This window comes from Frigoribacterium sp. PhB118 (assembly GCF_003751725.1).
GTDB lineage: Bacteria > Actinomycetota > Actinomycetes > Actinomycetales > Microbacteriaceae > Frigoribacterium.
Window position 1 is genome coordinate 1376858 of sequence record NZ_RKID01000001.1, and the last position, 110933, is coordinate 1487790.

The 110933-nt window shown below is 72.8% G+C and carries 111 protein-coding genes and 1 pseudogene (2 of these 112 running past the window's edge); 60 read left to right on the forward strand and 52 right to left on the reverse strand.

Annotated elements, in window-relative coordinates; translation table 11 throughout:
• The 5 genes from cysK to EDF21_RS06340 all read right to left on the reverse strand — a co-directional run.
• On the reverse strand, positions 1-542 hold the 5' portion of the coding sequence (cysK, locus tag EDF21_RS06320; RefSeq protein ID WP_123570645.1) for a cysteine synthase A. It extends 397 nt beyond the left edge of the window; only the first 542 of its 939 coding nucleotides appear in the window; it begins with the start codon at positions 540-542; its stop codon lies beyond the left edge, outside the window.
• Between the two features lie 297 nt (positions 543-839).
• The gene (locus tag EDF21_RS06325) at positions 840-1865 is read right to left on the reverse strand and encodes a hypothetical protein (RefSeq protein WP_123570646.1); all 1026 of its coding nucleotides are present in this window, start codon (positions 1863-1865) and stop codon (positions 840-842) included.
• A 221-nt stretch (positions 1866-2086) separates the two neighbouring features.
• Positions 2087-3784, reverse strand: coding sequence for an FAD-binding oxidoreductase (locus EDF21_RS06330; protein WP_324289756.1), 1698 nt, complete (start codon positions 3782-3784; stop codon positions 2087-2089).
• Positions 3781-4740: a 1-acyl-sn-glycerol-3-phosphate acyltransferase gene (locus tag EDF21_RS06335; RefSeq protein WP_158612868.1), complete on the reverse strand. Its 960-nt coding sequence runs from the start codon at positions 4738-4740 to the stop codon at positions 3781-3783. The genes EDF21_RS06330 and EDF21_RS06335 overlap by 4 nt, the downstream gene beginning before the upstream one ends.
• Positions 4737-5516, reverse strand: a complete 780-nt coding sequence (locus EDF21_RS06340) for an SDR family oxidoreductase (RefSeq protein WP_056046842.1) — start codon at positions 5514-5516, stop codon at positions 4737-4739. Before EDF21_RS06340 ends, EDF21_RS06335 begins: the two co-directional genes overlap by 4 nt.
• A gap of 98 nt (positions 5517-5614) precedes the next feature.
• Here EDF21_RS06340 and EDF21_RS06345 point away from each other — a divergent pair, with 98 nt between their 5' ends.
• Genes EDF21_RS06345 through EDF21_RS06360 form a run of 4 tightly spaced genes read left to right on the forward strand, consistent with a single transcriptional unit; the run spans position 5615 to position 9986 of the window.
• Positions 5615-6436 (forward strand): hypothetical protein, encoded by an 822-nt coding sequence (locus EDF21_RS06345; RefSeq protein WP_123570648.1) that lies wholly within the window; start codon positions 5615-5617, stop codon positions 6434-6436.
• A complete protein-coding gene (locus tag EDF21_RS06350; RefSeq protein ID WP_123570649.1) occupies positions 6433-8784 on the forward strand; it encodes an SDR family oxidoreductase in 2352 nt (783 codons plus the stop codon). The genes EDF21_RS06345 and EDF21_RS06350 overlap by 4 nt, the downstream gene beginning before the upstream one ends.
• A 21-nt stretch (positions 8785-8805) precedes the next feature.
• Positions 8806-9642, forward strand: a complete 837-nt coding sequence (locus tag EDF21_RS06355) for a hypothetical protein (RefSeq protein WP_055970915.1) — start codon at positions 8806-8808, stop codon at positions 9640-9642.
• Positions 9639-9986: a LysR family transcriptional regulator gene (locus tag EDF21_RS06360; RefSeq protein ID WP_043595703.1), complete on the forward strand. Its 348-nt coding sequence runs from the start codon at positions 9639-9641 to the stop codon at positions 9984-9986. The genes EDF21_RS06355 and EDF21_RS06360 overlap by 4 nt, the downstream gene beginning before the upstream one ends.
• Before the next feature lie 124 nt (positions 9987-10110).
• On the opposite strand, the gene EDF21_RS06365 is transcribed toward EDF21_RS06360, so the two are convergent.
• The 7 genes from EDF21_RS06365 to EDF21_RS06395 all read right to left on the reverse strand — a co-directional run bounded on the left by EDF21_RS06365 (position 10111) and on the right by EDF21_RS06395 (position 15010).
• Positions 10111-10449, reverse strand: coding sequence for a hypothetical protein (locus tag EDF21_RS06365; RefSeq protein WP_056046846.1), 339 nt, complete (start codon positions 10447-10449; stop codon positions 10111-10113).
• The gene (locus EDF21_RS06370; RefSeq protein WP_056046849.1) at positions 10446-10790 is read right to left on the reverse strand and encodes a HepT-like ribonuclease domain-containing protein; all 345 of its coding nucleotides are present in this window, start codon (positions 10788-10790) and stop codon (positions 10446-10448) included. The genes EDF21_RS06365 and EDF21_RS06370 overlap by 4 nt, the downstream gene beginning before the upstream one ends.
• Complete coding sequence (locus EDF21_RS06375) at positions 10787-11278, reverse strand: nucleotidyltransferase family protein (RefSeq protein WP_056046851.1); 492 nt, start codon at positions 11276-11278, stop codon at positions 10787-10789. The genes EDF21_RS06370 and EDF21_RS06375 overlap by 4 nt, the downstream gene beginning before the upstream one ends.
• Before the next feature lie 56 nt (positions 11279-11334).
• Positions 11335-12543: a GAF domain-containing protein gene (locus EDF21_RS06380; RefSeq protein ID WP_056046852.1), complete on the reverse strand. Its 1209-nt coding sequence runs from the start codon at positions 12541-12543 to the stop codon at positions 11335-11337.
• Positions 12544-12678: 135 nt separating this feature from the next.
• Positions 12679-13281: a hypothetical protein gene (locus tag EDF21_RS06385; protein WP_123570650.1), complete on the reverse strand. Its 603-nt coding sequence runs from the start codon at positions 13279-13281 to the stop codon at positions 12679-12681.
• Positions 13282-13420: 139 nt separating this feature from the next.
• Complete coding sequence (locus tag EDF21_RS06390; protein WP_123570651.1) at positions 13421-13987, reverse strand: type 1 glutamine amidotransferase domain-containing protein; 567 nt, start codon at positions 13985-13987, stop codon at positions 13421-13423.
• 123 nt (positions 13988-14110) lie between these two features.
• A complete protein-coding gene (locus EDF21_RS06395) occupies positions 14111-15010 on the reverse strand; it encodes a sugar-binding transcriptional regulator (protein ID WP_233568409.1) in 900 nt (299 codons plus the stop codon).
• 192 nt (positions 15011-15202) lie between these two features.
• Between EDF21_RS06395 and EDF21_RS06400 the strand changes: the two genes are divergently transcribed.
• Both EDF21_RS06400 and EDF21_RS06405 read left to right on the forward strand, forming a co-directional pair.
• Positions 15203-16948 carry a glycerol-3-phosphate dehydrogenase/oxidase gene (locus tag EDF21_RS06400; protein WP_199736222.1) on the forward strand — a complete coding sequence of 582 codons (1746 nt, stop codon included), beginning with the start codon at positions 15203-15205 and terminating at the stop codon, positions 16946-16948.
• 180 nt (positions 16949-17128) lie between these two features.
• On the forward strand, positions 17129-17788 hold the full coding sequence (locus tag EDF21_RS06405; RefSeq protein ID WP_056046860.1) for a GntR family transcriptional regulator: 660 nt from the start codon (positions 17129-17131) through the stop codon (positions 17786-17788).
• A gap of 91 nt (positions 17789-17879) precedes the next feature.
• Here the strand turns inward: EDF21_RS06405 and EDF21_RS06410 are convergent, their stop codons facing one another.
• From EDF21_RS06410 to hxlB, 10 genes are all read right to left on the reverse strand, one after another.
• Positions 17880-18920, reverse strand: coding sequence for a hemolysin family protein (locus tag EDF21_RS06410; RefSeq protein WP_056046862.1), 1041 nt, complete (start codon positions 18918-18920; stop codon positions 17880-17882).
• Positions 18917-20296, reverse strand: coding sequence for a hemolysin family protein (locus tag EDF21_RS06415; RefSeq protein ID WP_123570653.1), 1380 nt, complete (start codon positions 20294-20296; stop codon positions 18917-18919). The genes EDF21_RS06410 and EDF21_RS06415 overlap by 4 nt, the downstream gene beginning before the upstream one ends.
• 171 nt (positions 20297-20467) lie before the next feature.
• The gene (locus EDF21_RS06420) at positions 20468-21289 is read right to left on the reverse strand and encodes a GntR family transcriptional regulator (protein WP_199736224.1); all 822 of its coding nucleotides are present in this window, start codon (positions 21287-21289) and stop codon (positions 20468-20470) included.
• A complete protein-coding gene (locus tag EDF21_RS06425; RefSeq protein ID WP_056046866.1) occupies positions 21270-22934 on the reverse strand; it encodes an ABC transporter ATP-binding protein in 1665 nt (554 codons plus the stop codon). Before EDF21_RS06425 ends, EDF21_RS06420 begins: the two co-directional genes overlap by 20 nt.
• Entirely contained in the window at positions 22918-24879 is a 1962-nt protein-coding gene (locus EDF21_RS06430; protein ID WP_233568374.1) for a gamma-glutamyltransferase family protein, read from the reverse strand. The genes EDF21_RS06425 and EDF21_RS06430 overlap by 17 nt, the downstream gene beginning before the upstream one ends.
• 7 nt (positions 24880-24886) lie before the next feature.
• Complete coding sequence (locus EDF21_RS06435; protein ID WP_233568375.1) at positions 24887-25774, reverse strand: ABC transporter permease; 888 nt, start codon at positions 25772-25774, stop codon at positions 24887-24889.
• Positions 25771-26724, reverse strand: a complete 954-nt coding sequence (locus EDF21_RS06440) for an ABC transporter permease (RefSeq protein ID WP_056046871.1) — start codon at positions 26722-26724, stop codon at positions 25771-25773. The genes EDF21_RS06435 and EDF21_RS06440 overlap by 4 nt, the downstream gene beginning before the upstream one ends.
• Before the next feature lie 4 nt (positions 26725-26728).
• On the reverse strand, positions 26729-28474 hold the full coding sequence (locus EDF21_RS06445; RefSeq protein ID WP_123570655.1) for an ABC transporter substrate-binding protein: 1746 nt from the start codon (positions 28472-28474) through the stop codon (positions 26729-26731).
• 243 nt (positions 28475-28717) lie between these two features.
• On the reverse strand, positions 28718-29653 hold the full coding sequence (locus tag EDF21_RS06450; protein WP_123570656.1) for a hypothetical protein: 936 nt from the start codon (positions 29651-29653) through the stop codon (positions 28718-28720).
• A 182-nt stretch (positions 29654-29835) separates the two neighbouring features.
• Positions 29836-30465: a 6-phospho-3-hexuloisomerase gene (hxlB, locus tag EDF21_RS06455; protein WP_056046874.1), complete on the reverse strand. Its 630-nt coding sequence runs from the start codon at positions 30463-30465 to the stop codon at positions 29836-29838.
• A 192-nt stretch (positions 30466-30657) separates the two neighbouring features.
• Between hxlB and EDF21_RS06460 the strand changes: the two genes are divergently transcribed.
• Positions 30658-32535: a GAF domain-containing protein gene (locus EDF21_RS06460; protein ID WP_148053646.1), complete on the forward strand. Its 1878-nt coding sequence runs from the start codon at positions 30658-30660 to the stop codon at positions 32533-32535.
• A 110-nt stretch (positions 32536-32645) separates the two neighbouring features.
• Here EDF21_RS06460 and EDF21_RS06465 read toward each other — a convergent pair whose 3' ends face one another.
• The gene (locus EDF21_RS06465) at positions 32646-33470 is read right to left on the reverse strand and encodes a DUF817 domain-containing protein (RefSeq protein WP_199736226.1); all 825 of its coding nucleotides are present in this window, start codon (positions 33468-33470) and stop codon (positions 32646-32648) included.
• A gap of 519 nt (positions 33471-33989) precedes the next feature.
• The gene (locus tag EDF21_RS06470) at positions 33990-34304 is read right to left on the reverse strand and encodes a hypothetical protein (RefSeq protein WP_056046878.1); all 315 of its coding nucleotides are present in this window, start codon (positions 34302-34304) and stop codon (positions 33990-33992) included.
• Positions 34305-34610: 306 nt separating this feature from the next.
• Between EDF21_RS06470 and EDF21_RS06475 the strand changes: the two genes are divergently transcribed.
• From EDF21_RS06475 to EDF21_RS06495, 5 genes are all read left to right on the forward strand, one after another.
• Entirely contained in the window at positions 34611-35399 is a 789-nt protein-coding gene (locus EDF21_RS06475) for a DeoR/GlpR family DNA-binding transcription regulator (protein ID WP_056046880.1), read from the forward strand.
• Between the two features lie 71 nt (positions 35400-35470).
• Positions 35471-36439, forward strand: coding sequence for a 1-phosphofructokinase family hexose kinase (locus EDF21_RS06480; protein WP_056047905.1), 969 nt, complete (start codon positions 35471-35473; stop codon positions 36437-36439).
• Positions 36440-36472: 33 nt separating this feature from the next.
• On the forward strand, positions 36473-38560 hold the full coding sequence (locus EDF21_RS06485; RefSeq protein WP_123570658.1) for a fructose-specific PTS transporter subunit EIIC: 2088 nt from the start codon (positions 36473-36475) through the stop codon (positions 38558-38560).
• A gap of 155 nt (positions 38561-38715) precedes the next feature.
• A complete protein-coding gene (locus EDF21_RS06490; RefSeq protein ID WP_123570659.1) occupies positions 38716-39492 on the forward strand; it encodes a hypothetical protein in 777 nt (258 codons plus the stop codon).
• A 148-nt stretch (positions 39493-39640) separates the two neighbouring features.
• A complete protein-coding gene (locus EDF21_RS06495; protein ID WP_123570660.1) occupies positions 39641-40408 on the forward strand; it encodes a gamma-glutamyl-gamma-aminobutyrate hydrolase family protein in 768 nt (255 codons plus the stop codon).
• Between the two features lie 137 nt (positions 40409-40545).
• Here EDF21_RS06495 and EDF21_RS06500 read toward each other — a convergent pair whose 3' ends face one another.
• A complete protein-coding gene (locus tag EDF21_RS06500) occupies positions 40546-41325 on the reverse strand; it encodes an SDR family oxidoreductase (protein ID WP_123570661.1) in 780 nt (259 codons plus the stop codon).
• Between the two features lie 306 nt (positions 41326-41631).
• Here EDF21_RS06500 and EDF21_RS06510 point away from each other — a divergent pair, with 306 nt between their 5' ends.
• From EDF21_RS06510 to EDF21_RS06520, 3 genes are all read left to right on the forward strand, one after another.
• Positions 41632-42663, forward strand: coding sequence for a methionine ABC transporter ATP-binding protein (locus EDF21_RS06510; RefSeq protein WP_123570663.1), 1032 nt, complete (start codon positions 41632-41634; stop codon positions 42661-42663).
• Positions 42660-43466, forward strand: coding sequence for a methionine ABC transporter permease (locus tag EDF21_RS06515; protein ID WP_123570664.1), 807 nt, complete (start codon positions 42660-42662; stop codon positions 43464-43466). Before EDF21_RS06510 ends, EDF21_RS06515 begins: the two co-directional genes overlap by 4 nt.
• Before the next feature lie 150 nt (positions 43467-43616).
• Positions 43617-44543 carry a MetQ/NlpA family ABC transporter substrate-binding protein gene (locus tag EDF21_RS06520; protein ID WP_123570665.1) on the forward strand — a complete coding sequence of 309 codons (927 nt, stop codon included), beginning with the start codon at positions 43617-43619 and terminating at the stop codon, positions 44541-44543.
• A gap of 205 nt (positions 44544-44748) precedes the next feature.
• Here the strand turns inward: EDF21_RS06520 and EDF21_RS06525 are convergent, their stop codons facing one another.
• The 3 genes from EDF21_RS06525 to EDF21_RS17040 are packed head-to-tail and all read right to left on the reverse strand — an operon-like array spanning position 44749 to position 47945.
• A complete protein-coding gene (locus EDF21_RS06525; protein ID WP_056046906.1) occupies positions 44749-45525 on the reverse strand; it encodes a DeoR/GlpR family DNA-binding transcription regulator in 777 nt (258 codons plus the stop codon).
• A gap of 48 nt (positions 45526-45573) precedes the next feature.
• Complete coding sequence (gene pdxA / locus EDF21_RS17035; RefSeq protein ID WP_123570666.1) at positions 45574-46617, reverse strand: 4-hydroxythreonine-4-phosphate dehydrogenase PdxA; 1044 nt, start codon at positions 46615-46617, stop codon at positions 45574-45576.
• A complete protein-coding gene (locus EDF21_RS17040) occupies positions 46614-47945 on the reverse strand; it encodes a four-carbon acid sugar kinase family protein (protein ID WP_158612869.1) in 1332 nt (443 codons plus the stop codon). Before EDF21_RS17040 ends, pdxA begins: the two co-directional genes overlap by 4 nt.
• A gap of 158 nt (positions 47946-48103) precedes the next feature.
• On the opposite strand from EDF21_RS17040, the gene EDF21_RS06540 reads away from it, so the two are divergent.
• The 10 genes from EDF21_RS06540 (at position 48104) to EDF21_RS06585 (ending at position 57954) form a co-directional block, all read left to right on the forward strand.
• Positions 48104-49678: an ABC transporter substrate-binding protein gene (locus EDF21_RS06540; RefSeq protein ID WP_199736228.1), complete on the forward strand. Its 1575-nt coding sequence runs from the start codon at positions 48104-48106 to the stop codon at positions 49676-49678.
• A 2-nt stretch (positions 49679-49680) separates the two neighbouring features.
• Complete coding sequence (locus EDF21_RS06545) at positions 49681-50616, forward strand: ABC transporter permease (RefSeq protein WP_043594466.1); 936 nt, start codon at positions 49681-49683, stop codon at positions 50614-50616.
• Complete coding sequence (locus tag EDF21_RS06550; RefSeq protein ID WP_123570669.1) at positions 50613-51653, forward strand: ABC transporter permease; 1041 nt, start codon at positions 50613-50615, stop codon at positions 51651-51653. The genes EDF21_RS06545 and EDF21_RS06550 overlap by 4 nt, the downstream gene beginning before the upstream one ends.
• Complete coding sequence (locus EDF21_RS06555) at positions 51650-52534, forward strand: ABC transporter ATP-binding protein (protein ID WP_056046912.1); 885 nt, start codon at positions 51650-51652, stop codon at positions 52532-52534. Before EDF21_RS06550 ends, EDF21_RS06555 begins: the two co-directional genes overlap by 4 nt.
• Complete coding sequence (locus tag EDF21_RS06560) at positions 52527-53357, forward strand: ABC transporter ATP-binding protein (RefSeq protein ID WP_123570670.1); 831 nt, start codon at positions 52527-52529, stop codon at positions 53355-53357. Before EDF21_RS06555 ends, EDF21_RS06560 begins: the two co-directional genes overlap by 8 nt.
• The gene (locus tag EDF21_RS06565; protein WP_123570671.1) at positions 53354-54394 is read left to right on the forward strand and encodes an aldo/keto reductase; all 1041 of its coding nucleotides are present in this window, start codon (positions 53354-53356) and stop codon (positions 54392-54394) included. Before EDF21_RS06560 ends, EDF21_RS06565 begins: the two co-directional genes overlap by 4 nt.
• Positions 54395-54494: 100 nt before the next feature.
• Positions 54495-55295: an HpcH/HpaI aldolase/citrate lyase family protein gene (locus tag EDF21_RS06570; RefSeq protein ID WP_123570672.1), complete on the forward strand. Its 801-nt coding sequence runs from the start codon at positions 54495-54497 to the stop codon at positions 55293-55295.
• Positions 55292-56593: an exo-alpha-sialidase gene (locus EDF21_RS06575; RefSeq protein ID WP_370274453.1), complete on the forward strand. Its 1302-nt coding sequence runs from the start codon at positions 55292-55294 to the stop codon at positions 56591-56593. The genes EDF21_RS06570 and EDF21_RS06575 overlap by 4 nt, the downstream gene beginning before the upstream one ends.
• Positions 56594-56596: 3 nt before the next feature.
• Positions 56597-57349, forward strand: coding sequence for an SDR family NAD(P)-dependent oxidoreductase (locus EDF21_RS06580; RefSeq protein ID WP_199736230.1), 753 nt, complete (start codon positions 56597-56599; stop codon positions 57347-57349).
• A 332-nt stretch (positions 57350-57681) separates the two neighbouring features.
• Positions 57682-57954, forward strand: coding sequence for a hypothetical protein (locus EDF21_RS06585; protein WP_123570673.1), 273 nt, complete (start codon positions 57682-57684; stop codon positions 57952-57954).
• Positions 57955-58183: 229 nt separating this feature from the next.
• Here EDF21_RS06585 and EDF21_RS06590 read toward each other — a convergent pair whose 3' ends face one another.
• Entirely contained in the window at positions 58184-59311 is a 1128-nt protein-coding gene (locus tag EDF21_RS06590; protein ID WP_056046921.1) for a Gfo/Idh/MocA family protein, read from the reverse strand.
• Positions 59308-60111: a sugar phosphate isomerase/epimerase gene (locus EDF21_RS06595; protein WP_123570674.1), complete on the reverse strand. Its 804-nt coding sequence runs from the start codon at positions 60109-60111 to the stop codon at positions 59308-59310. Before EDF21_RS06595 ends, EDF21_RS06590 begins: the two co-directional genes overlap by 4 nt.
• 172 nt (positions 60112-60283) lie before the next feature.
• On the opposite strand from EDF21_RS06595, the gene EDF21_RS06600 reads away from it, so the two are divergent.
• Both EDF21_RS06600 and EDF21_RS06605 read left to right on the forward strand, forming a co-directional pair.
• The gene (locus EDF21_RS06600; RefSeq protein WP_123570675.1) at positions 60284-61564 is read left to right on the forward strand and encodes an MFS transporter; all 1281 of its coding nucleotides are present in this window, start codon (positions 60284-60286) and stop codon (positions 61562-61564) included.
• A gap of 42 nt (positions 61565-61606) precedes the next feature.
• Positions 61607-62554 (forward strand): endonuclease/exonuclease/phosphatase family protein, encoded by a 948-nt coding sequence (locus tag EDF21_RS06605; RefSeq protein WP_123570676.1) that lies wholly within the window; start codon positions 61607-61609, stop codon positions 62552-62554.
• A gap of 409 nt (positions 62555-62963) precedes the next feature.
• On the opposite strand, the gene EDF21_RS06610 is transcribed toward EDF21_RS06605, so the two are convergent.
• Positions 62964-64082, reverse strand: a complete 1119-nt coding sequence (locus tag EDF21_RS06610) for a glycosyltransferase family 2 protein (RefSeq protein WP_233568376.1) — start codon at positions 64080-64082, stop codon at positions 62964-62966.
• Between the two features lie 142 nt (positions 64083-64224).
• Here EDF21_RS06610 and EDF21_RS06615 point away from each other — a divergent pair, with 142 nt between their 5' ends.
• Positions 64225-65352 carry an ATP-dependent DNA ligase gene (locus EDF21_RS06615; RefSeq protein ID WP_123570678.1) on the forward strand — a complete coding sequence of 376 codons (1128 nt, stop codon included), beginning with the start codon at positions 64225-64227 and terminating at the stop codon, positions 65350-65352.
• 94 nt (positions 65353-65446) lie between these two features.
• On the opposite strand, the gene ligD is transcribed toward EDF21_RS06615, so the two are convergent.
• Positions 65447-66463, reverse strand: coding sequence for a non-homologous end-joining DNA ligase (gene ligD / locus EDF21_RS06620; RefSeq protein WP_123570679.1), 1017 nt, complete (start codon positions 66461-66463; stop codon positions 65447-65449).
• Positions 66464-66585: 122 nt separating this feature from the next.
• Between ligD and EDF21_RS17180 the strand changes: the two genes are divergently transcribed.
• The gene (locus EDF21_RS17180; protein WP_199736234.1) at positions 66586-69150 is read left to right on the forward strand and encodes a lamin tail domain-containing protein; all 2565 of its coding nucleotides are present in this window, start codon (positions 66586-66588) and stop codon (positions 69148-69150) included.
• A 125-nt stretch (positions 69151-69275) separates the two neighbouring features.
• Here EDF21_RS17180 and EDF21_RS06635 read toward each other — a convergent pair whose 3' ends face one another.
• Together EDF21_RS06635 and aztA are read right to left on the reverse strand one after the other, a co-directional pair.
• Entirely contained in the window at positions 69276-70217 is a 942-nt protein-coding gene (locus EDF21_RS06635) for a PhzF family phenazine biosynthesis protein (RefSeq protein WP_123570861.1), read from the reverse strand.
• Positions 70214-70972, reverse strand: a complete 759-nt coding sequence (gene aztA, locus EDF21_RS06640; protein ID WP_123570680.1) for a zinc ABC transporter ATP-binding protein AztA — start codon at positions 70970-70972, stop codon at positions 70214-70216. Before aztA ends, EDF21_RS06635 begins: the two co-directional genes overlap by 4 nt.
• Positions 70973-71023: 51 nt before the next feature.
• Here aztA and aztB point away from each other — a divergent pair, with 51 nt between their 5' ends.
• The 5 genes from aztB (at position 71024) to EDF21_RS06665 (ending at position 76837) form a co-directional block, all read left to right on the forward strand.
• On the forward strand, positions 71024-71923 hold the full coding sequence (aztB, locus tag EDF21_RS06645) for a zinc ABC transporter permease AztB (RefSeq protein ID WP_123570681.1): 900 nt from the start codon (positions 71024-71026) through the stop codon (positions 71921-71923).
• A gap of 76 nt (positions 71924-71999) precedes the next feature.
• Positions 72000-73265: an ABC transporter gene (locus tag EDF21_RS06650; RefSeq protein ID WP_123570682.1), complete on the forward strand. Its 1266-nt coding sequence runs from the start codon at positions 72000-72002 to the stop codon at positions 73263-73265.
• Entirely contained in the window at positions 73262-74224 is a 963-nt protein-coding gene (aztC, locus tag EDF21_RS06655; protein WP_123570683.1) for a zinc ABC transporter substrate-binding protein AztC, read from the forward strand. The genes EDF21_RS06650 and aztC overlap by 4 nt, the downstream gene beginning before the upstream one ends.
• Positions 74225-74253: 29 nt before the next feature.
• Positions 74254-75483, forward strand: a complete 1230-nt coding sequence (gene aztD, locus EDF21_RS06660) for a zinc metallochaperone AztD (RefSeq protein ID WP_123570684.1) — start codon at positions 74254-74256, stop codon at positions 75481-75483.
• A gap of 307 nt (positions 75484-75790) precedes the next feature.
• Complete coding sequence (locus EDF21_RS06665) at positions 75791-76837, forward strand: helix-turn-helix transcriptional regulator (RefSeq protein ID WP_123570685.1); 1047 nt, start codon at positions 75791-75793, stop codon at positions 76835-76837.
• A 123-nt stretch (positions 76838-76960) separates the two neighbouring features.
• Here the strand turns inward: EDF21_RS06665 and EDF21_RS06670 are convergent, their stop codons facing one another.
• The 3 genes from EDF21_RS06670 to EDF21_RS06680 all read right to left on the reverse strand — a co-directional run bounded on the left by EDF21_RS06670 (position 76961) and on the right by EDF21_RS06680 (position 78897).
• Positions 76961-77428 carry a VOC family protein gene (locus tag EDF21_RS06670; protein WP_123570862.1) on the reverse strand — a complete coding sequence of 156 codons (468 nt, stop codon included), beginning with the start codon at positions 77426-77428 and terminating at the stop codon, positions 76961-76963.
• 82 nt (positions 77429-77510) lie between these two features.
• Complete coding sequence (locus EDF21_RS06675) at positions 77511-77810, reverse strand: DUF1905 domain-containing protein (RefSeq protein WP_123570686.1); 300 nt, start codon at positions 77808-77810, stop codon at positions 77511-77513.
• A 37-nt stretch (positions 77811-77847) separates the two neighbouring features.
• Positions 77848-78897, reverse strand: coding sequence for a GTP-binding protein (locus EDF21_RS06680; protein ID WP_123570687.1), 1050 nt, complete (start codon positions 78895-78897; stop codon positions 77848-77850).
• Between the two features lie 83 nt (positions 78898-78980).
• On the opposite strand from EDF21_RS06680, the gene ykgO reads away from it, so the two are divergent.
• Both ykgO and EDF21_RS06690 read left to right on the forward strand, forming a co-directional pair.
• Positions 78981-79103, forward strand: a complete 123-nt coding sequence (ykgO, locus tag EDF21_RS06685) for a type B 50S ribosomal protein L36 (protein WP_056224971.1) — start codon at positions 78981-78983, stop codon at positions 79101-79103.
• Positions 79104-79125: 22 nt separating this feature from the next.
• Positions 79126-79710, forward strand: coding sequence for a GrpB family protein (locus EDF21_RS06690; RefSeq protein ID WP_123570688.1), 585 nt, complete (start codon positions 79126-79128; stop codon positions 79708-79710).
• A gap of 17 nt (positions 79711-79727) precedes the next feature.
• On the opposite strand, the gene EDF21_RS06695 is transcribed toward EDF21_RS06690, so the two are convergent.
• Positions 79728-80570, reverse strand: coding sequence for a helix-turn-helix transcriptional regulator (locus tag EDF21_RS06695; protein ID WP_123570689.1), 843 nt, complete (start codon positions 80568-80570; stop codon positions 79728-79730).
• 103 nt (positions 80571-80673) lie between these two features.
• On the opposite strand from EDF21_RS06695, the gene EDF21_RS06700 reads away from it, so the two are divergent.
• The gene (locus EDF21_RS06700) at positions 80674-81354 is read left to right on the forward strand and encodes an SDR family NAD(P)-dependent oxidoreductase (protein ID WP_056046963.1); all 681 of its coding nucleotides are present in this window, start codon (positions 80674-80676) and stop codon (positions 81352-81354) included.
• 76 nt (positions 81355-81430) lie between these two features.
• Here EDF21_RS06700 and EDF21_RS06705 read toward each other — a convergent pair whose 3' ends face one another.
• Positions 81431-82114, reverse strand: coding sequence for a cation diffusion facilitator family transporter (locus EDF21_RS06705; RefSeq protein WP_123570690.1), 684 nt, complete (start codon positions 82112-82114; stop codon positions 81431-81433).
• Entirely contained in the window at positions 82111-82464 is a 354-nt protein-coding gene (locus EDF21_RS06710; protein WP_123570691.1) for a helix-turn-helix transcriptional regulator, read from the reverse strand. Before EDF21_RS06710 ends, EDF21_RS06705 begins: the two co-directional genes overlap by 4 nt.
• A gap of 123 nt (positions 82465-82587) precedes the next feature.
• On the opposite strand from EDF21_RS06710, the gene EDF21_RS06715 reads away from it, so the two are divergent.
• The 3 genes from EDF21_RS06715 (at position 82588) to EDF21_RS06725 (ending at position 84944) form a co-directional block, all read left to right on the forward strand.
• A complete protein-coding gene (locus EDF21_RS06715) occupies positions 82588-83328 on the forward strand; it encodes a ZIP family metal transporter (RefSeq protein ID WP_123570692.1) in 741 nt (246 codons plus the stop codon).
• A 95-nt stretch (positions 83329-83423) separates the two neighbouring features.
• Positions 83424-83894 carry a MarR family transcriptional regulator gene (locus EDF21_RS06720; RefSeq protein ID WP_056046983.1) on the forward strand — a complete coding sequence of 157 codons (471 nt, stop codon included), beginning with the start codon at positions 83424-83426 and terminating at the stop codon, positions 83892-83894.
• A 420-nt stretch (positions 83895-84314) separates the two neighbouring features.
• On the forward strand, positions 84315-84944 hold the full coding sequence (locus EDF21_RS06725; RefSeq protein WP_123570693.1) for a class I SAM-dependent methyltransferase: 630 nt from the start codon (positions 84315-84317) through the stop codon (positions 84942-84944).
• On the opposite strand, the gene EDF21_RS06730 is transcribed toward EDF21_RS06725, so the two are convergent.
• Together EDF21_RS06730 and EDF21_RS06735 are read right to left on the reverse strand one after the other, a co-directional pair.
• The gene (locus EDF21_RS06730; RefSeq protein ID WP_148053648.1) at positions 84928-85491 is read right to left on the reverse strand and encodes a hypothetical protein; all 564 of its coding nucleotides are present in this window, start codon (positions 85489-85491) and stop codon (positions 84928-84930) included. The two genes, EDF21_RS06725 and EDF21_RS06730, sit on opposite strands and share 17 nt — an antisense overlap.
• A 200-nt stretch (positions 85492-85691) precedes the next feature.
• Positions 85692-86432: a transcriptional regulator gene (locus EDF21_RS06735; protein WP_123570695.1), complete on the reverse strand. Its 741-nt coding sequence runs from the start codon at positions 86430-86432 to the stop codon at positions 85692-85694.
• A gap of 113 nt (positions 86433-86545) precedes the next feature.
• On the opposite strand from EDF21_RS06735, the gene EDF21_RS06740 reads away from it, so the two are divergent.
• The 7 genes from EDF21_RS06740 to EDF21_RS06770 all read left to right on the forward strand — a co-directional run bounded on the left by EDF21_RS06740 (position 86546) and on the right by EDF21_RS06770 (position 92128).
• Positions 86546-87526 carry an ABC transporter substrate-binding protein gene (locus EDF21_RS06740; RefSeq protein ID WP_123570696.1) on the forward strand — a complete coding sequence of 327 codons (981 nt, stop codon included), beginning with the start codon at positions 86546-86548 and terminating at the stop codon, positions 87524-87526.
• Positions 87527-88525, forward strand: coding sequence for an amino acid ABC transporter permease (locus EDF21_RS06745; RefSeq protein WP_123570697.1), 999 nt, complete (start codon positions 87527-87529; stop codon positions 88523-88525).
• Positions 88522-89337 carry an amino acid ABC transporter ATP-binding protein gene (locus tag EDF21_RS06750; protein ID WP_304984856.1) on the forward strand — a complete coding sequence of 272 codons (816 nt, stop codon included), beginning with the start codon at positions 88522-88524 and terminating at the stop codon, positions 89335-89337. The genes EDF21_RS06745 and EDF21_RS06750 overlap by 4 nt, the downstream gene beginning before the upstream one ends.
• The gene (locus tag EDF21_RS06755) at positions 89334-90512 is read left to right on the forward strand and encodes an aminotransferase class V-fold PLP-dependent enzyme (protein ID WP_123570698.1); all 1179 of its coding nucleotides are present in this window, start codon (positions 89334-89336) and stop codon (positions 90510-90512) included. Before EDF21_RS06750 ends, EDF21_RS06755 begins: the two co-directional genes overlap by 4 nt.
• Positions 90509-90925: a Rid family detoxifying hydrolase gene (locus EDF21_RS06760; protein ID WP_123570699.1), complete on the forward strand. Its 417-nt coding sequence runs from the start codon at positions 90509-90511 to the stop codon at positions 90923-90925. Before EDF21_RS06755 ends, EDF21_RS06760 begins: the two co-directional genes overlap by 4 nt.
• Before the next feature lie 9 nt (positions 90926-90934).
• A complete protein-coding gene (locus EDF21_RS06765; protein ID WP_123570700.1) occupies positions 90935-91735 on the forward strand; it encodes a DNA-formamidopyrimidine glycosylase family protein in 801 nt (266 codons plus the stop codon).
• Positions 91736-91906: 171 nt separating this feature from the next.
• Complete coding sequence (locus EDF21_RS06770) at positions 91907-92128, forward strand: hypothetical protein (protein ID WP_123570701.1); 222 nt, start codon at positions 91907-91909, stop codon at positions 92126-92128.
• An 825-nt stretch (positions 92129-92953) separates the two neighbouring features.
• Here the strand turns inward: EDF21_RS06770 and EDF21_RS17220 are convergent.
• Positions 92954-93478, reverse strand: a pseudogene (locus EDF21_RS17220) (PHP domain-containing protein); the annotation flags it as partial.
• Between the two features lie 177 nt (positions 93479-93655).
• Between EDF21_RS17220 and EDF21_RS06790 the strand changes: the two are divergent.
• A complete protein-coding gene (locus tag EDF21_RS06790) occupies positions 93656-94459 on the forward strand; it encodes a hypothetical protein (RefSeq protein ID WP_158612870.1) in 804 nt (267 codons plus the stop codon).
• 2 nt (positions 94460-94461) lie between these two features.
• On the opposite strand, the gene EDF21_RS06795 is transcribed toward EDF21_RS06790, so the two are convergent.
• Complete coding sequence (locus tag EDF21_RS06795) at positions 94462-96363, reverse strand: ABC transporter ATP-binding protein (protein WP_123570705.1); 1902 nt, start codon at positions 96361-96363, stop codon at positions 94462-94464.
• 146 nt (positions 96364-96509) lie between these two features.
• Between EDF21_RS06795 and EDF21_RS06800 the strand changes: the two genes are divergently transcribed.
• From EDF21_RS06800 to EDF21_RS06820, 5 genes are all read left to right on the forward strand, one after another.
• On the forward strand, positions 96510-97055 hold the full coding sequence (locus tag EDF21_RS06800) for a GNAT family N-acetyltransferase (RefSeq protein WP_123570706.1): 546 nt from the start codon (positions 96510-96512) through the stop codon (positions 97053-97055).
• 73 nt (positions 97056-97128) lie between these two features.
• A complete protein-coding gene (locus tag EDF21_RS06805) occupies positions 97129-97350 on the forward strand; it encodes a hypothetical protein (protein WP_123570707.1) in 222 nt (73 codons plus the stop codon).
• A gap of 111 nt (positions 97351-97461) precedes the next feature.
• Positions 97462-98373 carry a MerR family transcriptional regulator gene (locus EDF21_RS06810; RefSeq protein WP_123570708.1) on the forward strand — a complete coding sequence of 304 codons (912 nt, stop codon included), beginning with the start codon at positions 97462-97464 and terminating at the stop codon, positions 98371-98373.
• A 52-nt stretch (positions 98374-98425) separates the two neighbouring features.
• Positions 98426-98761: a PadR family transcriptional regulator gene (locus tag EDF21_RS06815; RefSeq protein ID WP_123570709.1), complete on the forward strand. Its 336-nt coding sequence runs from the start codon at positions 98426-98428 to the stop codon at positions 98759-98761.
• Complete coding sequence (locus EDF21_RS06820) at positions 98754-99302, forward strand: hypothetical protein (protein ID WP_123570710.1); 549 nt, start codon at positions 98754-98756, stop codon at positions 99300-99302. Before EDF21_RS06815 ends, EDF21_RS06820 begins: the two co-directional genes overlap by 8 nt.
• 58 nt (positions 99303-99360) lie before the next feature.
• Here EDF21_RS06820 and EDF21_RS06825 read toward each other — a convergent pair whose 3' ends face one another.
• Both EDF21_RS06825 and EDF21_RS06830 read right to left on the reverse strand, forming a co-directional pair.
• A complete protein-coding gene (locus EDF21_RS06825; RefSeq protein WP_123570711.1) occupies positions 99361-99774 on the reverse strand; it encodes an SRPBCC family protein in 414 nt (137 codons plus the stop codon).
• Positions 99775-99825: 51 nt separating this feature from the next.
• Positions 99826-100098 (reverse strand): hypothetical protein, encoded by a 273-nt coding sequence (locus tag EDF21_RS06830; protein WP_123570712.1) that lies wholly within the window; start codon positions 100096-100098, stop codon positions 99826-99828.
• Between the two features lie 64 nt (positions 100099-100162).
• Here EDF21_RS06830 and EDF21_RS06835 point away from each other — a divergent pair, with 64 nt between their 5' ends.
• Complete coding sequence (locus tag EDF21_RS06835) at positions 100163-100594, forward strand: VOC family protein (protein WP_123570713.1); 432 nt, start codon at positions 100163-100165, stop codon at positions 100592-100594.
• Between the two features lie 76 nt (positions 100595-100670).
• Here EDF21_RS06835 and EDF21_RS06840 read toward each other — a convergent pair whose 3' ends face one another.
• Positions 100671-101078, reverse strand: a complete 408-nt coding sequence (locus EDF21_RS06840) for an ATP-dependent DNA ligase (protein ID WP_192124281.1) — start codon at positions 101076-101078, stop codon at positions 100671-100673.
• A 427-nt stretch (positions 101079-101505) separates the two neighbouring features.
• Here EDF21_RS06840 and otsB point away from each other — a divergent pair, with 427 nt between their 5' ends.
• From otsB to EDF21_RS06855, 3 genes are all read left to right on the forward strand, one after another.
• Entirely contained in the window at positions 101506-102282 is a 777-nt protein-coding gene (gene otsB / locus EDF21_RS06845) for a trehalose-phosphatase (RefSeq protein WP_123570714.1), read from the forward strand.
• 127 nt (positions 102283-102409) lie between these two features.
• Positions 102410-103219: a formate/nitrite transporter family protein gene (locus EDF21_RS06850; RefSeq protein WP_123570715.1), complete on the forward strand. Its 810-nt coding sequence runs from the start codon at positions 102410-102412 to the stop codon at positions 103217-103219.
• Positions 103220-103362: 143 nt separating this feature from the next.
• Positions 103363-103644: a hypothetical protein gene (locus tag EDF21_RS06855; protein ID WP_123570716.1), complete on the forward strand. Its 282-nt coding sequence runs from the start codon at positions 103363-103365 to the stop codon at positions 103642-103644.
• A 101-nt stretch (positions 103645-103745) separates the two neighbouring features.
• On the opposite strand, the gene EDF21_RS06860 is transcribed toward EDF21_RS06855, so the two are convergent.
• The 3 genes from EDF21_RS06860 to EDF21_RS06870 are packed head-to-tail and all read right to left on the reverse strand — an operon-like array spanning position 103746 to position 106529.
• Positions 103746-105143: an ABC transporter permease gene (locus tag EDF21_RS06860; RefSeq protein ID WP_123570717.1), complete on the reverse strand. Its 1398-nt coding sequence runs from the start codon at positions 105141-105143 to the stop codon at positions 103746-103748.
• Positions 105140-105946 (reverse strand): ABC transporter ATP-binding protein, encoded by an 807-nt coding sequence (locus EDF21_RS06865; protein WP_123570718.1) that lies wholly within the window; start codon positions 105944-105946, stop codon positions 105140-105142. The genes EDF21_RS06860 and EDF21_RS06865 overlap by 4 nt, the downstream gene beginning before the upstream one ends.
• 37 nt (positions 105947-105983) lie before the next feature.
• Complete coding sequence (locus EDF21_RS06870; protein WP_123570719.1) at positions 105984-106529, reverse strand: hypothetical protein; 546 nt, start codon at positions 106527-106529, stop codon at positions 105984-105986.
• A gap of 208 nt (positions 106530-106737) precedes the next feature.
• Here EDF21_RS06870 and EDF21_RS06875 point away from each other — a divergent pair, with 208 nt between their 5' ends.
• The 3 genes from EDF21_RS06875 (at position 106738) to EDF21_RS06885 (ending at position 108788) form a co-directional block, all read left to right on the forward strand.
• Positions 106738-107217, forward strand: a complete 480-nt coding sequence (locus EDF21_RS06875) for a hypothetical protein (protein WP_123570720.1) — start codon at positions 106738-106740, stop codon at positions 107215-107217.
• Positions 107214-107453 (forward strand): hypothetical protein, encoded by a 240-nt coding sequence (locus EDF21_RS06880; RefSeq protein WP_123570721.1) that lies wholly within the window; start codon positions 107214-107216, stop codon positions 107451-107453. The genes EDF21_RS06875 and EDF21_RS06880 overlap by 4 nt, the downstream gene beginning before the upstream one ends.
• Positions 107454-107804: 351 nt before the next feature.
• Positions 107805-108788: an intradiol ring-cleavage dioxygenase gene (locus EDF21_RS06885; protein ID WP_123570864.1), complete on the forward strand. Its 984-nt coding sequence runs from the start codon at positions 107805-107807 to the stop codon at positions 108786-108788.
• Positions 108789-108863: 75 nt separating this feature from the next.
• Here EDF21_RS06885 and EDF21_RS06890 read toward each other — a convergent pair whose 3' ends face one another.
• Positions 108864-109736 (reverse strand): family 16 glycosylhydrolase, encoded by an 873-nt coding sequence (locus EDF21_RS06890; protein ID WP_233568378.1) that lies wholly within the window; start codon positions 109734-109736, stop codon positions 108864-108866.
• A 65-nt stretch (positions 109737-109801) separates the two neighbouring features.
• Positions 109802-110933, reverse strand: the 3' portion of a protein-coding gene (locus tag EDF21_RS06895; RefSeq protein WP_123570722.1) for a hypothetical protein. Its footprint extends 644 nt past the window's final position; 1132 of the gene's 1776 nt are visible here — the last part of the coding sequence; its start codon lies off the right edge, out of view; its stop codon occupies positions 109802-109804.

Below are 110933 nucleotides of genomic sequence, written 5' to 3' on the forward strand. Positions count from 1 at the left end.
CCGGTCCCGACGCCCGCCACGAAGAAGTCGATCTTCCCGTCGGTGTCGCGCAGGATCTCGGGCGCGGTCGTGCGGCGGTGGATCTCGGCGTTGGCCTGCGTCTCGAACTGCTGGGCCCAGATCGCGTTCTCGGTCTCGGCGGCGATCTGCTTGGCGCGTTCGACGGCGCCCTTCATGCCCTCGGGTCCGGGGGTCAGCACGATCGTCGCGCCGTAGGCCTTCATGACGGTGCGTCGTTCGACGCTCATCGTCTCGGGCATCGTGACGATCACCCGGTAGCCGCGGGCGGCGCCGACCAGGGCCAACGAGATGCCCGTGTTGCCACTCGAGCCCTCGACGATCGTGCCGCCGGGCTTCAGGTCGCCGGAGGCCTCGGCCGCGTCGACGATGGCGACGCCGAGACGGTCCTTCACGCTGGCACCCGGGTTGTAGAACTCGAGCTTGCCCAGCACCTCGGCCCCGCCCTCGGCGGGCAGCGAGTTGAGCTTGACGAGCGGGGTGTTGCCGAAGGCCGAGGTGATGTCGGCGTGGATTCCGGGCATGCGCGGGTCTCTTCCGTGAACGGGGGTCTGTGCGGACGGATCGATGCTCATCTTAGGCAGCCGTCCTGCACCGTCCCCCTGTGTGTCCCCGAGCGACGTGTGCGTCCCCCGCCACCCGCCACCCCGCCGCCGCCGTCCCGCCGCGCCACCCCGCCACCCCGCCACCCCGCCACCCCGCCACCCCGCCACGAAGTAAACAGCCCGCCATGCAATGTCGTGGCGGCGTGTTTACCCCGTGGCGGTACGGCCGGGCTGGGTGCCACATGGCCCAGCCCTCCGGCCCCGCTCGCCCGGTCGTCAGGACCGACGGCTCCGCAGCGGTACGCCGATGTCGCGCACGATCTGGGCGAGGGACGTCCTGTCCCGGACGTCGTCGGCGTCGCACCGTCCGATGCGAGTCACCTGGCCCGTGCGCATCAGCCGCCTCTCGCGTGCTTTCTCGGCCTTCACCACGGCGGACGGCGCCAGCCCGCCCCGGACCGCCTCGTGGTCGTACTTGACCTTGCCGTCGAACTCGAGCACCGAGCTGCCGAAGACGAAGTCGCACCGCCCCGCGAGTCCCTGCGCGTCGTGGAACTCGACCTGCAGTCCCGGGGGCGGGGCCCCGAGCTCGTGCAACGCGATGCGACAGAGCGATTCGCCTCCGTTCTCGGACCACGGCGAGGCGAAGGCGACCACGCGTCGAGCGGCCTCCGCCCCCCGCGTTCCCGTCGTACTGCCGAGGCGCGCCCCCAACTCGTGCCGGGCGCCGTTCGCCGCGCGTTCGACCCGGGCTCGATGTTCTTCGTAGCCGTCCTGAGGACGCGGGTCCCGCCAGCCGAAGCACCCTGCCCCGACCGCCGCGCGCCGGAGGACCCCGTCGGTGCACAGCACCCCGTCGGCGAACGAACGACCTCGGGCGATGTCGATCGCCGTCCGCGCCTCGGACGTGGTCAGCACCCCGTCGACCTCGACGACGTCCCCGGCATCCGTCGAGCCCGGATGTCGGACCACGCGCTCGCTCGTCCGCACCCGATCCCGACGGGGGTCCAGGACGTGCACCCGCGTTCCCGCGCCCCGGACGGACGGCAGCCCGTGGACGGCGACGGCCGACTCGTGCGACACGACGGTGCCCGGCGGCAACCCGGCCAGGACGGCGCGCACCCTGACCAGCTGCCGGTGCCGCGCCGAGAGACGCGTCCAGTCCTCGCTGGGCACGTACGCACCGGGATGTACCCGGACGACGAGGCCCCGTCGGGTGTCACGTCTGAGCGCTTCGGCCTCGCGACTGTGGGTGCCGTGGGTCGACACGAAGGTGATGGCGGGCAGCGGTTCCGACGACATGCCCCGAGCGTCGCGCACCCATTCTTGGCCCGCTCGTGCGCGCTCGTGGCCTGTGGAGGCATCACGCCGTCCGACGTCTGTGCCCGAGGTGTCACCGACACCGCCGCGTGCATCACCCCGCCACGAACTAAACAACCCGCCACACGTTTGCGTGGCGGGTTGTTTACCTCGTGGCGGGGTGCGGCGCGGCGCGGCGGAAGCGCAGGAGGCGCGGTGCGGGACTACGCGCCCGTCACCTTCCCGGGGTTGAACACGCGCCCCGGGTCGGCCGAGTCGAACAGCCCCTGCATGACGGCCACGCCCTCGGGCGAGACGTCCTGTGCGAGCCACGGCTGGTGCTCGAGCCCGACGCCGTGGTGGTGCGAGACGGTCGCCCCGGTGTCGATGAACGCCTGCTGGATGGCGTGCTTGACCACGTCGTACTCGGCCTCGGCGTCGTCACCGTGCTCGAAGGCGAAGGTGAAGTACAGGCACGCGCCCGAGTGGTACGAGTGCGACAGGTGGCCCATGATCCAGCCCTGCTTGCCGATGCTGTCGAAGGCCTGGTTCGCCGCGGCGTAGACGCGCGACGACACGAGGCGCAGCTTCGACCAGGGGGCGGCGGTCTCGGAGACGTCCGCCGCGCCTCCGTGGTCCATGAAGAAGTCGCGCAGGTAGGGCGTGTCGAACTTCTTCTGGTCGTAGAGCTTGCCCGGTCCCTTGCCGACGCTCATGCCCTTGTTCGCCTTGACGATCTTGGCGACGGCCTTCTGGGTGTGGGCGACGTGCTCGGGGCTGCCCTCGTAGCCGATGAACGACAGGCACATCGCGTCGACGTCCCAGCCCTTGGCCTTCAGGATGGTCGGCAGCAGGTCGGTGACCTTCTGCGAGATGCCCTTGCCCGGCTTCGACGTGGCGAACGAGAAGGCGGTCTCGTGTGCGTCGCTGACGCGGGTGACCGACGGGCTCACGTCGCTCTCGGCGATGGCCTGCATGGCGGCGAGGCCGTCGTGCCACGACGGGAACAGGTAGGCGAGGATCTCGCGCTTCTCGGGCAGGCGGTGCACCTGGGCGGTGACCTCGGTGATGACGCCGAGACGTCCCTCGCTGCCGATGATCATCTCGCGCAGCGACGGACCCGTCGACGCGCTCGGCACGGCGCGGATCGAGAGCACGCCGCCGGGGCGCACGACCCGCAGCCCCTTGGTGATGTCGGCGATGTCGCCGTACTTGTCGCTCTGCATGCCCGACGAGCGGGTGGCGACCCAGCCGCCCATGGTCGAGTGGGTGAAGCTGTCCGGGAAGTGTCCGAGGGTCCACCCGCGGGCGTTGAGCTGCTCCTCGAGGTCGGGGCCCTGACCGCCGGCCTGGATGCGCGCCAGTCCGCCGTCCTCGTCGATGTCGAGCACCTTGTCGAGCCGGCCCATGTCGAGCGAGACGATCGTGCGCTCCTCCGCGGGCAGCGGTTCGAGGCTGCCGACGATGTTGCTGCCGCCGCCGAAGGGGATGAGGACGAGGTCGCTCGCGACGGCCAGGTCGACGATGCGCTGGATCTCGTCCTCGTCGGCCGGGTACACGACGACGTCGGGCACCCGGTCGAGACGTCCGGCGCGGATGCGGATCAGGTCGCGGATGCTCTTGCCGTAGGTGTGGACGACCCGGTCGTGGTCGTCGGTGACGACCTGGCCGTCGCCCACGATCTGCACGAGCGAGTCGAGCACCTCGGTGCCGACCCGGGACGAGGGGACGTCGAGGTCGTCGAACGAGAGGCCGGTGTCGTGCCCCTGGGACAGCTCGACGCCCACGATCTTCTTGACGAAGGGGGCGAAGGCGGGCTTGTCGTCGTGGTGGAAGGCGACGCCCTCGACGCCCCAGCCCCACCACTTCATGTGCTTGACGCCGTCGACGGCAGGACTCTTCTTCTGTTGGACGTCGGTCACGGGCGTTCTCCTTCGAGCGGGTCTGACGGGCCCAGGATGCGGGCGGTGTTGGCGTCCTTCAGACGCAGGATCTCGGTGCGCACGCGCGTCGAGAAGTCGGTGACGGACTCGCCGTCGTGGGGCCGCATCGGGTCGCCGAACGCGACTCCGACGGGCAGTCGGCCGGGCCGGGGCCAGCTGCGGCCGCGCGGTTGGGCGATGTTGGCCCCGATCAGCGCGAGCGGCACGACCGGCACGCCGCAGGCCGAGGCGAGGGCGGCGGCGCCGGGCTTGAAGGCGGCGACGGTGCCGTCCTTCGAGCGGGTGCCCTCGGGGAACACCAGCACGGGGTAGCCGCGCTGCAGCAGCGATCGAGCACTGACCGTGGGCTGCCCCTGGCGCCCGCGGGCGGCCGCCTTGGCCGCGGCGCGTCGGCGGGCCGAGCTCTGCGGAGTCGACCCCGCCGACGCACCGGACGAGGAGGCGCGGGTCGCGTCGACCGCGGAGGCCGGGGTCCCCGAGCCCCGCTGCACCGGGAACGCGTTGAAGAACAGTTCGGTCAGCTGACGCCGCCAGGGCACGTCGAAGAAGTAGTCGGCCGCGGCACCCGTCGCCAGGTAGCGCGCGAGCTTGCGGGGCAGGGCACCGAGGATGAGCGGGGCGTCCAGGTGGCTCGAGTGGTTCGCGACGACGATGAAGCCCCCGGTGAGGCCCTCGACCCGGTCGCGGTCGATGACCGTCACGTCGGTGATCGACCAGATCGTCGGCTTGAGCACCATGCGCTGCGCGACGTAGCGGGCCATCGCGTGTCGCCGCGAGCTGAAGCGGTCGCGGACGTCGCTCGCGACGTCACCGGCACGCTGGGCGACTCCACCGGCCCGCTGGGCGACGTCGGCCCGGACGTCGTCGACCCTCTGGGCCACGGCGTCGAGGCGGGCGTGGTCGCGGCGTCGTTCTCCGTCGTCCTTCACGCTCACTGCCCCACCGGCTTGCGGCGGCTCGACGAGATCGCGCCGGACGCGGCCCGGACGGCGCCCTTGGGGGCGTGCCGGACCAATCCCATCAGCACCTTGTACCGAAGCGTGGGCATGGAGATCACCTTGCCTTTGTCGACGTCGCGCAGACAGGCGACCACGAGTTGTTCGGTGCTGAGCCACAGGGCGTTGGGTATGGACGACGACTTTATGCCGGCACGCTGATGGAACTCCGTCCGCACCCAGCCCGGCAGGAGGGCCGTGACGCCCACGCCGGTGCCCTTGAGCTCGACCGAGAGGCCCTCGCTGTACGAGGTCACCCACGCCTTGATCGCCGAGTAGCTGCCCATGGCCATCAGCCCCGCGGTGCTCGACACGTTGACGATGCGACCGCGGCCGCGCTCGCGCATGGACCTCGCCGCCGCACCCGAGAGCACCAGCACGGCCCGGCACATGACCTCGAAAGCGAGGTCGTGCGCGGCGACGTCGGTGGAGGTCAGTGGGGTGTGCATGCCGAAACCGGCATTGTTCACCAGCAGGTCGACGGGGCGGGTCGGATCGGCCAGCCGCTCGGCGACCCGGTCGACGTCGCGACGGTCGCCGAGGTCGGCCGCGAGTACCTCGACGTCACGGCCGAGCGCGCGCAGGGCGGTCGCCGTCTCGTCGAGTCGGGTGAGGTCACGAGCGACCAGGACGATGTCCCAGCCGCGCATGGAGAGTTGGCGGGCGAATTCGGCTCCGATGCCGGACGTGCCCCCGGTGACGAGCGCTACAGCCATGCCGCTTACGATACGGTGCTGAGAGCAGACTGCGCGCATCGAGACACGTTCGAGGCCCTTCTCGCCTCGTCCACTTCTGCCCCGGAGGACCCCCTGTCATGACGACCAGAGATGCCCCGCGCGCCGACCCCGACTTCGACATCCGCGAGTTCACCAAGACGGCCCGGGGCAACTGGCGCCCCGACCTCGACCTGTCCGGCTTCGCCGACCGCCCCCTGGGCCCCGACGCCCTGCGCCTCGTCCGCCATCTCGGCCGACTCGAGAGCGCCACGATGGAGAACCTGCGCAACCTCCTGGTGACGGCCACCCACAAGGACACGAGGGTCACCGCGTTCCTCGTGACGTGGGCGTTCGAGAAGTTCTGGCTGGCCGACGCCCTCGACGCCGTCCTCGAGGCCCACGGCGAGCCCCGCAACCGCGACGTGACCGAGGGGCCCAAGCGGCACGCCGCCTCCGAGGCCGTCGAGCGCCGTGGCCCGATCACCCGGGCCCTCCAGGCCATCACCGTCGGGTCCCCCATCGTCGCCGTGCACACGACGACGGGGGCCGTCGACGAATGGGTGCTCCGAGAGGCATACGACCGCCTCGACGAGCTCGCGGCACACCCCACGCTGACCACCGTGATCGACCGTGTGAGGGTCGTGAAGGGTCGTCACGAGCGGTTCTTCGCGAGCGAGGCCGACTGGCGCCTGCGCGACTCGCGCCGGTCGGTGAAGATGACCCGCGCCTCCTTGCTGACGGCCGTCTGGCCGATCGGCGCCGTCGAGCGCGCCGACTCCGAGCGCACCTTCTTCGACGCCACCGTCTTCGGCGGGGCCGAGGGCCACCTGCGCGCCGACCGCGTGGGCGCGCAGGTCGCCGACCTGCCGGGCCTGGACGCCTCCGTCGGGGCGGCCGTGACCAGAAAGCTGACCGCATGAGCTCCACCCCCGGCCTCGCGCTGCCCGACCAGACCCCGGGCGCCACCCGAGTCGACCTCGGCGGCTCGCACGTCCTGCTCACCGGCGGCACCGGCTTCGTCGGCCAGGCGATCCTCGAGCGTCTGCTCTCGTCGCACCCCGGCACGACGGTCACGCTCCTCATCCGACCGAAGGCCGGCACCTCGGCCGAGGGGCGTCTGCGGCACCTGCTGAAGAAGCCGGTCTTCGCCTCGTGGCGCGAGGCCGTCGGGGCCGAGGGCGTCGAGAAGGCCCTCGCCGAGCGGCTCCGGGTGATCGAGAGCGGCCTGGGCGACCTGCCCGACCTGCCCGACGACCTCGACGTCGTCATCCACAGCGCGTCCACGGTGTCGTTCGACCCGCCGATCGACCAGGCCTTCGAGACCAACGTCGGCGGGGCCGTCGGGCTCTACGAGGCCCTGCGGAAGACGGGCACCGACCCGCACGTCGTGCACGTGTCGACCGCCTACGTCGGCGGCATCCGCAAGGGCGTGTTCCCCGAGGCGTCGCTCGGCCACACCGTCGACTGGCGTGTCGAGCGCGCCGCCGCGGCCGACGCCCGCGCCCGGGTCGAGGCCGCCTCCCGCCAGCCCGAGACGCTGCGGACCTTCCTCGCCCAGGGTCGTGCGGCGCACGGCAAGACCGGTCCGCAGGCGGTCGCCACGGCCGCAGAAGACGCCCGCGTCGCCTGGGTCAAGGCCCGCCTCGTCGACTACGGACGCACCCGGGCCGAGACGCTCGGCTGGACCGACGTCTACACGCTGACCAAGGCCTTCGCCGAGCGCGCCGCCGAAGAGCTCTGGGCCGAGGCCGGGCACCGCCTGTCGGTCGTCCGACCGGCGATCGTCGAGAGCGCCCACCGGCACCCCTACCCCGGCTGGATCGACGGCTTCAAGGTCGCCGACCCGCTGATCATGTCGTACGCCCGCGGGCTGCTGCCCGAGTTCCCCGGCGTGCCCGACAGCGTGCTCGACGTGATCCCGGTCGACTACGTCGTCAACGTCATCCTCACCGTCGCGGCGAACCCGGTCGAGGCCGGCAGCCCCCAGTACTTCCACGCCAGCTCGGGCGGCAGCAACCCGTTCTCGATCCTGCGCATGTTCGAGAACCTCAAGGCGTTCTTCACGGCCAACCCGCTGCCCCGCGACGAGCACTCGTCGATCGAGGCGCCGCACTGGAACTTCCCGGGCGTGCGCAAGGTCGAGGGCGCCATCCGCACCGCGAACCGCGTCAACGACGTCCGCGAGGCCGTGCTCACCCGACTGCCGAGCACGCTGCGCACCCGGACGGCGCTGGCCGGGGTCCAGACGCGGCGGGCCGACCTCGAGTCGTTGCAGAGCCTCACCGACCTCTACCGCCACTACGTGCAGTCCGAGATCATCTTCGACGACCGACGCACTCGGGCCCTGCACGCCGGACTCCCCGCGGGCTCGCCCGCGGACATCGGCTTCGACGTGACCGACGTCGACTGGGAGGCCTACTTCCAAGAAGTGCACTTCCCGTCCATCACCTCGATGACCCGGGCGTTCTCGGTGCGACCCGCCGCGTCGGCCGCCGTCGCCGACACGCGGGCCCTGCCGCCGCGCGACGACGTCGTGGCCGTGTTCGACCTCGAGGGCACGGTGCTCGACAGCAACATCGTCGAGCAGTACCTCTGGGTGCGCTCGGCCGGGTTCCGCAAGGCCGCCTGGCCCGGCGAGGTCGCCAGCCTGCTCACCTCGCTGCCGCGCTACCTCCGGGCCGAGGGTCGCGACCGCGGCGAGTTCATCCGCACGTTCTCCCGACGGTACGAGGGCATGCCCGTCGCGCGGCTCTCGGGCGTGGTCCGGTCACGCGGCTACGCCGACACGGTCCTGCGCCACACCCTCCCCGACGCGCTCGCCCGACTGGCCGAGCACCGTGCCGCCGGGCACCGCACGGTCCTGGTCACGGGCTCGATCGACACCCTGACGACTCCCCTGGCACACCTCTTCGACGACGTCGTCGCCAGCACGATGCACCAGCGCAGCGGCGTCTACACGGGTTACCTCGCACAGCCTCCGCTGGTCGACGAGGCCCGCGCCGCCTGGCTGCGCCAGTACGCCCAGGCGAACGACATCGATCTCTCGGGGTCGTACGGCTATGGTGACTCGTTCGCCGACCTCGCCTGGCTCGAGATGGTCGGCCACCCGAACGCGGTCAACCCCGACAGCAATCTGGCACGCGAGGCGCTCCGAAGAAGATGGAGCATCCGCGATTGGACTCGCAGCGGCCCCCACGGCAGAAGCGGCACCAGCACCACGAGCGGCACCAGCAGCACCACAGCGAAAGGAGACGGAGGCAGGGCCTGAGCCCGCGCCTCCTGACATCACATGGCCTTCGACATCGACAAGTTCGCCGCGACCTCCGAACGCCTGAGCTGGGACGACCTCGACCTCGACCACTTCCGGAAGAACCCGCTCTCGGCCGACTCGCTGCGGACGCTGCGCTACATGGCCGATGTCGAGTACCACACGGTCTGCTACACCCGTGATCTGCTCACGACTCCTTCTCACAAGGAGAACGAGATGACCACGTTCATGACGATGTGGAACCGCGAGGAGTTCTGGCACGGCGAGGCCCTCGCCGCGATCCTCGAGGTCCACGGCATCACGGTCGACTACGACCAGCTCCGCGCGAACCGGCTCAAGCTCGGCTGGCGTGAGCGCCTCGACCCGGTCAAGCAGGGTCTGCTCGGCAAGATCGTGGGCTCGGACTTCGTCGCCGTCCACATGTCGTGGGGCGCGGCCAACGAGTACTCGGCCGTGTCGGCGTACAAGCGCATGGCCGAGCTCGAGCAGGACCCGGTCCTCGCCGAGCTGCTGAAGCGCATCGCCAAGCAAGAGGCCCGCCACGTCGCGTTCTATGTCTCGCAGGCCCGTGAGCGTCTGCTCGCGAGCAAGAAGGCGCAGAAGCTGACGCGCTTCCTGCTGTCGAAGGTCTGGGCCCCGGTCGGCTCGTCCATCATGGAGGTCGACGACGTCAAGTTCGTCTTCGGCCAGCTGATGAGCGGCGAAGAGGGCCGCAAGGCCGCCGTCAAGCTCGACCAGAACATCTCGAACCTGCCGGGCATGAGCGGTCTGACGATCTTCCAGAAGGCCCTCGACGGCCTGGGCATCCGCGCGGACTCGGTCGGCGGCTCCTCCGCCGGTTCGGTCGCCACGGCGTGAAGACCAGCCACCTGAGGCACTTCCTGGTCGCGGCCGACGTGCTGCACTTCCCGGTGGCGGCCGACAAGCTCGGCATCTCGCGGCAGAAGCTCGAGTCGTCGATCGAGGCCCTCGAGCTCGAGTTCGGTGCGAAGCTGTTCGACCGCGACGTCACGCCCTACCGGTTGACCAAGGCCGGCAAGGCGGCGGTGGTCGTCGCCGAGGACGAACTGGCGAGTCCTTCCACCCCGACCCCGCCGCCACCCCCGCCGGCGGGCGGCAAGGCCAAGGCGTCGAAGGGCAAGGGCCGTACGCCCGCCGTCAAGGGCCAGCCCAAGCCGTTCAAGAAGCGCCAGGGCCGCTAGCAGCGCCTGAGGCGGGCCGCCCGCTCGCCACCGCATCACATCACACCACGAAGTGGACACGGCACTGCGTTTTCGCCTGGTGCGGTGTCCACTTCGTGGCGGAGTGCGCCTCATGGCGAGATGGTCACGTCGTGGCGGCGTCGGGCCCGACCGTGGCGAACCAGTCCGCGTACCGCGTGTTCCGTGCCATGCGGCGGGTCTCGTCGGGGGCGTCGTCGTCCCACCACACCGGGCCGCGTTCGCCGAGCGACGTCTTCGCGGCGTCGACCCGGGCCCGGGCGTCCTCGACGGCGGCGGCGTCGTCGGCGGCCAGCGCCCTCTTCTTCGCGCGCCGCGCCTCCATCAGGTCGTGGACCAAGGAGGCGCGGGTCGCCTCGTCGAGGCGAGGATCGGTCCGGCGCCACAGCCGGCCGCGGACCACGAGGTACCGGCCGTCGGGCGTGACCAGGGGTTCGGCGCTCATCCGTCGCGTCGGTGACGCTGCACGAGGGAGTGCAGGAGGGGAAAGCTCCGGGTCACGGTCTGCCAGAGGGTCTCACGGTCGAGGCGATCGTAGTGATGGACGACGAAGTCGCGATTCTTGGCGGCGAGTGAGAACTCGACCTCGTGGAACCTCGTGCCGTCGTACGCGACCAAGCGCTTGCTCAGGTCACCGGCCCGGTTGGCCAGCGCCTCGAACGCCAACGGAAGCGCAGGGTCGCCGTCGAACGCCTCGCGACCACGGGACACGAGCTCGGCCGAGGCCGCCAGGGTCGCGTCGAGGTCGACCAGCCAACGTTCGGCGCGGTCCGGAGAGGGGTTCACACGGGCACCGCTTGTGTCAGGATCTCGCGGTCGGCCTCGGGGTCGAGCCCCCGCCGGGACACGACGTCGACCGGACGCTGGAACACGGCTTCCATGTCGATCTCGAACTGCGCGAAGTCGAAGTAGGTCGCCTCGGCCCCCGGATCGACCAGGAGGTCGATGTCACTGTCGTCGGTCTCGGTCCCGCGAGCGACCGACCCGAAGACGCTGACGGCGTCGATGTGGCTCAGGCCCGCGAGGCGCCGGACGAGACCGGCACGCGAGGTGATCTCGTCCAGCAGCGAAACGCCCTCTCGACCAGACGGGGGACGCTCGGACATCTCGACGAAACGGCTCCACGGCACGATGACGACCTCGGGGCGGCGGTGCGGCCCCACGGCAACGGCCGGACGGTCGGGGTCGAGCCGGAAGTCCCTCATGAGGCGGCTGAAGCCGCTGCGGGCATCAGCCACGGCGAGCACGTCGGCGCTTCGGATGGAGGTCTCCATGGAGACGATGCTAGCGCGGAGCCCCTCATCGTGTACATCTTTCTGTACATCTGCTCTCAGGCCCGCGCGACGGCCTGCCTCGCGAGCTCGCGCTGCACGCTGAGGGCGAGTTCGCGCAGCATGACGAGGTCGACGCTCTCGACCGTGCGGGGCTCGGGGTCGGCGACGCAGAGCGCTCCGATGCGGACGCCGTCGGGGCTCTCGACCGGGTAGCCGGCGTAGAATCTCGCCGGCGCCTCGACGCCGAACCGTTCGTCGGCCCAGGCGTCCTCGACGATGAACGGCTGGCCGCCGGCGACCGTGTGGGCGCAGAACGAGAGCGCCATCGGCAGCTCGCGGTCACCGCCCCCGGCGAGGGCCTTGTTCCAGTGTCGGTCGGCGGTGACGAGGGAGAACGCGGCCCCGCTCGCGCCGAGCAGGGTCCGCGCCCGTTCGACGATGTCGTCGAAGCGTTCTTCGGGGTCGGTGTCGAGGAGGCCCAGGGCCCGGATCGCCTCCACGCGGTCGACCTCGGCCTGAGGGGCGTGCCGGCGCGCCCGGGCCACGCCGCCGCCGGCGGACATCTGTGCGTCGAGCATGGGCGCGAGCATCTCGGCCTGGGCCTCGCCCCAGCGGGCGTACTTGGCGATGAGCTTGTCCCGGTCGTCGTGGCCCGAGAGCGGCGACGGAGGCATGAGCACGTGCACCCGGGGGTGGGTCGAGCAGACGTCCCGGATGGTCTCGTTCAGCTCGGCCGCGTGTCGGTCGACGAGGCCCCCGCCGGCGATGCGGAACACCGTCACCTCGCTGGGCGACTGGACGCCCGTGACGAGCACGGGACTGCTCGCGCCCCCGGTCTCGGTCTCGATGTGCACGAGCAGGTCGACGAACGCGCGCCGCCACTTCGTGACGTCGGTCATGGCGAGGGCGTCGTTGATGCCCGTCACCACGACCACGGCGTCGTAGCGCGTGAGGTCACGGTGTCCGAGCACCCGCCGGGCGGACACCGTCCCCATCGAGGGATCGGCCACGACGTCGACGTCGACCCCGCGACCCGTGGCCTGCGAGACGGCCCGCGCGAGGTGACCCGCGAGCCCCAGGTCGTGGCTACGGACACCCCACCCGACGGCGGGCCCGCTGCCGAACAGCAGCACGCGATCGGGGCTGACGCCGGGAGCGTGCGTCCGGGCGACGCTCTCGGGCCTGGGCAACCCCAGGCGTCGGTCGAACCAGCGGTTGCGCTGGCGGATCATCCCGCGCACGAGCGGGCTGACGAAACGGTTCATGCCGGGTTCCTCCCACAGCGGTGGCCTGATCGACGAGGGCTCCGCGTGGTGAGGGCCGAGCGGTGTCCCTCCATGCTCTCGCCCGGGTACCGGGCGGGACAGCCCCAGGTCGGGGGCCGCCGGACGGCGCGTCCGTCAGACCGCGCGGGGGACGTCCGACCCCGGCGGCGGCTGGGCGAGCAACCGCGCGAGGTCCACCTCGACGAGGTCACGGAGGCGCTGGTCGCGTTCGTCGGGATACGCCGGGTCGACCGCCTCGACGGCCGACACCTTCGTGACGATCGCGGCCCCGACGTCGCTCCAGGCCCGGTCGACCGCCGCCGCGACGATGTCGCGCACGAAGTCGTCGTCGGACTGCAGCTCGTCCAGCCGGTCGGCCACGGCCGTGTAGGTCTTCTCCCGGAACCAGAGGGTGTCGTCGTCCCCGCGCCGGTAGTCGTGCTGGTGTCGCGACCGGCCCTTGGCCTTGAGGGCCTTCGCCCGTTCGCCGCCGATCCGTTCGTTCTGCTCGCGTTGTTCCGCCGCGAGGCGACCGAGGATGGTGCGCACGGCCTCGCGGGTGCGCTCGTGGTCGAAGTGCTCGTCGTCGCGGAGGGCACGGATGACGATCGAGTTGGCCACCGAGACGACGGCGGCCGCCCGCGAGATGAGCACCCCTTCTGCGACGGCGCGCTCGAGGGCGGCGGGATCGGGCGTCGCCGGCTCGGAGGGGGCCCCGCGCGTCTTGCCGAACTTCATCGCGCCTCTCTCTCGACCGGGTGGGCGCCGGAGCGCCGGGTGACGGACCGACGATGGCCCGACGTCCCATTAAAGACCCACGGCGGGGTCCGTCGCCCCGGAGTGGGACGACGGACCCCGCCGCGACGGAGACGACGGATCAGGCCGTGGCGGCCAGCGCCGACGAGGTCTCGCGGACGAAGTCGTCGAGGTCGCCGGGGTCACGCGACGTGACGAGCGTGAAGCCCTGCTCGACGTCGGTCACCACCGAACGGTCGACCCAGCTGCCGCCGGCGTTGCGGACGTCGGTCTGCAGCGACGCATAGGAGGTGAGCTCCTTGCCCGTCACGAGGCCGGCCTCGATGAGCGCCCACGGGCCGTGGCAGATCGCCGCGATCGGCTTGCCCGCCGTGGCGAAGGCCTTCACCAGGTCGACGGCGTCGCTCTCGGTGCGGAGGGTGTCCGCGTTGATGGTGCCGCCGGGCACGAGCAGGAGGTCGTGGTCGGCGGCGTCGACCTCGGCGATGGTCGTGTCGGGGCGGACGGTCTGCCCCGGGTCCTTGTCGCCGACGAGCGTCTGGATCGGCTCGGTGGAGACGCCGGCGACGACGACGGTGGCGCCCTGCTCGCGCAGCTTCGCGACGGGGACGACGAGCTCGTCCTGCTCGACGCCGTAGTTGGTGACGATCGCGAGAACGCGGCGTCCGGTGAGTTCGGTGCTTGCCATGGTGATGCTCCTCTCGGGGCCGGTCGGGGCCCGGTGTGCGACGCCTCCCGTCTACGCGGGCGGGCTGGGTCGTGGCTGGCTCGGTGTACCCCACCCGCGCCTCCGGACCGCGGCCCCTCCCGCTCAGCTGGCCAGGAGCGCCCTGGCGGTCCCCTCGTCGAGGATGAGGTCGGTGACCAGGCCCGCGGCGAGCGCACCGCGGACGCTGACCACCTTGGCCTCCCCCGCGACGACGCAGACGCGACGCGGCGTGCGTCGGATGGTCGCGAGGTCGGGCCCGGTCGCGCGCCGGTTGAGCTCGATGTCGGCCGACGAGCCGTCCTCGCGGAAGAACACGGTCGCGACGTCGCCCACCACGTGGTCGTGGGCCAGGCTGTCGTGGTCGCTCTGCTCGAGGTAACCACCCGAGTAGACGTGGCTCGGCACGTGTGCCTCGCGCGAGCCGACGCCGAAGACGACGAGGTCCATGGCGCCCTGCAGCGAGAGGACGCGTCGGGTGCTGCGCTCCCGCCACAGGGCGCTCTTGGTGGCGGGGTCGTCGAAGAACGCGGGCACGGGGAACTGCTGGATCAGGGCGCCGTACGCGTGGCCGAACCGCCGCAGGATCTCGCTGGCGTACTCGATGCCGGTCGTGCGGGTGTTCGCCGCACCGTTGAGCTGGACGAAGACGGTGTTGTGCGTGGTCTTGGGCACCAGGTACCGGCTGACCGCACTGACGGTGGAGCCCCAGGCGACGCCGACGACCATGTTCGAGTCGACGTACTGGGTGAGCGTTCGTGCAGCCGACAGCGCGACCCGGTCGAGCCGGTCGACGTCGCTCGTCTGGTCGGGCACCGGGACCACGTGCGCGACCACGCCGAACCGCCGGTGCAGCCCGTCGCCCACGGCCGTCGGCTGGTCGAGCGGGGACTTGATCTGGATGTCGACGAGGCCCGTCTCGCGTGCCGCCTTCAGGAGGCGCGACACCGACGAGCGGGACGTCTGCAGTTCGTGCGCGATCGCCTCCATCGTGAGGTCCTGCATGTAGTAGAGGTGCGCGGCGCGCAGGGCCTCCTGCGTGCGTTCTGACGTGTCGCCAGCGACCAACGGGACCTCCTTGCACGTTCGTGCAGATACGTTGCACCTTGTGTGCATCGGGACGACGATGAATCTACCGGCCCGCAGGACGAGTCGGTCACCACCACCTGACATCGCATCTCGAAAGAAGCAGTGACCATGTCGAAGAAGACAGACTCGATCCGTCCCAACGTGCAGCGCATCGTCGACCGCCCGACGGCACAGGTGCTCGTCGTCGGCGGTGGCATCAACGGGATCGCGACCTTCCGCGACCTCGCCCTCCAGGGCGTCGACGTCGTGCTCGTCGAACGGGCCGATTACGCATCCGGCGCGTCCGCCGCGTCGTCCCACATGATCCACGGCGGCATCCGCTACCTCGAGAACGGCGAGTTCCGCCTCGTCCGCGAGAGCGTCGAAGAGCGCAACGGCCTGCTGAAGATCGCCCCGCACTACGTCAAGCCGCTGCAGACCACGATGCCGATCTTCTCGACGTTCAGCGGCATCATGAACGCCCCCTTGCGCATGCTGACGCACAAGCAGCGCTCCACGAAGGAGCGCGGCGCACTGCTGATCAAGGTCGGCATGACCATGTACGACTCGTTCTCGCGTGACGGCGGCTCGGTGCCCCGTCACAAGTTCCTCGGGCGCAAGAAGGCGCTGGCCGAGATGCCGCACCTCAACAAGGCCCTCAAGTACACGGGCACCTACTACGACGCGTCGGTGCACGAGCCCGAACGCCTCGCGCTCGACGTGCTGAAGGACGGCCTGGCCGCCGGCGACAACGCCCGCAGCGCCAACTACCTCGAGGCCGTCGGGACCGCCGACGGCGGCGTGACCCTGCGCGACGTCGTCAGCGGGACCGAGTTCACGGTGAAGGCCGACGTCGTCATCAACGCGTCGGGCCCCTGGACCGACCTCACCAACAAGGCCTTCGGCGCCGAGTCGCAGTACATGGGCGGCACCAAGGGGTCGCACATCGTCGTCGACAGCCCCGAGTTGCTCGAGGCCACGAACGGCCGCGAGATCTTCTTCGAGAACAACGACGGCCGCATCGTCCTGATCTACCCGCTCAAGGGTCGCGTGCTCATCGGCACGACCGACCTCGAGGCCGACATGGCCGAGCCGGCCGTCTGCACCGAAGAAGAGGTCGACTACTTCTTCGACCTGGTGAAGCACGTCTACCCCGACATCGAGCTCAACCGCGACCACATCGTCTACCGCTACTCGGGCGTCCGCCCCCTGCCCAAGCACGACGACCTCGCCGCGGGCTTCGTGTCGCGCGACTACCGCATCGTCGAGACCGAGGTCGCCGAGCTGCCCGGCACGGCCGTCCTCAGCCTGGTCGGCGGCAAGTGGACCACCTTCCGTGCCCTGTCGGCGCACCTCTCCACCGAGGCGACGACGAAGCTCGGCGTGAAGCGCACGGTCGACACCACCGGCATGGCGATCGGCGGCGGCAAGGGCTTCCCCACCACCGAGGGCGCCCGCACCACCTGGGTCGCGGCCCACGCCGACGGGCTCGACCGTGACCAGGTCGACCGTCTGCTCACCCGGTACGGCACCCGCGCCTCCGACGTCATCGAGGTGCTGCTCGACCAGCCGTCGCAGGCCCTCGAGGCCGACTCGACGTTGACCACGGCCGAGATCGCCTACTTCGCCGAGCACGAGGACGCCGTCCACCTGGCCGACGTCGTCCTGCGCCGCACGAACCTCGCGTTCGTCGGGGGCGTCACCATCGAGTTGCTCACCGAGATCGCGGACGTCATGGCCCGCTCGCTCGGATGGACGACCGAGCAGCGCGACGACGAGATCGAGCAGACCCTGACGACCCTGCGCGACTCGCACGGCGTCGAGGTCCACTCGCAGCACGTGCCGGCGGCGACCCCCGCCGCGGCGACGAACTGACGACACCGACCCGATCGAGAAGCCCCGCCCCTCACTCCGAGGGGCGGGGCTTCGTCGTCGTCGCCGGGGATGTCGTGACCTGACATTGACATGTCGACTTCGCTGCCCATCGGGCAAAATGTGACGTTTCCGTATTAGGATGCTGGCCGGGCACACGCCCGTGAGGATCTAGGAGGCCGCATGCCGATTCCCGTCACTCCCCCTGCCGCCGAACGACAGCTGCTGCGCGACACGGTCCGCAGCCGCATCCGTGACGCGATCATCGACGGCACGCTCGAGCCGGGCGAACGCCTGCACGACGACGAGCTGATCGCCTGGCTGCAGGTGTCGCGCACCCCGATCCGCGAGGCACTCGGCGACCTCGTGCGCGCCGGCCTCGTCGAGATGGCACCGAACCGCTACACGAAGGTCGCGACGCCGAAGGCCGAAGAAGCCGTCCAGGCGGTCCAGACCCTGGGCGTGCTCTTCGGCGGCGCCGTCCGGCTGGCCGTCCCGAACCTGCCGGACGCCGTCAAGCGAGAGATCGTGCGGGCCATCGACGTCTGCCTCGGCGACCTCGACCGTGAAGACGCCCCGGCGTTGAACGCCCACGCCATCGCGCTGTTCTCGACCTACGTCGACCACTGCGGCAATCCGTCACTGGTCAAGGTCTGCACCGACGTCACCGACGGCCTCGCCTACAAACTGCGCGTGCCGAACATCGTGCAGGTGCTGCAGTGGGACTCGATGGCCGACTCGTTCGCCGCCCTGCGCGAGGCGACCGAGGCCGGTGACCCCATCGCCGCCGAACTCGCCGCCGAGGACCTGCACGCCCTGCCCGGCCAGCGCCCCGTCGCCTGAGCGGGCGGGCACGGCCGACCGAGCGGGCACGGCCGACCGGGCGCGCGGGCGCGGCCGACCGGGCGGGCACAGCCGATCGACCCTCGGACCGTCAGACCGCCGTGACGTCGTCGACCTCGCCGACGAGTTCTTCGATGATGTCCTCCAAGAACAGCACGCCGGTGGTGACGCCCTCGGGCGAGACGGATCGGGCGACGTGCGCGCCGACCCGGCGCATCGAGGCCAGGGCGTCCTCGAGGTCGGTGTCGCGGCCCACGGCGCCCAGGCGGCGGATGCGCTTCTCGGGCACGGGTGCCTCGAAGGCCCCGTCGCCGGTGAGGTCCATGACGTCCTTGAGGTGCAGGTAACCCGTGGGCTGGCCGTCTCCGTCGGTGAGCACGTACCGCGAGTATCCCCGGGCCGCCACGGCGCGCTGCACGTCGGCCGGAGTCGACCCCGGCGCCAGGTGCACCATCTCGTCGAGGGGCACCTCGACGTCGCGCACCTTGCGGGTGGTGAACTCGAACGCCGCCGACAGGGTGCCCGACGAGTCCGTCAGCGTGCCCTCGCGGGTCGACTGCTGGACGATCGTGGCGACCTCGTCGAGCGTGTACGAGCTCGTCGCCTCGTCCTTCGGCTCGACCCGGAAGAGCCTCAGCACGCCGTTGGCGATCGCGTTGAGCGACCAGATGACCGGCTTGAACACCGTCGCCACGAAGACGAGCGGGGGCGCCAGGATGAGCGCCGCCCGGTCGGGCACCGAGAACGACAGGTTCTTCGGGATCATCTCGCCGACGACCACGTGCAAGAACGTGACGAGCACGAGCGCCACGACGAACGCGACGACGCCGATCGCCTCGGCCGAGAGGCTGGTGAGACCGAGCGGGATCTCGAGCAGGTGGTGGATCGCCGGCTCCGAGACGTTCAAGATGACCAGCGAGCAGACGGTGATGCCCAACTGGCTGGTGGCCAGCATGAGCGTCGCGTGTTCCATCGCCCACAGGGTCGTCTTCGCGGCCTTGCTGCCGGCCTCGGCACGCGGCTCGATCTGCGATCGGCGTGCCGAGATGACGGCGAACTCGGCGCCGACGAAGAACCCGTTGACGATCAGCAGCACGACCAGCCAGACGATTCCGGGCAGGTACTCGTTCATCGGTCGACCCCTTCGGTCAGCGAGGCGACCACGCGGTCGTGCTCGGTCGTGGGTGCGGCGGCGTCGAGGCCGCCGTCGGGTGGGGCCGGCACGAAACGCAGGCGTTCGAGGCGTCCGTTCGCGACGCGTTCGACCCGCAGGCTGCCGCTGCCGCTCTCGAGGGCGACCTCGTCGCCCACCTCGGGCAGGCGGTCGAGCCGGTCGATGACGAACCCGGCCACCGTCTCGTAGTCGCCGTCGTCGGGCACGCGGATGCCCGCCCGGTCGGCCAGCTCGTCGGGCCGGAGGGCACCGTCGAAGAGCACGGTGCCGGCCTGGCGCACGATGCCCACGCGGGCCCGGTCGTGCTCGTCCTCGAGCTCGCCGACGAGCTCTTCGACGACGTCCTCGAGCGTGACGAGGCCGGCGGTGCCGCCGAACTCGTCACGCACCACGGCCATCTGCAGGCCGCCGTGGCGCAGCAGGCCGAGCAGCGAGTCGGTGCCCATGCTCTCGGGCACGAAGCGCGCCTCCTGCATGAGGGCGGTCGCGACGACGGAGGCGCGCTCGGCGAGCGGGACCGCGAACGCGTGCTTCACGTGCACGACCCCGACGATGTCGTCGCTGTCGTCGCCGATCACGGGGAACCGCGAGAAGCCCGAGGTGAGGGCGGCCTCGACGACGTCGGCGGCCGAGCCGGTCGACGCGATGGTCGTCATGCGGACGCGCGGCGTCATCACCTCGGAGGCGTCGTGCTGCGAGAAGCGCAGGGTACGGCCCAGCAGGGTCGCGTGGTCCTGGTCGAGCTGACCCTCGAGGGCCGACCGGCGCACGAGCGAACTCAGCTCTTCGGCCGAGCGCGCACCCGACAGCTCTTCTTTGGGCTCGATGCCCATGGCGCGGATGGCCGCGTTGGCGGTGTTGTTGAAGAGCAGGATGAGCGGCTTGAACACCGTGGTGAACGCCGCCTGGAACGGCACGACGAACTTCGCGGTGGCGAGCGGCAGCGCGAGGGCGAAGTTCTTCGGCACGAGCTCGCCGACGACCATCGAGAAGAGGGTGGCGAGCACGATGCCCGCGACGCTGCCGACGACCAGGACGGCCGCGGCGGGCACGCCGAGCGAGTCGAGCGGACCGCTCAGCATCGAACTGATGGCGGGCTCGAAGGTGTACCCGGTGAGCAGGGTCGTCAGCGTGATGCCGAGCTGCGCACCGGAGAGGTGCGTCGAGGTGATGCGCAACGCCTTGATCGTGGGACCGAGGCGTTTCTCGCCCCGGTCGCGCCGCGCCTCCAGCTCGTTCCGGTCGAGGTTGACCAGCGAGAACTCGGACGCGACGAAGAAGCCGGTGCCGACGGTGAGCACGAGGCCGATGCCGACCATGACCCAGTCATTCATGTCGCCCCTCCCCGTCTGTGACGACCGCGCGGGCGGTCAGGCGTGGGAGAGGCCAGGGCATGTGAGAGGGAGGTTCGTCCATGACCGAGAACAGTAAGCAGATCCCCCGACCGATGCCTGAGAACGTGCAGTCGATGCAGTCGACCCGCCCTCGAGCCGAGGAGGCGCGGGTCAGGCCGGAGGGGCCGCCGCCGTCGAGGTGGTCGGCGTGGGGGCCTCCGGCGTCGAGATCGCGGGCGTCGGGATGGTGGGCGTCGGGATGGTCGGCGGCAGGGCGGGCGGAGTGGCCCGCAGGTCGGCCACGCGGTCGGCCGGCTCGGTGCGGGCGAGGAACCCGATGCGCGACTCGCGCACGTGCCAGCCCATCAGCTCGGCGGCCCCGGCCTCGTCGCCGGCGTCGATCGCCGCGAGGATGCGTCGGTGGTCGGGCCAGAGCCGCTTGCCTCGCGAGAAGGTGTCGAGGGCGTACAGCCACTCGATCTTGTTCGACAGCTGGCGCAGCAGGGTGGCCAGGGTGGCGCTCCCGCTCAGCTGCGCCACGCCCACGTGGAACCGGTCGTTGAGCTCGACGAGACGGTCGAGGTCGCCGGCCTCGACGGCGGCGTCCCCGTCGTCGAGCAGCTGGCCGAGCACGCGCCGCGTGCGCCACCAGTCCTCGGGCGGGCGCGGCTCGCCGAACAGCTCGCGCGCCCGCAGGGCGGCGCGTCGCGCGGTCGAGATCTCGAGGGCCTCGCGGACGGCGAAGAGGTCGTCGGCCTCGTCGACCGGGATCGCCGCGACCCGGCTGCCCACGTGAGGCGTCGACTCGACGAACCCCTCGGCCTCCAGCGCACGCAGCGCCTCGCGCACCGGGACGCGCGAGACCCCGTGGCGGCGGGCGACCGACGCCTCGGTGATGCGCGTCCCCGGCACGAGGGCGCCCTCGACGATCTCGCGACGCAGGGCGTCGACGAGGACGACGGGCGTCGGGCCCTCAGAGGGCGAGGCTGGCACCGGGGATGGCTCCCAACAGTTCGGTCGTGTACTCGGCGCGGGGCGACAAGAAGATGTCGTCGACGCTACCGCGCTCGACCACGGCACCCTTGCGCATCACCACCACGTCGTGCGCGATCTGCCTCACGACCGCCAGGTCGTGCGTGATGAACAGGTAGCTGAGGCCGAGCCGACGCTGCAGGTCGCCGAGCAGCTCGAGGATCTGCTCCTGGACGAGCACGTCGAGCGCCGAGACGGCCTCGTCGCAGATGAGCAGCTCGGGCTCGAGCGCCAGCGCCCGGGCGATGGCCACGCGCTGACGCTGCCCGCCGGACAACTCGTTCGGACGGCTCTGCGCGACCGACCGCGGCAGGGCGACCTGGTCGAGCAGCTCGGCGACCCGGTGCCGACGCGAGGCACGGTCGCCGACGCCGAAGATGCGCAACGGCTCGTCGATCAGCCGCTCGACGCTGGAGGTCGGGTCGAGCGAACCGTAGGGGTCCTGGAAGACGGGCTGCACCCGGCGACGAAGCGCGCGACGGGACGCACCGCGGCTCGTCGTGATGCTCTCGCCGTCGATCAGGGCCGACCCGCTCGTCGCCGACTCGAGGCCGAGCACGATGCGGGCCACGGTCGTCTTGCCCGAACCGGACTCCCCCACGATCGCCGTCGTGGTGCCGCGCGGCACCTCGAACGAGACGTGGTCGACGGCCCGCACCTGCTCGCCACGGCGACCACGGAGGCGGAACTCCTTGACCAGGTCGGTGACGGTCAGGATCGGGTCGACCCGCGCCTCCTTCGCGTCCGTCGCCTCGTCGAGGACGGCCTCGCCGCGGCGGAGGGCGGTGGCCGAGGCCAGCGTCGGCGCCGCCGCGACGAGGCGCTTCGTGTACTCGTGCTGCGGGCGACGCAGGATCTGCTCGGGCGTGCCCTGCTCGACGACGCGTCCCTCGAGCATCACGACGATGCGGTCGGTGCGGTCGGCGGCGAGCCCCAGGTCGTGGGTGATGAAGAGCAGGGAGGTGCCACGGCTCTCGACCAGCGTCTGAAGGTGGTTCAGGATCTGCCGCTGCACCGTCACGTCGAGCGCGCTGGTCGGCTCGTCGGCGATGAGCAGCTGCGGCTCCCGGGCCAGGGCGATCGCGATGAGCACGCGCTGGCGCATGCCGCCCGAGAACTCGTGGGGGAACTGCCCCGCCCGGCGCTCGGCCTCGGGGATGCCCGCCTCGCTCATCAGCGCGACGACGCGGCGCTGGACCTCGTCGTGGCCGCGGAGGCCGTGGGTGCGCAGCGCGTCGGCGATCTGCGCGCCGACCTTCATCGACGGGTTCAGGTTGGTCGACGGGTCCTGCGGCACGAGGCCGATCCGGGCGCCGCGCACCTGACGCATGGGGGCCTCGGTCGCCTGCGCGAGGTCGAGGGTGCCGCCGTCGGGCCCCGCCAGCTCGATCGTGCCACCCGTGATGTGGCCGGCCCCGGGCAGCAGGCGCAGGATGGCGGCGACCACCGTCGACTTGCCCGAGCCGGACTGGCCGACGATCGCCACCCGCTCGCCAGGCAGGACGTCGAGGTCGACGCCGTGGACGGCGGGGGTGTCGCCGAACGAGACGCGGAGGTCGCGCACGCTCAGCAGGGGGGAGGTCGGGTTCTCAGCGTCCTGCGGCATAGGCCTGGGCTCCTCGGGGGTTGGCGGCGGCGGAGAGCACACCGGTCTCGGGGTCTCGCGACACGCTGGACAGCCGGCCCAGGGACCAGCCGCCGGCGCGGGTGACGACGTGGCCGCGGGCGACCAGCGCGTCGATGACGTCGTCGCCCAGGCGGTCCTCGACCACGACGCCTCCGGGCTCCCAGGTGCGGGGCCAGAAGCTGCCCGGGAACGACGTGGTGTGCAGGGCCGGGGCGTCGATCGCCTGCTGCGGGGTGTAGCCGCCGACGATCGTGCGCAGCAGGTAGAGCAGCTGCCACTGGTCCTGCTGGTCGCCGCCGGGCGAACCGAGCGCGACGACGGGCTCGCCGTCCTTCAGCACGAGCGTGGGCGTCAGCGTGGTTCGCGGGCGGGTGCCGGGTGCGAGCGTCGACGCCGTGCCCTCGTCGAGCCACGACATCTGCAGCCGGCTGCCGAGGCAGAAGCCAAGCTCGGGGATCGTCGGCGACGACTGCAACCAGCCGCCCGACGGGGTCGCCGACACGACGTTGCCCCAGCGGTCGACGACGTCGAGGTGGCAGGTGTCGCCGCGCGTCTCGCCGGTGGGCTCGGTGAACGGCTCGGCCAGACGGTCGGCAGGAGGCGCGGTGGCGGTCGCCGGGGCGTCCTCGGTCGGTGCGACGGGTGCGTCGGGTGCGTCGGGTGCGTCGGCTGCGTCGGCTGCGTCGGCGCGAACCGGTGCCCGACCGGGGGCGGCGACGGTGGGCTCGCCGACGCCGGCGGGTGCCTCGCTGAGCGCGGGTGGCAGGTACTCGGTGCGCATCGTGGGCAGGGCGAACGGTTCGCGCCCCGGGACGTCGCCCGGTTGCAGCTCGTGCGACGCCCGCTCGCCGATCAGGGCGCGACGCCGGTCGGCGTAGTCCGCGGACAGCAGGACGTCGAGCGGCACGTCCCCGGGGCCGTACCAGGCCTCGCGATCGGCCATCGCGAGCTTCTGCGCCTCGACGATGGTGTGGGCGCCGTCGGCGGTCGACGGGTCGAGCAGGGCGTCGTCGAGCGGCTCGAGCAGCGCCAGCACCTGCAGCAGGGCGGGACCCTGACCCCAGGCGCCGGTCTTGGCGACGGTGTGGCCGCGGAACTCGATCGTGGTCGCCGGCTCGGTCGTGGCCCGGAAGGCGGCGAGGTCGGCGGCCGTGACCACGCCCGCGTGGTCGGTGCCCGACGAGTGACGGTGCGGAGTGCGGACGAACGCGTCGATCGCCTGCGCGACGTGTCCGCTGCCCCACTCGACCCGCGCCTCCTCGATCTTCCACTCGCGGGACGCGTCGGGGCCGAGGGCCTCGCCCGCCGCGACCAGCTCGTCGAGGACGGCCGCGTAGGCCGGGTTCGTCAGCAGGTCGCCCTCACGCGGCACCTCGCCGCCCGGCATCCACTGGGCGGCGGAGGTGGGCCAGTGCTCGGTGAACAGGTCGGCGACGGTCTCGATGGTCGACGCCACGCGCGCCACGATCGGGTGGCCGTCGCGGGCGTAGCCGATCGCGTAGGCCAGGACGTCGGCGAGGGACCACGTGCCGTGCTCGGCCAGCAGCTTCAGCCAGGCGTCGACGGCACCGGGGACGGCGGCCGCGAGGGCTCCCGACCCGGGGACGAGCTCGAGGCCCTCGGCCAGGTAGTGCTCGCGGGTGGCCCCGGCCGGCGCGGGGCCCTGGCCGACGAGCACGGTCGGCGCGTCGGGGGCCTCGGCCGTCGCGTAGATCGCCGTGAGGTCGCCGCCGGGACCGTTGAGGTGCGGCTCGACGACGTGCAGGACGAAGGCGCCCGCGACGGCCGCGTCGAAGGCGTTGCCGCCGCGCTCGAGGACCGACTGGGCCGAGGCCGTCGCCAGCCAGTGCGTCGACGACGTCATGCCGAAGGTGCCGCGCAGGTCGGGGCGGGTGACGAACTCGTCGGGGGTGGTGTAGGTCACGAGGGGGTCACTTCCGGTCGCTGGCGGTGGGGTCGAGGGCGTCGCGCAGGGCGTCGCCGAACAGGTTGAAGCCGAGGCAGATCACGGCGATCGCGAGACCCGGCACGACGGCCGCGAAGGGCGCCTTGGCCAGGTACTGCTGCGCGTCGCTGAGCATGATGCCGAGGCTGGCCGTCGGCGGCTGGATGCCCAGCCCGAGGAACGACAGGAGGGCCTCGCCGATCACGGCGACCGGCATGATGACCGTCGCCTGGACGATGATCGCCGAGACGCAGTTCGGCAGGACGTGCTGGAAGATCACCCGCAGCCCCGAGGCGTCCATGGTCGTCGCGGCGAGGACGAAGTCGGTCGACTTGATCCGGAGCGTCTCGCCGCGCACCACGCGGATCATCGTCGGCACCTGCGCGATGCCGAGGGCGACCACCGCGTTCGTCAGGCTCGGACCGCTGATCGCGGCGAGCGCGACGGCGATGATGAGGAACGGGAACGCCAGCATGACGTCCGTGAGGCGCGAGATCACGCCGTCGAGCCACCGCCAGTAGCCGGCCAGCAACCCGAGCGGCGTGCCGACCACGACGGCCAGCAGCACCGACAGCACGCCGACCTGCAGCGAGACGCGGATGCCGTAGACGGTGCGCGAGAGGATGTCGCGGCCGAGGTCGTCCGTGCCGAGCACGTAACCGACCGTGCCCGGCACCTGGAACGGCAGCTCGAAGTTCACCCGGGTCGGGTCGTACGGGGCGATGAGGGGCGCGGCGAGGCCTGCCACGAGGACGACGAGCAGCATGACGCCGCCCGTGACGCCGATCTTGTTGCGGACGAGGCCGCGCCAGACGCGTCCCCGCCCCGACCCGAGGCCCGCCCCTGCGGCGGTGGGTGTCTCGATGACGGTCACGATGCGCCTCCTACCCTGATGCGCGGGTTGATGACGGAGTACAGGACGTCCACCGCCAGGTTGATCAAGATGTAGCCGACCGTGATGATCAGCACGACGGCCTGGATCACGGGGTAGTCACGGGTGAAGACCGAGTCGAGCGTGAGCTTGCCGAAGCCCGGCAGCGCGAAGATGCGCTCCGTCACCACGGCGCCCGAGATCAGGCCGCCGAGTTGTAGGCCGACGATCGTGACGACCACGATCATCGAGTTGCGCAGGCCGTAGCGCATCAGCACCCGCCCACGCCCGAGCCCCTTGGCCCGCGCGGTGCGCACGTAGTCGGTCTTCATCGTCTCGATCATCGAGGCCCGGGTCTGCCGCATGATGACCGCGGCGAGGCTCGTGCCGAGGATCAGAGCCGGCAGGGTCAGGTGGTAGAACGCGCTCGCCGGGTTCTCGGCCACCGGCACGTAGCCCGACGCCGGGAACAGGCCGAGGCCCGCCGCGAGCCAGAGGATCGCGAGGATGCCGAGCCAGAAGTTCGGCACCGACAGACCGACCAGGGCGGCGGCGTTGGCCATCCACTCGGGCCAGCGTCCGCGGTAGCGCTCGGCGACGACGCCGAGGGCGACGCCCACGACGACCGCCACGACGATGGCGTAGAGGGCGAGCCACAGAGTGACCGGCAGGGTGGCCCCGATCAGCTCGGTGACCGGGGTGCCGGTGCGGGTGGACTCACCGAAGTCGCCGCGGACGAAGTTGCCGACGAACCGGCCGTACTGGACCAGCAGCGAGTCGTCGAGGCCGAGGTCGGCCCGGATCGCGGCGACGCGCTCGGGCGTCGCCTCTTCTCCGGCGAGGGCCAGCGCCGGGTCGCCGGGCAGCTGGCGCACGCCCCAGAACACGACGATCGAGGCGATCACGAGCGTGACGGCCGACTGCCAGAGCCGGGTGAACAGGTAACGGGTCATCAGGTCACTCCCCCTCGACGAACGCGGCGTTGCTGAGCCGCACGACGCCGTCGGCGTAGGTGGACACCCCGGCGACCTCGTTCGTCAGCGCGGTCAGGCTGCGGGTGCGGTACAGGTAGATCAGCGGTTCGTCCTCCTGCACCTGCGTCACGGCCTCGCCGTAGAGCGCCGCACGCTCGTCGACGTCGATGGACGCGGCGGCGTCGGCCAGCAGCTCGTCGACCCGGGGGTTGCTGTAGCCCGAGTAGTTGTTGCCGCCACCGGTGCGCAGGAAGTTCACCATGTTGCCGTTCGGGTCGACGCGGCCCGACCAGCCGAGCTGCAGCGCGTCGAAGTCGCCGCGCGACTGGACGTCGAGCAGGGTCGAGTACTCGACCGGGGTGATCGACAGGCGGAACCCACCGTCGGCGACCTGGGCCTGCAACGCCTGGGCGAGGCGCAGCGTGTCGGCGTTGTTGCTGGCCTGGATCTCGATCTCGTAGGGCGTCGTCACACCCGCCTCGGCGAGGAGGCGCTTCGCCCCCTCGGGGTCGTAGCCCGGGCAGGCGTCGCTGGCATCGGTGGCGAACGGACTCGTCGGCGGGATCGGCGAGCAGGCGGTGTCGTTCCACCCGCCGAACACGCTCTGCACCAGCGCGTCCCGGTCGATCGACATGGCCAGCGCCTGACGGACGCGCACGTCGCTCGCCAAGGGGGTGTCGATCTGGACGGGGTCGGTCCCGACGCCGTCCTGGTTGCCGATGTTCACGGTGATGCCCTGGTAGCCGAACGAACCGACCTGCAGCACCGTGAGGCCGTCGTCCGCCATGAGGGAGTCGACGTCCATCGTCGACATCGAGTCGGCGACCTGCACGTCGCCCGCGCGGACGTTCGCCGCACGGATGCTCGCGTCGGTGATGATGCGGTAGGTGATCGAGTCGAGGTGCACGTCCTCGGCGTCGTAGTAGAGCGGGTCGCGCTCGACCGAGATCGAGGTCTGCGGCACGCGGTCGACGAACTTGAAGGGGCCCACGCAGACCGGGGCGTCGCCGAAGTCGTCGCCCTCGGCCTCGAGCGCCGTCGGGGACATGATCATCCCCGCGCGGTCGGCGAGGGCCGCGGTCAGCGGGGCGAAGGGGCGCTCGTAGGTCAGGCGCACCGTGTCGTCGTCGAGGGCCTCGACCCCGGTCACCGGGCCGAGCTCGCTGGCCCGCGACGAGTCGGGCTTGTCGAGGTGACGACGCAGCGTCGTGACGACGGCCTGGGCGTCCAACGGGGTGCCGTCCGCGAACACGGCGTCCGTGCGCACGGGGATGTCGACCGTCAGCCCGCCGTCCGACAGCGTCGGCAGCTCGGTCGCCAGCAGCGGCACGAGGTCACCCTCGGCGTCGATGTCGTACAGCTTCTGGCACACGGTCTCCATGACGTAGCGCGTGTAGAGCGACGACGACGTGGTGGGGTCGAGGGCGTCCGGCTCGGCGGACAGCGCCATCACCAGGTCGCCCCCCTCGACGATGGTCCGGTCGCCGATCGGCGCGGTGGTCACGTCGGTCTTGTCGGGCGGGTTCGTCCCGGCGGGTTGCTGCGGGACGCAGGCCGTCAGGGCGAGCGTCGCGGCGGCGGCGAGGGCCGGGAGCGCGAGGGCCCGGCGCAGGCGGCGACGCCCGGCCGGGGAGCTCGCGGCGCGGGTCGCGCTCGCGGCGCGGGTCGCGCTCGCGGCGCGGGTCGCGCCGGCGCTCGCGGCGCGGGTCGGGCGGGGTGGGCGGGCCATCGGGCCTCCGATGCTCGGGTGGTATCGGTCTGTGCGGCGTGGATTGCATACAATCCTGCCGCACGCCCCAGTTTTGTATACGAATTGTTTCGCGCGGGTAAAACGTGGCCCGCCCGGTCCGGCTCGCCCAGAGACGCACCGCCCGCACCCGCACCCGCACCCGCTCCGAGGTCGCACCACGATCGCGTCACGGAACCACACTCGGGGTTGGTTCGACGACTCGGAAGTGGTGCGACCTGAGCGTCACGGCAAGGGCAGCCCTGCTGAGCGGAGGTTCGCGGCCAGGCGGGGTGGGTGCGACAACTCGTCCCAGACCGTTCGCGCGAATCCGTTGACCTCGGGCCGGTTGCGGATGCGGTCCTCTCGGATCTTCTCGTCCACGACGACTTGTCCGGGCGACCGGCCCTTCTTCCACCGCCCTTCCGCGTACTTGATCCGTCCGTCGAATTCGAGCACGACGCCGAACCGGGGCCACCAGAAGTCGACGACGTCGGCGAAGAGGCCGCCGTCTCCCCAGGTGAAACGCTGCTGGAGCACCGGAGGAGGCGCGCCCAGCTCGTGCAGGACGACCCGCGTCAGCGACTCCCCCGGGGATTCGGCCTCGGGCGTCGCGAAGGCGACGGCACGGCGTGCACTCGGCAGGCCTCGTGCCGACCCACGTCCGTCGAGGACGTGCCGCACGTCATCCGCGGTGGCGAGCCCCCTCCGCACGAGGGCATCGAGGGCGACCACCGCGTCACGGAACGACGACGTGAGGGCGAGATCGGCTGCTGTTCGAGCCGGAGAGGTGAGGGAAAGTGGAGGGAGCGACCGCACCTCCTCACCGGAGAGCGGTCCCGGGTGCCGCACGACGTTCGCCGTCGTCTGGGTCGTGCGGCGGTCCGGGTCGACGACGTGCACGCGGCTCGGCCACTCACCGAGGGCCGGCAGCTCCCAGCATGCGGCCGCCGACGCATGAGACACCACCATCCGCGAAGCGAGCCGCGGCATGACGGCGAGGACGAGGATCAGGTGGCGATCCCGAGAGGAGGCCGCTCGCCACGCGGCAGCGTCGACGGCTGCCCCACGACGCACCCGGACGAACTCACCCCGCTCGACACCACGACGCACGGCCTCGGACTCCCGCCGCCCGTGCTCGAGCCGGTCGGACCGGATGATGTGGGGCAGATGTTCGATCACAGGGAGAGACTGCCGTCACATGGCGGCCCGCCAGTGGTTGTCCACAGGCAGGGCGACGACGAGGTCACACCACGTCTGCGGCATCGAACCGCCCGACGGGGCAGTTCGATGACTCGACGGTGGTGCGACCTCGTGCAGAGCGGGGCGAAGAAGCCGCGCGGAGGCGAGGAGGCGCGGGGCGGCTACTCGAGGTTGGCGTGACGGGGCCAGAGCTCGTCGGCATCGGCACCCGAGCGCTTCCACAGCGCGTGGAAGACGGCGTCGCCGAGCAGCACGACGGTCTGCTCGAACAGCCCGCCGGCGTACTGCGACGACGCGGCTCCCGAGCGGTCCTGCTTGTCGGCGGCGGGCACCACGAGCACGGCCTCGGCCAGGTCGGCCAGCGGCGAGTCGGCGGCGGTGGTGATGGCGGCCACCCGCGCGCCGGCGTCGACGGCCGTCCGGGCCGCGGCGACGATGCCGGACGTCGTGCCCGAGCCGCTCGCGGTGAGCAGCACGTCCCCGTCGGCGATGGCCGGCGTCGTGACCTCGCCGACGACGTGGACCTCGAGTCCGAGGTGCATCAACCGCATCGCGGTCATGCGGAGGGCGAGACCCGAGCGACCCGCACCGTGGACGAAGACGCGCTCGGCGTCGTCGAGCAGGTCGGCGAAGGCGTCGAGCTGGCCGGACGTGTCGGACGAGTCGTCGCCTCCGGCGTCCGCGTCGAGCACCGCCGAGACGGCGGCGTCGACCTCGTCGGCCACGAGCTCGAGGGCGGTGGCGACGGAACCGTGGTCGTCGTCGGGGGTCGTGCTGTCTGCGGGGGTCACGCGTACCAGCCTGCTCGCCCCGCGCCTCCGGCGTCCAGGTTCGGGCCGGGGGTCCGCGTCGACGGGCTCCGGGCGGCGGTGCGACCAGAAGGGGGGCCACCGTCGACCCGCACTGGGGGCAGCCCGGCTGCCGACCGCTGCCTAGCCTGGGACAGGGGGACGAGACACCGAGAGACACCCGAGGAGCACCACGTGACCAGGACGGTCGACACACCCGCGCACCCGACGCGCAGCTACGAGCGGCTGAGGCCTGCCATGCGCCTGTTCTACCTGTGGACGCTCTCGCGTTCCCGGCACGTGCCCTCGCCACGCGGACGGCCGACCTACCGGGCGGACTCCCCCGACCCCGACACCGTGCTGCTGATCGGCACGGGCCCGACCCACGGCTTCGGCGTGACGAGCCACGAGCAGGCGCTCACCGGTCAGATCGCCAAGGAGACCTCGAAGAGCACCGGTCGCGCCTGCTCGGTCGACTACATCGGCGACGAGATGATGAACGCCGGTTCGGCCCGTTCGTGGATCGGCGACCACGACCTCAGCCTGTACGACACGGTCGTCGTCATGCTCGGCCTCAACGACGCCGTCATGCTCACCCCGCTCGAGGGATGGCAACGTGACGTGACGACGCTCGTCACCGACCTGACCCGCCGCGTCCACCCGACCGCCCGCATCGTGCTGGTCGGCGTGCAGCCCGTGCGCTCGGTCACGCGGTTCGACAACCCGTTCGGATCGGTCGCCGACCGGCACGCCGCCCGCATGAACGAGATCACCGAACGGATCGCCGCGCAGCACCCGTCGGCCTCGTACTTCCGGCTGCCCCCGGGAGAGCTGCAGCCCGGTCGCCCGCACGGCTGCGAGACGATGTACCGGCAGTGGGGCGCCGTGGTCGCCGACCGGGTGGCCCCGACCCTCGACGTCGTGCGCCGCGGCGAGACCGTCGAGCACATCGGACGCACGTCCGTCGCGCCCGTCGTGCCCGAGCGGGTCGCCGCCCAGCTCGAGGTGGCCCGACTGGCGGCGTCGGTGGCCGCACCGGCCCCGGTCGACCCGGTCGTCGCGCAGCTGGAGGCCGCGCGGGCGGCCGTCGCCCGACTCGAGGCCGAGCAGGCCGTCGCCCGTCTCGAGGCCGAGCAGGCCGTCGCGGCACGCCCGGCGGACGCACCCGCGTCGGCACGCCCGGCGGACGCACCCGCGTCGGCCCCCGCAGCCGCAGCCACACCCGCACCAGCGCCGGCCCCGGCAGACGCACCCGCGACCGCTCTCGGAACCGGGGCCACCCCGTCGACCGACACCGCGCCTCCTGCCCGTCCGCGTCGGGCCCTGCCCGAGCCGACCTTCGAGTGGTCGGGAGCCGAGAAGCTGGTCGAGCTCGCGAGCAGCGGCGGGTCGGACACCCTGCAGGACCTCGCCCGCCGAGCCGAGAAGGAGTTCGGCGTCGACGTCGCCGTCGTCTCGCTGCTCGACGGCAAGAAGCTCTACTACGCGGTCAACACCGAGCTGCTGCCGGTCTCGATCCCCCGCGAGCTGACGTTCTGCGACGTGACCGTCGCGGCCGACGCGCCCGTGATCGTCGAGGACGCCCGCAAGGACGACCGGTTCAAGGACAACCCCTACCTCGACCTCAACCACGGGTACTTCTACGCCGGGCACCCGATCCACTCGTCGTCGGGCGAGGCCATCGGCACCTTCTGCCTGCACAACACGCGGCCCCGCAAGGCGAAGAGCGTGTCGTCCGAGAAGCTGGCCGAGTTCGCCCGGCTCGCCGAACTCGAGCTGCAGAGCTACGAGACGGCCGAGGGCGGTCACGACCTGCCGACGATGTACGAGACCCGGGAGGCGGCGGTCGCGGCGGCCGTGTCGGGTCGCGCCCCACAGGCGGCCGCGCTGGCACGGGGCGTGGCCGACGCCACGAGCGTCGTCGCCGCGCCCCAGCCCGTGGCTACGCCCACGGCTGCGCCCACGGCTACGGCTGCGGCTGCGGCTGCGGCTGCGGGCACGGTCCCCGTGGTCGCCGCTGCTGCCGCATCCACCCCGGCCCCCACGCGCGTCGGGCGCCACGCCGCCCCCTGACCGCGACCTGCGGGCGAGGACGCACCACGTCCGCGTCGTCGAACCACCCGAGAGCGTGGTTCGACGACGCGACGGTGGTGCGACCGGCACGCCGGCGCGCCGGCGCGCCGTCACGCCGTGGAGGTCGCTGACGCGCCCTTCCGCTGCTTCAGCCACAGCACGAGCACGAAGCTGAAGATCACGAGCACCATCCACGAGCCGATCTTGCTGGGGTGCACGAGGCTCCAGCCGTCGACCTGCGAGGCGTAGGTCCAGGCACCGAGCAGGGTCGCGGCGTTCTCGGCGATCCAGATGAACAGCCCGATGAGGGCGAACGACACGAGCAAGGGCATGCGGCGGTCGCCGCCCCGCACGCGGAAGGTCACCGACCGCCGGGCGATCAGCAGCGCGGCGACGCCGAGCAGCACCCAGCGCAGGTCGGCGATCCAGTGGTTCGTGAAGAAGTTGACGTAGAAGCCGACCGCGACGGCCATGGTCGCCGCCATCGGCACGGGGTCGACGCGGAGGTCCAGCCGGCGCCACGCCTGGCAGATGTAGCTCGCGACCGCCGCGTACATGAAGCCGCTGTAGAGCGGCACGTCCCCCAGGCGCAGCACGCCGGGCTCGGGGTACGACCACGAGCCGATCGCGACCTTGAAGACCTCGAGCCCGAGCCCGAGGACGTGGAAGACGCAGATGACGAGCAGCTCGTCCCGGGTCTCGAGCCGCGTCGCGACGAGGACGACCTGCACGAGCAGGCACCAGATCAGCATCGCGTCGTAGCGCGGCACGCCCACGTCGACCACGCGGGTCACGGCGAGCCCGGCGAAGATCGCGACGGCGAACGCGCACGAGAGGGCCTGGGCGCGGCCGAAGGCCAGCAGGTCGAGCAGGGACTCGCGCGCCCGGGTGACGCGACCCGGACCGTGGCGCGGGACGACCTCGACTGCGGACACCGTGCCTCCTCGGAGTTCGTCGTCGGTGCGGGCCGGGTGGCCGCACCGTCGCGCCCCGTGGGTGCGACCTCGTCCACGCTACGAACCCCGAGGAGGCGCGGCGTCCGCCCCGAGGACCACCCGCCTCCCCCGCGGGTCGCGTCCGCGGACACGCGAGAGCCCCCTCGCCGTGGGGCGAGGGGGCTCTCGTGGGGTGCTCGTCGGCGTCCCGCGCTGCGGGTCGCTGGTACGCACCGTCGACGGGCCGGGCGTCAGCCCGTCCGAAGTCGTGCACCGGGCCGGGGCCCGGGACGGTCAGATCTGGTCGTCGTCCACCAGACCCGCCACGAAGGGGTAGCGGTCGGCCACGTACTCGTGGAGGTCGGGGTGGACGAGGGTGTCGAGCGAGGGAAGTGAGGAGGTCATGGTCGGGCCGTTCAGTCGAGGTCGTCGGTGTCGTCGAGGCCCGTGTCGAAGTACGACACGTGGTCGCCGACCTGGTCGGCGAGGATGCGCTGGGCGAAGGTCACGACGCGCGCCTCAGGCCGACATCGCGTGGGCCGGAGCCGCCACGAGGAAGTCGGCGTAGGTGGGCTCGTCGACCCGGGCGACGGCCGAGACGGCTGCCGAGATCGGGGCGGCGAGGGCGACGGCCGCGACTCGCGCCCGACGACGACGGGGGTAGGTCTCGATTCGGACGGCCGGGACGCGGGGGTCGCGGCGGTAGAGGCCCGCGTCGACGCGACCGGTGGTCGGGCGGGTCGCCGCGGGGCGGGCCGAACCGACCGTGCCCCGGACGAGGGAGACGAGTTGCTCGTGGCCGAGGCCCTGGAGCGAGGTGCTGCTGGTGTTCATGTTCTTCTCATTTCTGGTGACCCTGCGTCGCCTGAGGAACCTGCTGGAACTCCGGCACCGCCCGTGAAGTCGGTGCCCGTACCGCCGTGAACCGGTACGTGCACCACTGTGGCAGGCCGATTGCTAGATGAACTAGCCAGATCGGGAAGAGTGCGCATTGCGGACATGGCTCGGTCCTCGCCTGCGCGATCTGCGTTCTTCTTCGTTTTTCTGCTTTTGTCTTGTTTTCTCTGTGGAAGCGACGTACAGTCGGCCCACGCCGGCAGCACGCATGCCGGCAGCACCGCGAGACGACGAGGAGGTCGCATGTACGCCACCGAACGGCACGAGTCGATCGCCGAAGCCCTGCGTTCGGCCGGCCGGGTGTCGGTCAGCGATCTCGCCCTGCGTCTCGACGTCACGGCCGAGACGGTCCGCCGAGACCTCGACGCCCTCGAACAGGCGGGCCTGCTCCAGCGCGTGCACGGCGGTGCCGTCGCCGCCGGGCGCTCCAGCGTCAGCGAACTCAGCCTGAGCGAACGCGAGACCCGGCACAGCCCCGAGAAGACCTCGGTGGCCCAGGCCGCCGCGCACCTCGTGCCGCCGACGTTCACGGGCTCGATCGCCCTCGACGCCGGCACCACCACCGCCGCCGTCGCCGCCGAACTCGCCCGCTGGACGCCGGCGACGCCCGGCACCGTCCTCACCGTCATCACCAACGCCGTCCCGATCGCCGCGCTGCTGCAGCACAGCCCCCACGTCGACCTGCACCTGCTCGGCGGACGCGTCCGCGGGCTGACCAGCGCCGCCGTCGGCACCAGCACGGTCGAGCAGATCCAGGCGCTCCGCCCCGACATCGTCTTCGTCGGCGCGAACGGCGTCAGCGCCGGCTTCGGCCTGTCGACCCCCGACGAGTTCGAAGGCGCCGTCAAGTCGGCGTACGTCCGTGCCGGACGCCGCGTCGTGGCCGTGGTCGACCAGACCAAACACGGCGAGGAGGCGCTGGTGCGGTTCGCGCGCCTGGCCGAGATCGACACCGTGGTCACCGACGCGCCCCCCGCGCCCGACCTGGGCGAGGCCCTCGAGCTCGCCGACGTCGAGGTGATCGTCGCATGAGCGCCCCGACCCCCACGCCCCGCCCCGTCGTGGCCCCGATCGACACCGCCCCGCAGCCAGGAGGCACCCGCATGATCCTCACCGTCACCGCGAACCCCTCGCTCGACCGCACGATCGAGCTGCCGGGCACCCTGCAGCGCGGGGCGGTCCAGCGCTCGGTCAGCACGACCGACGAGCCCGGCGGCAAGGGCGTCAACGTGTCCCGGGCCCTGGCGGCGTCGGGTGCCGAGACCGTGGCCCTGCTGCCCGGCGCCCTCGACGACCCGGTCCTCGTCGCCCTGCGCGAGCGAGGCGTGCCCACCGTCAACCTGCCGATCGGCCAGCGCCTCCGGGCCAACGTCACCCTGACCGAACCCGACGGCACGACCACCAAGATCAACGAGCTCGGCCCCGACCTCGGCTCCCACGTGGACGAACTCACGGCCCTCGTCGTCGAACACGCGGCCCTCGCCTCGTGGCTGGTGCTCGCCGGCTCGCTGCCGCCCGGCCTGCCGACGACCTGGCTGGCCGACGTCGTCCGGGCCGTGCGCGCCTCCTGCGGTGACGCCGCCCCGCGCATCGCGGTCGACTCGTCGGGCGAGCCGTTCGCGGCCCTGATCGCGTCGGGCGTCGGCATCGACCTCGTCAAGCCCAACGCCGACGAGCTCGCCGAGATCGTCGGCGGCGACCCCGAGGCGTACGAGGCCGACCCGGCCTCGGCCGTCGCCGGGGCCCGACGCCTGCGCGAGCTGGGCGTCGAGACCGTGCTGCTCACCCTCGGCAGCGCGGGCGCCCTGTTGATCGACGACGAGGGCTCGTGGTTCGCCGCCGCCCCCGTCATCACCGCCCTGAGCACGGTGGGCGCCGGCGACTCGTCGCTGTCGGGCTACCTGCTCGCCGAGACCACCGGGGCACCCGCCCCGGCCCGCCTCGCCCAGGCCGTCGCGTCCGGAGCCGCCGCCGCGGCCCTGCCCGGCAGCATCGTCCCCCGCCTCGACCAGACCTTCCCTGACGACATCGACGTCGTCCCGGTGGCCCCCGCGGCCGTCGGGCACCTCTGAGCAGCGTCGCCCAACCCCAAGGAGCAGAACAGCATGTCATCCCTCATCAGCACCGACCTCGTCGGTCTCGACGAAGACCTGGGCGGCACGTCGACCGACGTCATCCGCGCCCTGGCCGCGCGCGTCGCGGCCTCGGGCCGCGCCGGCTCGGCCGACTCGCTCGCCGACGACGCCATCAAGCGTGAAGCCTCGGTCGGCACCGGCGTCCCCGGCGGCATCGCGATCCCCCACGCCCGGTCGGCCTCGGTCACCGAGCCCACCCTCGCCTTCTCCCGGCTCGCGCGCACGGTCGGCTTCGGCGCCCCCGACGGCGACGCCGACATCGTCTTCATGATCGCGGTGCCCGAGGGTGCCGACGGTGACCACATGACGGTCCTCTCGACCCTCGCCCGCGCCCTCATCCGCGACGACTTCACCGCCGCCCTCCGCGCCGCGAAGACGCCCGCCGACATCGTGCAGCTCGTCGACGACGAGGTCAGCGGCGAGGTCGCCGAGACGCGCGGCGCCACCGCCGCCTCCGCGGCCGGGGCGACCAGCGCCTCCTCGTCCGCGGCCGACGCCACGGGCGACGGCGCGCGGCGCCCGAAGCTGGTCGGCGTCACCGCCTGCCCCACCGGCATCGCCCACACCTTCATGGCCGCCGACGCCCTCGTCGCCGCGGCGAAGCGCCTCGGCGCCGACCTGCAGATCGAGCCGCAGGGCTCGGGCACGGTCACTCCCCTCGACCCGGCCGTCATCGCCGAGGCCGACGCCGTGATCTTCGCCGTCGACGTCGACGTGCGCGACCAGGGCCGCTTCGCCGGCAAGCCCGTCGTCCGCGGACCGGTCAAGCGCGGCGTCGACGCTCCCGACGCCATGGTGAAGGAGGCGCTGGCCGCCGCCAAGGACCCGAACGCCGCCCGCGTGGCCGGCACGGCCGGTGCCGCCGGTGCCACCGCGGGCTCGACCGCCGAGAAGCAGGGCTTCGGCTCGTCGCTCAAGCGCTGGCTGCTGACCGGCGTCTCGTACATGATCCCGTTCGTCGCCGGTGGCGGCCTGCTGCTCGCCCTGGGCTTCCTGCTCTCGGGTTACGAGATCGCCGGCAACGCCGCGACCGTGCTGACCGACTACTCGCTCGTGAACCTGCCGCCCGAGGGCCTGATCTACTTCCTCGGTGCCGCCGCGTTCCAGATCGGCAACCTGTCGATGGGCTTCCTCGTCGCCGCCCTGGCCGGTTACATCGCCTACGCCATCGCCGATCGACCCGGCATCGCGCCCGGTTTCGTCGCCGGTGCCGTCGCGGTCTTCATGGGGGCCGGCTTCATCGGCGGTCTCGTCGGTGGTCTGCTCGCCGGCTTCGCCGCCTACTGGATCGGCAAGCCCGACGTGCCCCGCTGGCTGCGCGGCCTGATGCCCGTCGTGATCATCCCGCTGCTCGCGTCGATCTTCGCCTCGGGTCTGCTCGTGCTCGTGCTCGGCGGCCCGATCGCCGCCCTGACCGTCGCGCTGACCGACTTCCTCAACGGCCTCAGCGGCACCGGGGCGATCGTCCTCGGCGTCATCCTCGGCCTCATGATGTGCATCGACCTCGGTGGTCCGGTCAACAAGGTCGCCTACTCGTTCGCCGTCGCCGGCCTCTCCGCGGGCTCCATCAGCGACAACCCGGCCCCCCTGATGATCATGGCCGCCGTGATGGGCGCCGGCATGGTGCCGCCGCTGGCCATGGCCCTCGCGTCGACCGTCCTCTACCGCAAGGGCTTCTCGCAGGTCGAGCGCTCCAACGGCACGGCCGCCTGGCTGCTGGGCGCCTCGTTCATCTCCGAGGGCGCGATCCCCTTCGCCGCGGCCGACCCGCTGCGCGTGATCCCCGCCAGCATGGTCGGAGGCGCGGTGACCGGAGCCATCTCGATGGCCGCCGGCGTCACGTCGCAGGCCCCCCACGGTGGCATCTTCGTGTTCTTCGCGATCGGCAACCTGGGCATGTGGGCGTTGGCGATCGTCGCCGGCACCGTCGTGAGCGCGTTCGTGCTCGTCCTGCTGAAGAAGTTCGTCCGCCGGGGTGCGGCCGCCGGGGCCGACGCGTCGGCCGAGGCCGCCGAGGCCGGTTCGGTCGTCGGCCAGCGCAGCCCCGTCGCCGCGTAGCAGCGACGCGGCCCCGCACCGACGCCGTCGAGGCGACCCACACGAGGAGGCGCGTTCTGGGAAGTCCCGGAGCGCGCCTCCTCGGCTGTGGACGGGCCGCGGACGGGCGGCCGCGTCCTCTACCCTGGCGTGAGCAACCGATTGGACCCCACGCCGTGACCGACATGAGCCTGAGGCTCCCCACCACCCATTTCCGTGCCGTGTTCGACCTGGGCCAGCGCCCGGCCGCGCAGACGCCGCTGCCGACCGCGCTCGGCAAGCCGAACCTCTACGCCGAGTACGACGACGACGACCTGATCACCGCCCTGTACGTCGGCTACGAGACCGGGCAGGTGCACCTCGAGACCACGCCCTCGGGCGACGTCGAGCACCACTTCCACCTCGCGAACGGCGACGACAGCGACCTCAGCCCCTTCGGCGTCGCCGACACGCGGGTGCTCGTCGAATGGTCGACCCGGCTGATCGTCGACCTGCACCGCCGCATGCCCGACCTGCTCGACGAGGTCGACGAGGCGGCGGCCTGGCACGACGCCGGCTTCGACCTCTACGTCTGCGAGGTCGAAGAACCACGCAAGCTCGACCTGGTCGAGGTCGACATCGAGGGCGAGCTGCTGACCCTGCCGTGGCTCGGCTCGGGTGCCGTCGAACACGACCACATCGAGGGCGACGACCACCCGATCGCGCTGACCTGGACGCCCCAGGGCGCGTCCGAGGGCGTGCCGATCGCCGAGGCCTGGCTCGACCCCCGGACCGACCAGCCCCTGACGAAGGCCCTGCCCGGCGTCGACTGGGAGGCCGTGGGCTGGGGTCGCGACGAGGTACTGCCCTGGCTCGAGGCGATCTACATGAACCACCACGTGCTGCCCGACGCGGCCGGCACGATCCTCACGGGCGTGCTCGAACGGCTGGGCGGGATCGACGGCACCGACTAGCCGGCGGGCCTTCGGCCCTCGGCCCTTCGCACCGCGTTTCGTGCACGGCACCGCGTCTCGTCGCGGTGCGGTGCACGAAAGGCGGTGCGGTGCGGTGCGGTGCGGTGCGGTGCGGTGCGGTGCGGTGCGGGGCTGCCAGGATGGCGCGATGAGCGACTCGCCCGCACCGCGCCTCCTGAACCTGTTGCTCCTCGACGTCACCGACGAGGCCCGCGACGACCCCGCGTTCGAGCGAGAGCTCGACGCCCTGTCCACCTCGGTGGTCGCCGCCGCCGAGCAGGTCGGGTTCACGGTGCGCCGGGTGCCGGCCAACCGGCTCGGCGACGTGCACGCCGCCCTCTCCGAGGCGGACGCGGTGCTCGTCACCGGTGGCGAGGACGTCGACCCGAGCCACTACGGCGGTCCCCTCGACCACCCGGGGCGGGGCCAGACCTTCGCCGACGCCGACCGGGTGCAGATCGAGGTGGTGCGCGGGTCCGTGGAGGCGCGGCTGCCGCTGGTCGGCATCTGTCGCGGCATGCAGGTGGTCGACGTCGCCCTCGGCGGAGACCTCGTGCAGCACCTCGACCACCCGGGCCACGTGAACCCCGACAGCGTCGAGGACAGCATGGTCGACCACCCGGTCCGGCTCGCCGACGGCAGCACGCTCGCGACGATGCTCGGTACGACGTCGCTGGTCGTGCGCAGCTCGCACCACCAGGCGGTGAGGCGCCTGGGCGAGGGGCTGCGCGCGGTGGGCTGGGCCGACGACGGCACGGTCGAGGCCGTCGAGCACGACACGGCGCCGGTGTGGTGCGTGCAGTGGCACCCCGAGGACCGCGGGGCCACCGGCACGGTGCTGACCGACCTGCTCGTCGCCGCGCGCGACGCCGCCCTCGGTCGAGCCGGCGACCGGTCGCGTCGCACCGCCGACTGAGCGTCGCACCGCCGATGTGGGCGGTGCGACGTCCAGTGGGCGGTGCGTTGCACGGCCGCGGCGGGCGGGCCGGGGCCCGGCCCAGGTGGCCGGGCCCGAGGCCGGCCCGGTGACCGGCCCGCGATCGCGCCCGGCTCCTAGCGCTCGCGCACGATCAGGGCCGAAGCCGCGGTCACGAGTCGGCGGGGCAGGAAGCGGTGCGCCTGGGCACCGATCGCGTTGCCGAGCCCGCTGACCACCACGGCACGGCGACGGCGCACGGCCCGTAGTGCCGCGGTGACGACCTGCTCGGGGGTCTGGCGACCGCTCGTGAGGAAGTCGCTGCCGGTCGCGGCGAAGAAGCCGGTCTCGGTCGCGCCCGGGCAGAGGGCCGTGACGGTGACGCCCGACCCCCGCACCTCGGCGTGCACCGCCTCGCTGAACGAGAGCACGAACGACTTGGTCGCCCCGTAGACCGCCATCGTCGGGATCGGCTGGAAGGCCGCGGTCGAGGCGACGTTGACCACCGTGCCGCGGCGTCGCTCGACCATGCCCGGCAGCAGCGCGCGCGTCAGCGCGACCACCTGCGAGCAGTTGAGGTGCACCTGCGCCTGGACGGCGGCGGGGTCGGACTCGACGAACGCCCCGTGGGAGCCGACGCCGGCGTTGTTCACCAGCACGTCGATCGCGCGGTCGCCGACGGCGGCCAGCACGGTCTCGACCCCGTCGGGCGTCGACAGGTCGGCGACCACGGCCGTGAACGACCCGGAGGCGCGGGTCGCCACGAGCTCGGCCCTCACCTGCTCGAGACGGTCGCCGCTGCGCGCCACGATCACCACGTCGTGGTCGGGGGCGAGCCGCCGGGCGAACTCCGCGCCGATGCCGCCGGAGGCGCCGGTGACGAGTGCGGTGGGCAGGGACGTGGTGGGTGCGGGCATGTCGCCCATCCTGCCTCGCCCGCCGTCGGAGGAGGTCGCACCACGCTCGCGTCGTCGAACCACCCGGGGGGCTGGTTCGACCACGCGATCGTGGTGCGGCCGGCCCCCGCAGCCGGGCCCCGCAGCCGGGCCCCGCAGCCGGGCACCGCGGCCGGGCCCCGCAGCCGGGCCCCGCGGCCGGGCCCCGCGACACATGGCGTCACGCGGCGACGCACGACGTGACACGTCCTCGCGAACGCGACCCGCGCCTCCTTATGCTCGGCGACACCCCGAACCCACCACCTCAGCCGACACCCTGGAGCCCCCATGATCAGCCTCGAGCAGCTGACGAAGGTCTACGAGACCGGATCGCACCGCACGACCGTCCTCGACCGCGTCGACTTCCGGGTCGACACCGGCGAGATCGCCGCGGTCGTCGGCCCGAGCGGCGCCGGCAAGAGCACCTTGGCCCAGTGCGTGACGCTGCTCGAACGACCGACCTCGGGCTCGGTCGTCGTCAACGGCGACGACCTGACCCGGCTCGGCGAGCGCGACCTGCGGGTCGCCCGCCGTCGGATCGGCACGGTGTTCCAGTCGGACGGGCTCTTCGGCCGTCGGACCGCCGCACAGAACGTGGCCCTGCCGCTCGAGTACCTGGGCGTGACGAAGGCCGAGACGAGGCGTCGAGTCGCCGAGCTGCTCGACCGCGTGGGGCTCGGCCACCGTGCCGACGCCCGGCCGCACGAGCTCTCGGGCGGTCAACGCCAGCGCGTCGGCATCGCCCGGGCCCTCGCCCTGCGGCCGACCGTGCTGCTCTCGGACGAGGCGACGTCGGGCCTCGACCCCGCCTCGACCACCTCGATCGTCGACCTGCTGCGCGAGTTGCGTGACGACCTCTGCCTGTCGATCCTGTTCGTCACCCACGAGATGGACACCGTGCTGCAGATCGCCGACACCGTCGCCCGCCTCGACCACGGACGCATCGTCGAACGGGGTCGCGTGCTCGACCTGCTGCGCGACCCCGCGTCGGCGCTCGGTGCGGCGCTGCGACCGACCCGACCGGCGGCCGGCGCCCCCGACGGCTCCCGCACCTGGCGGCTCGACTACGTCTCGGCCGACGTCCCGACCGACTGGCCGACCACGCTCGGATCGGCCCTGGGGTCGCCCGTGTCGCTGCTCGGAGCCTCGATCGAGACCCTGGGAGGCGCGACCGTCGGGCACGCGACCGTCGCCGTCCCCGAGGCGGTCGCCTCGCGCCTGCCCGGGGTCGCCGCCGCACTCGGGCTCACCGCCCGCTCCCTCGACCCGTCCTCGGCGCCCACGCCCACGCCCACGCCCGAACAGGAGCTCGTCCGATGAGCGTCGTCAGCACCGTCGCCCCGATCACGACGACCGTCCTCGCGTCGGGCACCAGCCCGTCGACCGCGTACGACAACTCGGTGCCGTGGGCGCAGATCCCCGCCCTGGTGCTCCCGGCACTCGGCGACACGTTCGTGATGGTCGGCATCGTGATGGCGATCGTCGTGCTGGTCGGGTTGCCGCTCGGGGCCCTGGTGCACAACCTCGGCCCCGCGGGCCTCGTGCCGAACGCGCCGGTGCACACGGTGCTCAGCGCCGTCATCAGCATCGGACGCTCGCTGCCGTTCTTGATCCTCATGGCGTCGATCGTCCCGTTCACCCGGTTCGTGACCGGCACCAACATCGGCATCGCGGCCGCGGTGGTGCCGATGTCGATCGCCGGCATCGCCTTCTTCACCCGCATCGTCGAGAACTCCCTGCGGAGCGTCCCGAGCGATCGGGTGCGCGTGGCGACCGCGAGCGGGGCGTCCCGCCTGCAGATCGTCCGCACCGCACAGCTGTCCGAGGCGCTGCCCGGCCTGATCGGGGGCCTCACGATCAACACGATCGCGATGATCGAGTACTCCGCCATCGCCGGCACCATCGGCGCCGGCGGCATCGGCTACGTCGCCGTCACCTACGGCTACCAGCGCTTCGACCACACCGTGATGATCGTCACGATCGTGTTGCTCGTCGCGACGGTCGCGGCCGTCCAACAGCTCGGCGACCTCGCCGTACGGGCCACGAGCCCCGAACCGGTCCGCCGGCGCCGCTGGTGGCGGCGCCGCGCGACCGACCTGCCCCCGGTGGCCGCCGCGGTCTGAGCCGCACCGCGCCTCCCCGTTGCCCCCTTGCGGTCCCGCACCGCGCCTCCCCGTTCCCCTCTGCGGTCCCGCACCGCGCCTCCCCCTCTGCGGTCCTGCACCGCGCCTCCCCCACCCGCAGGCGCCGCCTGCCCCTCCCGAAGGACAGCCATGCCCGAGAACACCCCCACCCCCGCACCCGGCACCGCGTCCGTGACGGACGACCACGGCTTCGAGCTGAGGCGTCGTCGCCGCTGGCCCTGGATCGCCGGAGGCGCGGTGGCGGTCGTCGCCGTCGCCACAGCGATCGTCGTGCCCCTGACCGCGCCCGCCGGGCCGGCCGTCGCCGAGGCCGGGGCGACGCTGACCGTCGCCACCGCCGAGGGCAACGCGTCCGAGCAGGCCCTCGTCCAGTTCGTCGCCGACGAGGTCGCCCCGAAGTACGGCATCACCGTCGCCTTCACGGGCCTGAGCGACAGCAACACGATCAACCGGGCCGTCAGCGAGGGCGAGATCGCCGGCACGGTGTACCAGCACGAACTGTGGCTGGACCAGGTGCTCGCCTCGAACCCGGACTTCCGGGAGGAAGCGGCGACGCCGGTGTTCCGCTGGGGCTTCGGCCTCTGGTCGTCGAAGTACACCGATCCCGGCCAGCTGCCCGACGGCGCCACGGTGTCGCTGTACTCCGACCCGGCCAACGAGGCCCAGGGGCTCTGGGTGCTCGAGCGCGCCGGCCTCATCACGCTGAAGGACGGCGTCGACAAGGCACACGCCACCCAGGACGACATCGCCTCGAACCCGAAGGACCTGCAGTTCACCCTGCTCGACTTCGCCGCACAGTCGCGGGCCCTGCCCGACCTCGACGCAGCCGTCGGCTACACCGAGTACTACCTCGCCGCCGGCGTGCCGATCGAGCAGCAGATCTTCGCCCCCGCCGCACCGGACGAGTTCGCCGGCCAGCTCACCATCGGCAGCGACTACGCCGACGAGGACGCCGTGAAGAAGCTCGTCGCCGCCTTCCAGGACCCGGCCGTGCAGGAGTTCCTCGCGACCGATCCCCGCGTGAAGGGTATCCTGCTGCCGCTCGACGCGGAGTAGGTCGTACCGCGGACCGGGTCTCATCGCGGATCAGGCGAGCACGACCTCCGAGGCCTGCGACCCGAGTCCGTGTGGACGTCGCACCGCCGAATGGACGTCGCACCGCCGAAACGGGCGGTGCGACGTTCACCCGGCGGTGCGACACGGGCGCGCGGGCGTGCGGGCCGGGCCTGCGGGCCAGCGCACCGCCGCGCGGGCCAGCGGCTCAGCCGGCGGGCGCGACGACCACGTCGACGCCGGCGGCTGCGAACTCGGCCAGCGCCTCGGTCGTGGCGGTGGCGTCGGTCACGAGCGTCCAGCCCTCGGGCAGCGCCGCGCGGGCGTGGAACGTCGCGCGACCGAGCTTCGACCCGTCCGCCAGCACGTAGACGCGCTCGGACTGCCGGCACATCAGCTCTTTGAGCCGGGTCTGCACGAGGTCGGCCTCGACCACGTGGCCCGAGGCGAGCACGCCGTCGGCGCCGAGGAACACCCGGTCGAAGGTCAGGCGCTCGAGGGCGGCCTCGGCCAGCGGCCCGACGAACCCCTGGCTGGCAGGTCGCAGCGTGCCGCCGAGGCACTCGAGGTGGATGCCGTCCGAGTCGGCGAGCTGCTGGATCACGGCGATCGAGGTGGTGGCGACGGTCGCGACGAGACCCGAGCGCGCCTCCCGGGCGAGGGCCGCGACCGACGAACCGGCGTCGAACAGCAGCGTCTCGCCGTCGTGGACCAGCGTGCGGGCGTGCCGCGCGATCTCGGCCTTGGCCACCCCGGCCTCGAGGTTGCGCTGACGGAAGGTCGGCTCGGCACCGGGGGCACCGAGCGGCATGGCCCCGCCGTAGGTGCGGGCGATCTCGCCGCGCCGGGTGAGCTCGGCGAGGTCGCGGCGGATGGTCGACGGGGTCACCTCGAAGCGACGACTCAGCTCGTCGACGCTCGCCAGGCCGGTGGTGTGGGCCAGGTCGACGATGTCGCGGCGTCGCTCGCGTGCCGTGGTGCTCATGCGGTGGTGCTCATGCGATGGCCGTCCTGATCGGTGGGGCGGGCGACGTCACGCCGACGACGCACCGACCCGGGCGGCGTCGGCCGGGCTGGGCGACATCTCGACCGCCTGGCGCAACGCCTCGATCATGCTACCGACGGCCACGACGCCCGTGCCGGCGATGTCGAACGCGGTGCCGTGGTCGACCGAGGTGCGGATCACGGGCAGTCCGACGGTGATGTTGACCCCCGCCTCGATGCCGAGCACCTTCACCGGGCCGTGGCCCTGGTCGTGGTACATCGCCACGATGAGGTCGTAGTCGCCGCGGCCGCCGAGGAAGAACGCGGTGTCGGCCGGAAGCGGCCCGACGGCGCGGATGCCGTCAGCCTGGAGCACCTCGAGGGCGGGGGTGATCTTCTCGGCCTCCTCGCCGTAGCCGAAGAGCCCGTTCTCGCCGGCGTGCGGATTGATCGCGCAGACGCCGATCCTGGGGTCGTCGACGCCGGCCCGGCGCAGCGCCTCCCAGCCGCGGCGCACGGTGCGCTCGACGAGGCCGGGCTCGATCTTCGCGATGGCGTCGATCAACCCGATGTGGGTCGTCACGTGGATCACCTTGATCTTGGGGGTCGAGAGCATCATCGACACCTCGCCGACGCCCATGAAGTGCGCCAGCAGCTCGGTGTGGCCGGGGAACACGTGACCGGCCTCGTGCAGCGCCGCCTTGTTCAGCGGTGCGGTGCAGATGCCCTGCACGAGACCGGCCATGCCGAGCTCGCACGCGATGCGGATGTACTCGTACGCCGCGTGGCCGGCCTCGGCCGAGACGGCGCCCCAGGGCAGGTCGGCCGAGAGCAGGTGCGGGTCGACGACGTTGATGCGTCCGGGGGTGAAGACGGCGTCGGCGGGGCCGTCGACCTCGACGATCTCGGCGTCGACCCCGAGCGCGGCGGCGCCGAGCCGCAGGCGGTGGGCGTCCCCGACGACGACCGGTCGCGCGTCGCGGTAGGCGGCCTCGTCGAGCAGTGCGCCGACGGTGACCTCGGGTCCGACGCCGGCGCCGTCGCCCATGGTGACGGCGATGAACGGCCGCGAGTCGGGGGTCGTCGTGGTCATGGGGTTCTCCGTTTCGTGGGGGCGCCGGACGCTGCCGACGCGGTGAGGTCGTGGGGGTCGGCGCCGGCGCGCGTGCGGCGCACCAGGTCGACGAGGTCGGCGAGCACGGTCGGGCCGCCGAAGCTGCCGGGCTTGGTGGCGACGAGCCGGTCGTCGCCCGCGGCCGCCCGCCCGTCGCCCGCGAGGCTGAGGACGGCGCCGTGCTCGAGTTGGGTGAGCGGCCGCAGGGTGGTCGTCGTGAGCCGGTCGAGCACCGCGCGGGCGGTCTCGCCGCCGGTCAGCACGAGGTCGAGCTCGACGTCGGCGTCGATCCGGGCGACGACCTCGGCGAGGGCCGCCGACCCGACGAGCGGGTCGGGCAGGCGCCGGGCGGTGACCGTCAGCACGGCGACGGACGACCGGGACAAGGAGGCGCGGGTCGCCTCGACGAGGAGGCCGGCGTCGTCCGCCGGGTCGAGCACGTGCACGTCCGCACCGGTCGCGGCGAGCGCGTCGGCGTGGCCCCGGGCCACCTCGGCGGCCGAACCGACCACGACGAGCACGGGCCGCTCGGCCCCGGCCCCGTCGCGGGGCCCGGCCCCGTCGCGGGGCCCGGCCTCGTCGCGGACCCCGGCCTCGTCCGACGCGTGAAGACCGGCCTCCGTGCTCGATTCCGGAGCGACCGCGTCGGCCAGGGCAGCGGCGAGCGCCGCGCTGCCCGCGAGGGCGACGGGCCGTCGGACTCCGGGAGCGGCGACCAGTCGGAGGACGGCGTCGACCACGGCGGCGAGGTCGTCGTCGGTCTCGGCGTCCACCAGGAGCACCGCTCCCCCGGCGAGGGCGGCGTCGAGGTGCGCCGCGGACGCGTCCGGTCCCGAACGCACCACGTCGAGGCCGACGAGCACCGTCGGCCGGTCGACGAGTTCGGCCAGGGTCGAGGGGGCGCCGTGCGGTTCGAGATGCCAGAACGGCGTCTCGGCGAGCGGTCGCCCGTCCACCAGGGGCCGCCCGTGGACGACGGTGCGCCCGAGGGCGGGCAGCGCGCCGGCCACGACGAGGTCGTACCCGCGGGCGGCAAGGGCCTCGAGCTCGGGCCCGACGTGGCCACGCCACAGGGAGTCGGTCTTCTTGAGCACGAGGGCGCCGGCCGTCAGGGGCAGCGTGTCGATCGCGACCCGCGCCTCCTCGGCGGTGCCGGAGCGGGTGCCGACGTCGACGACCGTGACCGCCGCGGCGGGACCCGCCGGCACGCCGAGCGAGACCACGGTCTCATGACCGCGCAGCCGGAACTGCTCGGCGGTCTCGGCGGCGCCGGAGAGGTCGTCGGCGATGACGGTGATCGGGCTCATGATGCCGCCATCCTGACACGACTGCGCGTTATGCGCCACCGGTCTTGCGCGAAACGCGCAGCGGTGGCACAGTGTCATCCAGCCCGGACGAGGGCGTCGCAGCGCTGCGGGACCGGGCGCCGTCGACCTCGTCGAACCCCTGGATCGAGAGGTCGATGATGACCGTTCCGTTCGCGGACCACGAGATGTCTCGCCGCACCCTGCTCCGCTGGGGTGCCGCGGCCGGCCTCTTCGTGACCGCCACCAGCCTCGCCGGCTGCGCCGGACCGACCGGGTTGCCCGGACCCGGCACGCTGACCCTGGCCCTCAACCGCTCGCTGGTCAGCCTCGACAACAAGCTGAACCAGTTCGACGCGGCCGTCACGGTGCAGCGGGCGGTGCGCCAGGCCCTCACGCAGATCGGCCCCGACATCACGCCCGAGCTCGTGCTCGCCGAGAGCTTCGAGCCGACGAGCGACACGCAGTGGACGGTCCGACTGCGCGAGGGCGTGCGCTACTCGGACGGGACGCCCGTCACGGTCGCCGACGTCGCCACCGCGTTGCAGATGTACGAGCAGGTGCAGGGCTCGTTCGTCGCCAGCTTCTTCCCCGAGTTCCCGACCGTGACCGCGATCGACGAGCGCACCTTCACGCTCGACTCGTCGCAGCCGATCCCGGTGCTCGACGCGTTGATGAGCAACATCCTGATCACCCCGGCCGCGGCGAACAAGCCGGAAGAGCTGCAGGACGGCGTGGGCAGCGGCCCGTTCGTCGTCACCCGGTTCAACCGCGGCGCGGGCACCTACAGCCTGAGCCGCAACGAGCAGTACTGGGGCGAGGCGCCGGGCGTCGACCGGGTCGAGGTGCGGTTCCTGCCCGAGGAGTCCAGCCGCGTGATCGCCCTGCGCAGCGGCGAGGTCGACGTGATCGACTCGATCACGCCCGACTCGGCGACCCAGTTGCAGGGCCTGCCCGGCATCGTCCTCGACGAGGCCTCGAGCCTGCGCATCAACCAGATCTTCTACAACTTCCGCAAGCCCGAGGGGCACCCGCTGGCCGACGCCCGGGTGCGCGAGGCGCTCAGCCACGCGATCGACGGCCGGGCGCTCGTGCGCGACGTGCTGACCGAATCGGTCACGCAGGCCGACGGCGTCGTGCCGCCGAGCCTCCTCGGCTACGCGAAGACGGGCGAGTACACCTACGACCCCGACCTCGCCCGCCGCACGCTCGCCGAGCTGGGGGCGAGCGACCTCACGTTGCGCATCATCTGGGAGACCGGCGAGTTCGCCGGCGACACCTTCATCATGGAGGCGCTCGTCGAGATGTTCGGCGCGATCGGCGTGCGGACCACGCTGCAGCAGTTCGAGCCCGGCGGCGACATCCTCCAGTGGCGCCAGGGCAAGGCCGGCGACTGGGACCTGCTCGGCAACGGCTTCTCGGCCCCCACCGGCCTCGCCTTGACCATCCTGCAGGGCATGTACGCGGGCACCGCCGAGAAGGAACAGACCCGCGACACGTACCAGGGCTACGTGCAGCCCGACGTGGCCGAGGCGATCGCCCGGGCGTCGACCGAGCCGGACGCGACCCTGCGCCAGCAACGGCTCGCCGAGGCGCAGCAGGCGGCCTGGGACACCTGGCCCTGCGCCTGGGCCTTCGTGCCCAAGTCGGTGCTCGCCCGTCGCGAGCGGGTCGAGCGCCTCGCCCTCGCGTCGTCCAACACGTATCCGCTCGCCGACGTCCGACTGGGGGCCTGACCATGGCGACCTACATCCTCAAGCGCCTCGGCCAGGGCCTGCTCACCGTGTTCCTCACGGTGTCGACGGTCTTCGTGCTGATCCGCCTCGCCCCTGGCGACCCGGCCGTGGCCTACGCCGGGCCGCTCGCGACCAACGAGCAACTCGCCGCCGTGCGCGAGCAGTTCGGCCTGGACGACCCGCTGCTGCAGCAGTACGGCGTGTTCCTGCAGCAGTTGTTCACGGGCAACCTGGGCACCTCGTACTCGTTCCAGGCACCGGCTGTTCAGGTCGTGCTCGAACGGCTGCCGTACACGCTGACCCTGTCGTTCGCGGCGATCCTGTTGGCGGCGGTCGTGTCGATCCCGCTCGGCGTCTGGATGGCCCGTCGCACCGACACCCGCAGCGAGACCGGCGTCAACGTCGTCGCCATCGCGGGTCAGTCGATGCCCGACTTCTGGACCGGCATCCTGCTGCTCAGCGCCTTCGCCGTCGTGATCCCGATCTTCCCGGCCTCGGGCTTCGCCACCTGGGGCGGCCTCGTGCTGCCGACGGTGACGATCGCCATCCTGCAGGTGGCCCTGATCTCCCGGCTCGTGCGCCGCGAGATGGCGACCAACTTCTCGGCGCCCTACCTGACCGTGGCCCGGTCGCGCGGCGTCTCGGAGCGGGCCCTGACCTGGCGCTACGCCATGGGCAACTCGGCGATCCCCGTCTTCACGGCCCTCGGCACGCGCTTCGCGGCGATGCTCAACGGCGTCGTCGTGGTCGAGGTCGTGTTCGCCTGGCCCGGCGTCGGGTCGCTCATCGTGCGGGCGCTCGAGACCCGCGACTACCCCCTCATCCAGGCGACCGTGCTGGTCACGTCGCTGCTCGCCGTCGGCGTCCAGCTGCTGATCGACCTCGCCTACCCCCTGCTCGATCCGCGCGTGCGGCTCGGAAAGGCGAGTGCCGCATGACCCGCACCGAGACCACCGGACAGCCGTCCGGCACGTCGACCGCCGGCGCGGCCGGTCGCACCCCCGAGGAGGCGCGACGCACCGCGGTCACGCCGCGCCTGTTGAAGAGGTCCGAGGCGGCCCGGCGGACCTCCGCCGCACGGGTGAAGCTCTGGGTCGGCACGATCTGCGCCCTCGTGGTGATCATCCCGATCGTGCTGGCCCAGGCCCTCCCGCTGCCCGACGCGAACGGCCAGGACCTCGGCAACCGCCTCGCGCCTCCGTTCACCGCCGGCCACCTGTTCGGCACCGACCAGCTCGGTCGAGACCTGCTCTCGCGGGTGCTGCACGGCGGTCAGGTCTCGCTCGCGATCGGCGTGCTGGCGGTCATCGTCTCGGGCGCCATCGGCGTCGTCCTCGGCTCGATCGCCGGGTTCTACGGGCGCTGGGCCGACACGCTGATCAGCCGCCTGCTCGAGGCCCAGATGTCGCTGCCGCTGCTGATGATGCTGCTGCTCGTCGTCGCCCTCTTCGGCCCGTCGATCCCGGTGATCACCTTCGTCATCGCGATCGCGCAATGGCCGGAGGTCGCCCGCCTGACCCGGTCGCTCGTGCTCGTCGAACGCGAGAAGCCGTACGTCTCGTCGGCCCGCACGCTCGGCCTGAACCGCTTCACGATCCTGCTGCGCCACGTCGTCCCGAACGTCATCAAGCAGGCGACGCTCGTCGTGCTGCTGCTGCTCGCGCAGGCCGTGCTGCTCGAGAGCGCCCTGAGCTTCCTCGGGGCCGGCCCGCAGCGACCGTTCGCGACCTGGGGCCGCATCATCTCGGACGGCCAGGACTACGTCACGACCGCCTGGTGGATGGTGACGATCCCGGGTCTGTTCATCGTGCTGCTCGTCGTCGGGGTCAACCTGCTGGGCGACGCCCTGCGGGACCGGCCGCGCCGGTCGACGGCCTCGCGCCTCCGTCGGTTCGTCGGGCTGCGCCCGTCGACCCCGGCATCGACCTCCGCATCGACCCCGGCCCCGGCCCCGCAGAAGGGAACGATCGCATGACCTCCGTGACCGACGACACCGTCGACCCCGACCTGCTCCTCGAGGTGCGTGACCTGCAGATCGAGCTGATGACGACGAACGGGATCGTGCGCGCCGTCGACGGCGTCTCGTTCCACATCGCCCGGGGCGAGACCGTCACGATCATCGGCGAGTCGGGGTCGGGCAAGTCGACCACCGCCATGGGCGTGCTGCAGCTGCTGCCCGCCGACCTCGCCGTCGTCTCGGGCCACGTGCGCATCACCGGACTCGACGTGCTCGCCTCGGCCTCGGCCGTGCGCAAGGTGCGCGGTCGGGCCGTCGCCCTCATCCCCCAGGACCCCATGACGGCGCTCAGCCCGGTGCGGTCGATCGGCTCGCAGCTCGGCGAGGCCATCCGCATCGCCGGGGCCGCCAGCGGTCGGGCCGCCGTCACCGCGCGGGCCGTCCGCCTGCTCGAGCAGGTGCACATCCCCGACCCGGCGGCCCAGCTGGGGAAGTTCCCGCACCAACTCTCGGGTGGCATGCTGCAACGCGTGCTGATCGCCATCGCGTTGGCCTGCGAGCCGCAGCTGATCGTGGCCGACGAGCCCACCAGCGCCCTCGACGTCACGGTGCAGGCCGGCATCCTCGACCTGTTGCTCGAGCTGCAGGAGCAGCGCGGCATCGGCCTGCTGATGATCACCCACGACCTCGGCGTCGCCCGGCTCGTATCCGACCGCATCCACGTCATGAAGGCCGGCGTGTTCGTCGAGTCCGGCGACGTGCGGCAGATCGTCGAGCACCCCGCCGAGCCCTACACGCAGGGGCTGCTCGCCGCGGTGCCCACCCTGGGCGCCTGGGACGAGACGCCGTCCACGCCCGCCACGACCAGCACCGACCGACCGGAGGCCACCCGTGTCTGACACCATCCTCGAGGTCGACGACCTGGTCGTCGACTACGGCAGCGGCTCGAGTGCCCACCGCGCCGTCGACCACGTGTCGTTCTCGGTGCGCCGCGGCAGCACCTTCGCCATCGTGGGCGAGTCGGGCTGCGGCAAGTCGACGATCGCCAAGGCGGTCATGCGGTTGCTGCAGCCGACCAGCGGGCGCGTCGTGCTCGACGGCACCGACCTGGCGACCCTGTCGGAGGCGCGGTTGCGGCCCCTGAGGCACCGCTTCCAGATGGTCTTCCAGGACCCGTACGGCTCGCTCGACCCGCACCTGAGCGCCCGCGACATCGTCGCCGAGCCGCTCCGACTGAAGGGCGTGCGGTCGGCCCAGGACCGGGCCACCGAGGCGGCGCGCCTGATCGACCGCGTCGGCCTGCCGTCGACGGCGCTCGACCGTCGCCCGCACGAGTTCTCCGGCGGCCAGCGCCAACGCATCGGCATCGCCCGGGCGCTCGCCTCGAGCCCCGACCTGCTGATCTGCGACGAGGCGACGAGCGCGCTCGACGTGTCGGTGCAGGCGCAGGTTCTCGACCTGCTGCGCGAGATCCAGGTCGACACCGGCATCACCTACGTCGTCATCTCGCACAACCTCGGCGTCGTGCAGCAGATCAGCGAGAGCGTCCTCGTCATGAAGCAGGGCGCCGTCGTCGAGCAGGGCGCCACGGCGCAGGTCCTCACGTCGCCTGCCGAGGACTACACGCGGCGGCTGCGCCGGGCCGCCCTCGACCCCGCGACGATGACCGGCGTCAAGCCGCGCCACGTCGTCCGCAGCCTCTCGTTGGGAGCCACCGCATGACCCGGACCGACACCGCCCGGACCGCGACCACCCCGGTCGACCCCACCGCGCTCGACGCCGCGGACACGGTGGCCGAGGCGGCCACGCGCCCCGCGCCTCCTCGGCTCGTGCTCGGCACGATGACCTTCGGCGACACCGTCGACGAGGCCACCGCCGCCCGCATGCTCGACACCGCGCGCGACGCAGGCGTCACCTGGATAGACACGGCCAACGCCTACGTCGGCGGCACGACCGAGACGATGCTCGGCCGCCTGCTCGCCGGGCGGCGCGACGAGGTCGTGCTCGCCTCGAAGGCGGGCATGCCGCACGCCGACGCGGGCGGACTGCCGCCGCTCTCGGCCGTGGCCCTCCGCGCGAGCGTCGAGGCGAGCCTGCGCCGCCTCGGCACCGACCGTCTCGACCTGTTCTACCTGCACCAGCCCGACCGGGCGACCCCGCTCGACGAGACCCTCTCGACCGTCGCCGCCCTGGTCGCCGAGGGCAAGGTGCTCTCGCTCGGCGTCTCGAACTACGCCGCCTGGCAGATCGGCGACGTCGAGCGCGTCGCCGACGCCGTGGGCGCACCCCGGCCGGTCGTCGCCCAGCAGCTGTGCAACCTCGTGGCCCGCCGCCTCGACGACGAGTACCTCGAGTTCGCGAGCGTCCACGGGCTCGAGACGATGGTCTACAACCCGCTCGGCGGCGGCCTCCTGACCGGTCGGCACCGCTTCGACGAGACGCCGGCCGACGGGCGCTTCGGCGACTCGGCCCTCGCCGAGATGTACACGAAGCGCTACTGGGACGCCGATCTGTTCGCCGCGATCGACCGCCTGTCGGGCGTCGCCGCCGAGGCCGGCGTGACGCTCGTCGAGCTCGCCCTGCGCTGGGTGGCGTACCGGCCCGAGGTCGGGTCGGTGCTGCTCGGCGGCTCCCGGCCCGAACAGCTGACGGCCAACGTCGCCGCCGTCGCCGCCGGGCCGCTGCCCGACGAGGTGGTGGCGGCGTGCGACGAGGTCGGGCGTCAGCTGCGGGGGCCGATGCCTCCGTACGCGCGCTGAGCCGCGCCTCCCGACCCTCCGCACCGCGCCGCACGCGCCCGAACCGCACCGCACAGCACCGCACCGCACCGACCGCACGCCCCGCACGAGAGAGAGCACCATGAGCACCGCCAGCGACTTCGCCCGTACGATCCGCCGCCGCGAGAGGGCGGTCGGCTACTGGATCACCCTCGACGCCCCGCCGGCGACCGAGCGCATCGCGCGGCTCGGCTACGACTACGTCTGCCTCGACGCGCAGCACGGCCTCTTCGGCTACCAGGGCATGATGACCGGCCTGCTCGCCATCGACGCGGGGCAGACCTCGGCCGGCCTCGTGCGGGTCGAGGCGAACGACATCACGCCGATCGGCAAGGCCCTCGACGCCGGGGCGGCCGGCGTCATCGTGCCGCTCGTCGACACGGCCGAGGACGCCGCCTCCGCCGTGCGCAGTGCGAAGTACCCGCCCCACGGCCGCCGCTCGTACGGCCCCATGCGGTCGAGCCTGCGCATCGGCCCCGTGCCGGCGGACGCGAACGACACGACGATCGTGCTCGCCATGATCGAGACGCCCGACGGACTCGCGAACGTCGAGGCGATCGCCGCGACGCCGGGGCTCGACGGCCTCTACGTCGGGCCGAGCGACCTGTGCATCGCGGTCGGCGGGGCCTACCCGGGCGACCCGGCCGTGCAGGAGGCCTTCGACGCCGCCCTCGTCCGCGTCGCGGCGGCGGCCGAGGCCGCGGGCATCGCCGCGGGCATCCACACGCCGCACGGCGACGTCGCCCGGCAGCGGCTCGCCACGGGTTACACGTTCGCCACGGTCGCCGGCGACCTCAACCACCTCGAGGCCGCCGCCCGCGACCACCTGCAGCGGGCCACCGCGACGGACGACCCCGACGCGACCGCCGGAGGCGCGGCGTGAGCAGGCAGGACGCGGTCGCGGACGACGCGGTCGCGGACGACGCGGTCGCCGACGGCGTGGGCGCCGACGGCGTGGTCGCGGACGACGTGGTCGCCGACGGACGACTGCGGCCCGACGCGGCCGGTCGCGCCTGGGCGTACCTGCCGACGGCCACGGTGCAGTCGCACGCGGCGAACCTCGCCGAGCTGCCCGACGGGCGCCTGGCCTGCGTCTGGTTCGGCGGCACGCAGGAGGGCGTCTCGGACATCCACGTCTGGTGCTCGGTCCTCGACGACGAGGTGTGGTCCGAACCGGTGCGCCTCAGCGACGACCCCGCACGCTCCGAGCAGAACCCGGTGCTCTTCACGGCCCCCTCGGGCGACGTCTGGTTGCTCTACACGGCGCAACGGGCCGGGAACCAGGACTCGGCCGAGGTGCGCCGCCGCATCTCCACCGACGGCGGCGCCACCTGGGCCGAGCCCGCGACCCTCTTCGCGGCCGACGAGACGGGTGGCGTCTTCGTCCGGCAACCGCCGGTCGTCACCCGCGCGGGCGACCTGCTCGTGCCGGTCTTCCGCTGCGTGACGACCCCCGGGCAGGCGTGGGTGGGCGACCACGACACGAGCTCGGTCATGATCTCCCGGGACGGCGGCTCCACGTGGGGTGAGGTCGCCGTCCCGGGGAGCACCGGAGCCGTCCACATGAACGTGCGCGAGCTGCCCGACGGATCGCTGCTCGCGCTCTTCCGCAGCCGCTGGGCCGACGCCGTCCACGAGTCGCGCTCGACCGACGGCGGACTCCACTGGTCGGCACCGGTGCCGACCGAGCTGCCCAACAACAACTCCTCGGTGCAGTGGGTTCCGCTCGCCGACGGGCGCCTCGCGATCGTCTACAACCACCGCCGCGCCGACGCCACCACCCCGCGCCGCCTCGGGCTCTACGACGAGATCGACGAATCCGGCATCGTCGAGCAGGCCGTGCTACCCGGCGCGGACGCGGACCTCGACCAGGAGGCGCGGGCCGGGTCGCCTGCGGAGGACGGCCGGATGGCGTTCTGGGGCACGCCCCGGGCTCCGATGTCGCTGGCGGTGTCGACGGACGGCGGCCGCAGCTGGCCGCACCGCGTCGACCTCGAGGACGGCGACGGGTGGTGCCTCTCGAACAACTCGCGCGACGGGCTGAACCGCGAGCTGTCGTACCCGAGCATCACGCAGACCGGCGACGGCGCCGTGCACGTGGCGTACACCTGGCACCGCCGGGCGATCCGCCACGTGCGACTGTCGGCCGCCGATCTGCCCGGACCCGACGTCGAGGGCTGAGCCGTGTCGGACGACGGGACGGCTGACGCCGACCGGGCAGGTCGCGGTGCTGGCACCGAGCGGGCGGGTGGCGGTGCCGGCACCGACCGGCACGCCGTGGTGACGGGCTGCAGCTCGGGCATCGGGCGGGCGATCGCCGAGTTCCTGCTGGCCGACGGGTGGCGGGTGACCGGTCTCAGCCGACGCGCGGTCGACCTGGGCGACGGGTTCTCGTGGCTCGGCTGCGACCTCTCCGTGACCGCCGACGTCGCGCGAGCGGTCGCCGACGTCGGGTCGGTCGACGCGATCGTCCACGCGGCCGGCTACCAGGTCGCCGCCCCGCTCGGACGGCTCGACCCCGCCGCCCTCGAGGGCATGTTCGCCGTGCACGTCGGGGCCGCCGCCGCGCTCGTCGACGCACTCGTCGACCGGCTGTCCGACGGCGGTCGCATCGTGCTCATCGGCAGCCGCACCGCCGTCGGCGTCGCGGGCAAGAGCCAGTACGCGGCGACGAAGGCGGCCCAGGTCGCACTGGCCCGGAGCTGGGCGGCGGAACTGGCGCCGCGCGGCGTGACCGCCAACGTCGTGGCGCCGGGGCCCACCGACACGCCGATGCTCGCCGACCCGGCCCGCGCCTCCTCGGCTCCGGTCGTGCCGCCGCTGGGCGCGCTCGTCGACCCGGTGGACGTGGCGGCCCTCGTCGCGTTCGTGCTCGGGCCGCACGGACGGAGCATCACCGGGCAGGCGCTCGTCGTGTGCGGCGGCGCCTCGCTCTGACGTCGCACCGGGTCGAGGTCGCGGCGGGTCGAGGTCACAGCGGCTGCGAGGTCACAACGGCTGCGAGGACGCACCACCATCGCGTCGTCGAACCATCCGCGGGCCTGGTTCGACGACGCGTGCGTGGTGCGGCCTGTCCCGAAAGCGACGATCGGGGCCCCCATTGTTTTGATTCATTCAAAAGAAGGCGTATGGTGGTGTCAACGCCGACGGAGGCCAGGGCCACCGTCGAGCACCTCGGCGCCGCCCTCCTCACCTCCGCTGGCCGCCCGCTCGATCCCCCGATCGCGGGCCCCCGACCAGCACGACCCGCCCATCCCCGAGGAGTCACCGTGAACACCACCGCCACGACCGCCCGCACCGCCGCCACCCCGCTCGGCGGCCGCTACGTCGGCAGCACCACCGCCCCGACGGTCGGCAGCTACGTCGGTTCGCTCGCCGCCGACGTCGCGCCCGGCTCGTACGTGAGCACCTCGGCACGCCGCGACCTGTCGATCGGTCGCTACACCGCCAGCGCGCGGCGTCGCCTCTCGGCCGCCACGGCGTCCGTCCGGACGGCCACGGGCTCGATCCACACCGCCACCGGCTCGATCCGCACCGCGTAGTCGGTGCCGGTCGGGGGCACCCCTCCCCGACCGACCCGGACGGGCCGCCCCACCAGACCCGGGCCCGCCGCGCGACCTGAATCCGCGCGGCGGACCCGTTCCTCTGGGCGATGTCACGACCCACCCGGTCCGCCCACCTCGCCCAGGAGACACGACGTGCCGCTCACCCCCGAAGGTGAGCGGCACGTCGTGTCTCCGGGACGACCGGGCCCGAGCCCGGCACGTCGGACTAGAGGGTCGCGGCGGAAGGGTCCCAGCTCTCGTCGAGCGGCACCGGCTGCTGCACGGCGGACTCGACGGAGACCGGCGCACCCTGCTCGGCGGCCGACGAGATCGCCAGCAGGACGTCGAGAACGTGCGAGGCCACGGCCCCGCTGGCACGCTCGGCGTCGCCACCGCGGATGGCCCGCGCCAGGTCGAGCACGCCCGAACCGCGTCCGTAGGTCGAGCCCGCGGCGGTGAGCGTCTCGGGCTCGTCCCGGCCGAACCGCCAGAGGCTCGAGTCGCCCTCGAAGGTGTTGGGGTCGGGCAGCACGAGGGTGCCCTCGGTGCCGCTGATCTCGACGAAGCCCATGCGGGGCAGCGCGTTCTGGAACGAGAACGTCGACTGGGCCGACTGCCCGCCCGCGAACTCGATGAGCGCCGCGTGGTGCGTCGGCACCTCGACCGGGAAGGTCTCGCCGGCCCGGGGACCGCTGCCGATGGTGCGGGTGTCGAACGACTTCGACGAGACCGCGCTGACGCGACTGGCCGAGCCGAACGCGTGCACGAGGGTCGTCACGTAGTACGGCCCCATGTCGAAGAGCGGACCGGCCCCGAGCGCGAACAGGAAGTCGGGGTTCGGGTGCCACGACTCGGGCCCGGGCACGTGGAACATCGTGGTCGCCGTGAGGGGCTGACCGATGTCGCCCCGGGCGATGGCGCGCATCGCGGTCTGGATGCCGGCACCGAGCACGGTGTCGGGGGCACACGCGACGCGGACGCCGGCCGCCTCGGCGGCGGCGAGCAGGTCGCGGGCCGATTCGTGGTCGAGCGCGAGGGGCTTCTCGCTCCAGACGTTCTTGCCGGCGGCGATGATCTGACGGCCGACCTCGGCGTGCACGGCAGGGATCGTGAGGTTGACGACGATCTCGATCTCGTCGATCGCGAGCAGCTCGTCGACCGTGCCGTGACCCGGGACGCCGTACGCCTCGGCCTGCGCCTGAGCGCGGTCGAGGTCGAGGTCGGCGACGAAGAGCACCTCGAGGTCGGCGAACTGCGTCATGTTCTCGAGGTAGGTGCCGCTGATGACGCCCGCGCCGATGACGCCGACGCCCACGCGTCCCGTGCGGCCGGCGGTCGTGTCGACGCCGCTCACTTGTCGTTCTCCTGCAGCCAGGCGAAGGACTCAGCGACGCCGTCGAAGACGTCCTTCGCGTAGTCGTCGAACTCGACGACGCGCAGCGCGTGCGGCGCGGCGGCGAGGACGGCGGCGACGTCCACGTCGCCCTGACCGGCCGGGGTCTGGTTCTTGAAGGCGGCGGCCAGCGCGTCGGGCACCTCGAGGGCGCTCTCGCTGCTGGGCAGGGCGGTCGCGATGTCGCCGGAGATCTTGCCGTCCTTGACGTGCAGGAACTGCACGCGGTCACCCAGCGAGCGCAGCAGCGCCGGGGTGTCCATGCCGCCGACGGTCGACCAGAAGGTGTCGATCTCGAGGACGACGTCGTCGTTCAGTCGCTCGAGGAAGAAGTCGTAGACGGGGCGGCCGTCGACCTTGTTCGCGAACTCCCACTGGTGGTTGTGGTAGCCGAACTTCAGGCCCGACGCGGCGGCCAGCACCTGCAGCTCGTTGACGCGGTCGGCGATCTTCGCGGCGTCGTCGGCGGTCTGCCAGCGGTCGCTCGGGATGAACGGGTCGATCACGGTGCCGATGCCGAGCTGGGCGGCGGCGGCGAAGGCGCGCTCGGGCTCGTCGGAGTCGATGACCGGGGCGTGGCCCGAGGGCGCGGTGACGCCGGAGGCGGCGAAGGCCTTCTCGAACTCGTCGGCACGCTCGACGAACGAGTAGGGCTCGACCTTGGTGAAGCCGATCTCGGCGATGCGGGCGACGGCGCCCTGCAGGTCGGCCGAGACGGCGTCTCGGACCGTGTAGAGCTGCACGGAGGGTGACGAGGTCATGGGAGTGACTCCTTTGTCGTGAGGGGTTCAGGTGGTCTGGGCCCAACTCTGCCACTTATGTCGACCGATGACAAAAGTTCGTCCCGAATCGACGAATTCTCTTGCCCGGACGACACCCGCTGTGTATTCTGCGAACACCTAGCGCGACTAGGTTTTGACTCGAGGAGGCGTCATGGCCAACCCAGGCCCCATCGGCACGCAGGGCGTGCTCACCCAACCCATCAGCACCGTGCGGGTGTCGCGGGGCTACATGATCGCGCTGGGGCTCGCCCAGTTCGGTCTGTTCGCGGCCCTGCTCTCGCCGGTCTACGTGAGCATGCAGCTCAAGGCGCAGCAGTTGAACCCCGACGACCCGGCGAGCATCATCGGGCTGGTCCTGCCCTTCGGTGCGTTCGGAGCACTCCTCGCCAACCCGCTCGTCGGCGCGCTGAGCGACCGGACCCGCACGCGGTGGGGCCGTCGTCGGCCCTACCTGGTGGGCGGCATCGTCGTGTTCACGCTCGCCCTCGCCTGGCTCGCCTTCGCCCCCACCGTGCTGCAGCTCGGCATCGCCTGGGTCGTCGCGCAGATCGCGGCCAACGCCGTGCTCGCCGCCCTGACCGCGAGCTTCGCCGACAACGTGCCGCAGTTCCAACGCGGCAAGGCCTCGAGCGTCATCGCCCTGGCCCAGAACGTCGCCGTCCTCGCCGGCACCTACCTGGCCGTCCTGTTCGTCGCGAACCTGCCGGTTCTCTTCATCGCGCCGGGCGTCCTCGCCGTCGTGCTCATCCTCGTCTACGCGGTCGTCGCCCGCGACGACCTGCCCGAGTATGAACTCAAGCCCTTCACGTTCGTCAACCTGGTCAGCTCGTTCTGGACGAACCCCCTGAAGCACCGCGACTTCGCCTTCGCCTGGTGGTCGCGGTTCCTGATCATCCTCGCGACGTTCATGTTCACGACCTACCGGCTGCTCTACATGCAGGAGCACCTCGGCATCGCGGACGTCGCCGACGCCACGGCCGCGGTCGCCTTCGGCGTCCTGCTCTACACGATCGCGTTGATGGCGAGTGCCGCGCTCTCGGGCTGGCTGAGCGACAAGCTGAAGATGCGCAAGGTCTTCGTCGGGGGCTCCACCGCCCTCTTCGCGGTCGGCCTGATCCTGCTGGCCCACGCCGAGACGGTCACCGGCTTCTACGTCGCCGAGGTCGTCATGGGCTTCGCCTACGGCATCTACGCCGCCGTCGACACGGCGCTCGTCGTCGACGTCCTGCCGAACGCCGACCGTCCCGGCAAGGACCTCGGCGTCATCAACATCGCCAACGCCCTGCCCCAGTCGCTCGCCCCGGCGATCGCCCTGTTCTTCCTCGGCGTCGGCAACGCCGGTTCGGGCAACTACACGCTGATGCTCTGGGCCGCCGGCGTCGCGGCGATCCTCGGCGCCCTGGCCGTCATCCCCATCAAGCGCGTGCGCTGAACCGGGCGGAGGCGTGTGCGACGGCCTACCGTCGCACACGTCATGACGCCCCCGACCGACCCCGCACCCGCCCCCGCCGCCGCCACCGGTCCGGGTGCCGACCGGGTCGTACCCACGGTCGGGCCGGTCGCTGCACCCGATCTGCACCTCATGACCTACAACGTCCGTCGCCGCATGCCGCAGGTGCTGACCACCCGTCACGCGCTGGCCGACCGGTGGTCGACCCGGTTGCCGGCACTGCGCCTCCTGCTCGAGGCCGAGCGACCCTCGGTGCTCGGACTCCAGGAGGCGCTGCCCGACCAGTCCGCGCAGCTCGCGGACGCCCTCGGTGCCGACTACGCCTCGGTCGGCACGGGTCGCGACCGCGACCGCGGCGGCGAACGCGTCGAACTGCACGTCGACACCACCCGCCTGCGGATCGTCCGCCACGAGGCGCTCTGGCTCTCGGCCACCCCCACGGTGCCGGGGTCGCGCTCGTACGGCAACATGATCCCCCGCACGGCCGTCCACGCCGAGCTCGACGACCTCGTGACCGGGGCCCGACTGCACGTGGTCGTCACGCACTTCGACCACCTCTCGGCCCGCTCGCGACGGCACTCCGCCGTGCAGCTGCGCACCTTCACCGACGCCCTCGACGGACCCGTCGTCGTGATGGGCGACTTCAACGCCGGGGTCGACTCCCCCGCGCACCGCGAGCTGACCCGCGGCAGGCTGGTCGACAGCCGCGTGGTGGCCGACGCGCGGCTCGACCCGGGCTGGGGCTCGTTCTCGAACTACGGCCCGCCCCGCACCGGCGGCCGCCGCCTGGACTGGCTGCTCGTCGACACCGGGGCCCACGTCGAGCGGGCCGGCGTCGGCGGGGTCCGTCCCGGCGGCGTCGCCCCCTCCGACCACGACCCCGTGCACGCCGTCGTGCGCTGGCCGTCCGGGCACGCCGCCCCGCGTCCGCCCGAAGACCCCACCACCGAACACCGCCCCGAGGAGTCCTGAGATGTCCACCGTCGCCGAGACCTTCCTCCGCCGCCCGCACGGGGTCCTCGAGTACGTCGCCGACGCGGTGCGCGTGGTCGCGGCCCTGAGCGTCGTCGTCGCAGGCATCGGCTGGGGCGTGGTCGAGATCGCCGTGCTGATGCTGGCGCTGCTCGGCACCCTCGTGCCCCGCATGCTCGGCCTCCGGGCGAGCGTCGACCTGATGGTCGGCGTCGCCGCCCTGGGCGCCGCCTGGAGCAGCGTCTTCGAGCTCTACACCCGGGTCACGGGCTACGACACGGTGGTGCACTTCCTGCTCAACGGCCTGCTGGCCGCGGTGTTCGTCGTCCTCGCCCGCCGGGGCGGCTGGATCGCCTCGTCGGGCGACACCGGTGGACGAGGAGGCGCGGGTCGCTCGGCCCGCGTCGGCTCAGTCCTGACGACGGTCGCGTTCGGCCTGGCGGCCGGCACCCTGTGGGAGATGGGCGAGTGGGCGGGCCACACCCTCGTCGACTCGGCGATCTTCGTCGGTTACGACGACACGATCGGCGACCTCGCCGCGGGAGGCCTCGGCTCGCTGCTGGCCGGGCTGGCGCTGCCGTTCCTCGTGGGGGGCGACGTCCGCGGCCGAGCCGCGCGCGCCTCCTCGTCCGGAGCCGGTGCCAGAGCCGGTGCCGATGCCGGTGCGGGTGCCGGCGGACGCGGGGTCGACGCCGTCGGCCACGGCCGCCCGCGCGTCCACCACCGCTGACGGCGTCCAGCCGAGCCGCGTGAAGACGCCGGCCGGGTCGGCGCGCAACCAGCGCGACCACGGCAGGCCGTCGGTGCCGTGCACCGTGAACGAGTGCAGCGCCCGGTACGTCCGCAACCAGGGGGCGTTGCCCGGGTCGAGCGGCCGGGCCGAGATGCCCGTGACGACGTCGCGGCGGTAGGCGATGCGGCCCCGCCCGGCGAGTTGACGGTCGCCGAGGTGCAGGGCGAGGTCCATGTCGTCGTGCAGCAGGGTCTCGTGCCGGTGCACCTCGTCGCGCACGTCGAGCCAGGCGGTGCGGCGCATCATCATCGTCGAGCCGAACAGCGGCCAGTGCGCCAGCGCGGCCCCGATCACGAGGTGGTACGCGCCCACGTAGAGGGCGGAGAGCAGGCGCTCGACGCCGACGGGCGCGTCGTAGAAGCGGGCGTTCGTGCTGACGGCGAGCACGTCCGGATCGTCGACGAGGGTGCCGACCAGGTCGGCGACCCAGGTGCGGGGCAGGACGCTGTCGGCGTCGACCCGACCGATGAGGTCGACGGGTGGGGTGGCGGCCGGTCCGGCCCCCACGCCGGCGGCGGCGTCGTACCCCGTGCTCGCGGCCGCGGCGATGCCGACCTCGGCCTCGGTGACCACCCGGGCACCGTGCCGGAGGGCCACCTCGACGGTGTCGTCGGTGCTGCCGTTGTCGACGACGATCACCTCGTCGGGCACCCGGGTCTGCCGCGCGAGCGAGCGGAGGCAGGCGTCGAGCAGGACTCCGTCGTCGCGGACGGGGACGACGACACAGACACGCACTCGCCCATCCAACCCGGTCGGGGCGGGTCACGTCGAGCGTTCACACCCGAGGACGTCGCCGAGACCCGTCGGCGCACACGGGGGTCTCGGCGGTTTCGCGGGGTCTGGCCGCACGCCCGCCCGGCGAGAGCAGACTCGGCGCATGATCCCGACCGCCGCCGAACCGATCGTCCCCATGCTCGCGAAGGCCGTGGCCGACGTGCCCGAGCCCGACTCCGTCGAGGGCGGGCTCGTCTACGAACCCAAGTGGGACGGGTTCCGCGGCATCGTCTACGCGGAACGCGCCGACTCCGACGCCGACGACCCCGACGCCCCGCTCACCGTCGAGATCGGCAGCCGCGGGTCGAAGATGCTGACCCGCTACTTCCCCGAGCTGGTCGAGGCCCTCGCCCGCCTCCTGCCGGGGCCCTGCGTGCTCGACGGCGAGATCGTCGTGCGGACCGGCGACCCCGGCCACGAACGCCTGGACTGGGACGCGCTCGGCCAGCGCATCCACCCGGCCGCCTCGCGCGTCGCGAAGCTCAGCGCCGAGACCCCCGCGATGTTCGTCGCGTTCGACCTGCTCGCCCTCGGCGGGCGCGACCTGCTCGACACCCCGTTCGCCGAACGCCGCGCGCTGCTGCTCGAGACGCTCGGCCCCGAGGGAGGCGCCGACGGCGGCACCGACGGCACGGCAGGAGGCGCGGACCACCCCCTGCACGTCAGCCGGGCCACCGACGACGTCGCGACCGCCCGTCGGTGGCTGACCGAGTTCGAGGGCGCCGGGCTCGACGGGGTCGTGGCCAAGCCGACCCGCGCCTCCTACGCTCCCGGCAAGCGCACCATGCTCAAGGTCAAGCACCACCGCACCGCGGACGTGGTGGTGCTCGGCTACCGCGTCCACAAGAGCGGTTCGGGCGTGGGGTCGCTGTTGCTAGGGCTGTACGACGCCGACGGCGAGCTGACGAACGTCGGAGGCGCGTCCGCGTTCTCGGACGCCCGTCGCCTCGAGCTCGTCGACGAGTTGGCGCCGTTCGTCGACCGCGACGACGACGGCGAGGTGCGGCACGCCGAGACCGAGCGCAGCCGCTTCTCGTCGGGCAAGGACGTGTCGTTCGTCCCGCTGCGCCCCGAGCGCGTGGTCGAGGTGCGGTACGACCAGATGGAGGGCTCCCGCTTCCGCCACACCGTGCAGGTCGAACGGTGGCGCGACGACCGCGAGGCGCGGTCGTGCGGTTTCGACCAGCTCGAGGTCCCGGCGGCGTACGACCTGGGCGAGGTGCTCGCCTAGGCGACGAGCGCCTCCTCGGGCACAGGGCACCGCGTTTCGTGCACCGCACCCCGACGAGACGCGGTGCCGTGCACGAGACGCGGTGTGGTGCGGGTCAGTCGGCGGCGGGCTTCCGCGCACGGCTGGGCTGCACGCGGGGCGGCTCGCCGGGCATCTTCGGGAAGTCCGGCGGGAAGGGCAGTTCGCCGAGGCCGTCGGCGACGTCGCGTTCCCACCAGGCGAGCAACGTGTCGATGCGCCCCGGCGACTCGTGCATCGAGCCCCACGGGTCGCCATGGGTCTGCAGCCGCTCGGGCACCGTCAGCACGGTGTGCTCGGCCGGGTCGATGCCGGGCAGGTCGTCCCACGTGACCGGCAGGGACACGGAGGCGCGGGGCAGCGCCCGGGGAGACCAGGCCCCCGCCATGGTGCGGTCGCGATTGGCCTGGTTGTAGTCGACGAAGAGGCGGTCGCCGCGTTCCTCCTTCCACCACGCGGTGGTGACGCGATCGGGGGTGCGGCGTTCGAGCTCGCGGGCGGCGGCGATCACGGCGTGCCGCACCTCGAGGAACTCGTGCGTCGGCTCGATCGGCGCGAAGACGTGCAGGCCCCGGTTGCCGCTCGTCTTGACGAACGCGGTGAGACCGGCCTCGTCGAGCACGGCCCGGAGGTCGAGCGCGGCCGTCACGGCGTCCGCGAAGCTCGTGCCCGGCTGCGGGTCGAGGTCGATGCGCAGCTGGTCGGGCAGGTCGGGCTGCTCGGCGCGCGAGGCCCACGGGTGGAAGACCAGGGTGTTCATCTGGGCCGCCCAGACCGCGGCGGCGGGCTCGTCGATCACGAGCTGCGGGTGCACGCGGCCGCTCGGGTAGGTGACGTCGACGGCTCGCACGTAGTCGGGCGTGCCGCGGGGCGGGTTCTTCGAGAAGTACTGGTCGCCGTCGACGTCGCCGCCGAACCGCTGCAGCGAGATCGGACGGTCGCCGTTCGCCGCGACGAAGGGCGTGCCGACCTCGACCAGGTAGCGCGCCAGGTCGAGCTTGGTCACGCCGAGGTCGGGCCAGAGCACGCGGGACGGACTGCTGATGCGGACGTCGCGGTCGCCCACCCGCAGGGTCGTCGCCTCGGATGCCATGTGCGTGACGCTAGTCCCGTCGCGCCGCCGGGGCACGAGGTGCCGGCGTTCACGGGGTGTTCACCCGGGCGTCGCTTCCGTCCGAGATGGTTCGGTCCACACCCGACGAAACGGACACCCGAATGCGCACGCCCCTGCTCCGCCTCGGCGCCCTGACCCTGGCCGGCTCGATCGCCGCCGCCGGGCTCGTGGCCACGAGCGCCCTGCCCGCCCTCGCGGCCGACGCCGACGTCGTCGTCAACGAGATCGACACGACCGACGACTGGGTCGAACTGCTCAACACCGGCCAGACCCCGACCGACGTGTCGGGCTTCGTGCTGCGGGACGATAAGGACACGCGGACGCTCGCGCTGCCCGCGGGCACGGTCCTCGCCGCCGGCGAGCGCCTGGTCGTCGACGTCGCCGACGACGCCGTGTGGGGCGCCGCCGCCTACGGACTCGGACGCGCCGACGCCGTCCGGCTCTACGCCGCCGACGGCACGACCCTGCTCGACTCGTACGCCTGGACGCAGTTCCCGACGACGACCTACGGCCGCTGCGCCGACGGCACCGGCGAGTTCGCGACGACGGCCGCCGGGACGCGAGGCACCGCCAACGAGTGCGCGACGACACCGGCTCCGACCGACCCGACGGAGCCCGCCCCGACCGACCCGACGACCCCCGCCGTGCCCGCCACGACCGACGTCGTGATCAACGAGGTCGAGTCGAACGGCGACGACACCGACTGGGTCGAACTGACGAACGTCGGGACGGTGCCCGTGGACGTCTCGGGCTACACCTTCCGCGACGAGGACGACGTGCGCACGCCCTTCACCCTGCCCACCGGTTCGGTCGTGCAGCCCGGCGCCTTCTTCGTGATCGACCAGGCCTCGGGCTCGAACCCGGTCGGCTTCGACTTCGGACTCGGCCAGCCCGACTCGGCACGACTGTTCGACACGGCGGGCACGCTCGTCGCGTCGTACGCCTGGAGCGTCCACAGCACCGTCAGCTACGGCCGCTGCCCCGACGGCACCGGCGAGCTGACGACGACGACCGCGACCACGAAGGGCGCGGCGAACGACTGCTCGTCGCCCGTGCGCATCAACGAGGTCGAGAGCCAGGGAGGCACGCCCGGCGACTGGGTCGAGCTCACGACCGTGGGCACCTCGTCGGTCGACCTCGGCGGCTACGTGCTGACCGACTCCGACCCGACGCACCGCTACGTCGTCCCCGCCGGGACCGTCGTCGCCCCCGGCGGCTTCGTCGTCCTCGACGAGCAGACCCCGACCTCGGCCGGCTTCGACTTCGGACTGGGCGGTGCCGACTCGGTGCGCCTGCTGCTGCCGGACGGCACGACGGCGGCCGACGGTTCGACCCTCGCCGACGAGTACTCGTGGACCTCGCACGCCGCCACCACCTACGGCCGCGGCCCCGACGGCACGGGCGACTTCGCCGTCACGTCGGCCCCGACCAAGGGCTCCGCCAACACCTTCGCCGGCGTCTCCGTGCCGACGGCCTGGCCCGGCGGACCCGACGAGGTCCCCCTGGACGACGAGGGCACCTTCACCGGTGACCTGAGCGGTCTCGACTACGAGCCGACCGGCACCGCGACCCCCGGCACGCTCTGGGCGGTGCAGAACGGCGACGGCCTGCTCTACCGGATCGTCCCGGACGGCGCCGGCGGGTGGGCCCCGCAGACGACCGACGGCTGGGCTGCCGGCAAGAAGCTGCTGTACCCGAGCGGGGTCGCGACCGACATCGTGGACGCCGAGGGCGTCACGGTCGCCGACGACTCGTCCGCGGGCGGCATCTACGTGTCGACCGAGCGCAACAACGCCTCGGGCTCGGTCAGCCGCCCCTCCGTGCTGCGCTACGACGCCTCGAGCCCGGCCACGACCCTGGTCGCCACCGACGAGTGGAACCTCGCCGCGGACTTCCCCGGCCTGGGGGCCAACGCGGGCCTCGAGGGCATCACCTGGGTGCCCGACGCCTGGCTGACCGAGGCGGGGTTCGTCGACGAGGCGACCGGCGCCTCCTACGACCCCGCGACGTACGCCGGCCACGGTGACGGGCTCTTCTTCGTCGGCGTCGAGGGCACCGCGAGCGTCTACGCCTACGCCCTGATGGACGACGGTTCGTTCGAGCGCGTCGCCACGATCGCGACGTCGTTCGCCCTGGTCGCCGACCTGCAGTTCGACGCCGACCTCGACGCGCTCTGGGTCGTCTGCGACGAGGCCTGCTCGGGCCGCACGGCGCTGTTCTCGGTCGACGAGTCGGGGGCGTTCGCCGAGGACGTCGTCTACGAGGCACCGGCGAACGCCGACCGCGGGCTCGCCAACGAAGGCTTCGCGATCGCCCCGGCGGCGACGAGCGTCGACGGGTTCCGCCAGACGTTCTACGCGGACGACAACGACACCGACGGGTTCTCGCTGCGCGCCGGGACGTTCCCCGGCGTGGCGGCCGAGCCCGGGACGCCCGGCGACCCCGGGACGCCCGGGACTCCCGGCACGCCCGGCGACCCCGCCGCCCCCGCCGATCCCGGCACGGGCGTGACGCCGATCGGTCAGGGCTCGGCCCCGGCGACGATCGACGGGCAGCTCGCCTTCACCGGTTCGGACGCTCGGTGGGCAGCGGCCGCGGCCCTGCTGCTCGTGCTCGCCGGGGCGGGCACCCTGATCGCCCGCCGGCGTCGACTCACCCGCGACTGAGGCACGACGCCCCACGACCCCGTGTCGAGCGATGCACCCGGAAGCGTCCGGGCGCGTCGCTCGACACGGGGTTCGTCGTCGTGCGGCGTCCGTGCGACGGCCGGAGAGGCCGACGGGTGAGCGGGTCAGCGGGTGAGCGGCGTCGCCGTGCCGGTGACCGTGACGCCGCCGACGACCGGGACGTCGACCACGAGGCGGCTCGGACGCCCGACGTGCCGCCCCTGCCTCACCACGACGCGGGCAGGAGGCGCGATCAGGTCGAGCGCGCGGAGGTAGCCGCCCAGCGACGCGGCCGCCGACCCCGTCGCCGGGTCCTCGGTGAGGGAGCCGACGGGGAACAGGTTGCGTGCCTCGACCACGGTCGCCCCGGACGCGTCGACACCCTGGGCGTGGATCACCGTGATCGTGCCCGCCCAGCCCCGTTCGTCCATGAGGGCCCGCACGGCGACCGGGTCGAACCCGAAGGCGTCGAAGACCCGCTGGTCGCGGACGGCCACCACGGGGTGCCGGTTGCCCGCGAAGGACTCCCGCAGCGGACGACGCTCGTCGAGGTCGGCGTGCGTGAGGCCGAGCAACGCCAGCAACCGGTCGGCGACGGTCGGGTCCAGGTCGCGCACGACGGGGTCGACGCTCGTGAACGACGCCGTCACCGGGCCCGCGACGGCGTCGGCACCCCCACGCGAGGTCTCGATCACGACCGGCCCGACCGCCGTCTCGAGCGTGAACGCTCCGACCCCGCGACGCTCGGCCAGGGCGACGGCGGTGGCGATCGTCGCGTGGCCGCAGAACGGGACCTCGGCCCCGGGCGAGAAGTAGCGCACGGCCACGTGCCGGTCGTCGCCGGCGCGGGACGGATCGACCACGAACGCGGTCTCGGCGTACCCCACCTCGGCGGCGATCAGCCGCATGTCGGCGGCCGAGAGGGCCGACGCGTCGAGCACGACGCCGGCCGGGTTGCCGCCGCCCGGTCCGTCGGCGAAGGCCGTGAGGTGCAGCACCTCGACGGTCGGGGCGGACGGCGAGGGAGCGGCGGGGCCGGCGGGAGGCGAGGGTCTGGGGTCGGTCACGACGCCACTGTGCCGCACCGCGCCTCCTCGTCGCCAGCGCCACCTCGTGCCGGGTGGCCGGCCCGGACCTCGCGACCGTGCCGGACCGTGTCGGACCCCGAGCCGCCCCGCACGACCCGACCGGCCTCGAGCCGCACCACGCGGTGCGCGGCGTCGAGCAGCAACGGATCGTGCGAGACCGCGAGCACCCCCGTGCCCCGGGCCGCCTCGTCGAGCAGCGTGGCCCGGATGCGGTCGGCGCTGTCGGCGTCGAGCCCGGTCGTGGGCTCGTCGAGCAGCAGCAGGTCGGCCCCGCGCGCGAGTCCGTGGGCCAGGAGCGCACGCTGCCGCTGGCCACCCGAGAGCGCGGCGAAGGGTCGGGGCGCCAGGTCGGCGACGTGCAGGCGCTCGAGCGCCTCGTCGACGGCGGCGCGGGCTCGACGGTCGAGGGGACGCCACCGGCCCACGCGACCCCAGGCACCGACCGTCACGACGTCGCGCACGGTGACCGGGAGCCCGTCCGGGATCGACGTGCGCTGCGGGACGAAGGCGATCGTCGACGTCGTCGAGCGCGTGCCCGACGACGGTTCGCGGACGCCCGCGACGACCTCGAGCAGCGTCGACTTGCCGGCGCCGTTGGGGCCCGCGACCACCGTCAGGGCACCGCTGCACACCTCGAGGTCGACGTCGGCCAGGGCCACCCGGTCACCGAACGTGCACCCCACCCCGAGGAGGCGCGCCAGGGACGAGGGAGCGGCGGCGGTGGTCCTCGTCATGCCGTCAGCCTAGTTGATAAGCGTTCTCATTCTCAGCTACGGTCGTGTCTCGTGCCCTTCCTCTCCACCGCCGTCCTCGAGCCGTTCTCGCTCGACTTCGTCCAGCGCGCCCTCGTCGGCGGCGGCCTCGTCGCGATCCTCTGCGGCGTCGTCGGCACCTGGGTCGTGGTCCGCGGCATGGCCTTCCTCGGCGAGGCGCTCGCGCACGGCATGCTGCCCGGCGTCGCCCTCGCGACCGTGATCGGTGCGCCCGTCCTCGTCGGCGGGGCGCTCAGCGCCGTCGTGATGAGCCTCGGCGTGGCGGCGCTGCAACGACGCGGTCGCCTGTCGTACGACACGAGCATCGGCCTCCTCTTCGTCGCGATGCTCGCCCTCGGCGTCGTCGTCATCTCGCACTCGGGCAGCTTCGCCACGGACGCCACGTCGATCCTGTTCGGCGACGTCCTCGCGATCACGACGGCGGACCTCGGCCTGCTCGCCGGCGCGACGACCGTCGGCGTCGGCCTCGCGGCCGCCTTCCACCGCCCCCTGCTGGCCCTCGCCCTCGACCCGCGCCTGGCCGCCGTGCTGGGGCTCGGTCCGCGCTCGGCCCAGGCCGTGCTCGTGGGCCTGGTCACGCTCGCCGTCGTCGCCTCGTACCAGGCCGTCGGGTCGTTGCTCGTCGTCGGACTGCTGCTCGCACCGGCCGTCGCCGCGGGCCACTGGACGACGCGCCTGCCCACGCGGATGGTCCTCGCCTCGGTCGTCGGCGTGCTCGCCGTCGCCGTCGGCCTGCTCGTCTCGTGGCACGCCGCGACGGCCGCCGGCGCCTCGATCGCAGCGACGGCCATCGCGTTCGCCGGCCTCTCGGGGGCCGGCCACGCCGCCCTCGGCCGTCGGCGGGCACGTCGGGTCGACACCGCCGCCCTGAGTCGCACGGGCACGGCGCCCGTCGCGACCCCCGCCTCCTGACCCGCCCGCACGACCCCACGTCCGCACTCCCCCGCCCGTCTCCCCGACCCACCCCACGCCCACCCGGAAGGACCGCATGCGATCCCCCCTCCTCACGACCTGCCTGCTCGGCACGCTCGCCCTCGGGCTGACCGCCTGCTCGCCCGACGCCTCGCCGGGCGGCGACCCCGCCGCCGGGACGACGGCCGACGAGACCGGCGCCAGCGGCGAGGGCCACGGCGCCGTCGCGGGCGCCGAGGAACTCGCCGAGCCCCGTCTCGGCCTCACCACGATCGACCCGTCGGGCACGGTCGCCCACCTCGACCTGCTCGACGAGGGCGTCGTCGAGCTCGGGTCGGTCGACGCCCCCACCGCCGTGGAGACCGACGGGCGGTACCTGTTCGCCGAGACCACCGGCGGCCTCGAGGTCGTCGACAGCGGGGTCTGGACGTGGGACCACGGGGACCACTTCCACTACTACCGGGCCGACCCGCGCCTCCTCGGCACCGTCGAGGGCGACGGCGCGGCGACCGTCGCGACCACGAACCTGTCGACCTCGGGTTCGACCGGCGTCCACTTCGCCGGCTCGGGCGACGCCGTGCTGCTCGACACCGAGGCGCTGTCGCGGGGCGAGCTGCGGGAGCGGTTCCGCCTCGACGGCGAACCGGGCACCGGCATGGTCGTCCCCGTGGGCTCGTACGCCCTGGTGACCGAGGGGCGCGGCGAGGCGACGACGCTCGTCGGACGCACCGCCGACGGTGACGAGACGGGCCTGCGCGAGGCCTGCCCGGACGCCTCGGGCACGATCACGACCCGCGTCGGGGCGGTCGTCGGCTGCTCGGACGGCGCCCTGCTCGCGACCGTCGCCGACGACGAGCTCGTCGTCGAACGCATCCCCTACCCGGCCGGCTCGACCCCGTCGTCGGGCGGCACGGCGGCCCCGGCCACCGCGTTCGACAACCGGGAGGGGCGACCCACCGTGGCCGGGCTCGCCGGCTCCGAGGGCGTCTGGCTGCTCGACACCCGGGCCCGGGCCTGGACGCTGCTGCCGGCGCCGACCCCGCTGGTCACGGTGACTGCCGTGGACGACGCCGACCAGCGCCTCCTCGCCCTCGCCCGGGACGGCCGCGTGCTCGTCCTCGACGGCACCACCGGCCAGGTCGTCGCCGAGACCGCGCCCCTCGTCGCGGACTCGCTCGCCGCGGGCCGGACGCCGACGCTGATCGCCGACCAGCAGCGCGCGTACCTCTCGGCCCCGGTCGAGGGGCGGCTGTACGAGATCGACGCCGCCGACGGCGCGCGGATCGCCCGCAGCTTCGAGACGGCGGGCGAGCCGGCCTTCGTCGCGGAGACGGGCCGATGACGGCGCCGTCGACGGCCCGCCGCCGGGCCGGGCTCGCCACCGCCAGCCGCAGCACCGCCGCCCGCGTCGCCGCCGTCACCGTCGCGGCCGCGCTGGCCCTGACCGGCTGCGCACCCGCCGGCGACGACCGTCCGGTCGTGTTCGTGTCGACGAACATCCTCGGCGACGTCGTCGACGAACTGGTCGGCGACCAGGCCGAGGTCGTCACCCTGATGAAGCCGGACGCCGACCCGCACTCGTTCGAGATCTCGGCGCAACAAGCGGCACGGATGCGGGCGGCCGACCTCGTCGTCTCGAACGGCCTCGGCCTCGAGGAGGGGCTGCAGCAGCACCTCGACGCGGCGGTCGACTCCGGCGTGGCCTCGTTCGTCGCCGCGGACGCGATCGACGTCCTCGACTACCGCGACGGGGACGCCGCCGGCACCCCCGACCCGCACTTCTGGACCGACCCGGGCCGCATGCTCGACGTCGTCGACGCCCTCGGGCCCGTGCTCGCCGAGGTCGACGGCGTCGACGCCGCGGGGCTCACCGCGCGCACCACCGACTACCGGGCCGAGCTCGAGCGACTCGACGCCGACATGGTCGACGCCTTCGCCGCGATCCCCGCCGAACGGCGCGCACTCGTGACGAACCACCACGTCTTCGGCTACCTCGCCGACCGGTTCGACTTCGACGTCGTCGGGGCCGTGATCCCCGGCGGCACGACGCTCGCGGCGCCGTCGGCGTCCGACCTCGCCGACCTGGTCGACGCCGTCGAGACGACGGGCGTCCCGACCGTGTTCGCCGAGTCGTCCTCGCCCGACCGACTCGTGCAGGCCCTGGCGAGCGAGGCGGACGTCCACGTCGACGTGGTCGAGCTCGTCACCGAGTCGCTCACCGCGGCCGACGGGGACGCCCCCGACTACCTGACCATGATGCGCGTCGACACCGAGCGCATCGCCACCGGACTCTCCCCGTGAGCGTCCGACCACCAGAAAGAGGAACACCCATGCGCACCACCCACCTGCGACGGACCGGCGGCACGCTGCTCGCCCTCGGCGTCGCCGCGACCCTCGTCGCCTGCTCGACCGGCGGACCCGGCTCCGCGTCCGACGCGACGGGCGGCGCCGCCGCGACCGGCGCCTCCTCGTCCGGCCCCCGCCTCGCCGTCTCGTCCGAGGGCCGCGTCACCGTGCTCGACGGCGAGACCCTCGAAACCGTCGGCGCGTTCGACTCCGAGGAGTTCACCCGCCTCAACCCGGCCGGCGACGGCCGACACGTCATGGTCACGACGAGCGGAGGGTTCCAGGTGCTCGACACCGCGGCCGGCAGCTCGTCCGAGCCCGCCCTGACCGACCTCGTGTTCGACGCCGACACCGCGGGCCACGTCGTCCGGCACGGCGGCAAGACGATCCTCTACGCCGACGGCACGAGCGACACCACGGTGTTCGAGTCCGCCGACCTCACCGACGCCGTCACCGACGGCGAGCTGCCCGCGGTCGAGACGATCGAGGGCGTCGAGGCCCACCACGGCGTCTCGGTCGTGCTCGAGGACGGCACCTTCCTCACGACGGTCGGCGACTCCGACGGCCGCACGGGCATCGAGGTGCGCGACGCCGACGGTGCGGTCGTCGCGCAGAGCGACGAGTGCCCGGGCGTCCACGGCGAGGGCACCGCGGCCGACGAGGCCGTCGTCCTCGGCTGCGAGGACGGAGCGCTCGTCTACCACGACGGGACGATCACCAAGCTCGCCTCGCCCTCGCAGCCCTACGGCCGCATGGGCAACGCGTACGTCAGCGAGACCAGCCCGCTCGTCGTCGGCGACCACAAGGACGACCCCGACGCCGAGGGCTACCTGCTGCACGCGGTCACCCTGATCGACACGGCCGCCGACACCCTCGACGTCGTCGACCTGCCCGAGGGCGTCGAGTACACCTTCCGGGGCGTCGCCCGCGGCCCGGGCGACCTCGCGTACCTGATCGGCACCGACGGCGCCGTGCACGTGCTCGACCCCGCGACCGGCGAGCTCACGGCGTCGTGGCCCGTGATCGGCGCCTGGGAGGGCCCGGCCGAGTGGCAGGACGCCCACCCCGCGATCGTCGTCGCGGGTGACGTCGGCTACGTCACCGAGCCGGCGACGGACAGCGTGCACGCGGTCGACCTGACCACGGGCGAGGTGCTGTCGTCGCGCGAGCTCGACGTCACGCCCAACGAGGTCGCGGTGGCCACGGCCTACTGACGCGACCACCCCCGGGACGAGGAGGCGCGGTGCGAGGGCACCGCGCCTCCTTCGCGGTCGGGGGCTGCGCACGGCTCGTCCGGCCGGCCCGGCGCGCTCGGCCGACCCGGCCGGCCCCACCCCGCAGGCCCCGCCCGCCCGCCGGTCGCCGACCCGTCCTCTGGGGGCACCTCGAGCCCCGTCCCCGCGTCCCGCGGCACCGAAGACCGGGAGAGTCCGACGAATTCGTGACGTTTCGCCCTCGGGCCACGTCTCCATCGTGTGCCGCCCACGGCGGCGCCGCAGGACCACGGATCGAGAGGACCCCATGCCGAGCTTCTACGTCAGCGCGCCCGACGGAGAACCGGAACCCACCGGCGGGGTCTCCGCGCACCCCGTCGACCTCGCGGGCGGCAGCGACGACGGGGGCGGGTCGACCTACCGGCGCGTCCAGGACGGCGGCACCGACCTCCGCGAGGCGACCCGCCGCCTCGAGACGCACTACCGGGGCCGACGATTCCGGTCCCAGTCGGGGGGCAGCCCGTTCGAGTACTCGTACGTGCTCGCCGGCGACGACCGCCTCGTCATGCAGACCTCGTCGTTCAGTGCACCGATGCAGGGCGAGATCCCCTTCCCGGGGCAGTACATCGTCGCGTGGAACCGCAGCGGACGCACCACCCTGCACCAGCGCGGCCACACGTTCACGAGCGAGGGCTCCACGCCGTTCCTCATGCCGGCCGAGGAGGCCTTCTCGTTCGAGTCGACCCCGCGGAGGAACGGCATGGTGCAGGTCGGCAGCGACTTCCTCGAACGGACCGCCGCCGAGCGCCACGGCGGGCCGTCACAGCGCGTCGTGTTCGACTACGCGGTCACCCCGCGCCCCGAGGCGGTCGCGGCCTGGCGGACCGCCGTCGGGTCGAGCGCCGCGGCCGTCGTGGCCGAGCAGGCGTCACCGCTCGTGCGGCTCGAGGCCCAGCTCACCCTCGCCCGGGCCATGCTCGACCTGTTCCCGTGGCGCGCCGTCGACGTGCCCGTCGGCCTGCGCACACAGGAGGCCGCCCGCGTCCGACACGCGGTCGAGTACATCCACGCCCACGCGGCCGAGCCGCTCACCCCGGCCGACATCGCCGAGGCGTCGGGCATGCACACTCGCACCCTGCAGACGTCGATGAAGGAACACCTCGGCACGTCACCGGCGGCGTACCTGCGCCAGGTGCGCCTCGACCGCGTCCACGACGAACTGCTCGCGGCGGCCCCGAACGAGACCCGCGTCTCGGACGTCGCCCGACGCTGGGGCTTCGGCAACTTCGGCCGGTTCGCGGGGTCGTACGCCGCGCGCTTCGACGAGTACCCCCGCGACACGCTCGCCCGCTAGCGACGCCCCGCCCCGCCCGGCCCTGCCCGGCCCGCCCCGCCCCGCCCCGGGGAGGCGGTTGGTCGAGTGGGCAGAAATCGTCCTTCCGGCTCGCACGAAGGACGTTTTCTGCCCACTCGATCCTCAGGCGCCCTGCTGGTCGGACCCCTGCTGCTCCGCACCCTGCTGCTGGGCGTAGGCCTCGGGGCCCTGTTCAGCCGCCGACGGGTCCATCCAGCCGAACTCGAGGATGTTGCCGTCCGGGTCGGTCAGCTGGCGCTGGTACATGAAGCCGTAGTCCGACGCGGGGCGCGCCTCCGTGCCTCCGGCGCCGAGGCCGGCGGTGACCGTCGTGTCGACCTCGTCGCGCGAGTCGAGCATGACGGCGGTGGCGACCGAGGGGGCCGTGGTGGGATCACCGATGGGCAGGTCGGTGAAGGTCTGGAAGTACTCACGCCTGAGGATCATGAACGCGCTGTGGTCCTCCTCCACGATCACGCACGCGGCGTTCTCGTCGGTGAAGAGCGGGTTGATGGTGAACCCGAGGGCCGTGTAGAACGACTTCGCCCGGTCGAGGTCGCTCACGGGCAGGTTGACGAACATCATGGCCACGGTGTTCTCCTTCGAACGGTCCACGGGTGGTGACGCACAGCGTGGCCCCGCCCGTGTCGGCCGTCAAGACCTCGGCGGCAGCTCAGAAGTCGAGCAGGCGCACCGTGACGCCCACGGTGTCGCCGACGCCGAGGCCCTCGGCGTCGCGCACGGCCCGCTTGACGGGCAGGGCGTAGGCGTTCTCGTCGCCGAGGGGGAAGACCGACGTGGTGAACGTCGACGAGCCGACCCGCGCCTCCACCCGGACGGAACCCCAGCCGCGCAGCAGGTCGCCGGCCACCATCAGGACGTGGTCCTCGACCTCGGGCGGCAGGCTGACGAACGTGTAGAAGGCTCGCCGGCTCTCCCACCGCCAGAGGTCGGCGTCGAACGTGAACTGCATCTCGACCCCTCCTCCCGCCGCGAGCCGTCCTCCGACCCTAGTGCCGGTGCCCCGGCCCGGCCCCCGGCCCGCTCCACACCGGGAACGGGTCGACGAAGTCGCGCCAGCCCGCCGGGTCGCCCAGCAGCTCGTCGTCGGTCAGGAGGCACGTGTCGAGCTCTCGACGGATCGTCGCGACGTCGAGGTCGAGACCGAAGAAGGCGATCTGCTGGCCGTGGGGCGAGTCGGGGTGCCACGACGGGCTCGAGGTCGGGTCGAGGCTCAGCATCTGCCCGACGCTCGACCACGAGCCGACGCGGTCGCTGCGGGTCGCGAACTGGGTGAAGCCGCGCGAGCGCAGCACCGTGCCGACGGCGCCCGGGGCGAAGGTGTGCTCGACCGCGACGGCGAGGCGCCCCGGGTGGAACGGACGCTCGTCCCGGTAGGCGTACGTCGTGACCACGCCGTCGTGGTCGAGGTCGGGGGTGTGCTCCGAGAGGGCCTGCATCCAGCCGGCGGCGCCGCCGAGCTGCGCCGCGCCTCCCGGGCTCTCGAGGGTCTCGCGTCGCACGGCGTCGACGCCGGCGACGCGGCTCTCCGGCGCCAGTCGCGCGAGCAGCCGGCGGATCGTCCGCAGGTCGCGCGGGGACACCCCGGCCGTGTCGACCAGGACGATCACGGTCGCGTACTCGACGAGGTCGACGACGTGCTCGGCGGCGAGGAACCGGTCGTCGACTCCGCCGAGCACGAGGTCGACCAGCTCGACCGCGCTGACGACCGAGACGACGTGCTGCAGCAGCGACCGACCCGAGGGCCGCCCCAGGGACGAGTCGAGCAGCGAACCGAGCAGCAGGCCGGTGGCCCGACTCGGGGTGCCGGCAGCGAGCGTGGCCACGACGTCGACCGGGTGCCCGTCGTGGGCGAGGTCGAGCGCGAGCCGGTGCACGGCGTCGGCGGCGTCGTGCGCGTCCGGACCCGAGACCGACCGGTGGCTCGTCGATCCGAGCAGCCGGTCGGCCACCCGGTCCACCGCCGACGGGCTCTGGCCCGTCACGAGGACGACGCCCCGGTGGCGTGGGGACGAGGAGGCGCGGGTCGGTTCGGTCATGCCCCCACGCTAGGTGATAATGGTTCTCACTAACAACCGACACCACCCCATCGACTCCACCCCATCGACTCCAGGAGGCAACCGTGAAGGTCCGCAACTCGCTCAAGGCGCTCAAGAAGATCCCCGGTTCGCAGGTCGTCCGCCGCCGCGGTCGGGTCTACGTCATCAACAAGAAGGACCCGCGGTGGAACACGCGTCAGGGGTGACGGCGTCTGGCAGGATCTCCTGATGCCTGCCGACCGAACGCCCCGCCGCCCCGACGTCACGACCACCGAGATCGTGGGTGGCGCCGAGGCCGTCCACGTCTCGTTGCACGAGTACGACGAGCGTTGGCCGGCCGAGTTCGCCGAGCACCGACGCCGCATCGTCGAGGCCCTCGCGGCGTCGGGCATCGCGGTCGACGTCGAGCACATCGGCTCGACGTCGGTGCCAGGCCTCGCGGCGAAGCCGATCGTCGACGTCGTGGTCGCGGTGCCCGACATCACCGCGGAAGAGGACTACCTCGACCCGTTGCTCGCCGCGGGCTACGAGCTGCGGGTGCGCGAGCCGGGGCACCGACTCGTGCGGACGCCGGAGCGCAGCGTCCACGTGCACGTCTACGAGCAGGGTGCCGACGCGATCGCGGGGTACCTGCTGCTGCGCGACCACCTGCGCACCGACGCCGCCGACCGCGAGCTCTACGCCGGCGTCAAGCGGGACCTGCTCGACCGCCGCTGGGACGACATGAACGACTACGCCGACGCCAAGACCGAGGTCGTCACGGCCATCACGGCGCGGGCTCGCGCCGCCCGGGACGCAGCCCGCGAGGGCTGACCCGGGCCGGCACGGCCTCAGCCGGCCGAGGTCGCCGCCATCGACTGCAGCCCGGTGACGCGCAGCAGGTCGAGTCGCGCCTCGTCGTCGGACCCCGGCGCGACCGTGTAGACGACGATCCTCAGGTCGCCGGGCGCGGTCAGCACGTCGCAGTCGATCGCGATCGGGCCGACCGGGGTGCCCGTCACGGTCTTGCGACTGGCCCGGTGCTCGGCGACCTTGACCTCGGCCCAGCGGCGTGCGAACTCGGGCGACGTCTCGAGCAGGCGCGACACGAGGTGGCCGAGCGAGGGGTCCGACGGATAGCGCCCCACCGCTGCCCGCAGGTCGGCGGCGAGGTCGCTCGCGAAGTCCTCCTCGTGCCGGGCGTCGAACTCGGTGCCCTCGTGGCCCGACGTGAAGTGACGCCAGACGAGGTTGCGCTCGAGCCCGACGAGGCGCGACGGGTCACCGTTCACCGCGGCCCAGAGGGGGTTCCAGAGCAGGATGTCGTGGGTCGCCGAGAAGACGGCCAGCGGCACGTCCCCGAGCCGGTCGACGATGCGCTGCACGCCGGGCCCCACGTGGCGCGGGACGATCCCGGCCGACGGAGGCGCGGCGCCGGCCGAGCGGTAGAGGTGGTCGCGTTCGTCGTCGCTCAGGCGCAGGGCGACCGCCAGGGCGCGGAGCATCTGCGGGGACGGGTTGGTCGCCCGACCCTGCTCGAGGCGGACGACGTAGTCGACGCTCACCCCGGCGAGCGCCGCCAGCTCTTCGCGGCGGAGACCCGTCGTGCGGCGCCCCGCCCCCGCCGGCAGCCCCACGTCGGCCGGGCCGACCCGGTCACGCCACGACCGCAACACGTCCGCGAACTCGCTCATGCCCCTCATCCTCCCCCGGCCCGCGCGCCCGAGGGTGGTACCGGCAGTCCTCCCGTCGTGCGGGGCCTGGGTGCCGAGGCGGGGCCGGGCGCAGCATGGACCCATGACCACCACACTCATCACCGGGGCCAACAAGAGCCTCGGACTCGAGACCGCCCGCCGCCTGATCGAGGCGGGCCACACCGTGTACGCCGGCATGCGCGACCTCGACTCGGGCGACGCCGTCCGGGCCCTCGGCGCCCACGCCGTGCAGCTCGACGTCACCGACCAGGCCGGCGTCGACGCGGCGCTCGCCTCCCTGCCCGAGCTCGACGTCCTCGTCAACAACGCGGGCGTCCTCGGGTCGTCGTTCGGCGTCGACGACCTCACCCCCGAGACGATGCAGGAGGTGCTCGACGTCAACGTCGTCGGGCTCGTCCGCGTCACCCAGGCCGCGATGCCCCTGCTGCGCCGCTCCGACCGTCCCGTGATCGTCAACGTCGCGTCGGGTGTCGGCTGGCCGCGCTGGCTGAGCACCGAGGGCCACGACGAGTACCCCGTCGCCGCGGTGCCCTACGCGTCCTCGAAGGCGGCCGTGATCGCCCTGACCGTGCAGTACGCCAAGAACCTGCCGACCTTCCGGGTGAACGTCAGCGACCCCGGCTACACCGCCACCGACTTCAACGGGCACGGCGGCCACCAGACGGTGACCGAGGGCACGGACGCCACCGTCGCCCTCGCCCTGCTCGGGCCCGACGGCCCGACCGGCGAGTTCCACGACCGCCGGGGCCGCATCGACTACTGAGCGGCGACCGCAGGAGGCGCGGTGCGAGTCCTCGGGACCGGCACCGCGCCTCCTGCGCGTCCGGTGGGCCGGCCGTTCAGCAGCAGTCGCAGGCCTCGGCTCCGCGTTCGCCCGTGAGGGCCGAGACGGGTGTCGTGCAGGCCTCGCCGCGCCAGGCCTCGACCCCCTCACGGACGGCGAAGACGACGATGACGAGTCCTGCGACGGGGTCCGCCCAGGTCCACCCGAAGGCGAGGTTGAGCACCAGGCCTAGCAGGACGGCGGCCGAGAGGTAGCTGCAGATGAGGGTCTGCTTGGAGTCGGCGACGGCGGAGGCCGAGCCGAGCTCGGTGCCGGTTCGTCGCTCGACGAGGCTGAGGAACGGCATGACCGCCAGGCTGACGGCGGCCAGCACGATGCCGACCGGGGAGTGGTCGGGTTCGCGGGCGCCGGCCAGGGCGAGGACCGCGTCCACGCCGACGTAGGCGGCGAGACCGAAGAACGAGAGGGCGATCACGCGGAGGGCGAGCCGTTCGCGCCTCTCGGGGTCGGGGGCCGCGAACTGCCAGGCGACCGCGGCGGCCGAGAGCACCTCGACGACGGAGTCGAGGCCGAAGCCGATCAACGCGGTCGAGGACGCGACCGTGCCCGCGGCGATCGCGACGATCGCCTCGACCACGTTGTAGCCGATCGTGATCGCCACGACGAGACGGATGCGTCGCTGCAGCAGGAGGCGACGGGCCGTGGCGATCGGCGCGGGCGACAGTGCGGCGGAGGTCATGCACCGCCCCCGCAGCAGAACGGCACGTCGCCCGAGTCGTCCGGACACGGCAGACCGTCGTCGACCGCGAGGACCACCTCGACGAGGGCGGTCAGTGCTCGGGTCAGGTGGACGTCGGCGATCTCGTACCGGGTGGATCGCCCCTCGGGGGCGGCCACGACGAGACCGCACCCGCGGAGGCATGCGAGGTGGTTCGACACGTTCGACCTGGTCAGGCCGAGTTTCGTCGCGAGGACGCCGGGGTAGCCGGGGCCCTCGAGCAGGGTCAGCAGGATGCGTGAGCGGGTCGGGTCGGCCATCGCCCGCCCCAGGCGGTTCATCACGTCGACGCGGGACGAAAGGGTCAGCATGTGCTGACCATACAGCACTCGCTGACCGGTCAGGGCGCCCGGGGCACACGTCCATCCCCCGCGGGTCCGGTCCTCGGGACCGGCACCGCGCCTCCTGCGCACGGAAGGACTAGACACGTCCTCGTGCCCTCACCGCTCCTCCTCGCCTCTCTCGCCGGCCTGCTCTCGGGCCTCTCCCTGGTCGTCGGGGCGGCGGTGTCGTGGTTCGTCAGGGTGCCCCGCGAGGTGGTCGCCCTCGTCATGGCGTTCGGTGCCGGCGTCCTGATCTCCGCACTCTCGTTCGACCTCGTCGACGAGGCCACGAGCAGCGGCGGGCTGCTCCCGACCCTCGGCGGGTTCCTGGCGGGCGCCGTCGTCTACGTCGTCCTGGACCAGCTGCTCGAGCACGGCGGGTTCCGGCGCAAGCACCACCGTCGCGGGTCGGCCGGCTCGGGCACCGGCCTGGGCATCGCCCTCGGCGCCCTGCTCGACGGCGTCCCCGAGACCGCCGTCCAGGGCGTCAGCCTGACGGGCGGCGGGTCCCTCAGCATCGCCGTGCTGGTGGCCGTGGTGATCTCGAACTTCCCCGAGGGCATGTCGAGCACGGCCGACCTCAAGTCGTCGGGCCGGTCGGCCGGGTACGTCTTCGGCCTCTGGTCGGGCATCGCCGTGGTGTGCGCCCTGTCCGCGCTCGGCGGGTACGCCCTCCTGGGCGGGGTGCCCGAGGGCGGACAGTCGTTCGTCATGGCGTTCGCCGCCGGGGCGATCCTCGCGATGATCTGCGACACGATGATCCCCGAGGCCTTCCGCAAGACGCAGACGCTCACGGGACTCGTGACGGTGCTGGGCTTCGTCGCGAGCTACGTCGTGCACCAGGTCGCCTGAGCGGGTCGCCCGAGCGGGTCGTCGCGCCCCGAACTGGGTCATCCGTTCTGCGCAACGGTGCCGACGACGGGGTCGATGCTCGGTACCCTGCTGTCGTGAGCCCCGACCTTCCCGCCACTCCGGAGAACCACCCGGAGTCCGTCCGGCGTCTCGCCGCGACGCTGCAGACCCTGGACGAGGCCCACCGCCGCTACCGGCTCCACGCCGCGAAGGTCTTCGGGATGGGCCACACCGAGCTGGCGGCCCTGCTCGCCGTCGCCGACGCCCCGGGGCTCACCCCGGGAGCACTCGCCCAACAGCTGCTGCTGAGCACGGGGGCGACGACGGCCGTGGTCGACCGGCTCGAGAAGTCGGGGCAGGTCACGCGCAGCCGTCACCCGGGCGACCGACGCAGCCTCTTCCTCCACCTGACCACGCAGGGCGAGGACACCACGACCACCCTGCGCGAGGCGTACCAGTACGTCCTCTCGACCACGGGCACGGACGAGACGATCGCCGAGGCCCTCCCCCAGCTCGACAGCATCGCCGCCGCGCTCGACGCCGCCGCCCGCGAATCCGCGTCCTGACCCGGGCCGGCCGGTGCCGGACTCGTGCGCCCGGTCGCACCGCGCCTCCTCGCCCGCTCTCGCCGCGCCTCCTCGCCCGGGTCGCACCGCGCCTCCTCGCCCGCTCGCGCCGCGCGTCCTCGCCCGCACGCACCGCGCCTCCTCACACGGGTCGCACCGCGAACTGAGCGTCGCACCGCCCACTTCGGCGGTGCGACGTCCAGTCGGCGGTGCCGCACCGCCCCTGACGATGCGACGCCCCGCAGTCGAGGTCGAGGTCGAGGTCGAGGTCGCACCACCGTCGCGTCGTCGCACCACCGTGTTGCGTGGTGCGACGACTCGACGGTGGTGCGACTCCGACTCCGACGCCGACTTCGGCTCCGGCCCCGGCCCCGAGCCCCGAGCCACGAGCCACGAGCCACGACTCGTAGGCTGCGGGGCATGACATCCGACGTCGGGGAGCGCTACGCCGCGCGCGCCCGCGAGTACGTCGACCACCTCGGCTCGATGTCGGCGGTGCACCCCGCCGACGAACACCTGGTGACGTCCTGGGCGACGACGGTAGAGGGCCCCGTGCTCGACGCGGGCTGCGGGCCGGGGCACTGGTCGGGGCACCTCGCCGCGCGGGGCGTCCACGTGCGTGGTCTCGACCGGGTCCCGGCCTTCGTCGTGCACGCTCGCCGCACCCACCCGGACGTCTCGTTCCGCCTGGGCGACGTGGACGCCCTGCCGTACGAGCCCGACGAGTTCTCGGGAGTCCTCGCCTGGTACTCGCTGATCCACCACGACCCGGGCAGCATCCGGCGCCCGCTCCGCGAGTTCGCCCGGGTGCTCGGGCCGGGCGGCGGGCTGCTCGTCGGGTTCTTCACCGGGACGACCGTCGAACCCTTCGACCACGCGATCACGACCGCGTGGCGCTGGGCGCCCGACCTCCTCGCGGACGAGCTGCGCGCCTCCGGGTTCGACGTGCTCGAGACACACACCCGCACGGGACCACCGTCCGGGCCGAGGCCCCACGGCGCGATCATCGCCCGTGTCGCTCAGGGTGTGACCGTCAGCCCAGCCCCTTGATGTGGGTCTCGATGGCCGTGAGGACGGCGCGATGCGCGTCGAACGAAGTCGCCCAACCGTCGACGAGCAGGCCGTGGTCGGCGCCGTCGACCGTGACGAGGCCCGCATGCGTCTCGAGCCCCCGCGCCGGCTGCCACATCGAGTCGGCCCCTCCGCCCACGGCGAGGTGTGACGAGGAGGCGCGGGTCAACGCATCGAGGACCACGGGCTCGGTGAGGACCGGCGTCAACCACACCCCTGCGACGCCGTGCTCGACGGCCCACGGCAACGCGAGGGTGCCGAACGACTTCGCGAGGACGAGGTCGACGCGACCGTCGACGGCCTCCGCGGCATCCTGCAGCCGCTCCTCGACGACGGGCCGCGAGTCGTCGGCCGTCAGATCTCGGGCATCCCACTCGACGGCCTCGACTCGCCAACCGAGCTGCCGCAGCATCAACGCAGGCCAGTAGAGCAGCGGCGCCTTGACCCCGTACCCGGTACCCGGGAGGAGCACCGCGACGGGACACGACGTTCCTGTCGACGGCCCGGACGAGGTGGGTGAGCTCATGGGCCGAGGCTAAGGCAGACGACCGATCGTGGTGATGCCAGCGTGTCCCCGTGTCGGGGTCGCACCACCGTCGGGTCGTCGAACCACGGGACACGGTGGTTCGACGACGCGTCGGCGGTGCGACGTCCCGTCGGTGGTGCGACGACGCGTCGGCGGTGCGACTCCCGCGTGACCGGCGCCGGGGGCACGCGCCGCGCCCGTCAGCCGCCCTGGCGCACCTGCCGCACGTACCGGTACACCGTCGGCTCGGACACGTGCAGCGCCTCGGCCACCTGGGCCACGGCACCCTTGAGCAGGAAGACCCCCGCCCGTTCGATCTCGCGCACGGCCGCGACCTTCTCGTCGGGCGTCATGCGGTGCGGCTCGACGCCCTGGGCCGCCACGATGCGGGCGACGCCGTCGAGGGCGAGCTCGTCGACGTTCATGCTGAGCCGCTCGGCGACCGGCCCCGACGACGAGGTCGAGGCGGGGCCCGCCTCGGACCCGGAGCCCAACGGCGCCCCCTTGACCAGCCCCGTCGTCGCCGTGATGGCCGCGAGCAGGTCACGAGCCCGGGTCAACGGCTCGTCGTCGATGTTGAGGCAGAGCATGCCCACGACGTCGCCGCCCGCGTCGCGGATGAAGAAGGTCGACGAGCGGAACGTGCCGCCGGTGCGGGACTCGGCCAGGTAGTTGGCCAGGTAGTCGCGGTCGTCGTGCTCGTGGTTCTGCAGCACCTTGAGCACGAGGTCGGTTGCCGGCCCGCCGACGCTGCGCCCGCTGACGTGGCCGTTCGTCAAGGCGACGATCGACCGGCTCAGGTCGCTCGTGTCGTGCAGCACGACCTCGGTCCGCGGCCCGAGCAGCTCGGCGAAGAAGTCCATGAGCGGCAGGTAGGGCTCGAACTCGGCCCGCAGGACCCGGCTGGCGTCGACCACGGTGGCGCTGCTGGCTCTCGTCATGCCCCCAGGTTACCGGCATGTAACGAAATCGTCGCACTGTGATAATTTCTTCTCATCTCGCCGATCATTCGGCTAGCTTCCGATGACCGACGACGCTCACGAAAGGCTCGACCATGACCCGAACCCGCTCCCGCTCCGCCCTCTGGGGCACCGTCGCCACGGGCGCCGTCCTGGCCCTCGGCCTCACGGCGTGCGGCGGCCCGAGCGCCCCGCAGCCCGGCGACGCCTCCGGCGACGCGTCCGGCGGCACCTCGTCGTCGTCCTCGACCATCCCCGACACGAGCGCATTGCTCGACGCCGTCCAGGTCGACGACGCCCTCGCCGCCCAGGTGCCCTCCGACATCAAGGACGCCGGCACGCTCGTGGTCGGCTCGAACGTCCAGTCCGCGCCGAACAACTTCTACGCGGCCGACGGCTCGACCGTCATCGGCTCGGACCACGACCTCATCACCGCGGTCGGCAAGAAGCTCGGCCTCGACGTCGAGTACGAGAACCAGGACTTCGGCTCGCTCATCACCAGCCTGCAGTCCGGCCGCGTCGACGTGACCATCGCCGCGATGAACGACACGGCCGAGCGCCAGCAGGCGATCGACTTCGTCGACTACCTCACCTCGGGCATCACGCTGATGGTGCAGAAGGGCAACCCCGACGACATCACCGGCCCCGACGCGCTCTGCGGCAAGGCCATCGCCGTCGTCACCGGCACCAGCCAGCAGGAGTTCGCCGAGGCCACCAGCACGCAGTGCGAGTCCGACGGCGAGGAGGCCCTCGACATCACGGTGACCGACAGCGACAGCCAGAACCAGACGCAGCTGCGCACCGGCCGCATCGACGCCATCGTCAACGACCTGCCCAGCGCGGTCTACATCTCGAAGACCGCCCAGGACGGCCAGGCCTTCGAGGTCGTCCCCGGCGACGTCATCGACGGCGCCCCCTACGGCATCGGCGTCAACAAGGACGACGCCGAGCTGCGCGACGCCATCGCCGCCGCCCTCGACTCGCTCATCGACGACGGCACCTACGGCGAGGTCCTCGACGCCTGGGGCATCACCTCGGGCAGCGTCACCGAGGCCACCGTCAACGGCGGCAAGTAGGTGGCGACCGCACGACCGACGGGCACCGACCCGGGCGACGCCACCCGCGCCTCCTCGGCCGGACGCGGCGGCGGTCCCGCCGGCGGCCGTGAGCTGCTGCCCCAGGTGCGCCTGAAGCACTGGGGCCGCTGGGTCAGCGCCGTCGTGATCGTGGTGCTGCTCGTCGCGCTCGTCTACGGGGCGTCGCAGGGCGACATCTCGTACCGCGACATCCCGTACTACCTGGTGTCGCCGATCATCCTGCAGGGCCTCGTCGGCACCATCGTGCTCGCCGTGGTCGCCCAGGTGAGCGCGGTGGTCATCGGCGTCGTCATCGCCCTGATGCGCATCTCGAAGAACCCGGTGGCGCAGGCCTTCGCGGCCGGGTACACCTGGCTGTTCCGTGGCCTGCCCGTGCTGCTGCAGATCCTGCTCTGGTACAACCTGGCGCTGATCTTCCCGCGCCTGACCGTCGGGGTGCCGTTCACCGACGTGGTGTTCCTCGACGTCAGCACGAACGACGTCATGACCACGTTCGTCGCGGCGTTCCTCGGTCTGGCCCTCAACGAGAGCGCCTACATGGCCGAGATCGTGCGCGCCGGCCTCAAGAGCGTCGACCGCGGCCAGATCGAGGCCGCCCAGTCGATCGGTCAGACCCCGATGCAGCGCATGGCCCGCATCGTGCTGCCCCAGGCGATGCGCATCATCATCCCGCCGACCGGCAACGACTTCATCAACATGCTCAAGGGCACGGCGATGGCGTCGGTCATCGGCTACCTCGAGTTGATCAAGGCGGCGAACAACATCGCCTCGTTCAACCTGCAGGTGATGGAGACCCTGATCGCCGCGGCGATCTGGTACATGGTCATCGTCAGCGTGGCGAGCGTCGGCCAGTTCTACCTCGAGCGCAGCTTCGACCGCCAGGACCGCCGCCCCGGCGGGCCGCCGAACGCCCGCGCCCTCCGCCGCAAAGTCGCCGCCGACCTCGGCCGCGCACCCCTCGTGAGGAGCACCCCGTGACCACGACCGACACGACGACCGCAGGAGGCGCGGTGCCCGCCTCCGAGGCGGCTCCCGTCCTCGAGGCCATCGGCATCGGCAAGTCGTACGGCAGCCACGAGGTGCTGCGCGACGTCTCGATGACCGTGCGCAGCGGCGAGGTGGTCTGCATCATCGGCCCGTCCGGAGCCGGCAAGTCGACGTTCCTCCGCACCCTGAACCGGCTCGAGGAACCCGACGCGGGCGAGGTCTGGGTGGGTGGCGAACCGATGGGGTTCGAGCTCCGCGACGGCGTGCTGCACGAGCTGACCGAGCGCCGCCTGTCGGCGCAGCGGGCCCGCACGGCCATGGTGTTCCAGCACTTCAACCTGTTCCCGCACCTGACCGTGCTGGGCAACGTCCTCGAGGGCCCCGTCCGCGTGCAGCGCCGGTCGGCCAAGGAGGCGCGGCGCGAGGCCGTCGAGATCCTCGAGCGGGTGGGCCTCGGCGACAAGGTGGACGCCTACCCCGGCCAGCTCTCGGGCGGGCAGCGGCAGCGCGTGGCCATCGCCCGGGCCGTCGCGATGAAGCCGCTCTTCCTGCTCTTCGACGAGCCGACCTCGGCCCTCGACCCCGAGCTGGTCGGCGAGGTGCTCAAGGTGATGGGCGACCTGGCGCGCGACGGCATGACGATGCTCGTCGTGACGCACGAGATCCAGTTCGCCCGCGAGGTCGCCGACCGCGTGGTCTTCATGGCCGACGGCGGCATCGTCGAGCAGGGGCCGGTCGAGCAGGTGCTCGGCGCCCCGCGCGAAGCGCGCACCCAGCAGTTCCTGCAGCGGGTGCTGGCGTGACGTCGGGCTCGGCGACGGGCACGGCCACGGGCGCAGGCACGGGAGCGACGGTCCCCTGCTCGGCGCTCGACGCCTACCTCGCGTCGTTCGCCGAGCCGGTCGGCTACCTGAACTTCGGCAGCTACGGGCCTCCGTCCAGGGACGTCGTCGAGACGATCGGACGCCTCGCCTCCGCGGCGAGCGCCGGCGTCCCCTCGTCGGGCCTGCACGCCGAGGACGAGCGAGCCCTCGCCGCGGTCGCCCGCCTCACCGGGTTCGACCGAGGAGGGGTCGCCCTCACCGGCAGCACGTCGCTCGGGCTGATGCAGATCGCGTTCGGCCTGCCCCGGGGCGAGGTCGTGGTCAGCAGCGCCGAGTTCCCGTCGAACCTCTACGCGTGGTGGCGCTCGGAGGAGGCCGGGCTCACGACGGTGCGGCCGCTGCCCGCCGTCCCGGGGCAGCCGCTGGCGCCCGTCACGCCCGAGCGCGTGGCCGACGCGGTCGGGCCCGACACCGTGGCCGTCGCGGTGAGCGCGGTCGACTTCCGCACGGGCACCGTCGCCGACCTCGCCGGGCTGAGGGAGGCCGTGGGCGACCGCCTGCTCGTCGTCGACGGCATCCAGGGCTTCGGCGTCCTCGACGCCGACTGGACCCTCGCCGACGCGCTCGTCGTCGGCGGCCAGAAGTGGCTGCGGGCGGGCTGGGGAACCGGGTTCGTGGCGCTGTCCTCGCGGGCCCTCGCGCGCCTCCGTCCGGTCCTCGGCGGCTGGACCGGCGTCGAGGGCGCCTCACGCTACGACGGCGTGCCGCATGCCCCGCTGCCCGGGGCGCAGCGCCTGTCGGTCACCAACGGGTCGCCGTTCGCGTCGGGTGCCCTGGCCACGGCGCTCGAGCAGCTCGAGTCGGTCGGCGTCGGCGTCGTGGCGTCCCGTGTGGCGGACACGGCGGGCGACCTGATCGCCCGTCTCGAGGCCGCGGGGGTGCCCGTGCTCTCCCCCGTCGAGCGATCACGACGGGCGGGACTCGTCGTGGCCGGCGTGGCCAAGGGCGAGGCCGCCGCCGTCGGCGCACGGCTCGAGGCCGCCGGCGTCACGGCGACCGTCCACGGCGACGACCGCGTGCGCCTCAGCGTGCACGCCACCACCACCCCGGCCGCGATCGACGCGGCCCTGACCGTCCTGGGAGGACGACGATGACCCTCGACCCGAACCCCCTCCGCGCCGTGCACACCGACGCCGCCCCGGCCGCGATCGGCCCGTACTCGCAGGCCGTCCGGGTGGGCGACCTCGTCTTCGTGTCGGGCCAGCTGCCGATCGACCCGGCCACGGGCGAGTTCGCCGGGCCGGACGTCCGCGACGAGGCGGCCCAGTCCCTGCGCAACGGGGTCGCCGTGCTCGAGGCCGCGGGGTCGGGCGTCGACCTCGTCGTCAAGACGACGGTGCTGCTGGCCGACATCGCCGACTTCGCGGTCGTGAACGAGGCCTACGCCGAGGTCTTCCACGGCGGGGTGCTGCCGGCGCGCGCCGCGTACCAGGTCGCCGCGCTGCCCAAGGGCGCCCGGGTCGAGATCGAGTTCGTCGCGGCGGTCGCCCCGGGGCACGCCGGGTAGCATCGCGGCATGCCGGAGGGTGACAGCGTCCACCTGCTGGCCGCGCGCCTCCGTCCCTCGCTCGTCGGGCGGGTCGTCGTCGACGGCGAGCTGCGGTCGGGCGGCCGGGCGGGCGAGTCGCTCGCCGGTCGGCGCGTCGTCGAGGTCGACACCCACGGCAAGCACCTGCTGACCCGCTTCGACGACGCCACCACCCTGCACACGCACCTGCGCATGCAGGGGTCGTGGACGGTCACGCGCCCCGGCCGCGTCCTGCCGTCCCGGCTGCAGCGGCAGGTGCGGGTGCGTGCCCGGCTCGACGACGGCCACACCCTCTGGGGCGTCGACCTGCCCGTCGTCGACCTGGTGCCGACCCGGGACGAGCACGCGCTGGTCGGCCACCTGGGCCCCGACCCGCTGCGCCCCGACTGGGACCCCGAGGAGGCGCGACGTCGCCTGGCCGCACTCCCCGACGTCACGGTCCGTGCCGCGCTGCTCGACCAACGTCCGATGGCCGGCCTCGGCAACCTCTGGGTCAACGAGGTGGGGTACCTGCGTGGCCTGCACCCGGCCGCCCCGATCGGCGAGGTCGACCTGGTGAAGCTCGTCGACGTGGCCGCCCGCGCCCTGCGCTTCTCGGTCTCGACGCCCGGCGCCTACCAGGTCACGACGGGCCGGACGCGCCGGGGCGAGACGCACTGGGTAGTCGGCCGGGCCGGACGCCCGTGCCTGCGCTGCGGCACCCGCGTCGAGGCGCGCGACGACCCTCCCACGCCGGACGGCCACACGCGGCGGGCCTGGTGGTGCCCGCGGTGCCAGCCCGCGGCGTGACGTGGGACGGTCGCGACGACGTTCCCTCAGGAGTGGGCCGCGGTCGGCTCCGCGCACGCTGACGAAGATCGGGTTCGCGTACAGCCAGGTGTCGGCCCACGGGTCGGCCGGGCTCATCGGGAACGGCTGGGGTGCCCGCGGGTCGACGTCGGCTCCGAGCGGGCCGACGCCGTGCACCCGGCCGTCGCTGCCGCGCAGGCGCACGTAGCCGTCCTCGGTGGCGGGCTCGAGCGGCACGACGACGCGGAACGGAGCGGCGGACCGGTCGGCGACGTCGAGCAGCTCGACGACCCGGGTGCCGGGCGCGCGCTGCTCGTCGCGGTCGGCCGCGGGTCCGGTGACGCGGCCACGGATCACGTCCAGGTGGGCGAGCCGCGGGATCGTGCCCCGTGAGGTGGGCGTCGTCGTGGGCACGACGTCGACCACGAGCTCGAGGGCGGTGCCGCGCGGGACGGTGAGGGTCCCGCCCAGGGTGGCCTGCGCCTCCTGCCCGCCGGTGGCCCGGAGCACGACGGACAGCCCGGCGACCAGGTGCCCGTGGTCGACCCAGAGCCGACCGGCGCGGATCGCGTCGAGCAGCGCGGCGGACGACCGGTCGACGGCGCCGACGTGGTTCCGGCTGAACTCGCCCGGCCAGAAGTCGGCGCCGTTCTGGGGCGTGGCCGTCGCGACCGGGTCGGGGCGGCGGCCGGCACGGTCGAAGTTGCCGAGCGTCGCGCCGGACTCCCAGCCGGGCCCGGTCGGGAAGTCGCCGACGCGCGTGGCGTCGGACTCCTTGAGGTGGAGGTCGCTGTTCGAGGTGATCCGCCAGCGCCGGCCCTCGCTGAGCAGCGAGTCCCACACGCCGCCGACGACGGCCGTCGTCCAGTCGAAGCCGCCGTGGGTCAGGTAGGCCTCGGCGGGGTAGCCGGCGAACGAGAACTCGCTGGGGGCGTTCTCGTACTCGCCCCGCCGCGAGCGCGTCGACGCGTTCGCGGCGACGGCACCGGCCTGGGCACCGGGGGCGCCTTCCATGCCGACGAACACCTCGGGATCGGCGTCCTGCCAGGCCCGCAGCTCGCCGGGCGAGTCGATGCCGAGGCGGCTCGGGTGGTTCGCCAGGACGATCACGTCGTCGACGACGCCCGCGCTCTTCTGGGCGCCGAGCCAGGCGATCGCGTCGGTGGCGTGCACGAGCCACTCGGCGGCGTCGTCGGTGCCGGGGCGCGGCTTCTCCCAGCCGTTCAGCTTGCCGTCGTGGTCGAGCTCGAAGCGGCGCAGCACACGGGTCGTGGCGGGACCGGGTGCGACGAGCACGGTGGCGTGCTCGGCGCCGGGGATGTACCACTCGAGCCCCTGCAGCACGAGCAGGTCGGGCCGGGCAGCCCGCGCGGTCTCGATCTCGCGGGCGGCGTTGAACACCCCGCCGACGTTGGCGTGGCCCTTGTTGCTGTGCTCGGTGAAGGCGATGGCGTCGACCCCGAACCTCTGCGCCTGATCGAGGATCGTCGTCATGGGGTACTTCGCGTCGTGCGAGTAGACCGAGTGCACGTGGTGGTCGAAGACCAGCCACGAGACGGCGGCCGGATCGACGACGGCGGGCACCGACGGCAGCGGCGCCGCCTGCGCGGGGTCCGCTCCCCGCAACCCCTGGGCCGTCGCCCCCACGGCGACCGTCGCGGCGACGGAGGCCCCGAGGAAGGTCCGGCGCGAGAGGCCCGATCCGGTCGGCGCGGACTGCTCGGGGCGGGGGTCGAGGGACATGGCTTCACTTTCGTCGGGCGGGCGTCCCGACCGTAGGGAGGGGGCCTGAACCGCAGGCCAACGGTCGGGGACGCGTGCGACACCGGGCGTTCACGAACCGTTCCCCCGGGTGCGCGACAGTCCTGGCGTCGCCGCGCGCTCCCCGCCGCGCAGTCCACGCACCCACCGAAGGTCCCGATGCTCCTCTCCGTTCCCGCCGTCCGTCGTCTCCCCTCGCGCGCCTCCGGACGGGGCCTGCTCGTCGCGGCGGCCCTCGCCGTCGGCGCGGTCGCCGGCCTGGCCGGCCCCGGTGTCGCCGTCGCCGCCCCGGCACCCGCACCCGTCGACCCCGCGCCGCTCGTGCTGCGCGACGCCGCCGGCACCGCGATCGTGTCCGGCGACGCACGCGCCGATCCCTCGTTCGCCTCGGCGCTGCTCGCCGCGGGCTGCCCGGCCGACGCGGACGACGCCGCCCGGCTCTCGGTGACGTCGGGAGGCGCGACCGTCGTCACGTCCCCGAGCGTCGCGGTGACCGCGGGGCAGCCGGTCGAGGTGCCGATGGCCATCTCGTTCGAGGAGGTGGTCGCCGACGGTGTCGAGGAGGGCGGAGCGGCGCTCTCGCTGGAGTGCCTCGTCGTCGAGTCCGGCATCCCGTCGACGGTCGTCGTCGCGGCGACGCTGCCCGTGACCTTCGCCGCGGGGACCTGGTCGGTGCCCGGCGCCGAGGTCGACCCGGCTCCGCCGACGGACGACCCGACCGCGCTGCCGACCGCCCCCGGCACGGCACCCTCCCCCGCACCCACGGACGGGGCCGGGGCCGGGACGGACTCGACGCCGCGCCCCTCGGCCACGGCCCGGCCCTCCGCCGACGGAGCCCTCGCCTTCACGGGCGGTCAGGTCGCCGGGGTCGGCGCTCTCGCCGCGGGGCTGCTCGCGGCGGGCACCGCCCTCGTGCTGCGGCGACGCCGGACCACGCCCGTCGACGGGCCGCCCGCGGAGTAGGGCTACGGCGCGCTCGGCGCCTGCTCGTCCGCGGCGACGTCCTTCTGCACGGCGAACTGCGTGCGGTGCAGTTCTTCGTAGCGGCCGGCCGCGGCCAGCAGTTCCTCGTGGGTGCCGCGCTCCACGATCGAGCCGTCCTCGACCACGAGGATCTGGTCCGCGCTGCGGATGGTGGACAGGCGGTGCGCGATGACGAGGGCGGTCCGCCCCTCGAGCGCCTCGCTGAGGGCCGCCTGCACGGCGGCCTCGGACGTCGAGTCGAGAGCCGCGGTCGCCTCGTCGAGGATGACGACGCGGGGCTGCGCCAGCAGGAGGCGCGCGATGGTCATGCGCTGACGCTCGCCTCCCGAGAGCCGGTAGCCGCGCTCCCCCACCATCGTGTCGAGCTGGTCCGGCAGCGACCGGATGAGGGGCTCGAGCCGCGCGCGGCGGACGGCGTCCCACACCTCGTCGTCGGTCGCCTCCGGCCTCGCGAGGCGCAGGTTGCTGAGGATCGTCTCGTGGAACAGGTGGCCGTCCTGGGTCACCATGCCCAGCGTGTGGCGCATCGAGGCGAAGGTCACGTCGCGGACGTCCGTCCCCGCGAGGCGCACGGCGCCGCCGTCGACGTCGTACAGACGCGACATCAGCTGCGCGATCGTGGACTTCCCGGCACCCGACGTGCCCACGAGCGCGACGGTCTGCCCGGGCTCGATCCGGAAGGACACGCCGTGCAGCACCTCCTCGCCACCGCGGGTGTCGAGGGTGGAGACCTCCTCGAGGGAGGCGAGGGACACCTTGTCGGCGGACGGGTACGCGAAGCGGACGTCGTCGAACTCCACGCTCACCGGGCCCTCGGGGACGGAGGCGGCGGTGGGCTTCTCCTGGATCAGCGGTTCGAGGTCCAACACCTCGAAGACGCGCTCGAAGCTCACCACCGCGCTCATGATCTCGACCCGCGCGTTCGCGAGGCCGGTCAGCGGCACGTACAGGCGCGTGAGGAGGAGGGCCAGCGTGACGACCTCGCCGGTGTCGAGCTGGCCGGCGAGCGCGAGGGCGCCGCCCAGCCCGTAGACGAGTGCGAGGGCGAGGGCGGAGACGAGCGTCAGGGCGGTGACGAAGACGAACTGCAGCAGCGCGGTCCGGACCCCGATGTCGCGGACCCGGGCGGCACGGACGCGGAACTCCTCCGCCTCCTCGTCGGGACGGCCGAACAGCTTGACGAGGGTGGCCCCGGGCGCGGAGAAGCGCTCGGTCATCTGCGTGCTCATCGCGGAGTTGTGGTCGGCGGCCTCGCGGCGCAGCGCGGCCAGGCGGCTGCCCATGCGCCGCGCGGGGACCAGGAAGATCGGCAGCATGACCACGGCGAGGACCGTCACGAGCCAGGACGTGCTGAGCATCACGATCAGCGTGAGGACCAGGGCCACGACGTTCGTGACGACGCCCGACAGGGTGCCGCTGAAAGCTTGCTGAGCGCCGATCACGTCGTTGTTGAGGCGGCTCACGAGGGCGCCCGTGCGGGTGCGGGTGAAGAACGCGATCGGCATCTTCTGCACGTGGTCGAAGACGGCGGTGCGGAGGTCGAGGATCACGCCCTCGCCGATCCGGGCCGAGAACCAGCGTGTCACGAGCGAGACGCCGGCGTCGGCCAGCGCCACGACGGCGATCAGGACGGCGAGCCGCACGATGGACGCGAGTTCGCCCCGCGCGACGATGACGTCGACCACCCGGCCGGCCAGCACGGGCGTCGCGACCGCGAGCACGGCACCCACCACGGACAGGGCGATGAAGACGACGAGCTTCGACCGGTAGGGCACCGCGAACGTCATGATCCGCCGGACGGACGCGCGCGAGATGCCGTGCCCGCCGTCCCGTGCGGACGAGATCTTGTAGAGCGAGCTCCAGGCCGCGCCTTCCATGCTCATGGTGGTTCCTTCCGTGGGGGCCTGGCCCAATGTAGACGGCGGATCGCCCCGGGCTCGCAGCAGCCGTGCCCGGGCCGGTCCGACGTTGCCCGGGACGGTCGGCAGGAATCCTCGCCGAGGCCGGGCGATGCACGAGGATCGACGTCATGGACACGGACACCCTGGCGTCGACCCCCCGGCTGACCCTCCGCCTGCATCGCGAGGACGATCTGGAGCGACTCCTCGCGATCCACTCACGACCGGACGTCTCGCGGTACCTCCTGGAGGAGCCCTGGACGATCGAGTCCGGACGGGCACAGCTCGACCGGCGCCTGGGTCGGACGGACCTCGCCGAGCCCGTCGGAGCACTCGCCCTCGTCGTCGAACAGGAGGGCCGGCTCATCGGCACGGTGGCGCTGTGGCGCACCGAGTCCGAACCCCGCACGCTCGAGGTCGGATGGACGCTCGATCCCGACCACGGAGGCCAGGGCTTCGCGGGTGAGGCGGTCGCGGCCGCGCTGCGGCTCGCGTTCGCCCGGGACGACGTCCATCGCGTGACCGCGCAGATGGACGGCCGCAACGCGGCCTCCGCCCGACTCGCGGCCCGGGTCGGCATGCGGCAGGAGGCGCACCACCGGCAGGACTTCTGGAGCAAGGGCGAATGGACCGACACCCTCGTCTTCGCGATGCTCGCCGACGAGTTCCCCGGGTGACGCGTCGGCCCCGGGGGGACGTCGACGGGCAGACTCGTGCCGAGGAGTCCACCGCGACGGAACGGAGACGGGCATGTTCATGAGGCGCGGCGGATCGACCGAGGGATGGGCGCTCATCGGGTTCGGAGTCGTCGCCTGCCTGTTCTCGGCGCTCGCCCTGTCCGGCACGTTCGGTTCGGTGCCGGAGGGCGGCCGCGCGGGGACGTTGGCCTACCTGGGCATCCCCGTGGGCATCGCGGCGATCGTCGTCGGCATCGTCGGCCTCCGTCGTGACGACCATCGCGCCGGGGACTGACCCCGCGCCTCCGTCGGCGGGCGTTCCGGGACCGCCCGGGTTGCAGGTGCCGCAGCGTCATGTGGTCTGCTCGAAGCACGTCCCGTGTCGTCCCGCGTCGAAAGGCCCGCCATGCATGCCATCCCGGTTCCGCCCCGTCAGGTCCTGATCGGCGACGCCGCGGCGTTCGTCGGCGTGACTCCCCGGGCGATCCGCCACTACCACCAGATGGGCCTGCTCCCCGAGCGCGAGCGGGGCACCGACGGCCGACGGCGGTACGGCTACGCGGAGATCATCCGGCTGCTGTGGATCCGCCGGATGGCCGACGCCGGGATCACCCTCGACGACATCCGTGACGCCTTCACCGGGGCCGCGCCGGGCGCGGACACCGGCGTGACCGAGACCACGGACGAGGTCGCCGGCGTCCTCGCCCGGCTGGAGGACACCCTCGCCGCGCAGGAGGACGAGCTGCGCCGGAAGAGGGAATCGGTCTGGCGCATGCGGATGCTCGGCAGCCGCCTGGGGCTTCTCGACGAGATCGTCTCCACCCGGCTCGAGGCCGCGCCCGAGGGCTCGCTGCGGCAGGACGACCTCGACACGCTGCTGGTCACCGAGCGCATCTTCGGCCCGCTGGGTGCCGTCCTCCAGGCGAGCCGATTCCTCGTGCTGGCCCTGCACCCCGAGCTGCGTGCCGAGTCCGACCGCGTCGACGCCGCCGAGGAGGCGCTCGACGACTCGGTCGCCGTCGACGACCCCCGGGTGGCACGGGTGGCGGCCGAACGGCACGCCTTCGACATCAAGCTGCTGGGCCTGATCGAGGAGTCGGGCCAGCGGGACGAGGACGACGCGATCTTCGACGCCTGGGACGATCGACACCCCACCGAGGGTGCCGAGGCGGCGCCGGCGCCCGAGACGGCGGCGGGCTCCCGCGTCAGGAGCGCGGCGGACGTCATCCGGAGCATGCCCTACGACTTCTCCCCCGCCCGCCTGCGCTGCATGGAACTGGCCCTCCACCTGGCGGTGGCCGAGACGCCCACGCCCTGAGCGGTCCCGCGAGCCCTTGACCTGTCTTGCACCGCAAGGTAGCTTGTGACGCATGACAGCGGACGTGGGGGCGCAACTGCGCAAGGGGGTCGTCGAGTACTGCATCCTCGGACTGCTCGACCGTGAGCCCATGTACGGCTGGCAGCTCTCCGAGCATCTCGTCGAGGCGGGGCTCGTCGCGAGCATCGGGACGCTCTACCCCATCCTCGGTCGCCTCCGGGCCCAAGGCCTGGCGACCGCCTTCGACCAGCCGTCCGCGACGGGGCCCGTCCGCAAGTACTACCGGCTCACACCCCTCGGGCGCGACCAGCTCGGTGCCTTCCGCCTCCAGTGGGCTCCGTTCACCGCCTCGGTACACCGACTCATCGGAGAAGACACCCGTGACTGACACCACACCCGAGATCACCACCGCCTACCTCGCGCAGCTCGACACCGAGCTCGACCAACTCCCGGCAGACCTGCACCGGGACATCGTCACCGGCATCCGGGAGGAGCTTGAGGGTCTCGACGCCGAGGCCGCAGCCGCGCGCATCCGGCAACTCGGCGACCCGGCCTTCATCGCCGCCGGGGCGCGCGCCGAGACCGTCGGCGAGGCTCCTCTCACCAGCCCGGACGCGCCTCCTCCCGGTCGGACGTTCTCGATCGTCGCGGTCGTCGTCCTGATCGTCGGCTCGTTCCTGGTGCCGGTCGTCGGTGCGCTCGCCGGCCTCCTCTTCGTCAGCCAGGCAAGAGCCTGGAGCCGACGGGAGAAGGCGGCCTCGTGGCTCGCCGCCGTGGGTGTGGTCCTCCTCGCCCTCGCGGCCTCGACGGTGATGGCCTCGGCGGGTCTCGGCGGCACCCACCTCGTCGTCCTGGTCGCCTACCTCGTGTTCCCCGTCGTCGGCGTCGTGCTCGCCGTCCGCGCACGGGGACGGGGCTGGCACGCCTGACGCGAGCTCCCGCTCGTCGCGGGACGACCTCCGAGCCGTGCGCCCGTCGGCCGATCCCCTACCGGGCGCGCGGGAGACGCTCGTCGAGCAGCGTCGCCAGCCGGTCGAGGTCACCACGCACGAGGCGGGCATCGGACTCGACGTCCGCTTCCGACATCCCGTCCCGGCGGAAGAGGGTGAAGACGGCTTCGCTCCCCTGGTCGTTGGCCACGACGCGGAAGGGGTTGCTCACGACCGTCCCGTCCGGCAGGGTCACGTCGTGGTCGAGGATGCCGAGCTCCACCGGCCCGGTGAACGCGACCTCGACGACCCCCATGGGTGAGTCCGTGAACCACCGCCCTCCGTCGTGACGGATGCCGGCGCTCAGACCGGCCGCCCACGCGGGCAGGTTCTCCGGGTCGCCGGCGACGCTCGAGACGGCGGCGACGTCGTGGTCGAACGCACGTGAGATGTGGACGGCGGGCCAGGTCATGCCGGGAAGCTAGCAGCGTTCCGCCCGACGAGCGACCCTCACGACGCCGCGTCAGCCCCTGCGGCGCGCACCTCGTCGGTAGCCGAGCCATGCCGCCAGGACGAGCAGGCCGACGACGAGGACGACCGCGCCCACGAGACTCGCGGTCGAGAACACGTGCACGCCGTCGGCGGTGAAGGTCGTGTCCGACACGGGGGCGTACGCGAACCACCCGAAGGACACGGGTCGCGCCGACGCGACGACGAGCACGACGACGCCCACGACGGACGCCGCCAGACCGCCACCCAGGACGAGGCGGGAGACCAGGCCGGCACGTCGTGTCATGCCCGGACCATAGCGTGCGCGGTAGGCGGTCGCCAGCGCTCCGATCGAGGCGTAGCCTGCCCCCGTGGACCTCCAGCTGCGCCAGACCGTGCTCGACGCCGAGGACGCCCGCGGTCTCGCGTCCTTCTACTTCGCGCTGGTCGGTGGCACCTACCGACCCGGGGACGAGCCACCCACGGACGGGTCGGACGATCGGGCCGAGTGGGTGACGTTCCGCACCGCCGAGGGCGTCCGCCTCGCCTTCCAACGGGTCCCCGAGCTGCCCCGGGTGACCTGGCCCGACGGGCCGGTACGCCAGCAACTCCACCTCGACTTCATGGTGGCCGACGCCGACGCGCTCGAGCGCCAACGGTCCCTGGCCGTCTCGCTCGGCGCGACGGTCGTCGACGACCAGAGCGCCGACCCCGACGAGGCCCTCTACGTCTTCGCCGATCCGGAAGGGCACCCGTTCTGCATCTTCGTCGCGAGCGGCGTCGAAGACCCGACCGCCTGGTGACCGGCGTCGCGCCGGTCCCTGCGCACCCTCCAGACGTGGAGCCCCGCGGGCTAGGCCAGACGTGGCGCCCCGCGGGCTAGGCGCGACTCGGCGGTCTCGCCGCCCTCGTCCTCGACGGCTCGGGACGGTCGGTGGCCCAGTCGACGTGCGTGCCGGTCACGCCGGGCAGGTGGGTCGCCGGGTCGTGATCGGGCTCTGCTTCGGGGTAGAGGCCCCGGCCCGACGACGCACTGGCGTAGAGCGCCGCGAGCCAGGTGGGGTTGATCTCGACCGTGCGGCTGCCGGCGAACTTGAACCGGAGGCTGATCTGGGGCGAGAGCCAGACGGTCGACCGGCCGTCGCCGGTCTCGATCGGTTCCTTCCACGAGAACATGAACGACTCGTTCTGGCGGAACTTGTTCACGATGACGATCTGGAGGTGGGCGAGGAGACGGTCCTCGACCTTGAACTCGAGGACGTCGCCGTCGTAGACGATGTATCCCATGGCTGCTCCGAGACGGAGAACGCCCGACGGTGCTGACAGCAGGGTCTGGGCTGTGGTGGTGTGCGGATCTCACTGCGCACTGCGCCGGCCGTCTTCGCGACGCCACACGTGGTGACGAGACCACATCGGTGATGCGTCCGCTCGGCTCTCCTCGAGACCTGACACTAGACCGCCGACGAGGAAGGGCGACAGGGTCCCGACCCGAACGGGACCCTGTCGCCGGCAGCTCGCACCGGACCCGACCGGTGCCAGCGCACGCCTTGAGGACCTGAACCACCCTCAAGACATGCCCAGCCTGCGCCTGCGCTCGATATGCCCGAAAGATCTGGACTTAAGCCGAACCCTTTGATACTCACGGGCGCGGTGGGCGTTGCGGCAGCGTCGACGTCCCCGAGCACGACGCCACGGCCGGACTTAAGGTCGTGTCATGAGTTCTGATCCGGATGTCATCCAGGCGTTGGCCTCGAGCGGCGCCGCGGGCCTGGTCATGGATTTCGACGGCGTGCTCTCCCCCATCACCGACGATCCGACCCACAGCGAACTCCTGCCGGGCACGAGGGATCTCCTCGAGGGCCTGGCCGGACGACTGAGGACGGTGGCACTGCTCTCGGGGCGGCCTGCGGACTTCCTCGCCGAGCGCGCCACGGTCCCGGGTGTCGATCTGTACGGTTCGTACGGCCTCGAACGGTGGACGCCCCAGGGCGTCGAGGTCCTGCCCGAGGCCCGGACATGGCTGGAGGCCGTGACCGCGGCCACGAACGAGCTCCACCGTCGGTTGGACGACGTCCACGGCATCTACGTGGAGGACAAGTCCCTCGCCGTCGCGGTCCATTGGAGGCGCGCAGCCGATCAGAGGGCCGCAGAGCAGATGATCACGCCGCTGATCGAATCCGCCGTGAGGACGCACGGCCTCCGACGGGAGCCCGGCAAGTGCGTCGAAGAGCTACGGATGCCGTTGGAGGAGGACAAGGGCACGGCGCTGGAGCGAATCATCCGATCGAACGCACTGGGCGTCGTGGCCTACGCGGGTGACGACCGTGGCGATCTCCCGGCGTTCGCGGTGGCCTCGAGCACCGGTGGCCACCCTCTGGTCGTGGACGCCGCCGACACCGCACCCGAGGTCCTCCGTGTGCCCGGGGTCCACTTCGACGGCCCGGCGCAGTTCCAGGAGTGGCTGCGGCGCCTCGACCGGGCGCTGACCTGACAGGACGTCGCGCCTCGCCGCCCGCCCCTCCTGACCCGGGTGATCGAGGAGCTGCGTCACACGGAGTCCGCTTCGTCTCTACTGTTCATCCCGAGGACGAGACTCGTTCCCGCGAAAGGAACGAGCGATGAGCGAACGACGTCGGCGAGAACTGGGCGAGTCGGACGAACCCCTCGAGGACGAACTCGACGAATCGTTCGACGCGACCGTGGAAGAAGGCGCCGAGCGACTGCACCGCACCCTCCGCACCACGCTCATCACGGGCTTCTTCGGAGGCCTCGAGGTCGGCCTGGGCATCATGGCGATGCTCGCCGTCCTGACCGAGACGGGCAGCCACCTCCTGGCGGGCCTGGCGTTCAGCATCGGGTTCCTCGCCCTGCTCCTGGCGCACTCGGAGCTCTTCACCGAGAACTTCCTCCTGCCGATCGCCGCACTCGCGGCGAAGGAGGGCACGTTCCTGCAACTCCTCAAGCTCTGGGGCGCCACGTTGGTCGCCAACCTCGCCGGCGGGTGGATCTTCATGTGGCTCGTCGTCCAGGCCTTCCCCGAATGGCACACGACCCTCGACGAGTCGGCTCACCACTTCGTGGACGCTCCGTTCTCCCTGCAGACCGTGATCCTGGCCGTCCTGGGTGGCAGCACGATCACGCTGATGACCCGCATGCAGCACGGAACCACCTCCGACCCTGCGAAGATCGCGGCTGCCGTCGCCGGGGCGTTCCTCCTGGCCGGCTTGCAGCTGTTCCACTCGATCCTCGACTCGCTCCTCATCTTCGGGGCCATCCAGGCGGGCAGCGACGTCAGCTACGCCCAGTGGGCGGGGTGGTTCGGCTACACGCTGCTCTTCAACATCCTCGGCGGGCTCGTCCTCGTCACCTCCCTGCGGCTGCTCCGCACGAAGGAGCTCTTCTCGAAGGCGCGGGACGAGAACGAGTGAGGAGGCACCGGAGCGGTTTCTGCCCGGCCAGACCTGGCCGTCGCACCAGACTGTGACGGCACGCTCGACCGTCGCCGCACCTCCTTGATCCCTCTCGGCACTCGACGTACGGTGAAAGTGCCGATGACGTCGAGGGAGCGAGCATGGACGAGGACACGGAACAGCCGAGAGGTCGGCTCCGACTGCAGCGGCCGACGTTTCGAGGGTCCTCCGTCGGCTGGGGCATCGGAGCGGTCTTCTGGCTCGTCGGCGCGGTCCAGGCCCTGGTCCGGGTGGTGCAGGACGGAGGCACGTCCGTCGTCGGCGCCCTGCTCCTGGTCGGACTGACCGCCCTGGCGGTGATCTGCATCATCGGCACGGTGGCGACGATCCGGCATCCCCGTCCGGCGCCTCCCGCCACGGACGACGCCCGAGTCGGCCGATGAACCCCGTTTGCGACGATGAACCCCGATGGTTCGGGGTTCATCGTCGTGAACGGGGTTCATCGGGCCGCCGGCGAGCGGCGCACCGGGCGCCGACGCACCGGTCAGCGCGCGGCGAGGGCCTCGACCGGGGTGACCGACGTGGCACGGCGGGCCGGGACGAGGGCGGCGACCCCGGCCAGCACGGCGGCCGTCACTGCCAGGCCGAGCAGCAACGGGACGGGCAGCGTCGGCGCGATCAGCAGGCCCTGGTTCGCCGACCCGAGCAGCGCCTGGGCTCCGGCCCAGCCGTAGACGACGCCGAGCACGACCCCGACGACGATCGCCGTCAGCGCCATCTGCGTCGCCTCGAGCAGGATCATGCGGCGCACCTGACCCGCGGTCGAGCCGATCGCGCGCAGCAGACCCAGCTCGCGCCTCCGTTGCATCACGCTCAGCGACATGTCGTTGATCATGCCGACGGCGGCGATCACGGCCGAGAAGCCGACGAGGGCGGCGACGATCAGCAGCGTCGTGGTGAACACCTGGTCGAGCTCGGCGGCGTACGACGGGTCCTGTTCGATCGAGTAGATGAAGCTGCGCAGCGTCTCGAGCGCGACCGACAGGGTCGTGACCAGGGTCACGCCGATCACGATGCCGATCGTGGCGCGCGTGCTGCGCTCGGGCTGACGCACCGCGTTCTCGGCGGCGAGGCGGGCCACCTGGCTCGTGCCGAAGGTCCGGCCGACGGCGCTCAGCACGGCAGGCATCAGCGCGTGGGCGCCGACGACGACCCCGGTGAACGACAGCACGCCACCGAAGAACGCGATCAGCACGCCCATCGCGTCGACCAGCCCGACCACGACCCCGGCGACGAGCAGCAGACCACCGCCGGCGACGAGGAGCGCGGCGACGACCGTCCGCACGAGGCGACGGCTCCGGCCCGCGACGGGGGCGTCCTGCGCGGCGTCGGTCGCCTGCAGTGGCGTCACCTGCAGCACGCGACGCGAGCCGACCCAGGCCGCGGCGACCGTGGTCAGCACGACGGCGACGGCCGGGACGAGACCGCCCACCGAGAAGTACGAGTACGCGAGGTCGGGCAACCGTCCCCCACCGACGAGCACCCTCACGGCGACGACGACGAGGGCGAGACCCACGAGCGTCCCGAGCACGGCCCCGGCGACCCCGACCACGAGACCCTCGCGGGCGACGGCCCGACGCTGGTCCCGCGCGGAGGAGCCGAGCAGGCGCATCAGGGCGATCGTCGGCGTCCGGCCGGCGACCACGGTGGCGAAGGTGTTGGCCGTGACGATCGCCCCGACGTAGAGCGCGAGGCCGACGAAGACCGCGGCGACGAAGCCGAGCATCGTCGAGACCATGCCGCTCGCGGCGACCGCGGCGTCGGAGGCGACGATCTGCTCGAGCACGTGGGTGACGCCGAGCAGGCCGACGCCGAAGGTCGTGCCGAGAGCGGCCACGAGGATGCTCGGACGGTGCTCGAGCAGCTGGTCGCGGGCGCTCACGCGACACGCTCCAGGTCGAGCATGACGCCCGAGATCTCGGCCGCGCTGCTGTGGTCGATCTCGTGCACGATGCGGCCGTCGGCGAGGAACACCACGCGGTCGGCGTAGCTCGCCGCGACCGGGTCGTGGGTGACCATCGCGATGCTCTGGCCGTGGTCCGTCGACGCGGTGCGCAGCACGTCGAGCACGTCGCGGCCGGCCTTCGAGTCGAGGTTGCCGGTGGGCTCGTCGGCGAAGATCAGGTCGGGCCGGGTCGCCAGGGCCCGGGCGATCGCGACGCGCTGCTGCTGCCCGCCCGACAGCTGGTGGGGTCGGTGCGTCAGCCGGGCCCCGAGGCCGAGCGTGGCGACGAGCCAGTCGATCCAGGCGCGCTCGTCGGCCGTGGCCCGACGCCCGTCGAGACGGAACGGCAACTCGATGTTGGCCGACACGTCGAGGGTGGGCACGAGGTTGAACGCCTGGAAGACGAAGCCGATGCGGCGACGGCGCAGCAGCGTCAGCTCGGTGTCGTCGAGGCCGGTGATGTCGGTGTCGCCGAGCAGCACCCGGCCCGAGGTGGCCGAGTCGAGACCGGCGGTGATGTGCATCAGGGTCGACTTGCCCGAGCCGCTCGGGCCCATGACGGCCGTGAACCGGCCGGCCGGCAGGTCGAGCGAGACGTCGCGCAGCGCGTCGACGCGGCCGTCGCCCTGGCCGAAGGACTTCGTGACGTTCCGCACGCGGGCGACGGGGACCGCGCCTCCTCGGGTCGGGTCGGCGGGCCGGGAGGACGGGACGGGCTGGGGCTGGGGAGTGGGGGTCATCGTGATCTTCCTGTGCGGGTCGTGGTCGGTGGTGAGGTCAGTGACGCAACGTCGAGTTGACGTCGTCGCCGGGCACCGCGTCGACGGTGGTCCAGCTGGCCCAGCGCCCGTCGACCTCGGCGACGACGCGGCCGTCGCCACAGCTGACGAGACCCGAGGTCGGCAACGGCTCGGGCAGCGTCGCGGGGTCGAGGGCCGGGCCGCCGAGGTCGCCGTCGACGGGGACGCAGGCGGCGAGGTCGGGGCCGGTCTCGGAGGTGAACGAGAGTTCGTAGCCGGGCTCCTGCGTGTCGAGGCGCACGTCGACGTCGCGGGCGTCGCTCGGCACCCAAGCCGGCAGGAACCAGGCGACGTCGGTCGAGTCGGCCGCGCTCGGGGCGTCGGCGGCGGTGTCGAAGTGGCGCTGCTGCACCTGCTCCGCACCGAGCGCGCTCTTCGCCGCGTCGACGGCCCCCGAGCACCCCGTGAGCGTGACGACGGCGAGCGCCGCGACGCCGAGACCGGCCGCGAGGGCGGCGCGGCGGCGGGTGGTGGGGGACGAGGAGGCGCGGGTCGCGATGGTCGCGGAGGTCGTGTCGTTCATGTCTACGATCCTCGCCGCGGGGCCCGGTACCGGAACATCACGTGCACCCACGGACCCGCGCGGGGGTTATCCCCCGGTGGCCCCCACTCCGTCCACAGCGGGAGTCGGTCGTACCGGTCGGTGTCGTAGGGTCGAGAACAGGTCCGGCACGCAGACGTCCGGGCGGACGACGGACGGGGCACTCCCCTCCGGGAACGAGGGGGACATCGTGACCGACCACCGAGGCCTCGGCCAGGGCGACACCGGCGCGGGGACGACCCCGGTCGAACCACGGATCGCCCTCACGGCGACACCGTTCGTCACCGCGATCGCCCTCTCGCCGATCATCGCGATGGGCCTCGTGGTCGTGACCATGCGTCGCGCCCTCGAACTGGCCGTCCCGGGCCGGACGGGCGTCGACGCCGGTGACCTGGGCGTCGTGCAGATCGCCTCGTTCGTGCTCTGGATCGGCATCGTGCTGCTCGCCTGGCTCGACCACCGCACGCTACGCTCCCGCGGGCTGGAGCGACCCTTCTCCTGGGCGTGGGCCCTGCTCGGCCCGCTCGTCTACCTGATCGGCCGCAGCGTCGTCGTGCGCCGCCGGGTCGGTGGCAGCGCCGCTCCGCTCTGGCTCTACCTCGGGCTGACCGTGCTCGGGTCGATCATCGCCGTGATCGTCGTCGTCTCGTCGGGGGTGCCGACGCCGTGAGCGTCGTGGAGGTCAGCACGGCCGTCGTCGTCGGCCTGATCGTCGCCGTCGGCGTCGTGGCCGCCGTCGGCGTCGTCCGGCGCGGACGACGTGACCGGGCGATCGCCGCCCGCCTCGACGCCACGGACCCCGGGGCCGGGGTCCGTGCCCAGGCCGAGGCGGAACGCCGACACGAGGCCCCTCGAGGCGAGGCGGGCGGCATGTCCCGTTCGGCCGGCGGCAAGAACTCGGCCTGACCCGCGTCGAGCTGGGAACACGATCGTCGACGGAGGCGTAGCGTCACACGGGTCGAAGGCGTTTTCTTGCGTCTTCATTGGCCGGTGTTGCTTGCATCCCTGCCCGTGAAGCTCATGCGACAACATCGGCATCTGGGGCACGGCTACGGACTCTTCCGCGGCCGTGCCCCTCTCTCGTGCCCGGGCGGGCCGCAGGTGCGGCCGACGGAAGGAGGCGCGGTGCGAGACCTCCTCGCACCGCGCCTCCTTCATGGGCGGTTCATCGGAGGCGCAGGGCCGGCGCATCGGGACGGGCTCCAGGATGACGGTGATCCCATCCGAGGCGACCAGCCCCGAGCCGAGAGCGTGACCATGAGCGACACCCGCCCGACCCGCATCCCCGAACCCGACCGCACGCCCGAGGGCCCTGCCTACGAGGGCCGACTGCTCGACCGCGTCGACGACGAGGTCGTCGACCAGGGCGTCGCCTTCGACCTGCGGACGCTCGTCTCGCGCCGCAGCGTGCTGAGCCTGATCGGGCTCGGGGCGGGCAGCGTCGTGCTCGCCGCCTGCACGTCGGCCACGGGGGCAGGCGGGACCGGCGCCTCCTCGACCGCCACGGCGTCGCCGAGCCCGAGCGCCTCCGCGGGCGCGGCCACCACGCTGCCGGCGGGCGAGATCCCCGACGAGACCGCCGGACCCTACCCGGGCGACGGCTCGAACGGAGCCGACGTGCTCGAGCGGTCGGGCATCGTGCGCAGCGACATCCGGTCGAGCCTCGACGGTGGCACCACCGCGGCGGGCGTGCCGATCACGCTGAGCATGACGGTGCTCGACATGGCGAACGGCGACGTGCCGTTCGCCGACGTCGCCGTCTACGTCTGGCACTGCGACGCGGCCGGCGGGTACTCGATGTACTCGGACGGCATCACGGGCGAGACCTACCTGCGCGGCGTGCAGGTCGCCGACGCCTCCGGCACGGTGACCTTCTCGTCGGTCTTCCCGGCCTGCTACTCGGGGCGGTGGCCGCACATCCACTTCGAGGTCTACCCCGACGTGGGGTCGATCACCGATTCGACGAACGCGATCGCGACGTCCCAGCTCGCCCTGCCCGAGGACGCGTGCCGGACCGTCTACGCCCTCTCGGACTACGACGGTTCGACGGCCAACCTCGGGCGGGTCAGCCTCGCCGACGACAACGTCTTCAGCGACGACAGCGGGGCACTCCAGCTGCCGTCGGTGACGGGCGACGCGACGTCGGGCTACGCACTGGCGCTGACCGTCCGCGTCGACACGGGCACGACACCCACCGCCGGCGCCGCACCCGGTGGCGGCGGCGCCCCCGGCTCGCGCTGAGCCGCCGAGACCTCGTGGCGACGCAAGGAGGCGCGGTGCGAGACCTCCTCGCACCGCGCCTCCTCGGGTCGTCGCCTACTGGTAGACGCGCACGTAGTCGACCTTCATCTGCTGCGGCAGCGGTGTGCTGCCGTCGGGATAGCCGGGCCAGGCACCTCCGACCGCGACGTTGAGGATGATGAAGAAGGGCTTGTCGAAGACCCACGGGTCGCCGCCCGTGCTGGCCGGCGTGACCTGGTGGTAGACCTGCCCGTCGACCGACCAGGTGATCGAGCCGGGTGCCCAGTCGACCGCGAAGGTGTGGAAGTCGTCGGCGATCGACCAGCCCTGCGGGTGCTGCCACGTGCTGGTCAGGCCCTCACCGCCCGAGTAGCCGGGGCCGTGCACGGTGCCGTGCACGCGGTGCGGCTCGAAGCCGACGTTCTCCATGATGTCGATCTCGCCCGCGCTCGGCCAGGCGTTCGTGGGCAGGTCGGCCCCGAGCATCCAGAAGGCCGGCCAGATGCCCTGGCCACGCGGGATCTGGATGCGCGCCTCGACCCGGCCGTACTGCGCCGTGTACTTGTTCTGCGTGGTCAGCCGGGCCGAGGTGTACGACCCGTCGCCCTCGCGCTTCGCGGTGATCACGAGGTTGCCGTTGCCGTCCAGGGCCGAGTTCGACCGCGAGTTCGTGTAGTTCTGCAACTCGCCGTTGCCCCAGCCGCCCCCACCGGTCTCGAGGTTCCAGACCGAGGGGTCTGGGGCGCTGCCCGCCCCGCCGTCGAACTCCTGGGACCAGACGATCGCCTGCTGGGCGGAGGTCTCGGCCGAGGCCGGGGCGGGCGCGGCGGCGACCGTGGTCGCGGCGAGCGCCGCGGCGGCGGCCAGACCGACGCCGGTCAGGGTGCGACGCGTCAGGGTGCGACGGGTCAGGGTGCGTGTCGTCAGGTGCTGGTCGGTCCTCATCATGTCTCCGCTCGTCGTCGTGCGTCGGTTCGTGTCCGTGAGTCGGTTCGTGTCGTCAGGGCGTCCGGTCACGGGTACGTCACCACCCGGCTCGGGACGGTGTTGCCCGCAGGCGTCGGCACCGAGTCGCCGACGCCGTTGATGACGCTCGAGATCGTGCCGACGTCACCGAGCGAGACCGTGAAGACCCCGTGGGCCTTCACGCCCGGCACCCGGGGCACCTCGAAGGCCTGCGCCAGGCGCACCTGCGGGTTGGCGTCGAAGAACGAGTACACGCCGCCACCCCAGATCTCGTGGTTGGTCACGCCGTCGGCGACCTTGTACGCCGCCCAGCCCTCGCCGGTCGGGCTCTGCCACGAGGCGTTGTCGGGCACGTCGTACGGCAGCTCGTTCTGGAAGAACACCGTGCGGCCGCGCTCGCCGTTCCACACCACCTGGTACTGCTGGTAGTGCTCGACGAACAGGCCGGTGGCCAGGACGTCGTCGCCGTTCACCTCGACGCCGGTCGCGCCGCGGTTGACCGTCCAGCCCGTGGGGGCGCCGCCGTGGTCGGCACGCCAGGCCCAGATGTGGTCGATGATCGTGTCGTCCGAGTTCACCTGCAGCGTGGTGGTCGCGTTGCCCTGGATGCTCGAGCCGACGCGGAAGTACACGTCCTGCACGCTCTGCGGGTTCGCCGCGTGGTCGACGTGCGAGCCCGTCGTGCCGAGTCGCATCAGCTGGTCGCTGTTCTGCGTGCCGGCGTCGACGACGAGCCCCGAGACGTTCACCCCGGCGACGTCGGCCGTGGTCAGCACCGCGTCGCCGCTGGTCGGGACGAGCGTCGGGAACCCGATGCCCGTGACGACGGTGTCGGCCCGCGCGACCTCGATGGCCTGGTCGAGCGGGTATGTGCCCGGCGTGAAGAACAGGTTCAGGCCCTGCGCCAGGGCACCGTTGATCGTCGCGGCCGAGTCGCCCGGGTGCGCGACGAAGAAGTCGCGCATCGGCAGGTCGGTGCCGGGGGTGCCCGGCCAGGTGACCCCGGCCGAGTCCCGCTGCAGCGCGGGGACGAACACGTGGTAGTCCCCCGCGTCGTCGAGGTAGAGGTACGGCTTCTCGCGCGTCACCGGCGTCGTGGCGAGGGTCGTGTAGCTCTTCGAGAAGTCGTTCGCGGGCGCGCCCTGCACGCCCGAGAAGGTCATGTTCCAGTTGCCGCCC

Excerpts from the sequence above, each read along its gene's own strand:
- EDF21_RS06325 (WP_123570646.1), bottom strand. The coding sequence starts at position 1,865 with ATGTCGTCGGAACCGCTGCCCGCCATCACCTTCGTGTCGACCCACGGC.
- EDF21_RS06340 (WP_056046842.1), bottom strand. The coding sequence starts at position 5,516 with ATGGCTGTAGCGCTCGTCACCGGGGGCACGTCCGGCATCGGAGCCGAA.
- EDF21_RS06345 (WP_123570648.1), top strand. The coding sequence starts at position 5,615 with ATGACGACCAGAGATGCCCCGCGCGCCGACCCCGACTTCGACATCCGC.
- EDF21_RS06350 (WP_123570649.1), top strand. The coding sequence starts at position 6,433 with ATGAGCTCCACCCCCGGCCTCGCGCTGCCCGACCAGACCCCGGGCGCC.
- EDF21_RS06355 (WP_055970915.1), top strand. The coding sequence starts at position 8,806 with ATGGCCTTCGACATCGACAAGTTCGCCGCGACCTCCGAACGCCTGAGC.
- EDF21_RS06365 (WP_056046846.1), bottom strand. The coding sequence starts at position 10,449 with ATGAGCGCCGAACCCCTGGTCACGCCCGACGGCCGGTACCTCGTGGTC.
- EDF21_RS06375 (WP_056046851.1), bottom strand. The coding sequence starts at position 11,278 with ATGGAGACCTCCATCCGAAGCGCCGACGTGCTCGCCGTGGCTGATGCC.
- EDF21_RS06380 (WP_056046852.1), bottom strand. The coding sequence starts at position 12,543 with ATGAACCGTTTCGTCAGCCCGCTCGTGCGCGGGATGATCCGCCAGCGC.
- EDF21_RS06385 (WP_123570650.1), bottom strand. The coding sequence starts at position 13,281 with ATGAAGTTCGGCAAGACGCGCGGGGCCCCCTCCGAGCCGGCGACGCCC.
- EDF21_RS06390 (WP_123570651.1), bottom strand. The coding sequence starts at position 13,987 with ATGGCAAGCACCGAACTCACCGGACGCCGCGTTCTCGCGATCGTCACC.
- EDF21_RS06395 (WP_233568409.1), bottom strand. The coding sequence starts at position 15,010 with ATGCAGGACCTCACGATGGAGGCGATCGCGCACGAACTGCAGACGTCC.
- EDF21_RS06400 (WP_199736222.1), top strand. The coding sequence starts at position 15,203 with ATGTCGAAGAAGACAGACTCGATCCGTCCCAACGTGCAGCGCATCGTC.
- EDF21_RS06405 (WP_056046860.1), top strand. The coding sequence starts at position 17,129 with ATGCCGATTCCCGTCACTCCCCCTGCCGCCGAACGACAGCTGCTGCGC.
- EDF21_RS06410 (WP_056046862.1), bottom strand. The coding sequence starts at position 18,920 with ATGAACGAGTACCTGCCCGGAATCGTCTGGCTGGTCGTGCTGCTGATC.
- EDF21_RS06415 (WP_123570653.1), bottom strand. The coding sequence starts at position 20,296 with ATGAATGACTGGGTCATGGTCGGCATCGGCCTCGTGCTCACCGTCGGC.
- EDF21_RS06425 (WP_056046866.1), bottom strand. The coding sequence starts at position 22,934 with ATGCCGCAGGACGCTGAGAACCCGACCTCCCCCCTGCTGAGCGTGCGC.
- EDF21_RS06440 (WP_056046871.1), bottom strand. The coding sequence starts at position 26,724 with ATGACCCGTTACCTGTTCACCCGGCTCTGGCAGTCGGCCGTCACGCTC.
- EDF21_RS06445 (WP_123570655.1), bottom strand. The coding sequence starts at position 28,474 with ATGGCCCGCCCACCCCGCCCGACCCGCGCCGCGAGCGCCGGCGCGACC.
- EDF21_RS06470 (WP_056046878.1), bottom strand. The coding sequence starts at position 34,304 with ATGAACACCAGCAGCACCTCGCTCCAGGGCCTCGGCCACGAGCAACTC.
- EDF21_RS06475 (WP_056046880.1), top strand. The coding sequence starts at position 34,611 with ATGTACGCCACCGAACGGCACGAGTCGATCGCCGAAGCCCTGCGTTCG.
- EDF21_RS06480 (WP_056047905.1), top strand. The coding sequence starts at position 35,471 with ATGATCCTCACCGTCACCGCGAACCCCTCGCTCGACCGCACGATCGAG.
- EDF21_RS06485 (WP_123570658.1), top strand. The coding sequence starts at position 36,473 with ATGTCATCCCTCATCAGCACCGACCTCGTCGGTCTCGACGAAGACCTG.
- EDF21_RS06495 (WP_123570660.1), top strand. The coding sequence starts at position 39,641 with ATGAGCGACTCGCCCGCACCGCGCCTCCTGAACCTGTTGCTCCTCGAC.
- EDF21_RS06500 (WP_123570661.1), bottom strand. The coding sequence starts at position 41,325 with ATGCCCGCACCCACCACGTCCCTGCCCACCGCACTCGTCACCGGCGCC.
- EDF21_RS06510 (WP_123570663.1), top strand. The coding sequence starts at position 41,632 with ATGATCAGCCTCGAGCAGCTGACGAAGGTCTACGAGACCGGATCGCAC.
- EDF21_RS06515 (WP_123570664.1), top strand. The coding sequence starts at position 42,660 with ATGAGCGTCGTCAGCACCGTCGCCCCGATCACGACGACCGTCCTCGCG.
- EDF21_RS06520 (WP_123570665.1), top strand. The coding sequence starts at position 43,617 with ATGCCCGAGAACACCCCCACCCCCGCACCCGGCACCGCGTCCGTGACG.
- EDF21_RS06525 (WP_056046906.1), bottom strand. The coding sequence starts at position 45,525 with ATGAGCACCACGGCACGCGAGCGACGCCGCGACATCGTCGACCTGGCC.
- pdxA (WP_123570666.1), bottom strand. The coding sequence starts at position 46,617 with ATGACCACGACGACCCCCGACTCGCGGCCGTTCATCGCCGTCACCATG.
- EDF21_RS17040 (WP_158612869.1), bottom strand. The coding sequence starts at position 47,945 with ATGAGCCCGATCACCGTCATCGCCGACGACCTCTCCGGCGCCGCCGAG.
- EDF21_RS06540 (WP_199736228.1), top strand. The coding sequence starts at position 48,104 with ATGACCGTTCCGTTCGCGGACCACGAGATGTCTCGCCGCACCCTGCTC.
- EDF21_RS06545 (WP_043594466.1), top strand. The coding sequence starts at position 49,681 with ATGGCGACCTACATCCTCAAGCGCCTCGGCCAGGGCCTGCTCACCGTG.
- EDF21_RS06550 (WP_123570669.1), top strand. The coding sequence starts at position 50,613 with ATGACCCGCACCGAGACCACCGGACAGCCGTCCGGCACGTCGACCGCC.
- EDF21_RS06555 (WP_056046912.1), top strand. The coding sequence starts at position 51,650 with ATGACCTCCGTGACCGACGACACCGTCGACCCCGACCTGCTCCTCGAG.
- EDF21_RS06565 (WP_123570671.1), top strand. The coding sequence starts at position 53,354 with ATGACCCGGACCGACACCGCCCGGACCGCGACCACCCCGGTCGACCCC.
- EDF21_RS06570 (WP_123570672.1), top strand. The coding sequence starts at position 54,495 with ATGAGCACCGCCAGCGACTTCGCCCGTACGATCCGCCGCCGCGAGAGG.
- EDF21_RS06595 (WP_123570674.1), bottom strand. The coding sequence starts at position 60,111 with ATGACCTCGTCACCCTCCGTGCAGCTCTACACGGTCCGAGACGCCGTC.
- EDF21_RS06600 (WP_123570675.1), top strand. The coding sequence starts at position 60,284 with ATGGCCAACCCAGGCCCCATCGGCACGCAGGGCGTGCTCACCCAACCC.
- EDF21_RS06605 (WP_123570676.1), top strand. The coding sequence starts at position 61,607 with ATGACGCCCCCGACCGACCCCGCACCCGCCCCCGCCGCCGCCACCGGT.
- EDF21_RS06615 (WP_123570678.1), top strand. The coding sequence starts at position 64,225 with ATGATCCCGACCGCCGCCGAACCGATCGTCCCCATGCTCGCGAAGGCC.
- ligD (WP_123570679.1), bottom strand. The coding sequence starts at position 66,463 with ATGGCATCCGAGGCGACGACCCTGCGGGTGGGCGACCGCGACGTCCGC.
- EDF21_RS17180 (WP_199736234.1), top strand. The coding sequence starts at position 66,586 with ATGCGCACGCCCCTGCTCCGCCTCGGCGCCCTGACCCTGGCCGGCTCG.
- aztA (WP_123570680.1), bottom strand. The coding sequence starts at position 70,972 with ATGACGAGGACCACCGCCGCCGCTCCCTCGTCCCTGGCGCGCCTCCTC.
- EDF21_RS06650 (WP_123570682.1), top strand. The coding sequence starts at position 72,000 with ATGCGATCCCCCCTCCTCACGACCTGCCTGCTCGGCACGCTCGCCCTC.
- aztC (WP_123570683.1), top strand. The coding sequence starts at position 73,262 with ATGACGGCGCCGTCGACGGCCCGCCGCCGGGCCGGGCTCGCCACCGCC.
- aztD (WP_123570684.1), top strand. The coding sequence starts at position 74,254 with ATGCGCACCACCCACCTGCGACGGACCGGCGGCACGCTGCTCGCCCTC.
- EDF21_RS06665 (WP_123570685.1), top strand. The coding sequence starts at position 75,791 with ATGCCGAGCTTCTACGTCAGCGCGCCCGACGGAGAACCGGAACCCACC.
- EDF21_RS06675 (WP_123570686.1), bottom strand. The coding sequence starts at position 77,810 with ATGCAGTTCACGTTCGACGCCGACCTCTGGCGGTGGGAGAGCCGGCGA.
- EDF21_RS06680 (WP_123570687.1), bottom strand. The coding sequence starts at position 78,897 with ATGACCGAACCGACCCGCGCCTCCTCGTCCCCACGCCACCGGGGCGTC.
- EDF21_RS06690 (WP_123570688.1), top strand. The coding sequence starts at position 79,126 with ATGCCTGCCGACCGAACGCCCCGCCGCCCCGACGTCACGACCACCGAG.
- EDF21_RS06695 (WP_123570689.1), bottom strand. The coding sequence starts at position 80,570 with ATGAGCGAGTTCGCGGACGTGTTGCGGTCGTGGCGTGACCGGGTCGGC.
- EDF21_RS06700 (WP_056046963.1), top strand. The coding sequence starts at position 80,674 with ATGACCACCACACTCATCACCGGGGCCAACAAGAGCCTCGGACTCGAG.
- EDF21_RS06705 (WP_123570690.1), bottom strand. The coding sequence starts at position 82,114 with ATGACCTCCGCCGCACTGTCGCCCGCGCCGATCGCCACGGCCCGTCGC.
- EDF21_RS06710 (WP_123570691.1), bottom strand. The coding sequence starts at position 82,464 with ATGCTGACCCTTTCGTCCCGCGTCGACGTGATGAACCGCCTGGGGCGG.
- EDF21_RS06725 (WP_123570693.1), top strand. The coding sequence starts at position 84,315 with ATGACATCCGACGTCGGGGAGCGCTACGCCGCGCGCGCCCGCGAGTAC.
- EDF21_RS06730 (WP_148053648.1), bottom strand. The coding sequence starts at position 85,491 with ATGAGCTCACCCACCTCGTCCGGGCCGTCGACAGGAACGTCGTGTCCC.
- EDF21_RS06735 (WP_123570695.1), bottom strand. The coding sequence starts at position 86,432 with ATGACGAGAGCCAGCAGCGCCACCGTGGTCGACGCCAGCCGGGTCCTG.
- EDF21_RS06740 (WP_123570696.1), top strand. The coding sequence starts at position 86,546 with ATGACCCGAACCCGCTCCCGCTCCGCCCTCTGGGGCACCGTCGCCACG.
- EDF21_RS06760 (WP_123570699.1), top strand. The coding sequence starts at position 90,509 with ATGACCCTCGACCCGAACCCCCTCCGCGCCGTGCACACCGACGCCGCC.
- EDF21_RS06765 (WP_123570700.1), top strand. The coding sequence starts at position 90,935 with ATGCCGGAGGGTGACAGCGTCCACCTGCTGGCCGCGCGCCTCCGTCCC.
- EDF21_RS06790 (WP_158612870.1), top strand. The coding sequence starts at position 93,656 with ATGCTCCTCTCCGTTCCCGCCGTCCGTCGTCTCCCCTCGCGCGCCTCC.
- EDF21_RS06795 (WP_123570705.1), bottom strand. The coding sequence starts at position 96,363 with ATGAGCATGGAAGGCGCGGCCTGGAGCTCGCTCTACAAGATCTCGTCC.
- EDF21_RS06800 (WP_123570706.1), top strand. The coding sequence starts at position 96,510 with ATGGACACGGACACCCTGGCGTCGACCCCCCGGCTGACCCTCCGCCTG.
- EDF21_RS06805 (WP_123570707.1), top strand. The coding sequence starts at position 97,129 with ATGTTCATGAGGCGCGGCGGATCGACCGAGGGATGGGCGCTCATCGGG.
- EDF21_RS06810 (WP_123570708.1), top strand. The coding sequence starts at position 97,462 with ATGCATGCCATCCCGGTTCCGCCCCGTCAGGTCCTGATCGGCGACGCC.
- EDF21_RS06815 (WP_123570709.1), top strand. The coding sequence starts at position 98,426 with ATGACAGCGGACGTGGGGGCGCAACTGCGCAAGGGGGTCGTCGAGTAC.
- EDF21_RS06825 (WP_123570711.1), bottom strand. The coding sequence starts at position 99,774 with ATGACCTGGCCCGCCGTCCACATCTCACGTGCGTTCGACCACGACGTC.
- EDF21_RS06830 (WP_123570712.1), bottom strand. The coding sequence starts at position 100,098 with ATGACACGACGTGCCGGCCTGGTCTCCCGCCTCGTCCTGGGTGGCGGT.
- EDF21_RS06840 (WP_192124281.1), bottom strand. The coding sequence starts at position 101,078 with ATGGGATACATCGTCTACGACGGCGACGTCCTCGAGTTCAAGGTCGAG.
- otsB (WP_123570714.1), top strand. The coding sequence starts at position 101,506 with ATGAGTTCTGATCCGGATGTCATCCAGGCGTTGGCCTCGAGCGGCGCC.
- EDF21_RS06850 (WP_123570715.1), top strand. The coding sequence starts at position 102,410 with ATGAGCGAACGACGTCGGCGAGAACTGGGCGAGTCGGACGAACCCCTC.
- EDF21_RS06855 (WP_123570716.1), top strand. The coding sequence starts at position 103,363 with ATGGACGAGGACACGGAACAGCCGAGAGGTCGGCTCCGACTGCAGCGG.
- EDF21_RS06865 (WP_123570718.1), bottom strand. The coding sequence starts at position 105,946 with ATGACCCCCACTCCCCAGCCCCAGCCCGTCCCGTCCTCCCGGCCCGCC.
- EDF21_RS06870 (WP_123570719.1), bottom strand. The coding sequence starts at position 106,529 with ATGAACGACACGACCTCCGCGACCATCGCGACCCGCGCCTCCTCGTCC.
- EDF21_RS06885 (WP_123570864.1), top strand. The coding sequence starts at position 107,805 with ATGAGCGACACCCGCCCGACCCGCATCCCCGAACCCGACCGCACGCCC.
- EDF21_RS06890 (WP_233568378.1), bottom strand. The coding sequence starts at position 109,736 with ATGATGAGGACCGACCAGCACCTGACGACACGCACCCTGACCCGTCGC.